Origin of the sequence: Chryseobacterium urinae, assembly GCF_030518295.1 — a bacterium.
In the GTDB taxonomy this organism is placed as follows: domain Bacteria; phylum Bacteroidota; class Bacteroidia; order Flavobacteriales; family Weeksellaceae; genus Chryseobacterium; species Chryseobacterium mucoviscidosis.
In genome coordinates this window covers 173,015-258,167 of sequence record NZ_JAULSJ010000002.1, presented here as the reverse complement: position 1 = coordinate 258,167, position 85,153 = coordinate 173,015, and the positions used below count along the sequence as shown (strand labels likewise).

Below are 85,153 nucleotides of genomic sequence, written 5' to 3'. Positions count from 1 at the left end.
GCGGTGTCACTCTGAGCCTGTCGAAGAGTCTCTTATAACCATTATTGCTAAGATACTTTCAGGATGACAAAAATGCTGGAAATGCATTTCATTAAGATTTCGCTGAGTGAAAAATTTAAAAACTACTTATTGGTATTAGAATACAGTCTGCTTAAAGTTTCCCTGCTTACGCCAAGATATTCTGCGATATATTTTTTAGGAACTTCCGAAATCAGATCAGGATACAATCTTACAAATTCTTCATAACGCTGTTGCGGTGTTCCCGACAAAAGCATCATAATTCTCTGTTGAAGCGCAATATAACCGTTTGTTAATTTAATTCTGAAGAAATGATCCATCTTATGAAGATCTGCTGCAAGTTTATTTCTTCCTTCAAGGGTAAGACTTACCACTTCACCTTCTTTCAGGCATTCGATAAACATTTTGGAATTTTGCTGTTTAAAAAATCCTATATAATCGGACATCCACCAGTCTTTTTTGGCAAACTGAAGAATATGTTCTTTGCCGTTTTCATCAATATAATAGACTTTATAAATTCCGTCAAGAACAAGAAATTCATATTTAACTTCGTCTCCGTCATGAATCAGGAACTGGTTTTTACGGACTTTTCTTAAAGTGAAAAAAGTTTTGACATATTCAAACTCTTCGTCTGTAAGCGGTGTAATGGCTTCGATATGTTCTCTCAGTCGGTTCATGATAATGCTTTATCCGGTGTAAAAGTAATTAAAATTCTGAAGAATCTGAATACAGAAATTGTAAGTCTGTTTACACTTTTATTTAACCGCAAAAGCCACAACAGATCTACTAAATTTTTTATTAAGTTGATCATTATCAATGAAAAGCTCACCATAGTTTTTAAAAATCTTTGATTTTCATTCTTTTGAGTGCTTTGATTATTACAGAAATTAGCTTTACCATCATTTTTTTTCCCTTTTGCGGTTAATTCTGAAATTAATTTAAACAAGTTTTGCTTTAAAAAGACTAATCTTATTATTGTGAAAAATTACAATAAGTAATCAGAGATTCATGAAGAGTAAATTTTTTGTGGTACAGTTGTCATAATAATTTTCTAAGACCATTAAAAAAACAAATGGCTTCCGAATAATTTCGCATCATTTTTGTAAGGATAAACTAACACTTTTTAACACTGAAAATTGCCAAAATTTCCGTAATTTTGCACATCGTGATTTTCAGGTAAAATCACCCCAAATTATGAGTAAATCAACAGAATATATAGAAGTTTACGGCGCACGTGAACATAATCTTAAAAACATCAATGTAAAAATTCCACGCAACGAACTGGTCGTGATTACAGGACTTTCGGGAAGCGGAAAATCGTCATTGGCTTTTGATACGATTTTTGCGGAAGGTCAGCGCCGTTATATCGAAACGTTTTCTGCGTATGCAAGACAGTTTTTGGGAGGTCTGGAGCGTCCCGATGTCGATAAAATAGAAGGTTTGTCTCCTGTAATTGCCATCGAACAGAAAACTACCAACAAAAACCCGCGTTCTACGGTAGGAACCGTGACGGAACTGTACGATTTCCTTCGTCTTTTGTTTGCCAGAGTTTCTGATGCGTATTCTCAAACCACAGGAAAAAAACTGGTAAGCTACACCGAAGAACAAATTTTAGAAACCATCAAAGAAAATTATAAAGGGGAAAAAATCATGCTGATGGCGCCTGTGGTAAGATCCAGAAAAGGACATTACCACGAACTTTTTGTGCAGATGGCAAAAAAAGGATACGGACAGGCAAGAATTGACGGTGAACTGCAGGATATTGAATATGATCTGAAACTCGACCGTTATAAAACCCACGATATCGACATCGTCATCGACCGCTGGATTATCGGGGAATCTGCTTCTGAAGCGAGAATGGAAAAATCTCTTCGTACGGCGATGGAAATGGGAGAGGGACTGATCGGAATTCAGAAACTGGGAACGAAGGACATCGAATATTTTTCTAAAAATTTAATGGATGCCGAAACCGGTCATTCACTGGCTTTGCCGGAACCGAATACGTTTTCTTTCAACTCTCCGAAAGGAAGCTGCCCGAGCTGTAAAGGTTTGGGAACCATTAAGAAAATCAATACGGATTATTTTGTTGAAAATCCGAAATTATCCATCAATCAGGGTGGTTTATTGCCATTGGAAGACTTGAAGTCTAATAAATGGGTACTTTCTCAGATCAAAAATATATTAGAAATTTTCGGATTAGGAATGGCAACTCCGATTCAGGATATTCCGGAAGAAGCGTTAGACTATATTTATAACGGCTGTCATAAAGAATTCAACAAAGATTTAAAATACGCCGGAATTACCAAGAAAATCAAGATCAGCTTTGACGGTCTGATTCCTTTCATGGAAGAAATTATCGAAGAAAGGGAATCTTATGAAGCGATTCTGCTGGAAAGACATTTTACCACGGAAGAAACCTGTCCTGAATGTAAAGGAACCCGTCTTCAGCCTTCGAGTTTAAGCTTTAAAATCGACGGAAAGAATATTGCGGAAGTTAATGCTTTAAGTTTAATTGATTTAAAGGACTGGCTTGCTGATGTTAAGGATAAATTTTCTGAGAAAAATGCCATCATTGCGCATGAAATTTTAAAGGAAATTGAAACCAGACTTCAGTTTTTATTAGACGTTGGTTTAGATTATTTAAGCCTGAGCAGAAGTTCAAAAACGCTTTCGGGTGGAGAATCTCAGAGAATTCGTCTGGCTACGCAGATTGGTTCTCAATTGGTGAATGTTCTCTATATTTTAGACGAGCCTTCTATTGGACTGCATCAGAGAGACAATGAAAGATTGATTAATTCTTTAAAGAATCTTCGGGATATCGGAAATTCTGTTTTGGTGGTAGAGCATGATAAAGATATGATTCTGGAAGCCGATGAGGTTTTGGATATCGGTCCGAGAGCCGGAAAATTTGGCGGAGAAATTATGTGGCAGGGAAAACCGAAGGATCTGGTAAAAGCAGATACGATTACGGCACAATATATTAACGGGAAAAGAAAGATCGAAGTTCCTGCGGAAAGACGTAAAGGAAACGGAAAAAATATTGTTTTAAAAGGAGCAAGCGGAAATAACCTGAAAAACGTAACACTGGATATTCCTCTGGGAAAACTGGTGGTAGTTTCGGGGATTTCAGGAAGCGGAAAATCGTCGCTTATCAACGGAACATTGTATCCGATTTTAAACAAACATTTTTACAGGGCGGTTCAGGAACCTTTGCCGTATAAAAAAATTGAAGGTCTTGAACACATCGATAAAATCGTAGATGTAGACCAGACTCCGATCGGAAGAACGCCGCGCTCGAATCCTGCAACCTACACCGGAATGTTTACCGACATCCGAAATCTTTTTGCAGAATTGCCGGAAAGTAAAATCCGTGGTTATAAACCGGGAAGATTCTCTTTCAATGTAAAAGGCGGAAGATGCGAAACTTGTCAGGGAGGCGGTTTGAAAGTAATTGAAATGAACTTTTTACCGGATGTGTACGTTCACTGTGAAACCTGCAACGGAAAACGTTTTAACAGGGAAACTCTTGAAGTGCGTTACAAAGGAAAATCGATTTCCGATGTGCTGGATATGACGATTGATGAAGCAGTGGAATTTTTCCAGCCGATTCCGAAGATCTTTGCGAAAGTGAAAACGTTGCAGGATGTCGGTTTAGGTTATATTACGTTGGGGCAACAGTCGACCACACTTTCGGGAGGAGAAGCGCAGCGCATCAAGTTAGCCACAGAACTGGCAAAAAGACAAACCGGAAACACTTTATATATTCTCGACGAACCCACAACAGGACTGCATTTTGAAGATGTAAAGATTTTGATGGATGCGATTAACCAATTGGTAGAATTAGGAAATTCCTTCATCATCATCGAACATAATATGGATGTGATCAAATTAGCCGATCATATCATCGACGTTGGTCCGGAAGGCGGAAAACACGGCGGACAGATCGTTGCACAGGGAACGCCCGAGGAAATTGTGAAGTCGAAGAAGAGTTTGACGGGGAAGTTTTTGAAGAGGGAGTTGGAGTAAAATTATATAAATATCTTATGGAAAACCGCAATTTATGTTGCGGTTTTTTTATTTACTTTTGGGGAAACGAATAACTATGAGCTTTAAACTTTTAGCAATTAGACCTTTGGATGGTTGTAATCCGAAATTTCTTAAGAATTTAGAAGAAGGAAGAATTTATAAGTTTTATAATGACTATAAGTTTTTCAATGGAGAAGATCGAATTGATGATTTTAATTATAAAATAGATATTAAATCAATTAAAGATATTGAACGAATTGAGGTTAAAGATACATTACCAAAAGATTTTTTTGGGAAGAATATTAATGTTTCTGCGATTGTTGGACGAAATGGAAGCGGTAAAAGTACTCTAATAGAAGTTCTAATTGCTTCAATTGTAAGTTTTTCCTTGAAAATAAAAAGAGATTTTATTATTCCAGAAGACCTTTATGATGAAAAGAGTCCTAATTTTTTTGATAATGTCAGCAAAATTAAAAGTAGTTTAAAAAATGATTTGTCAAAAATCAATATTGAATTTTACATTTTAACAAATACTAATAATCTTTATGAGGAAAATAAAAAAATAAAATTTCAAGGACGAACCGAAGTTATTAGACAAATGAGAATAAAAAATGGTATATTCTCTTTCGTTGATTATAGTAAAAATCTTAATCAAAAATTTTTGAAAGGAAAAGAGTTTGAAATAGATTTATTAACAGACGATGAATATAAAAATCATTATTCGAAACATCATTTTTTAGAAGACTTTGTTTATTCATTAATTATTAACTATTCACATTATAGTTTTAATAATAGTGAAATAGGGGAATGGATAAAAGGAGTATTTCATAAAAATGATGGATATCAACTTCCAGTGGTTATTAATCCCTATAGAAATAATGGAAATATTGATATTAATATTGAGAAGGATTTATCAAAATCACGTTTTTTAATAAATATATTAAAAGAGAAAGCATTGAGAAAGATTAATGATACGAAAGAAATTTCTCATGTGTATATAAAATTCAATAAAAAGAAATTTTTACTAAGTAAAGAAAAACAAGGTGATTTAAGAATTGATATATCATACTTAGAAAAGATCGAAATTTTAAAAATAATTTTAGATATCTTTTTTCAAGATGAAGACAATAATATATTAGAAATTCAAGATAAAAATTTTTTTGCCTATAACTTAGACTACATATTGTTAAAGTTAAAAAAAATGACAAATTATCTAGTATATGAAGATTTTAATGATTTATTTATTGAAAATAATAAAAATGAAATTGTAACATTTAAAATTAATTTTAAAAAAGAAAAGTTTAAAAAGTATTTAAAAGCATTATATAGAGATAATAGTCATAATACGGATAAGTTTAATCAAGCACTTTTTTTTATTAAAACTAATTATATAAATGAAGATAAATTAGTGTTAGAAATAGATGATTTGGTAAAACTAATTATCCAAGGCGGGAAAGATGTGTATAAAAGTACTAGCCAAAAACAAAATGAAAATTTTCGAATCGATTTTAATTACAATATAAGACATATTTTACCTTCCTTTTTTGATTTAGAATATTTATTTGATAAGGAATATTCTGATAATAATTTTTCAAATTTTAGTTCAGGAGAAAAACAGATTATTTTTTCAATACACTCTGTATTATACCATTTGAGAAATATAAAATCTGTAACTTCATTACACGGTGATTTGGAAAGCGAGCCAAAGGAATTTAAAAAACTTATATATTATAAAAATGTAAATTTAATATTTGACGAAATTGAAATTTATGCTCACCCTCAATTTCAAAAAGATCTTATTAAAAGGTTCTTAGATAGTTTAAACGCTATTGATTTAAGATATGAATTTTTAAATGTTCTATTAATAACTCATTCTCCTTTTATTTTGTCTGATATCCCGAAACAAAATGTTCTTTTTCTTGAAGTTGAAAATAATATTTCTATTCCTAAAGATTTTAGTATGAAAAACACTTTTGCAGGAAATATTTCTGAACTATTAGAGGATAGTTTTTTTCTAAATGGTTTAACTGGTAGTTTTGCAAAATCCAAAATAGAAGAAGTAATAATTTGGTTGAATAATCAAGAAGATAAAAAAAATAAAAAATTAAAATTAGAACACTCAGTTAGAGAAAAGTATAAAAAAATTATTGAAATGATAGACGAACAAATCATTTATTATAAGTTAAGAGAAAAATATTTTGAACTATTTCCAGAAGATTTTGAAGAAGACGGAAAAGAAAGAATTTTTAAAGAATTAGCTAAAGAATTAGGATACAAAATTGAGAAATCATGATCTACGTAAAATTTAATAAAAGTGCTTTTGATTACCACAAAATAATTGTAGAAAAAGTTTTTGATACTATAGTCAAGATAAAGTATATAGAAAGAGGAGATAAAAAGAACAAAAATAAAATTTATTTGAATACAGATTTTTTAGATTTTTTAAATGATAATAAAAAAGAATTAATTGGAGGCATTCCTATTGAGCTATATAATTTAGATAAAGACTTTAAAAATTTATCGATTAATAAAAATGAACTTAAAAATATTAAAAGCTTTTTATTAGAAACTGGCTATAAAAATTTTCAGAAGAATCACTCAAAAGAATTTTTGAATTTAATAGGAGTAGACACATGTGTCTACTGCAATAGAAATTATACATTAAATATCAGTAAAACTCATGCTAGAGCAGAGTTGGATCATTGGTACCCAAAGAATGAATTTCCACTATTAGCATTATCTTTTTACAATTTAATACCTAGTTGCCATTCTTGTAATCATATCAAAGGGAAAGCTGGTGATTGGTCCAAAGCATTAGATGAATATGTTCATCCATACTTTAAAGAACATAATGAAGGGTTTAATTTTAGTTTCTTTTACAATAAAAAATTAGATTCATTAAAAATTGAAGCTAAAGCATACAAAAAAAGTATAAAAACTGGAAAAACTTTAGAGTTTAATAAGATAAATGAAAAATATAATGCTAACGCTGAAAAAGAATTAAGAGATTTATTAGATTTGAGATATAAGTATTCAAGCAATTATATAAAAATTTTGACACAAGATACATTTCAGGGTCTTAGAATTAGTAAGGATGAAATTTATAGATTAGTTTTTGGAATAGAAATAAAAGAAGAAAATTACCATAAAAGACCGTTTAGTAAGTTTAAAAAAGATATTATTGATAAAATATTATTAATTGATGATATTGGTTATAAAAAGAAAACTTAAATTTCTTAGCATAATATAACTCCCAATATTAAATTTTCAAAAAATTTTCAAATTTTATTCACCTGAAAATCAATAATTTAAATTCTAATGTTAACTCAATGTTAACTCAATGTGAAATTATTGTAAATTATTTTATATATCTTTGGTAAAGAAATAGTAAATAAGTTTAATATAACATTTAAAACCAAAGAGTTATGAAAAATAAAATTCAGATATTAATCGCTTCAGTTTTCGTTTGTGGATTCGCAACAGTAATGAATATGGCAAAAGCACAGACTGCAAACAACAATACCATTCAGGAAGTACAGTTGAATAAGAATGATGCTTTCAATGAAATAAGAAATCTTTTGATGGCGAATTTTGACTTTACCAATCAGGATTATAAGCAGGGAGTTGTAAACTCGGAAGTGAAATTTGATATTGCAGAAAACGGAAAAATCGTAAATGTTCATTCCAAAGGAGACTGTAAGAACGTAAGTAAAGAAATCGAAAACGTTTTAAGCAAGCTTCATTACAGAGTAGACAGCAAAAAATTAAACGAAAATATGATTGCTTCTACCTACGTTATGCCTGTAAGAGTGGATATTAACAACAGATAACATTCATAAAATCTTTTATACTGAGCCATACAAATTCTGTATGGCTTTTTTATTTTAGGTGTAAATAATGAAAATTTTAAATATAAAGTTGTAATAACTAAGAAAAATATTCGTTATATATTTGAATGAGACAAAATTAAAACAATATGAAAAATTTGAAGAAGCTAAGCAAGACAGATCTGAAATCAGTAAACGGTGGACAGCCAAAACAATACTGCGTTTTCTGCGAAAGAATCAACAAGCTTGTTTGCAGTGAAGCTCAGATTTCACAATGTCCTTAACAATTCAGACCGCTTTTTAGAAGGCGGTTTTTTTTATGCTTCAAAAATTTTTAACACAAAGTTCGCAAAAGTTATTTTGAAATCATTGGAAATATTTTTTTTGTTCGCAACGGTACTTCGGCAAACTCAGCATAAACTGTTCACTCAGCAAATGATAGCTGAGTCTATTGATTTTTTTAATCGAGCAATTTTTGTTCTTCAAAAGACTTGTAAAATGAACGTTCTTAAGATAGCGTTCCTACGGAACGCCGAACATCTTGCGATAAAATTTCTAAACATATAAATTTCATAAAGTTTTCTACCTTTTTGTTTTAACAGCTTCAGCAAATGCCCTTTGAGTAAATCTAAACTTTTTATTTCCAGCTTCTCAAACAGACGGTAAAAATTTATACATTTGATCGTATAATAAAAACTGTTGTGAATCCTATTTTAGATGTTGTTCTGCGTTCGCTCTGTGTTTATCTTTTCATGGTGATCGGAATCCGTGTTTTCGGGAAGAATCAGCTTTCGCAGCTTAACGCGGGAGATGTTGTTCTGCTGCTCCTGATTTCCAATGCTGTTCAGAATGCCATGGTAGGACAGGATACCTCGCTTCAGGGAGGTTTAATTGCTGCTCTGGTTCTTTTTGCGGCTAATTTTACCTTAAAAAGATTCATGTTCAGAAGTCCTGCTTTTAAAAGCTTCATGGAAGAAGATCCCGTTATCCTTATTAAAGATGGAGTAGTAGACGAAAAAGCTTTAAACAAAGTAAAAATAACTTCCGATGAACTGGAAGAAGCCGTGAGAGAACATGGTGTGGGAGGAATTGATGAGGTAAGACTTGCGGTATTGGAAGTGGATGGAAACATCAGTGTGGTTTCCGAGGATAACAAAAGCAAGCAGACCCATTATTCCAGAATTAAAAGAAAAAACAAACGAAAATATCATTAGCCATGAATTACGAGCTTAGAGAAATGCTTCCGAAAGATGAAGCCAGAGTTTTAGAGATTTTCAGACAGGGAATTGAAGGTGGAAAATCAACCTTCGAAACGACCGTTCCCACTGCCGAAGCATGGAATATGGATTATTATAATGACTGCCGCTGGGTTTTGGAAAATGAAAACAACGAAGTTGTTGGCTGGTGCGCGCTGAAACCCGTTAGCAAAAGAGAAAGCTACAAAGGCGTTGCTGAAGTAAGTGTGTATTTCGATAATGATTATCAGGGAAAAGGATTAGGCTCTGTTTTGCTAAAAAAGATGATTCTCGACAGCGAAGATCACGGCTTCTGGACGCTGCAGGTAAACATATTTCCGGAAAACGAAGGCGCTCTGAAAGCACATCAGAATAATGGTTTCCGGATTGTAGGAACAAGAAAGAAAATAGGTAAGCTGAATGGTGAATGGAAAGATGTAATTATGCTTGAAAGAAGAAGTGAGAAAGTATTTTAACATAAAAAATACTAAAGTTTCTTAAATATTCACATAAAAGTAATAATAATTAATTATTGGCATTTGGATTGTAATTTTTCATGATGTAATTTGAAAAATATATATTTATGAAGATGCTGACTAAAATTTTGGGAATATTCCTGATTGTTTTTTCCTTTGCCCTGTACAATGCTGCTCCTTTACAGAGAGGTCATGGTCACGGAAGAGGACATGGTTATGGTCACGGTCCAAAAAAACATTATTATCACGGACCAAAAAGAACTTACTACAGAACGGTATTGTATCACAAACCACCGAGACATTATTATAAAAAACATTATTACAGACCTGCAAGAAGGATATATTATGCTCCAAGACCGCAAAGAGTATATCCGGCAAGACCTGTAGTTATTGTTAATTTATAAACAGAATATAAGCATTGAAGAAATTTCAGTGCTTTTTTTATTTTACAGATGTTAAGCTTTGGCAAATCGTTCATTCTCTTACATATTTAATTTTTGAACGTTCATCCATTAAAAAAGAGTTTTAATAATATACATAAAAAAGGCTGTAACGATAATGATACAGCCTTTTTTATTAAATCTCAATCTCAATCTCAATCTCAACCTTAATCTTTACAACCTCGATTTCTTAGGATTCAGGAAAGTATTGAAAATTATAACTTCCTGTCCGAATTTTGCTTCAATTCTTTCAGCAATATTTTCCATTTCGCTTTTGATGAAATCTTCTCTCAGCTCGTCATTATCAAAAATAAGAAGGAGATTATAATTTTTTCCCTCTTCAATATAATCGCTGTGTACTTCAGAAAGGATATATTGGTTAACGTCCATCAGATTTTCCGTCATTAAAACCAGGGTTTCATCCATGTAATTTTCCCAAGCTTCAAGATTATTTTTTGTGCAGTGGAACGTTATGCTTAATATGCTCATATTTTATGAATTTTTAAGATTCTGTAGATAAATTTTACCGCAAAAATCGGCAAATTTTTCGTAAATTAGCCCGTTAATAAAAATACAAAAAAAATAATTTTCAGACGTATAACTAAGGGTCTGACTATCATTATAATAAAATTGTTTATGCAAAAAGAAGGAGAAAGACTGATTCCTATCAACATTGTTGATGAAATGAAGTCATCTTATATCGATTATTCGATGTCGGTTATCGTTTCGAGAGCGTTACCTGATGTAAGAGATGGCTTGAAACCCGTTCATAGAAGAGTACTTTACGGTATGTATGGATTAGGGGTTTTTTCTAATCGAAAGTATTTAAAATCTGCGAGAATTGTTGGAGACGTTTTAGGTAAATATCACCCGCACGGAGACTTCTCTGTATATTATGCAATGGTAAGAATGGCTCAGGACTGGAGCTTGCGTTATCCGCAGGTAGACGGACAGGGTAACTTCGGTTCCATGGACGGAGATCCGCCTGCAGCAATGCGTTATACAGAAGCAAGACTGAAAAAAATCTCTGATGAGGTTCTTTCGGATCTGGACAAGGAAACGGTAGATTTTCAGAATAACTTCGACGACAGTTTACAGGAACCGACAGTTTTACCTTCAAAAATTCCGAATCTTTTAGTCAACGGAACTTCCGGTATCGCAGTAGGTATGGCGACGAATATGGCTCCGCACAATCTATCGGAAGCTGTAGACGCAATCTGCGCTTATATCGACAACAGAGAAATTACGATCGATGAACTGATGCAGCACATCATAGCTCCGGATTTTCCTACAGGGGGAATTATCTACGGATACGACGGCGTTAGAGATGCGTTCCATACAGGTCGCGGCAGAGTAGTTCTGAGAGCAAAAGTAGCTTTTGAAGAAATTGGAAACAGAAACGCAATTATTGTAAACGAAGTTCCTTATCAGGTAAACAAAGCGGAAATGATTGCAAGAACTGCGGAACTCGTAAAAGAAGAGAAAATTCCGGGAATCTACGAAATCAGAGACGAATCGGACAGAAGAGGTCTTCGTATTGTTTATGAACTTAAAAATGATGCGATCCCGAATGTTGTCCTGAACTTACTTTATAAATATACAGCACTTCAAACCTCTTTTAGTGTAAACAATATTGCATTGGTTCACGGAAGACCGGAGCAGCTCAACTTAAAAGACATCATTCATCATTTCGTAGAGCACAGACATGAAGTAATCGTAAGAAGAACCCAGTTTGAGCTTAGAAAAGCCAAAGAAAGAGCTCACATTCTTGAAGGTTTCATGAAGGTGATCGGTTCTCAGGATTCTTTAGATAAAGCGATTTCAATCATCCGTCACTCTGCCAATCCGCAGGCTGCGAAAGAAGGATTGATCGAAGCTTTCGAGCTTTCTGAAATTCAGGCTCAGGCAATTCTAGATTTACGTCTTGCCCGCTTAACAGGAATGGAGCTTGACAAGATCCGTGATGAGTATGATGTAATTATGAAAGAAATTGCAGATTTGGAAGATATTCTGGCAAACGAACCAAGAAGATTCCAGATCATCAAGGATGAATTAACTGAAGTAAAAGAAAAATACGGCGACGAAAGAAGAACCGAAATCGATTATTCAGGAGGGGAAATGTCTATCGAAGATATTATTCCGAACGAATCTGTGGTTCTTACCATTTCCCACGCAGGATATATTAAGAGAACTTCATTATCAGAATACAAAATCCAGAGCAGAGGGGGTGTAGGAAACAAAGCCGCAACTACAAGAGATGCAGATTTCCTTGAATATATTGTTTCGGCAACCAACCACCAATATATGCTCTTCTTTACAGAAAAAGGAAGATGTTACTGGTTAAGAGTATTTGAAATTCCGGAAGGCTCCAAAACAGCAAAAGGAAGAGCGGTACAGAACTTAATTAACATTGAGCCGGACGATAAGATCAAAGCTTACATCAGAACCAATAACCTAAAAGATTCTGAATATGTAAACCAGATGAGCGTTGTGATGGTAACGAAAAACGGAACCATTAAGAAAACTTCGCTGGAAGCATATTCAAGACCTAGAGTAAATGGGGTGAATGCAATTGAGATCAGAGACAATGACCAGTTGTTAGGCGCTTATTTAACGAACGGTACTTCACAGATCATGATTGCTACGAAAAACGGTAAATGTATCCGTTTCCCTGAAGAAAAAGTAAGAGAAGTAGGAAGAGGGTCGATCGGAGTTCGTGGTATTGCCATGGAAGAAGACGATGAAGCAATCGGTATGATTGTTGTAAATGATGTGGAAAAAGAAACAGTACTTGTAGTGTCTGAAAAAGGATACGGAAAGAGAACTGCGGTAGAAGATTACAGAATTACCAACAGGGGAGGAAAAGGAGTAATTACACTGAATATTACTGAAAAAACAGGTAATCTTATTGCTATTCAGAACGTAACAGATGAAGATGGATTGATGATCATTAACAAATCGGGAGTTGCCATCAGAATGGGAATGGACGAAATGAGAGTGATGGGTAGAAATACACAGGGCGTAAGACTGATCAATCTTAAAAAGAATGACGAAATTGCTGCGATTGCAAAAGTAGAAATGGACAAAGAAGTAGAAGAAGAATCTGAAGAAAATGAGGAAGGGGTTGTAGGAACGCTATTTGATAACCAGGAAGACAATACAGATGCTCCTCAAGCTGAAAATGAAAATCCGGCAGAGGAAACTGAGAATTCTGATTCGGAAGAATAATTAATATTGTACAATTAATATAAAATAGTGATTATGAAAAAGCTAATTTTAGGGATAGCTATCGTGGCATCTGCTTTTGTTTTTGGACAAAAAGAAGATACTAACGCTAAACTTCAGGAAGCTAATAAAGTTGCAATGGATGCTTATAATGCAAAAAACTATGCAGCGGCAGCGCCTAAGTTTATGGAAGTTTACAACTTGTTGAAAGCTAACGGACAGGACAATAAAGTATATATGTATTACTCAGGATTGAATTATGCGTTAGCAAACGATATTCCTCAGGCTACAAAAATATATACAGATTTGATCAGTTCCGGTTATACAGGTGTTGAAACAACTTATACGGCAAAAGACAACAAAACAGGTCAGGTTGCCAGTTATGATAAAAATACCTGGGAATTATTAAAGAAAACATCATCAAAAGACTATTCAGATTTTAAAACCGAACAGTCTCCAAGTGTTGAGCAGGATTTATATGAAACTTTAGCCACTTTATTAATCAATGCAAAGAAAAACGATGAAGCTTTAGCATTAATTGAAAAAGGACTGGCTAAATTTCCGAACAGCTCAAAACTGAAAGAATATCAGGGAAGTGCACTGTATGCATCCGGAAATACAGAAAAATTCATGGCAAATTTAAAGGAACAATTGGCTAAAAACCCTAATGATGCGACCAACTGGTACAATTTAGGAGTTCTTCAGGCAAAAGATCCTGCAATGTCAACAGAAGCCATCGCATCTTTCCAGAAAGCAATTGAATTGAAGCCGGATTTCGCTAATGCTTATCAGAATTTAGTATACACAGTAATCGGAGACGATGAAAAAGCTGTATCTGAGATCAATGCATTAAGAAAAACAAAACCGGACGATGCTACAAAATTAATTGAAGCAAGAAAAGAAAGGTTTACAAAAGCAATTCCTTACGGGGAAAAATGGCTTCAGGCATTACCAAACGATATTACAGCTGTTCAGGTAATGAAGGATGTGTACAATACATCTAAAAATACAGCCAAGTATAACGAAATGAAAGCTAAAGAAGCTGAATTGGCAGCAAAGCAGCCAGCTAAATAATTTCAGATACTTACAATTAAATATAAACCGGAACATCCTTGTTTCGGTTTTTTTATTCAGTAGAAACAAATATTTTCTTGCTTTAATAATGTAGTATTAGATAGCTGTCATTCCGAAAGAAGCGAAGTATATTGAAGAATCTGTTTCTATTGCCCAAATTTAATCTTCAAAAAAAAATTCGGGTTTTGTATTTTAGTTTCCAAATATTCAGCATTATTCAATTTTTTCAGCCAAAAAGTATATAATATTAACCTTAGTTCGGATAAGAAATAAATTTAAATAGTCGATTTATCGCATTATACTAATTTATTGCAAAGAAAAACAAAAGATTTTTTACTTATTGAAAGTTGGTAAGCTAAACAAAAGCACTTCGTTTATTTAAAAAAGACAAAAATAGTATTACTTAGATAAGTTTTACGCCTTTGTATATCTTAAAAGCTTAATTCCTGATAATTGAATCTCTTTGTTTAACGTTGCGCTTAATAAGACTTATCCCGAACTCAGGTTAAAATAATTTCAAGCATAAAAACAGCTAATATTAGAACCAAAATTCCAACGATTATCATCAAAAATCAATGTTAAAATTCTCTGCAATTCCGTATCTTTGAGAAAAATTTTTACAAAAATGATTGAGTGGAAAACCGCCAAAGAATACGAAGATATTACGTACAAAAAATGTAATGGGGTAGCGAGAATTGCTTTCAACAGACCGGAAGTTCGTAACGCTTTCAGACCAAAAACAACCTCAGAATTATACGATGCTTTTTATGACGCTTATGAAGACCCGAAAATTGGAGTTGTCCTGCTTTCAGGAGAAGGGCCAAGTCCGAAAGACGGAGGTTGGGCATTTTGCAGCGGTGGAGATCAGAAAGCAAGAGGACATCAAGGGTATGTAGGAGAAGACGGAAGACACCGTTTAAATATTCTTGAAGTTCAGCGTCTCATCCGTTTTATGCCAAAAGTCGTAATCGCGGTAGTTCCGGGTTGGGCTGTTGGTGGAGGACACTCGCTTCATGTGGTTTGCGATTTAACTTTAGCGAGTGAAGAACACGCAATTTTTAAACAAACTGATGCCGATGTTACCAGTTTCGACGGTGGTTACGGATCTGCTTATCTTGCAAAAATGGTAGGACAGAAAAAAGCCCGTGAAATTTTCTTTTTAGGCAGAAATTATTCAGCACAGGAAGCTTTCGAAATGGGGATGGTAAATAAAGTGGTTCCTCATGCAGAACTGGAAGATACAGCTTATGAATGGGCACAGGAAATTCTTGCAAAATCTCCGACTTCCATCAGAATGCTGAAATTTGCCATGAACCTTACAGACGACGGAATGGTTGGGCAGCAGGTTTTCGCAGGTGAAGCAACGCGTTTAGCATACATGACGGAGGAAGCAAAAGAAGGAAGAAACGCATTTCTCGAAAAAAGAAAACCGAATTTCGGAGACGATCAATGGATATCTTAACATAAGTAATTGGCAATGAGTAATGAGCAATAAGAACATTACTTATTACCAATTACTCATTACCTATACATATGAAAGATTGGATAAAAGCCGCAAGGCTTAGAACGTTGCCGCTGTCGCTCAGCGGAATTATTATGGGAGCTTTCATTGCAAAATGGAGGCTTTATGGTGAAGGCGGAATCTGGGACTGGAGAATTTTTGCTTTGGCATTAGTCGTAACTTTATTATACCAGATTCTTTCAAACTACGCCAATGATTACGGAGACGGAATAAAAGGAACCGATGCCAAAAGAGCGACAGAAGCAGAAGCAAGAGCAGTAGCCTCAGGAAAAATTACGGCAAAACAGATGAGAAATGCAGTTATTCTTTTCTCCGTTTTATCATTTATAGCAACAGTAGCCCTTTTATATGTGGCGTTTATTCCCAATTATATGAATGAATTTTACATATTCATCGGTTTGGGAATCTTAAGCATTTTAGCGGCAATTGGTTATACGGTGGGTAAAAAGCCTTACGGATACATGGGATTGGGAGATATTTTTGTATTTATTTTCTTCGGTCTGGTTTCTGTCTGCGGAAGTTATTTCCTGTTTACCAAATCGTTCAGCTGGGATATGTTACTGCCCGGAACGGCGATCGGAATGATGAGCATGGCTGTTCTGAACCTGAACAATATGAGAGACATCGAAAGCGATAAACAATCAGGGAAAAACAGCTTTGCACTGAGAATCGGTTTCAAAAATGCAATGATTTATGAAATAATTCTTTTACAGCTTCCTCTGATCTTAATTTTGTTGTTCTTAGGAGTCAATGGTTTTTTCCAGACGCAGAATTACAAAGTGTTTATTGTGATGATCTTAATGATTCCTTTAATGAAAATCAGAAGAAAGATTATGACCGTAAAAAATCCGAGAGAACTGGATCCTTTCCTGAAACAGGTAGGAATCATGACCTTTATGATTGCAGCTCTTACCGCAGCAGGACTTAATCTGTTTGGTTAAAATAATAATATGACAGCTTTAAAAATTACCTCCTGTTTATCCGTAGCAGCAGCATTCATTATAATTTACAGTTTAATTAATGAAATGCAGGATGGGGCGTCTTTCTCAGAGATTGCCTTTCTGCCATTTTTAATCCTGATTGCTGTTTTGGCAAACGCGGTTATGGCGGTGCTTTTTTTAGCAGGAAAAATAAAGCTGATAAAGGAATTCCTTATTATCCAGATTTTTATCTTGATGCTTACCGGCTTCATGATATTTCAGATTTTATTTAATTCAACAATTTCAGACTAAATCAAAATATAATTTTTAAATAAATTAAAATGAAAATACAATACTTAGGACAAAATTGCTTTTTGTTCACCTACAAAGACAAAACAATATTATCAGATCCATTCTACAACTATAAAAAGGCGGAGTCAGGATTCGATATTTCTGCACAGAAAATCGATTATATTTTATTGACTCACGCTCATGGAGATCACATTGCGGATGTAGAGGAAGTTTTACAGCATCATCCTGAAGCAACACTTATTGCAGTTCCCGAAATCTGCGGATACTTTAAAAATGCAAAAAATACAGACGATGTCAACTTAGGAGGATCAGCAAAAATCGATGATCTTAAAATTTCTATGGTTCCGGCTCATCATACAAGTTCGTTTCCGGACGGAAGCTATGGCGGCGTTCCTGTAGGCTATATTTTCAGACTTCCTGAAGGTAAAAACCTATATATGGCAGGAGATACCGGAGTAATGGCAGATATGGAGCTGTTTCCAAGGTTATACGGTAATTTAGACCTTTCCATCCTTCCGATCGGAAGTCACTACACAATGTGCCCGAGAAAGGCAGCATTTGCAGCATCAGAATTATTAAAAACTCCAAAAGTAATCGGATGTCATTTTGATACTTTCCCTGCTATTGAAATTAATCATGAAAGTGCATTAAAGCATTTTGAAGATAAAAATGTAGAACTTGTTTTACCAAAACTGGGAGAGACGTTCGAATTTTAAATAAATGTTGGGAGGTAATTTGAAAACAAGAATCAAAATGTTGAAGTATATAAAAACAAAAAAAGATAATTATCAAATTACCTCTCTTCAACTTAAACCAATAAAAAATGGCAAGCTACCTAAATCACACCGCTACGACCAATTACCTTTGCTGCGTTCCCACCCTGGAGGATTCTCAGGAGCTGGTTGTTTAGGACTTGCCGTTGCAAAGGTAGGAATATTTTGCAAAACTCAAAACTTTATTAAAGAAAATTAATGGAAAAAATTGGCTTGCAGAGGTAGTTTGCTGAAATTCAGACCAATAATTTTTCAAAAATTTTCAAAAAAATTAGATATGACGAAGAGCCCTTCCACATTAGGAATTTTACTGTTTGGCGCTACGATGATTGTTTTTTTCGTGGTGTATTACTTCTTTTCAGGAGTTAATTATTTTGATATTTCATTGAAAGCCAATGCTTTCGTTTTGCCGATTCTGTATGCGGGAGCCGCATTCTGGTCGGTAAAATCATACTGGAGCAGCCATAGAACGGTGAGCTTTAAAGAAGCATTTAAAAGAGCTTTCGTTCCCATGTTTATCGGGGGAATTTTATCCATTTTCAGCATTTATGCTTTCTTAAATTTTGTGGATACAGATGCAAAAAAGCTGCTGAATTATCAGTATGTGACAAGACAGAAAGCGGAAATGGATAAAGAATATTATTCCGCAAGAAAAGTTTTAAAGCACCAGAAAGACATTGATGAACTAGATAAAAAGTACAAAGAAAGGCTTCCAAGCTTCTCTCCGGAGGCGGTGAAAGGAAAAGATATGCTTACTGCAAGTCATTTTTCAGGATATTTTGCGGCAATTCTTATATTTTACGTAGTTTTGTCAGTGTTTTTCGGAGCGTTTTTCAGAACAAAAACAATCTATCAGGAAGAACAAAACCAAGAATAATTTTTTATTAAAATTAAATGAATTTATCTATAGTTATTCCGTTACTGAATGAGGAAGCCTCACTGGAAGAGCTTTTTTCGAGGATTGATAACGTTTGTAAATCAAACAGTTTATCTTATGAAATCTGGTTTGTAGACGATGGTAGTACGGATCTTTCGTGGAGCATTATCGAGAATCTGAAAGTACAGCATCCTCAGATCCACGGAATTAAATTTTCTAAAAATTACGGAAAATCTCAGGCGCTTCATGCTGCTTTTGAAAGAACAAACGGCGATGTCATCATCACCATGGATGCTGATTTACAGGATTTTCCGGAAGAAATCCCTGAATTATACAATATGGTTGTTCAGGATAATTACGACATTGTTTCCGGCTGGAAAAAGAAGCGTTTCGATAATGTAATGACGAAAAACGTACCGTCGAAATTATTCAATGCGGCAGCCAGAAAAGTCTCCGGTGTTTATCTTCACGATTTCAACTGCGGACTGAAAGCTTACAAAAAGCAGGTCGTAAAATCTATTGATGTTTACGGAGATATGCACCGTTACATTCCTGTTTTGGCTGCCAATGCAGGATTCAGAAGAATTACAGAAAAAGAAGTACAGCATCAGGCGAGACCTTACGGAACTTCAAAATTCGGAACCGAAAGATTTATCAGAGGATTTCTGGATTTAGTAACGCTTTGGTTTGTAAGTCGTTTTGGAGGAAGACCGATGCATTTCTTCGGAGCGGTAGGAACTTTAATGTTTATCTTTGGTTTTCTCTCTGCACTTTGGCTGGGTGTTTCAAAGCTGATTGATGTGGCAAGAGGAATTTATGGTCATTTAATTACCAATAATCCGTGGTTTTTTATCGCTTTAACCATGATGATCATGGGAACATTGCTTTTTATTGCAGGATTTTTAGGTGAAATGATCATAAGAACCAACAGAGAACATAAAAATTATAATATTGATGAAGTAATTTAACAGAAAAAATAGATGTAATCATTCAATATGAATAAAAAGCGTTGTCTGAACTGTGGTCATTCGGTTTCCGATGAGTATTGTGCTCATTGCGGACAGAAATCTGACACGGCAAGAATAACCCCGGTTTTATTCATTAAAAATGATGTTTTAGGCTCTATATGGCATGTCGAAGCAAGGTTTTTGAATACGTTGAAAGAAATTTTAATAAAACCCGGAATAACCGCAACCAATTACATCAGTGGAAAAAGAATAAGGTATTATAATTTTATTTCGCTGTTGCTTATTCTTTTTGGGTTTAACGTTATAGCCTTTCATCTGTATGTTGATACTGCTAAAATAGATCTAAAAGCAGAAGATTCTAAAACCATAGATTTTTTCACAAAATATTCAAAAGCAACATTATTGCTTCTGATTCCTATTCTTGCCTGTAACGGGTGGATTGTCTTCAAAAAAATAAAATTTAATCTTGCAGAACATTTTGTAATTGCTACTATAAGTTTAATCGGGATTCTTGTTTTTTTTCTCACGGATGATCTCATCAGTATCATGGGAACTTACAAACCTCTTTCAGGAATTTCTGATGGTATTGACAGGGTTTTGGAAACTGCATTTATTTTCTTTCCTGCATTCGTTTATATAAATGCATTCAGGAAAAAATACTCTTGGGCAGGATTGGCTTGGAGACTTCTCGTATTTTATATATTAGTTCTTTCAGAAGTTCTTTTTTTAATGTTGTTTATTGAAAAATTCCTATAATTTAAAATGAAAAAAATATTTTTAATCATCATAATAGCTTCTGCGGTTTCCTGCGGAAAAGTTTCTCCGAAAGGAAATATTGAAAGGAAGGACGTAGATGTTTCAGAATTTGTAAACCTTGATCTGGAAGGGAAATTCCGTGTTTTTTACGCAAGGGGAAACAAAAATTTTATAGAAATCGAAACCTATCCTAATGTCGCCGATAATCTTGAGGTGGATGTAAAAGATAAAACCTTAACCATCAAAGAAAAACGAGGAACAAAAGGAGTTGATTTTTATAATGTAACGATCTATTCAAAATACAATCTTGAAAAAGTTACCGCTTCGGATTCTGTAGAAATGAACATTTCAAGCGAAATTAAGACCGATAATTTTAAGCTTAATTTAAAAAATTATGCTACATTTATGGGTTCGGTAAATACAAGAAGAGTAGAAGTGGAAATGATGAACCGAAGCAGAGCCAATTTTCTGGGGCAAACCAAAGATGCTGTCATTAAAGTATCTGATACAGCAAGTTTAATCGCTCCTTACTGGAAAATTGAAAACCTGAATATCGATTCTAAAAACGGAAATTACGCCGAAGTGAATGTAAAAGATTCCTTAAAAGGACATATTCAGAATACAGCAAAATTTGTGTATTATAATGATCCGATTAGGGCGTTTAAAATTGATAAAAGTACGAGAGTGGAAAATAAGAAATTAGACTAATTAGGAAGTTGGAGGCTGGATGATGGAAGTTTAGAGGATTTGAATTTTTCAATCTGTTAATCAACATAATACAAATGAGTTTTAAATTTGAAAAGTTAATTATTTGGCAAAAATCAATGGAGTTTGGAGAAAGTATTTTTTAGCTTACTTTGCAATTTCCTAAAGACGAAGCCTTTAATTTAACTTCTCAAATCAGAAGAGCTTCTGATTCAGTTGCATTAAATATTTCTGAAGGGAGTATTTTACAGTCTAAAGCAGAGTTCAGAAAATTTTTAGGATATTCAATTCGTTCTTTAGCAGAAATTGTAACCTGCCTTTATAAAGCAAAGAATAGAAATTATATTTCAGAAGAGGATTTTAATAAATTATACAATGAGAGCTATAATCTTATGAATCAGATAATAGCTTTTAGAAACCAAATAAAAGAATAATAAATGCTGGAAAGCTTATGCTGGAAATAGACTTCCGGCTTCTAACTTCCAGCATCCAGCTAAAAAAACATACAAATATGACAACATTAGAAAAAGCAAAACTTTGGTTGGGCGAAACATTTGATGAGGAAACAAGAAACGCTGTTCAGGAATTAATCGACAGCAATTCGCCTGATCTGGAAGACTCTTTTTACAGAGAACTGGAATTCGGAACAGGAGGAATGAGGGGAATTATGGGTGTCGGAACCAACCGTTTAAATAAATATACATTAGGTCAGGCAACACAGGGACTTGCCAATTATATGTTAAAGCAGTTTCAGGGAGAAGAAATTAAAGTGGCAATTGCTTATGACGTAAGAAATAACTCGAAAGAATTCGGAAAACTGGTGGCTGATGTTTTAACGGCAAACGGAATTAAAGTCTTGCTTTTCAAGGATCACAGACCGACTCCTGAATTGTCATTTACCGTGAGAAATAAAAAATGTCACGGAGGAATTGTTTTAACGGCTTCCCACAACCCGCCGGAATACAACGGTTACAAAGTATACTGGAACGACGGTGCGCAGATTGTTCCGCCACATGATGAAGCAATCATCAATGAAGTTTATTCTACAAAATTTGAAGATATTAAATTCAACGGAAATGATGATTTAATCGAATGGATCGGGGAAGAGCAGGATGATGTGTATATTGATGCATGTATCGAAAATTCTACCTATCAGAATGTTGGAAAAGAAAATTTAAACATCGTTTTCACATCCATCCACGGAACAACTTATACAACCGTTCCGAAAGCATTGGAAAAAGCAGGATTCAAAAAAATTGATCTGGTAAGAGAACAAATGATCCCAAGCGGAAATTTCCCAACGGTAGACTCTCCAAATCCTGAAGAACCGGCCGCTTTGGAAATGGCAATGGATCTGGCAAAAATTACCAATGCAGACATCGTGATCGGAACAGATCCGGATGGTGACAGACTGGGAATTGCAGTAAGAAATCTTGACGGTGAAATTGAATTGTTAAATGGAAATCAGACCAATACGATCCTTACGTATTATATTTTAAACGAATGGAGAAAGCAGGATAGAATCACCGGAAAAGAATTCATCGGTTCTACCATTGTAACTTCAGATATTTTCTTTGATATTGCACAGAAATTCGGTGTTGACTGTAAAGTTGGACTAACCGGATTTAAATGGATCGGAAAAATGATCCGTGATTTCGAAGGAAAAGAAAAATTCGTTTGCGGTGGTGAAGAAAGTTTCGGTTTCATGACGGGAGACTTCGTTCGTGATAAAGATTCTTGCGGAAGTATTGTTTTAGCCTGCGAAATTGCAGCGTGGTGTAAAGCCAACGGAAGAACGATGTATCAATACATGATTGAAATTTATCAGGAATTGGGAATGTATTATGAAGGATTGGTAAATCTGGTAAGAAAAGGAAGAGACGGAGCAGAAGAAATCCAGAATATGATGAAAAACTTCCGTGAAAATCCTCCAAAAGAATTGGCTGGTTCATTGGTTGAAGAGGTAAAAGACTTTAAAGAACAGACTAATTTCATTGTTTCAAAAGGTGAGAAGCAAGTAATGAACGATATTCCGAAATCGAATGTATTGATTTATTACACTCAGGACGGAACCAAAGTCTGCGTAAGACCTTCCGGAACAGAACCGAAGATTAAATTTTATATTTCTGTAAAAGATTCTATTACTTCTGAAGCAGATTTCAGAGATAAATTGAAATCTTTAGAAGCAAAAATAGAAGAAGTAAGAAAGGATTTGAAATTAGATTAATTTCATTCGATCTTCATGATAAAAAGAATTTTAGCGGCTTTTATTCTGTTGATTTTTATTTTTTCCTGCAAAAAAGAAGCCCCAAAAACTTCTGTAGGAAAGATAGAAAAAAACACCGTTTCAAAAGCAGAAACAAAAGAGGATTCGTTTAAGCCTATTGATACTGTCTGTTCTTCCAAGAACAAGACGGAAGATTATATTTCAGCTTTTCAGTGGTATCAGCAGAAAACTGAAAAAGAAATTACTCAGAATTCACCTGAACAGAATGATAAATTATACGAAGATTATATCAGGATTCGTGAAAAATATACAGACTGTTTAAGCGAAAGTCTGAATAAGATCCTTGAAGAATATGTGAATTATTATGATTCCGAAAGCAACAGTTACAAGTTTCCTGAAAATATAAAGAAACTGATTGCCGAACTGAAGAAAGCTGATCTTGAATTTACAGAAGTAGGAGAAGGATATACCGAAATACATTCGGTGCCGGATCATTATTTTTCTGTATTTAAAGACAAAGTAACTCCGGATTATAATACGTATATCGGGCAGTTAGCGAAAGAAAGCGAAGGTCTTTATTCGGCGGATGCAGGATTGGTAATTTCATGGAAAGAGTTAGGAGAAAGAACTGTTTTCTGGGAAAATTTTATAAAAAAATATCCTAAAAGTTCATTGATTTCCAGAGTAAAAGAAATATACAATAATTATTTGTATGATTATTTATTCGGTATGGAGAATACACCAACTTACGAGTTTTTGGATGGAACGATATATGACGAAAACAGGAAAGAATTCAATAGGATCATAAAGAAATATCCGAATTCTGCTGTAGCTAAAAAGGCAAAAGAATTAATCAGCCTTCTGGATGCAAAAGTTCCTGAAGAAGAAATTGTAAGAAAAATAAATATTAGAAGAGAATATTAAATAAATTTAAATAAAATAAAGTGAAAGTTTCAAAATTAGCGGCGAACCTGATTGGTTCTGAAATTGTAAAAATTGGTAATGAAGTAAATGATTTAAAGGCAAAAGGAGCAGAAATCGCGAATCTTACGATTGGTGATTTAAATTCTAATATTTATCCGATTCCGGCAAAATTGAAGGAAGAAATTCAGAAAGCATATCAGAATAATCTGACAAATTATCCGCCAGCAAACGGACTTTTATCTTTAAGAAAAGAAGTTTCCAAAGATTTAAAAACCAGATGGAATTTAGATTATTCTCCCAACGATATTTTAATTACGGCAGGTTCAAGACCTTTGATCTATGCGGTATACAAAACAATCGTGGACGAAGGGGATAAAGTAGTGTATCCGATTCCGTCCTGGAACAATAATCATTACGCTTACCTTACTTCTGCCAATGCCGTAGAAGTAAAAACCACTCCGGAAAACAATTTCCTTCCGACTGCAGATGATCTTAGACCACATCTGGAAGGAGCAGTTTTATTGGCACTTTGTTCACCTTTGAATCCTACCGGAACCATGTTTACAAAAGATCAGCTTGCAGAAATCTGCGAACTGGTTTTAGCGGAAAATAAGAAAAGAGGTGAAGACGAAAAGCCTCTATATTTAATGTACGACCAGATTTATTCTAACCTTACTTTTGGGGCAGAACACGTAGATCCGGTTTCTCTTTTCCCTGAAATGAAAGAATTTACGGTGTATATCGACGGTATTTCAAAATGTCTTGCGGCTACTGGAGTTCGTGTAGGATGGGGATTTGGTCCGGTTCATATCATGGACAAAATGAAAGCTCTTTTAACGCACGTTGGAGCTTGGGCGCCAAAACCAGAACAGGAAGCAACAGCAAAATATTACGAAAATCCTGAGGACGTAAATGAATTTGTTGAAGATTTTAAAGGTAAACTGGAAGCCAGCCTGAAAGTTCTTCACGGCGGAATTCAGGATTTGAAAGGAAAAGGACTTTCTGTTGACAGCATCGAGCCAATGGGAGCGCTTTATCTTACCATTAAATTAGATTATATAGGAAAAACAAAACCGGACGGAACAGTAATTGAAAACTCTTCAGATTTGGTATTCTATTTAATCAATGAAGCAGGTGTTGCTTTGGTTCCTTTCTCTGCTTTCGGGGAAGAAAAATCAGAACCTTGGTTCAGAGCTTCTGTAGGAGGTTTGGCAATCGACGAAATTGAAGTCATGATGCCAAAACTGGAAAATGCTTTGAACGCTTTAAAATAAAATATTAAATATAATAAACAGCTTCGTGAATATACTTTGCGAAGCTTTTTTTGACTTATAGCCTTAATGAGATTACCTAAAAGATACTTTCTCGAAACTCAATTTTTGAGCTATTCCACATTAGGAATTGTTATTTTAGTGGTTTTAAGTGTCTGGATTTCCGGAGTTGGTTCTCACAGATCTTTGTTTCAGAACTCTATTTTATCAACTTCAATTTTAGCCGTTGCCTTTTTTCTTTTTATAAGTTTAGGTTTGTATTTTGGCTTGAAGCTTAAAGAAAATGTGGGAAATATTCTGAATAAAAAAAGAGTAAAGACGGCAGCAGATAAAATGCCCTTACTGGATGGGTTTGAATTCGATCCGCCTGATGTCGGCGATGGAATAGGGGGAATTATTCTTTCGATTATTTTGTGGTTAATTATTACCGTTCTTTTTACTTTTCTCCTGTATATTCTGGGGGTCTTTTTCTGGGTTGTTATTCTACTGTTTGCAGCCATGCTGTACTGGATTTTTTTCCGTGCTTTGCGGTTGGTATTTAAAAATTCAAAACATTGCAGAGGAAATCTTTTGAAAAGTTTCGGTTTCGGATTTTTTTATTCGTTTCTTTACATTTCATGGATCTACGGAATTATTTTTTTAGCTAATTACTTAAACTAAATTTATCACAATATCAATGAAAATTATCGCAGTTATTCCCGCACGATACGAAGCAAGCCGTTTTCCGGCGAAACTGATGCAGTTGCTTGGAGATAAAACCGTTATCACAACCACTTATCAGAATGTTGTAGAAACAGGTCTTTTTGATGAAGTTTTTGTGGCAACAGATTCTGAAATTATTTTTGATGAAATCATTCAGAATGGTGGAAAAGCCGTAATGACCGGTCAACATGAAACCGGAAGCGACCGTATTGCCGAAGCGGTGCAGAATATCGACTGTGATATTGTGATCAATGTTCAGGGAGATGAACCTTTTTTAAAATTAGAACCTTTACAACAATTAATTGAAGTTTTTCATCAGGATGACAATCAGGAGATTTCTTTGGCTTCATTGAAAATAAAACTCACTGAAAAAGAAGAGATTGAAAATCCGAATAACGTAAAAGTAATTACCGACAACAATGGTTTTGCACTGTATTTCAGCCGTTCTGTGATTCCTTTCCACCGTGAAATTTCGTATAATGTTGATTATTTCAAACATATTGGGGTCTATGCCTTCAGAAAGCACGCTTTGATCCAGTTCTCAAAACTGGAAATGAAACCTTTGGAGATTTCAGAAAAGATAGAATGCATCCGCTATCTCGAATATGGTATGAAAATCAAGATGATAGAAACCAATTTCGTTGGCGTAGGAATAGATACGCCGGAAGATCTTGAAAAAGCAAGAAGATTAATTTAAAAGCGTGATGTAATTCACATTTTCAAATTGCTTCATTTTCAATTTTTCAAATTAAAAAAGCCTTATATTTGAATTGATAAAATAAAATTAATGAAGAAGTTACTTTTAGTATTCGTCCTGATTATTTCACAGTCCTTTTTTGCGCAGACCGCCAAAGAAATTATTGATAAAAACATTGAATTATCCGGAGGATTAACCAATTGGAAACTATTAAATTCAGTATTGCTGCAGGGAAGAGTTATTCTGGGAATCAAGGATGAATATCCTATCAAAATTTATCAGCAGCGTCCGAATCTTACCAAAACCGTCATTACCATTAGCGGAAAAGATACAGCCATTGAAGGCTACGACGGATCAAAAGGATATGCCATGAATTATGCGACCAACAAAGTTCAGGAATATGCAGGATATGTCGCAGAAAGCTTTGATAATGATTTCATAGACTGGGAAAATAAAGGTTTTGAGGCGAAATATTTAGGCAAAGAAGTGGTAGGAAATATTTACTGTCATAAAGTGGAATTAACGAAAAATGTTAACAAAAACATCTATTATTTTGACACAAAAAACTATATGTTGCTGAAAGAAGTAAAAAAAGATGAAACTTTATCGTATTCAGATTATAAAAAAGTCGGAAATTTATCCATGCCTTTCAGGATAGAATCTTCCAGTGCAAAGAAAGACGGAGATTACGTAATGCTCATCAACAGGATTGATATTAATAAGGTATTTCCTGCCAATACATTTAAATTTTAAATCAGATAATAAAATTGAGTTATGAAAAAGTTATTTTTAATGTTCTTATCAGTTGTTGCATTTTTCAACAGCTGCGCTCAGAAAAAAAGTGAAGAATCTAAAGCCAAAACCAAAGAACTTATGGGAAAATCTATATACGATTTTAAGGTTGATGCCTTGGAAGAAGGAAAGCAGATTAACTTTGCAGATTTTAAAGGAAAGAAAATCCTTATTGTAAATACCGCTTCAGAATGTGGATTCACTCCTCAATATGCTGATCTTGAAAAAGTTGCTGAAGAGTATAAAGACAAATTGGTAGTGGTAGGATTTCCTGCTAACAATTTTGGAGGTCAGGAACCGGGAAGCAATAAAGAAATCGGAGCTTTCTGCCAGAAAAATTACGGAGTAACTTTCCCGATGGCTGCTAAAGTTTCAGTAAAAGGAAGTGACACTGCTCCAATCTTCCAATATTTAACTGAAAAAGATTTAAACGGAGTAAAAAATACAACGATCCTTTGGAATTTTACTAAATTTTTGGTAGATGAAAACGGAAAACTAATCGATTCTTTCGTAAGTACAACAAAACCAACGGACGAAGCGATTACTAAGTATTTGAAATAATATCAAAAAAATATATTTTTGTAAAGTGGATTTTGATCCACTTTTTTTATTTTTAAAATTTATGAAAAAACTACTAACCATTTTTATTCTGATTTTTTCAGTTAAAACATTTTCACAGGATTTTTATTTTTCCGGTAAAATGAATTACTGCACTCCGGAACATGCAGATTCTAAAAAAAACTTTGAGACCGCTTTTTTAGGATTAAAATACCCTCAGTATTATGGAGGAATCACGGCATTACTTCTGAAAATAATAGAAAAAGATCCTAAATACTGTGATGCTTATTTTATGGCTGGATATTTTTTCAGACTGCAGGAAATGCACAAAGAAGCACTTGCTTTATATTATGTTGCAGATAGCCTCGCTCAAAATAAGGCTCCGATTTTCAAACAGAATTTAGCCATAGAATTTATGAAATTCGGAAAGGTGGATAAGGCTAGACAAAAGTATGAGGAAATAATAAAATATTTCCCCGAGAATCCTGAAGGCTATTACGGAATTGATAATACTTCTATTGTCATGGGAGACTATGATAATGGGTTAAAAAATCTGAAGCAAGCCGAAAATTTATACAATACTTCAGGAAAAATTAAAGATGATCTTATTTATATGTACGGAATGTTGTACACCTTAAAAGAAAACTACGATGTAGCTTTACCATATCTTGAAGACGTTTACTCAACATATAAAAAAGATGACGGATATCTTTCTTTATATGCACTTGCACTGATAAAAGTAGGCAAAAGTAAAAATGATGAAAAACTTATCAAAAAAGCTCAAAAAACTTATGATAAGGTAAAAGATAAAGTGATAGTTCCGAAAATCAGAAAAAAGTTAAATTCAGAGTTTGGTTAATTTGTATAACTGATTCAAAATGTATTCGGCTCTATTTGGTTAAAATATAGTTAAATAGAGTCGAAATCAAAAGTTAATCATTACTCTTCTCCGCAAAACAAAAAATATTTCCCAATTTTATACTGGAATATCCATTGCTTTTAATCTTGGAAGAATTAATCATTGCTTTTGCCAAAACATCTGTAGGTAAAGGTTTCTGACTTTCTAACAGTCCTAGTTTATTGGCAAATTTAATAATACGGCTTCCCAAAACTTCTCCCGTTCTGTCGGAATCTTTTCTTTCCAGCATTCCCGGTTTGAAAATGGTTATTTTATTGAAATGGAGCTGTTTTACAGCATCTTCCAGTTCACCTTTCATTTTAGAATAGAAAATTTTAGATTGGGGATTCGCTCCGTAAGCAGAAACCAGAATATAATCGTCTACATTATTTTCTTTGGCAGCTTTTGCAAATTCGTACTGGTAATCAAAATCTACTTTTCTCTGTGCTTCCTTGCTTCCGGCAGCTTTTAGAGTTGTTCCGAGACAGGAAAATGCAACATCACCTTTTACTTCACTTTTCCATTCTTCAGGTTTTTCAAAGTTGACGATATGCACTTTTAATTTATCATTTTCAATTTCAAGAGGTTTTCTCACAAAAATATTTACTTCTTCAAAATCTTTATCCTGAAGTAACTGATTTACAAGGTCTTTTCCTGTAGCACCTGTTGCGCCGATAACTAAAGCTTTCATAAAGAATTTGATTTTAATTAATAATTGAAGAATTTCCCTACTAAATTTACAAAATTTTAATAATATTGAACTCTCAATTTTTAAACCAATCTGCATGGACGCTAACGAAATTCTGGACTATTGTTTATCGAAAAAAGGAGTAACCGAAAGTTTTCCTTTTGATAATGAAACACTTGTACTAAAAGTAGGAACGAAAGTATTTTTATTGATGGGTCTTGAAAGACAGCCTCTCGGAATCAATGTAAAAACCGATCCGGAATGGAGCGCAGAACTTCGCGAGCAGCATCCTCAGATTACGGGCGCTTATCACATGAACAAAACCCATTGGAACTCTGTGGTTATCGACGGTTTAAGAAAAGATTTAATTCTGAAAATGATCGATCAGTCGTATGAATTGGTCTTTAAATCTTTGACGAAAAAAGTTAAAGAAGAAATTTTAAACAGTTAAAAATTATACTCTTGCGTTAATCTTTTATCATCATCAAGTCTTTCAATTAATTTTTCAAGCCCTTCAAATTTAATTTCATCGTGAAGAAAATCTCTGAATTTTACGGTAATTTCTTCATCATAAATATCTCCTTCAAAATCAAGAATATAAACTTCCACAGTAAGTTTTTCGCCATTTACGGTCGGGTTGGTTCCAACGCTCAACATTCCTTTATGCTGTTGGTTTTTTACAAAAACTTCAACAATATAAGCTCCTTTTTTAGGCAAAAGTTTAATGGATTCCGTTTCGATATTGGCGGTAGGATAACCGATTGTTCTTCCGATCTTCTTCCCGTGAACAACAGTGCCGGAAACAGAGTAGGAGTATCCCAACATTTCATTAGCTTCTTTAATATTTCCTGCTGAAAGTGCATTGCGGATTTTTGTAGAACTGATGTTATTCTCGTGAATATTAATGGCTTCCATCTGTTCAACTTCAAAATCCAACTCTTTTGAAAGTTTCTGAAGCAGTTCAAAATTGCCACTTTTATTTTTTCCGAATGAATGGTCGTAACCGATAATCAGATATTTTACATTCAGTTTCTCAATTAAAATCTGGCGTACAAATTCTTCTCCCATTAAATTTCTGAATTCCTCATCAAATTCCTTTAGAAATAAATTTTCGATGTTGTATTTTTCCATCAGAAATTTTTTTTCTTCCAACGTATTCAGAAGTTTAAGATTTTCATCAGGGTTAAAAACAAATCTCGGATGCGGCCAGAAAGTAAGGACAGCGGTTTCCAGATCGTTCTGTGAACCTACGTTAATTAATTCATCAATAATACTTTTATGCCCAAGATGAACCCCGTCGAACATTCCCAAAGATAGCGCTAATGGCTTCTGAGAGGTATAATCTTTAAAATTTTTGAAAACTTTCAAACCGGAAAAATTTTGACTGCAAATATAGGAAATAATGTAACAATGTATCAATATAACAGTTTGCCAATATTTTAATCTATACTTATTGGTATATTGCTAAACGAACAGTTTTTTAGACTTATAAAAAGATATGATAAAAATCTGTTTTTTACCAATTGCAGGTTTATGAAGAATCATTATATTTGCACCAAGAAAAAATTTAGCAATGGCAAACCAAATTAAAGGTAAAATTTCTCAAATTATTGGTCCGGTAATCGACGTTGTCTTCAGTGATGTGGAAGCAGTTCCAGCGATCTATGATGCGTTAGAAATTACAAAAGAAAACGGTGAAAAAGTAGTTTTAGAGGTAGAACAGCATATTGGCGAAGATACAGTAAGATGTATCGCAATGGACGCTACTGACGGTCTTAAAAGAGGGCAGGACGTAATCGGATACGGAAATCCTATTATGATGCCAATCGGTGAGGCAGTAAACGGAAGACTATTCAACGTTGTTGGTGATGCTATCGACGGACTTCAAAATATATCTAACGAAGGTGGTCTGCCAATTCACAGACCAGCTCCAAAATTTGATCAGCTTTCAACTTCTGCGGAAGTTTTATTTACAGGTATCAAAGTAATCGACCTTATCGAGCCTTACGCAAAAGGAGGTAAAATTGGTTTGTTCGGTGGTGCAGGTGTAGGTAAAACCGTATTGATTCAGGAGTTGATTAACAATATTGCAAAAGGACACGGAGGTCTTTCAGTTTTTGCCGGAGTAGGTGAAAGAACGAGAGAAGGAAATGACCTTTTGAGAGAGATGTTGGAATCCGGAATCATCAAGTATGGTGACGATTTCATGCACTCTATGGAAAACGGAGGTTGGGATCTTTCTAAAGTAGATTTAGAAGTAATGAAAGATTCTAAAGCAGCATTCGTTTTCGGGCAGATGAACGAGCCACCTGGTGCAAGAGCGAGAGTAGCACTTTCGGGTCTTACATTAGCTGAGTACTACAGAGACGGTGGAGAAAGCGGACAGGGTAGAGACGTACTTTTCTTCGTAGACAATATCTTCCGTTTTACACAGGCTGGTTCTGAGGTATCTGCACTTTTAGGTCGTATGCCATCTGCGGTAGGTTACCAACCGACACTAGCTTCTGAGATGGGAGCGATGCAGGAAAGAATTACTTCTACTAAAAATGGTTCAATTACTTCAGTACAGGCGGTTTATGTACCTGCGGATGACTTAACTGACCCAGCTCCTGCAACTACGTTTGCTCACTTGGATGCCACAACGGTACTAGACAGAAAAATTGCTTCATTGGGTATTTATCCTGCGGTAGATCCATTGGCTTCTACTTCAAGAATTCTGGCTCCTGAGATTATCGGGGAAGAACATTATAACTGTGCACAGAGAGTAAAAGAAATTCTTCAGAGATACAAAGCGCTTCAGGATATCATCGCGATTCTTGGTATGGAAGAACTTTCTGAAGAAGACAAATCTGTTGTTTACCGTGCAAGAAAAGTTCAGAGATTCCTTTCTCAGCCTTTCCACGTAGCAGAACAGTTTACAGGTATTCCTGGATCTTTGGTAGACATCAAAGATACCATCAAAGGATTCAACATGATCATTGATGGTGAATTGGATCACTTACCGGAAGCTGCTTTCAACCTGAAAGGAACTATCGAAGAAGCAATCGAAGCAGGACAAAAAATGTTAGCTGATAACGCTTAAGAAATTTTAAATGTTAAATTTTAGATTTTAGATTGAATTTCAATAATTTATAATTTAAAATCTATAATCTATAATTTCATAAAAATGAATATAAAAATTTTAACACCAGAATACGTAGTTTTTGAAGGAGAAGTAGACTCAGTATTACTGCCTGGAAAAAATGGTGAATTCCACATCATGCAAAACCACGCAGGAATCGTTTCTTCTTTAATCGGTGGTAAAGTAAAATTGTATGCTAAATCTATTGATGAAGCCTATTCCAAATACTTTACGAAAGAAAATGAGAAAGATTCAGTTTTTTCTTATCCTATCAAAAGCGGTGTTGTAGAATTTAATCATAATAAAGGAATTATCCTTTGTGAATAATTAAATGAAAAGCTAAATATATTTTCAAGAAAGTGTAACAATTCGTTACACTTTTTTTATTTTTGTATGAATTTGGTTTTATGAAGGGATTTTTAATTATTTTATTTTCAGTTTTCGGGTTGCTTTTCAATGCTCAGACGGTTAAAATTAAAAGAGGAATTGTGGATCTTGAAGGAATTCATGTCGCAAAACTGTCCTATAAAAGTGGAATATATACTTTTATGGATCTTAAAGAAACTCCAATTTATACAATAGAATTTGTAGATAAAAGTGTGGTTGATTCTGTACGCGACAGTTACATTAAGCTAAAAAGAATTTATAATCAGGACAAAACGCTCGATCTGGACTATATTTCGCCATCTGCATTTTCAGGGGAAGAAAAATCAGCAGCTTACACCTGTGTTAAAAGTCTGAAAATCATTGATGAAAGAGGGATCAACATCAAAAACCTAGACGAGCTTTTTAAAAATTCACCTAAAAGGAAGCTTGATACCAAAACAAAAGATGCTTATACCATCCGAACTAAAATTGATAAATTAAATATTACCGTCAATAATGTAGGCGAAATTTTAAGTAACGGAAAACCAGTGGGTTATTTTACCAATTTACCTGCAAGTTTTGGTTCCGATGACACGGTTACGGATAAAACATTTGTTGATATTGAAATTTATGATGCCAACAGCAAATACATCGGAAAATACATCACAACAACAAAACAGATTAAATCTGCGGGAGGAAAAACCTTTACTCTGTACCGAGAAATGTCCGGAAGAGCATCGATTTTAAAATTCCCAACCTACAAAGCAATTGCCGAAAGAATGGCAATAATGGATCCTAATTTTATTAAAATTCAGGAAAAAGTAATTGTGGGTGAAGTCACAAAAGACGGTGTTCAAAAATAAAAATTATCAATAGAAACGGGCTTTAGCCCGTTTCTATTGATATAAATTCAATTGGCTTTAGCCAAAACTTAAAAAAGCTTCAGATATTTTGAAGCTTTTCCTATTTCATTTTTCTGGTTAGAACTTGTAAATAATTTAAGCCTGAGATTTTTTTAATCTACAAACTCAAAATCACTCCGTTCTCTTTCAATTGCTGCATCGGTTTAGAAAACCAGAATAATTCAAAATCTTCAAAATTTTCTTCGAATTGAGTTTTCAATTGTTGCAGAGTTGGCTTTTTAAAATTTTCAATTGGATGTTCACCAAACATTTTCATAAGCCATTCTGCGTGTTCCTGCTCCAAATCTACACTTATGACATTGGTTCTTAAGTGTACTGTAATTTTCGTGTACGCATAAATATATTTCTTTTTATTTTTTACGCGATTCTCAGCGATTACGTTTTTAGCTAAAAATAGAACTTTAGAATTTTCTTTAAAAATAAAATCATCATCTTCCAGAAGACAGTCATGAATGTAATCCGGATGAACGGTTGTTCTCGGAATTTTAAAATCAAACCATTCCTGAAGAGGAAGTTCGAAATTGATTCCGTGCATATAATTGAACAGAGATTTTTTTAAACCAAAGCTGAACTTTCCATGATCGATTCCGGTTTTGTCTGTAAAATCAACATCGTTGTTGGCAAACAGAATTTCCTGCTTAATCGGAGTAACGCCAAATTCTTCAGGATGTAAACCCACAGGTGAATGCGCCGTCATCGCAAACTGATGCCAGAATCCACTTTGTAAAATTCCCATCTCGAAAAGCTGACGAACCATTTCCAAAGAATCTACTGTTTCCTGAATAGTTTGAGTAGGGTAGCCATACATCAAATAGGCATGGATCATGATTCCTGCTTCTGTAAAATTTCTTGTTACTTTCGCAACCTGTTCTACAGAAATTCCTTTATCAATCAATTTCAGCAGACGGTCACTTGCAACTTCCAATCCACCTGAAACGGCAACACAACCGGAAAGTTTTAAAAGAAAACACAGATCTTTGGTGAAACTTTTTTCAAAACGAATATTAGTCCACCACGTTACGACCAAATTTCTTCGTAAGATTTCTAAAGCAACTTCACGCATCAATGCAGGAGGAGCCGCTTCATCTACAAAATGAAATCCTGTTTCTCCAGTTGTCCGGATCAACTCTTCCATTCTGTCAACCAGAATTTTAGCTAAAATCGGTTCGTAAATTTTAATATAATCTAAAGAAATATCGCAAAAAATACACTTTCCCCAATAACATCCATGTGCCATTGTGAGCTTATTCCATCTTCCGTCGCTCCATAAACTGTGCATCGGATTGGCAATTTCAATTACAGAAATATATTGATCCAATTGTAAATCAGAATAATCGGGAGTTCCGATATCGGCTTGCTTATAATCGTGTCTTGTGGAATTATTTTTATAAGTAACTTCTCCGTTTTCAAGTAAAAAAGTTCTTTTAAACTGAGATTCTTCACTTTGTTCAGAATGACAAATATTTTCATAAAGCAATTCAATTGGAAGCTCTCCATCATCCAAAGTAATAAAATCAAAAAACTCAAAAACTCTTTTATCTTTTAATTCTCTTAATTCAGTATTCGGAAATCCGCCGCCCATTGCAGTTTTAATGTGCGGATAATTTTTTTTGATATATTTCGCGCAACGAAAAGCAGAATATAAATTTCCGGGAAAAGGAATGGAAAAACAAATCAGTTTTGGCTGAACAAGCTCTAATTTTTCCTGAAGAATCTTTAAAGTAAAATCATCTATAAAAGTAGCTTCGCCGCAAATTTTAGAATAAAGTTCATCAAAAGAATTGGCACTTTTTCCTAATCTTTCCGCATAACGGCTGAATCCAAAATCAGGATCAATATTTTCAACAATATAATCCGAAAGATCTTCTAAATACAAAGTTGCCAAATGTTTGGCTTTATCCTGAAGTCCCATATTTCCGAAAGCAAATTCCATGTCATCAAGCTGATTGAATCGGGAGGCTTCCGGAAGAAAGTTCATCGAACAGATTTGTCTTGCCAACGTTGGGGTTTTACCCTGCAGAAAAGCAATAACCTGATCGATCGTTTTGATATATTCTTCTTTTAAAACGTAAATTCTTTGAGCATTTTCTGAAAGAGTCTGAAAATCAGTTTTCTGATTAAAAATCTTCTGAAGTCCGTCTTTCGAAAATAATTCCAAAATGACCTCAATTCCCAAATCTGTCTGAAAGCTGGAAATATTTTTGGTATTTAGAAAACCTTTAATATAAGCTGTTGCAGGATAAGGCGTGTTGAGCTGAGTGAAAGGCGGAGTAATGAGAAGTAGATCTTTCAAGAGAAAATTTTTGCAAAGTTATTTTAAATATTCAGATTCTGAAAATTTATGATAGGTTTTAAAACAAAAACCACTGATCGAATGTCAGTGGTTCTTAAATTTATTTTATATTCAGATTAAATTTCTTTGAAACTTAAACCTTGTTCTGCCAACAGTTTTTGTTCCTGTTCTTTGTAATAACCACTTACCAATTTATCGTGAATAGCTTCAAACGCAGCCAGGGTTTCATTAATTTCAGCATCGGTGTGAGAAGCTGTAGGAATTAATCTTAATAAAATCATTCCTTTCGGAATTACAGGATATACCACTACCGAAGTAAAGATCCCGTAGATTTCTCTCAAATCTTTTACCAAAAGGGTTGCTTCCACCGGAGTTCCCTGCATCATCACCGGAGTTACACAAGTATTTGTATCTCCAATGTTAAAGCCTCTTTCTTTAAGACCATTCTGTAATTTGTAAGTATTTTCCCAAAGTTTTGCTTTGATTTCCGGTCTTGTTCTCAACAGTTCCAGTCTTTTTAAACCTCCGATTACCATTGGCATTGTTAAAGATTTAGCAAAAATCTGAGATCTTAAATTGAATTTCAGATATCTGATAATTTCTTTATCACCCGCGATGAATGCTCCAAAACCTGCCATAGATTTGGCAAAAGTAGAGAAGTAAACATCAATCTGATCCTGACAACCCTGTTCTTCACCGGCTCCGGCTCCTGTTTTTCCAAGTGTTCCAAATCCGTGTGCATCATCAACTAAAAGTCTGAATTTGTATTTTGATTTTAATTCACAGATTTCTTTTAATTTACCTTGCTGTCCTCTCATTCCGAAAACACCTTCGGTAATCACTAAAATTCCTCCTCCTGTTTCTTGCGCTACTTTGGTTGCTCTTTCAAGGTTTTTTTCAAGACTTGCAATATCGTTGTGTCTGTACGTAAATCTTTTTCCTGCGTGAAGTCTTACACCGTCTACGATACAAGCGTGAGAATCAACATCATAAACAATTACATCATTTCTTCCTACCAAAGCATCAATGGTAGAAACCATTCCCTGATAACCGAAATTTAATAAATATGCAGATTCTTTCTGAACAAAATCAGCCAGTTCTCTTTCCAATTGCAAATGCTGCTCAGTTTCTCCCGACATTGCTCTTGCACCCATCGGATAAAACATTCCGAATTCTGCAGCCGCTTTTGCATCAGCCTCCAGAACTTCAGGATGATTACACATTCCTAAATAATCATTAGCACTCCAGAAAATAACTTCTCTTCCCTGAAACTGCATTCTCGGTCCGATAGGTCCTTCTAATCTGGGGAAAATGAAATACCCTTCACCATAATCTGCAAATTGTCCAAGAGGTCCTGGATTTTCTTTTATTCTGTCAAAAATATCCAACATTTTATTAATATTTTAAGTAAAAAAGCCTTTTGTAATCACAAAAAGGCTTGATTTGTATAAATTTTTCGTCCTTATTTAATGAATTCAGTTTTAAAAACTTCATCGTAGTTGTGTACACAGTTGTTTACAAACCCCTGTTCAGCCATCCATTTATCACTGTATACTTTAGTAATATATCTTGAACCGTGATCAGGATAAATCAACACAATCAGGTCATTTTCAGAAAATTCATGAGATTGCGCATATTGCATTAAAGCCTGTGTAACAGCTCCTGTAGTATATCCTCCCATAATTGCCTCTTTTAAAGCGATTTCACGGGTTCTGTAAGCAGACATTTCGTCATTTACTCTTACAAATTCATCTACTTTGTCGAAAAGAAGGGCAGAAGGAATTAAATTTTTTCCCATTCCTTCAATCTGATAAGGATGAACATCTTCTTTGTGGATTTCTCCGGTTTCGTGGTAGCTTTTCAGGATAGATCCGTCTGCATCCACACCAATGATTTTAATATCCGGATTTTTCTCTTTTAAAAATTTTGCTGAACCTGACAGAGTTCCTCCGGTTCCTGTACACGCAAACAAGTGAGTTACTTTTCCCTGAGTCTGTTCCCAGATTTCAGGACCTGTGGTCTGGTAATGTGCATCAATATTCAACTCGTTGAAATATTGGTTGATATAAACGGAATTTGGAGTTTCTGAAGCAATTCTTTTGGCTACTTCATAATAAGATCTCGGATCATCTGCGGGAACATTCGCGGGACAGATATAAACAGTAGCTCCTAAAGCCTTTAGGTAGGCTATTTTTTCAGGCTTGGTCTTGTCACTTACCGCAAGAATACATTTATATCCCTTGATGATACAAACCATGGCAATAGAGAATCCTGTATTTCCTGAAGTAGTTTCTACCACTACGGAATCTTCTTTTAATAAACCTTTTTTCTCAGCGTTTTCTATAATATGAAGTGCGATTCTATCTTTTGTGGAATGTCCAGGATTATATGATTCTAACTTGGCATAAACGGTTGCAGGAATATCTTTCGTCACAGTGTTAAGCTTCACCATAGGAGTATTTCCTATTAGGCCAAGTATATTATCGTAAACATTACTCATTATTTGTTATTTTTCAATAAAAATCTGACGGCAAAAATACAAAAAAATAAATTTATTTCTAAACTTTTGTTTGATTTCTAACCTCTAAAATAGATAAAAAATTGTTTTCTGTTACTATCTAAAGATGAAACTTTTCAAAAAGCGAGCCAAAATCTTTAAATTTTGTTAAAAACCGTCTAAAATCATATAAAAGCCTTATTTTCGCATAATTGATTTAATACTATGAAAAATTGGACTTTTAAGCAATGGAACACCGTTCTCGGATGGGTTGTTTTCGTCATTGCATTTTTCACGTACTTGTCCACCATAGAACCGAATTTCAGTTTTTGGGATTGTGGCGAGTATATTTCCTCGGCGGTAAAACTTGAAGTAACGCACGCTCCGGGAGCGGCTTTATTCCAGATTGTGGGTGCTGTGGCAGCCATTTTTGCTTTAGGAAAGGGCGAAAATTATTCTATCGTGATCAACGCGATGTCTGCATTGTTTAGTGCGTTTACGATCTTGTTTTTGTTCTGGACCATTACGCATTTCGTAAGAAGACTTTTAAACAAAGATTTTGATGACATTACAAAACATCAGGAGATTTCTATTCTTTTTGCAGGAGTTGTAGGAGCGTTATGCTTCACCTTTTCAGATACCTTCTGGTTCTCTGCGGTAGAAGGGGAAGTTTACTCAATGGCATCTATGTTTATTGCACTTTTGGTCTGGTTAATTACCAAATGGGAGAATGAATATCAGGCGAAGGACAGCGAGAGATGGATTATTTTAATTTTCTTCATTTTAGGACTTTCAGTAGGAGTTCACATGATGTGTATGTTGGCAATTCCTGCGATCTGTCTTGTGTACTACGCGAGAAACTACACTTTTACCTGGAAGAATTTTCTTTGGGCAAATGTGATTACGCTGGTAATTTTAGCAATCGTTTTTAAAGGGATTTTCCCATTAATCATGACGATGTTCGGGAAACTTGAGATTTTCTTCGTGAACGGTTTAGGTCTTCCTTTCCATTCCGGAACTATTGCTGCTTTTGTCTTGATGGTTGTTATCTGTTACTTCCTGATCTCTTATGCAGGAAAGATGAAGAAAAATGTTTATCAGACAATTGCATTATCCATTGTTTTCATGATGATCGGGTTTTCATGCTGGATGGTAATTCCTATCAGAGCAAACGCAAATCCGCCAATGAACCTTAATGATCCGGACAACGCCATCGGAATGCTGGATTATTATAACAGAGAACAATACGGAGACTGGCCTACAATTTATGGTCAGAATTATACCGCTTTCTTAGATGCAAACGGAATTGAGAAAAAAGAAGACGGAAGTTTTAATACTGTGAAAACAGGAGAAATCTACGAAAAAGACGAGAAAACAGGAACGTACAGAAAAACAGGAGACCGATTCAATTATGTTTTCAATAAGGCTCATGTAGGCTTTATGCCGAGAATGTTCAATGAGGACAAAGATGTAATGGCTAACTACATTTCAATGTACGGTGCGCCGGATTTCACCTTTAATTACAGTAATGAAGATGTTGCAGACAGCCCTGAAGCAAAGCAGATTTTCGACGAATTAAGAAAGAAATATGAAGACGGATCTATTACCGCTGCAGATTATTTAAAAGTAAAACCTTATAACTTAATCAATGTTCAGAAGCCTTCCCTGGCTCAGAATATGGATTATTTCATCACATTCCAGAACGGTTATTATTTTGTAAGATATCTGATGTGGAATTACGTAGGTCGCCAGAATGATCTTGAAGGTAACATGGAAAGCACAAGAGGAAACTGGATCTCGGGAATTTCTTTTATTGATGATGCTTTATGGGGAAGCCAGGAAAAAATGCCTGCGAAATTTAAAAATGAAAGTACCGTAAAATTCTTCTTTTTACCTTTGATTTTAGGATTAATCGGATTCTTTTTCCAGCTTAACAGAGATTTCGGAAGATTCTATGCGATGCTTTCAATTTTTGTTCTGATGAGTGTGGGAATCGTTTTCTATACCGGAGTAAAGCCTTTCGAACCGAGAGAAAGAGATTATGCAATGGTAGGTTCGTTCTACGTTTTTGCCATCTGGATCGGATTAGGAGCCGGAGCAATTCTTTGGTTCTTGCAGTCTAAAATAAAATCGAATGCAGCAAACATTGTTGCAGGAGTGGTTCTTCTTGGAGTTCCTTTCATGATGGGCTTCCAGAATTATAATGTACATAACAGACACGACAGATATACTTCTTACGATTACGGATATTCTTTATTGAAATCTCTGCCTAAAAACGATATTGTTTTCGTTTACGGAGATAACGATACGTATCCGGTTTGGGCAATTCAGGAGACTGAAAACTTCAGAGACGATGTAAAAGTAGTCAACTTTACACTGGCTTCCACACCTTGGAATATCGATCAGATTAAAAGAAGAACATACAACGCAGCTCCGGTTCCGGGAGTTTTAACGCATGACGATTACAGAGATGGTGTAAACGACCAGATCTACATGATGAAGAAAGATGACTGGGAAGGACTTTTCTCTATGCTAAAACAGCAGGGAGCACCTCCAACGGAATTTGCGGAATTCAGAAAATATCTTACTCAGGATTCTATGACGATGAAAGAAGCAATCAGCTTCCTGAAATATACTTCTCCTGCGAAAAACGAACTTCTTAAAATGTATTTCGGGGAAGAGAAATTCGAGAAATACAATATCTTACCTGTAAACAAATTCATTTTACCGGTAAATAAAGAAAATGCAGTAAAATCAGGAATTATTAAAGCAGCAGATCTTCCGGAAACAGTTAATCAGATCATGATTACTTATAAAGGAAATACGCTGTATAAAAACAATCTGATTCTACTTGATGTTTTAGCACATTTCGACTGGAAAAGACCAATCAACTTCTCTTCGGGAGGAATCTATGACAGCGAAAATATTTTCTTCTTAGACGAGTATCTTCAGTTTGACGGTTTCAGTTACAGATTGGTTCCAATTCATACTCCACCATCACAAGGCGGAGATATGGGAAGAGTAGATGCCAATTCTCTTTACAATGTGGTTAAAAATTTCAGATGGGGTAACTTCAAGAATTTAAATACACATTTTGACGAGACTGCAACCTCAAATATCATGAGCTACCGATCTTCCGCAAGCAGAGCAGCAGCAGCTTTGGCAACAATGGGAGAAAAAGGAAAAGCACTGGAATTATTAGATTTAGCTTCTAAAGAAATTCCTGCCCAAAAATATAACGATCCCCGTTCCTTAAGCTCAATGGTTTACGGATACATTGTGGCAGGACAGGAGAAAAAAGGACTGCAGCTTGCTGAAGTTCTGAAAAAAGGAATTTTTGAAGAATATGATTATTACATGAGTCTGAGCAAATCTGACCAGAGTTATCTGAAAAGACAGATCAGAACAAAACCAATGGAATATTCTTTAGTTATTTCTGCCGTTACAGATGCTTATTCGAAGATTGGAAAGAAAGATAAAGCGTATGATTATCTGATAAAATCCATCGAGCCGATTGATAAGAAATTCAACACTTTTGTAGAAAATCTTAAAGAAATGGGCAAAGAAAAAGCGATGAAGGAATCTGAACAAGTACAGAAGATCACTCCTTTTTACCAGTATCTTTTCGATGTAATGGAACCTTTTGATTCCACTTACACCAAAGAAAAGGAGGCACAGATCACCAATTCGATTATTAAAGCAACGCAATAATAACAAAACTTAAAACGGAACTTCGGTTCCGTTTTTTTTATATATTGGGATTCAGAAATTTTAAGATTATATTTGCGATATCAAAGAAGCACAATGGTAGAGACGAGAAATAACAAAATCCCGGTGTATGCTGTAATTTTTACAGTCGTTTTTAAACTTTTATTTTTACTTACAAATTATATTCAGGAAGACGCTTTCATTACGTGGAGAGTTGCACAGAATCTTCTGGATTACGGAGTGATCGGCTTCAACGGCGATACGAAGATATCTGCTTCTACAACGCATCTTTATGTTTTTGTTTCGTATCTGTTTAATTTAATTTTCGGAAAAGAAAATTTTATAGCACCGCTTCTTGTTTTTAACTCAATCCTTTTTACCATCGGAAGTTTATTGCTTTCGCATCTGGTTTTAAAAAATGTATGGCACAAAGCTATTTTTATCTTTTTAATCGGAATTTTACCTCCGGCAATCAAAATTTCGATCCTCGGAATGGAATACGGAATTCTTTTCTTACTGGAAATGGCATTGCTGTATTATGGCTTTCATAAAGGAAAAAAATGGACTCTCATCGTTTTACCGATCCTTATTTTATTCACAAGAATAGATACAATTATATTTTTAGGAATTGTATTTTTAATCGATCTTTTATGGAATAAAAAAATAAGATGGAGCTATATTCTTGGAGGTATTTTAGGAATTTCAATCGTCTTGGCTTTCAACTGGTTCTATTTTGGAGAGTTGGTTAATAATACTATCATTGCTAAAAAATTAGCGTATGATAAGAATTTTACATTCAAACAGAATTTGGAATATTTCTGGCTGAATTTCGGAAACTTCTGGGGAATGCTGAAACTTCCCGGAGATTTTAATCCGCTAACTGTTTTACTGCTGATCTTTGAGCTGCTTTGCTTTATTTATTTGGTAAGACAAAGAGACAGAAGAAATGTATTTTTGTGGATGATCTTTATTTTCGGATGGGTGAAACAGCTTATTTTCCTTTCTCAAAAAAGTCTTTTCGACTGGTATTACTGGGTTCCGCAGATTTTGCTTTTCGTGCCTGTCCTGATTTTTGTTTTGGAACAAAAAGTAAAAAGAAATCTTTGGCTGTCTTTATTAATCGTCATTTATATCATTCCGATGCTGGCTTTCCAGACGGTGCATTCAATTGCTACAGGAAACGGAGAATGGAATTACAGAAGAACGATCGGAACATTTTTAAACCAATATGAAAAAGACAAAAACCAATGGATTTTTCTTGAACCTGCCGGTTATGTTCCTTATTTTTCAGGATTAAAGGCGATTGATGAAGTTGGATTGGTGGATAAAAAAGTACAGGAAGAAATTAAAAAAGACAAGCCGAATTTCTGGATCAATACCGTGAAAAACAGAAAGCCCAAATATCTACTTTCTTACGATGATCTTTTTAAATCAAAAAATGCTGAGTATCTGAAAATTCATTATAAACTGATCAAAGAATTTCGTGTAAAAGACCATCTGAAAAGCGACAATAAAATTTTAGAGAAGATTTATATTTTAAAACCTTCCGGAACGGATTATAATTTATACGAAAGAATTGATTAATTTGGCAGGAAGATAGAAGAAGGAAGCTGGATGCTTGTAAAGACTCATTAACTCCAAAACCCTCAAGCTCTAATACGCTAAAACAACTAAAACTATGAAATACTGTGCATTTCTCCGTGGCGTCAACGTAAAAGGAACCAATATGAAAATGGCGGAAGTCTGTCAGGTTTTCAATAATGCAGGAATGAATGACGTTATTTCAATTTTAGCATCAGGAAATATTGTTTTTTCCTCCGATAAAAAAGCCGACGAATTAAAGAAAATCCTTGAGAAAGCAATGTCAGAAAATTTCTCTTACGAAGCTTATCTGTTCATCAAATCTCAGGAGGAAACAGAACAGTTTTGGAACGGAAATCCCTTTGAAAAAAATGATGATCTCCATATCTATGCTTTCGTAACGAATAATGGTGTCGAAAATAGTTTAATGAAGGAATTTGAAAACGCTTTAAAAACGGAGAATGAAGCCGCAGAAATCGTAAACCATATTTTTTACTGGCAGGTTCCGAAAGGAAATACTTTAGATTCAGCTTTTGGGAAAATTTTAGGTAAAAAAAGCATGAAAGACCTGTTTACAAGCAGAAATATTAATACTTTTGAAAAGATTTTAAAGAAATTTTGATGCTTACAAGTATAGTTTACTTTCTGATAATTTTTGCTTTAGCCAATTTCTTTTATTTCGTCTATCCTGAAAGCTCAAAAATCGGAAAGAGATTTTTGGTAAGTTTAGGTATTGTCATTACAATTTCAATCATCATTTCTTTGTTTGAAGGAAAAAGTTTTATTATTGAAGGCATTGTGACTATTACCGGATATTATTCATCTCTTTTTATTGTTCACTGGATCATTATCAAAATTCTTAGGAAAAATAATTACTGGATTTATCATCTTTTATTTTTACCGATGGCAACTTTTGTAACCATATTTTTTACAGCCTTAATGCAGGATATTTTTAGATATTCCTAAAACAATTTGTAACGATAAATCTTTTGGTGGAGATTAGCAAAACCCTCCAAATAATTTCGGATTTCCGAACTTTCTCCCTATTTTTACTGAACTTTTTAATCAAAAAATAAAATGATTCAGTATTTAGATAATATCCACCACAAAGATTCCAGAAACTTTTTCCTAATTGCCGGTCCCTGCATCATCGAAGGCGAAGACATGGCACTGAAAATTGCAGAAAAAGTGGTGGAATTAACCAATAAATATAACATTCCCTACATTTTTAAAGGAAGCTTTAAAAAAGCCAACCGAAGCAGAGTAGACTCTTTTACCACAATCGGAGAAGAAAAATCTCTGGAAATCCTTAAAAAAGTAGGAGAAACATTCAATATCCCCACAACAACAGATATTCACGAAAACGAGCACGCAGCTTTGGCGGCGCAATATGTAGATGTGTTGCAGATTCCTGCGTTTTTGGTTCGCCAGACAGACCTTTTGGTTGCCGCAGCACAAACAGGAAAATGTGTCACCTTAAAAAAAGGACAGTTTCTCTCTCCGGAATCCATGAAATTTGCCGTTGAAAAAATTACAGACTCAGACAATCAGAAAGTGGCGATCATTGAAAGAGGAAATACCTTTGGTTACACAGATTTGGTGGTAGATTACAGAGGAATTCCAACCATGAGAAATTATGCGCCTGTTATTCTGGATGTTACCCATTCCCTGCAACAGCCGAACCAAAGTTCAGGAGTTACAGGAGGAAGACCGGATCTTATTGAAACCATAGCAAAAGCCGGAATCGCAGTTGGTGCAGACGGAATTTTCATCGAAACGCATCCCACTCCCGAAACCGCTTTGTCCGACGGAGCCAATATGCTGAGACTGGATCTTCTGGAAGATTTACTGCAAAAACTAACCAGAGTTCGGGAAGCAATTTTATAATTAAATTCTGTTAAAACTTTTATTTTTTATTTGGAGCTGTTTCCCGCTTTCCATTACAATCTTTTTTTGCAAAAAAGGATTTTCATTACAATCGGGGCTAGGATTTCAGTCTGTATTTCAAGCACAGAAACAGATACAAATCTTCAAAAAACTTCAGATAAGAAATGTTAAATAAAGTTTAAATAAGTTAAAATAAAATTTATATATTCACGTTTGAAATTTTAAAGCATTTCTTTTGAAAAAACTAGTTTTACCATTGAGCCTTATGGTTCCTGCATTAGTATTCTCTCAGGTAAAAAAAAAGAGGGATACAGTGAAGACCGAAACTATTGAAGAAGTAGTTTTCCAGAAAAAAGTAACAGGAAAAACCAACGATATCACCGCCGTAAAAATTTCGGCAAAAGATGCTCAGAATGTGGCAAGCATTTCCGGGGGTATCGAAGGAATTCTTAAAACTCTGCCTTCCGTAAACTCCAATACGGAGCTATCTTCACAATATATGGTTCGTGGCGGAAACTATGACGAAAACCTGATCTATATTAATGATATCGAAATTTACAGACCATTCCTCATCCGAAATTCTCAGCAGGAAGGGTTAAGCATCATCAATCCCGATATGGTTTCTACCGTTAATTTCTCAGCCGGAGGTTTCGAGCCGAGATACGGCGATAAAATGTCATCAGCTTTAAATATCTATTACCGTGAACCTGAAAAATTTGAAGTTTCCGGAGAAGGAAGTTTAATCGGAGGAAGATTATCCACCGGTTTTGCTGTCGGAAAAGACAAAGAAGGAAACAGGAAATTTACCGCTTTATTTTCAGGAAGATACAGAAATACAAACCTTGTTCTTAATACCCTGAAAGAAGATACAGACTTTAATCCGAAATACATGGATTTTCAGACGTATCTGAATTATCATTTCAGCCCAAAATTCACGGCTTCATTCATCGGATATTATTCCAAGAATGATTACGAAATGATTCCGAAAGCAAGAAGTGTAGACTTCGGATCTTTACAGCAACCGATTAATTTAACGGTAAATTACGGTGGCCGTGAAGATGATAAGTATAAAAATATGATGGGAACATTCTCCCTGAACTATAAACCATCCGATAAATGGAGATTTACTTTAGACGCTTTTGCCTACCAAAACCGTGAAAGAGAATATTATACCATTGCTTCGGCTTACGTTTTACAGACTTTTGATCCTATTACGGGAGAACCCGTTACTTCATACGATACAGGCGGACAAATCGAGCATGCAAGAAATGATTTATATGTAAAAACTTACGGAACACAGTTCAGAACCCGTTTTTCGCCTAATGTAAATACAGATATTGAAGTCGGCTTTAAATATGAAAAAGAAAACCTGAAAGATCTTACCAACGAATGGAAGCTGGTAGATTCTGCGGGATACAGCACGCCGATTTCCGCACTTTTAGATCCCAGAAATCCGCCGGATTTAAAATTATATTACAGCATTGCAGGGAAAAATGATATTCAGCCGACAAGAATGTCTGCTTACGCTCAGTATTCTCAGAAATTTTTCTGGGGAAGCAATAAAGTGTTTGTAAACGCCGGAGCAAGAGTATCGCACTGGAGCTTCAATAACGAAACCATTTTCTCTCCGAGAGCACAGTTTGCAATCAAGCCGGATTGGGATACCGATATGTTGTTCAGACTTTCCGGAGGTATCTATTATCAGGCTCCTTTTTACAAGGAAATCAAAGACTTAGACGGAAATTTTAATTCAAATATAAAATCCCAGAGATCTATTCAGGCAATTCTGGCGAATGATTACGAATTCCAGATGTATGACAGACCGTTTAAACTGACCACGGAATTGTATTACAAAAAAATGAATGATCTGATCCCGTATTTCATGGACAACGTGAGAATCCGTTATTCCGGAAAAAATAATGCTTCGGGTTACGCATACGGAATCGATACAAGATTGTTCGGAGAATTTGTTCCCGGAGTGGATTCCTGGTTATCGGCAAGTTATGCCCGAGTGTATGAAAATATTGATGGGAGAGGAGACATTCCGAGACCAACCGATCAAAGGTTAAGATTTGCAATGTTCTATCAGGATTATATGCCGAGATTCCCGAAAATGCGCGTCAATCTTACGTTAACCTATGCGATGGGATTGCCTACAGGATCGCCGATTGTTTTGGATGAAAACAGAAAAATAGATTATCTCGCAGGATATTCCTATCAAAAAACATTGCCATCTTATAAAAGGGTAGATTTAGGACTTTCGTATGCCTTCATCGATCCGAAAGAAAAAAATCAGGCATATGGTTTTTGGGGAAATTTTGATGAACTAACTTTGGGCGTTCAGGTTTTCAATGCCTTTAACATCAGAAATACCGTTTCCAATCAGTGGATTACCGATGCGAATACCAATTTGATGTATCCCGTTCCGGTACGTTTAACAGGGCGTTTCTTCAATGTGAAACTTGAATTTAGAATAAAATAAATACAGACTCCTGAAATTTTTCGGGAGTTTTTTTATTTCCTGAATTTATAACATCTTTACAGAATTTTATAACGGAGGTTGCCTTTATATTTTTAACTTTGTTTCAATGAAAAAGATTCTTGCCATCCTGTTCTCTGTATTCTACTTAAATTCTTCTTTGGCTCGGACTTGTTCTCCGAATCTTTTTAGCCAAGTATAATTTTCAAAGTCAAAAAACGCATTTTTAAGGAATGACTAGTTAAGTCAAACGCCTTAGTGAATTTAAAAATATCCGGTAAGTTTTTAAAAGAAAATCTTTGTGTTCTTCGCGTTAAGAAAGCAAACAGACAGATAATCAAAATGTCTGGGAAACTACATTTCCAGTCGAATCGTTTTTTCAACCAGTTTTTGATTAAAGCTTTCAGGAACCAGTCTGAACATGAAATTCCTTACAAAAGTTCCTCTTTCCCATTGTGAAACCTGTCCGATTTTCCAGCTTGTATCGACTACATAATCTACTTTTTTTCTCCTGATCTTCTGAAAATTTTCAAAAACTTCATTAAAATTCTGATGGTTTTCCAACAGCTTTCCGATAATATAAGCGTCTTCAATCGACTGACAGGCTCCCTGTCCGAGATTCGGCGTTGTTGCGTGTGCTGCATCACCGATCAGACAAAGATGATTCGTGTGCCATTTCGGAATAGGAGCGAGGTCGATAATTTCGTTAAAAATGATATTTTCCTGAAATGTTTTCTCCATAATTTCAAGAATCAGTGGATGAAAATCGTGAAAATTTTCAGCTAATTGATTTTCATTCTGATAAATGTTTTTATTGATAACAGCATACCAGTATATTTTTCGGTCTGTCATTCTTACAAAGCCAAAACGTTTTCCTTTTCCCCAAGCTTCGATGGCTTCGTGATGAAAATTTTCAGGAAGATCAAATTCTGCCAATCCGCGCCAACACAATTGCTGGGTATTTCTAATCGTTCCGGTTCCGAAAATCTGGTTTCTGACTTTTGAATGAATTCCGTCTGCTCCGAAAACAATTTTGCTTTCAGTTTCAGTTCCGTTTTCAAAATTCAAAATATAATTTTCTTTCTTCTCAATTTTGTTCAGCGCATGATTCAGTTGAATAGTTTCATAGCCGATATTTTCCGCCAAAATCTTTTGCAGATCAGCTCTGTGAATGGCTACATTGCATGAATTGTATTTCTTCTCCAATTCCAGAACATTGGTTTTAGAGATGTGTTTCAGCTTTTCATCTGTAATCGAAATGCCGTGAATTTTGTTTCCCGCTCGTTCGATTTTTTCTTTTAAGCCTAACTTATCGAAAATCTGCATCGCGTTGATTGCCATCATAATTCCGGAACCGACAGGTTTTATTTCCGCTGCCGATTCATACAGGATAAAATCAATGTTTTGTTGTTTCAGGATATTTCCTAATGTTAAACCGCCGATTCCGCCTCCGATGATGGATATTTCGTTCATTATTTTAGATTTTTCAATTCGTTCAGCAGTTGATTCTGTTTACTGATAAAATTATCCAGACTGTCTGTTTTTAAAGGATGTGCATTCTGATATTTTTCAATTTCAGGAAGGGTTTTTCTGATTTTGAAAGCTGTATAAAAACTGAAAATTTTATAATAATTTAGATTAATTTGAGTCGTTAAATCTTTTATCCTTTTCTTTTTCTTGTCAAAACTTTCAGAACTGTTATTTACAAGATTAAGAATCTCTTTTTTAAGTACGGAGTCTCGAATTGACTTTGCACCATTGATAGATAACGTATAATAATCATCAGAATTGTTGATGATTTCTCTATACAGATCTTTCATTTTACGGCTATCTTCCTGAAGGTTAGAGATTTTAGTATCTAATTTTTTTAATTCTTCGTTATTTTTAATCTGTTCGGAATAAATTGCGTTAAGAATATCTTCAGAATAATTCAGTCTCTTCACAGAAAAACTTGATTGATTATTTTCTACTGCGTTTTCAACCAAAGGTTTATTTTCGGATCTGTTTTCATTGCAGGAAAACAGGGCTAAAAGCAGGGTAGAAGTAAAAAATATTTTTTTCATGTTATGTATATATTTAATATGAGTTCGGATAAGTCTTCTTAAACGCAATGCTAAACAAATATATTCAATTATTAAGAATTCAGCTTTTAAGATATACAATGGCGTAAAACTTATTAAAGTAATACTATTTTGTCTTTTTTAAATAAACGAAGTGCCTTTGTTTAGCTACAAACTTTCAATAAGTAAAAAAATCTTTTGTTTTTCTTTGCGATAAATCATTATAGTGTTATAAATCAATTGTTTAAAGTTATTTTTTATCCGAAGTGAAGTTATTTAATTTTTGATTTCAGGAAGTAGAAGATCTGCCGGACTTATCGTGAAAAACAGATCAGGATAGACAAAATCCAGAGAACGGTTTTCTTCTCCTCTCAGCCGGAAAAACTCTTTTTCCTTTTCTTCATCGGCTAAAATAAATAATTCTCCGGTTGAAAAATACGGTTGGTTGTCTTTAAATCTGATAAAAGTTTTGGAAGTTCTGAACGTCATTCCCAACCATCTGTTATCCGTAAAATCTTTGGAATTAGGATTAGAATTCAGAACAATTTTATGCTGAAACTTTTTGTTCGTTTCTACAGAAAATAGTACAACAGAATGATGATCCAGTATAATTTCAGATTCTTCTTCCGTGATTTTGTCTTTTATAACAAGCTTTCTGAGCTGATTTTCTTTCAACTGATCTGGATTTTCATAGCATGAAAACAAAGCAATAAATGAATGATCTTCCAGATCCAAAGCCTGATCGGAATGAAATCCCATTTTCGAGTACGAAGAATCATACACTTCAATCAATGCATTGTTGAAATGCTGTTCAGGCACATCTGTTATTTCGGCTGAAATTGTTTGGTTAATTTGTTCAACAACGGAATGATGAACCTCAGAAAAGAGATTCGCCGGAATCTGATATCTTGTCGTTGTTCTTACAACAGCAAAAGTTCCGTTTTCTTCTTTCACGAGATGATTTCCAAGCCTGCCTTTTCCTGTTGCTTCAAAATCCGCAGAATTCAAGAGATTTTCAAATGTATTTTGCTTTTCAGAAAGCCGTATCTTATAAAATCCGGAGTTGTTCATTACAGGATTGGTTTTTCATAGTCCCCAAGATTCATGCTGAAATGGGTTGTTTTATAGTTCACCTTATTCTCCGTCATGTTCTCTTCGTAATAAGAATTGCGAAGTTCCGCCTGCATTTCGGGAGTCATGCTTTCTAATTTAACATAATTGTCATTTTCTCTGATGTAGGTCTGATTGTCTTTGTACACCGCCTCAAGATTCGAACAACGAACCACATATCCCATTCTTATCGGAATCTGATCGACTCCCAAAACAGAAGGGCGGATTTCATGCGTATATAATCTGTTGGTAGACAGCGGAATAATAAACGCAGAGTTAGAATATAAAGTAACCGTAAATTCTTTTTCCAGAGATTCATCCTCAACCGTTTTCTTAAGTCTGAAATGGAGCCTTGTTAATGCGCTCGTTTGCTTATAGCACACATCAAATCTATCAGTTTCCGATGGTTTTAAATGTTCGGAATTGGAATCGTCGTAGAAAGTACAGAATGCGATCAGTCCTTCTTTCGGCATATCTTTCGTTTTGTCGGAGTGGGCTTTAATTTTGGCTTTCACTTCCTTTTCAGCATCCGAAGTTTTCTTTTTGTTCTCATAAATCTGTACCAAAGCGTGATTCAGATCGGTTTCATATTCAAAAGTTTCCTTTGCACATTCGTTAAGAAGAGCAATAATTTTTTGGTCGGTTTCTCTGAAATTATCTGTCGGTCCTGTAAGATTACTCGAACATCTCAACAAATTGAAATGCAGTGTTTCTTCTCCTTTTTCATTAGTTTCATGAATCACTTTACTCAGATAAATACCTTTTCTCAGAGCTTTCGCTTCTTTATTGGATTCTGTAAGCGCCTGAAAACGATGTTCAGATTTTACTTTTTCAAAAATATTCTCCTCATGAAAGAGTCTTCGGAAATAAACTCCCGCATTGCTTACAATAACCGGAACTTCTCCAATTTGAATAACCTTTGATTTTTCTTCGCTGATATTTTCAAAATTCACCGAAAATTCTTTAATGATATGCAGGAAATGATGGTCTTTCTGAATAATTTCCAAATTTCCGCAGATGTATATTTTTTGATGATCAAGTTCCGGACTAAGCTCATGAACTACGGTTCCGCAGAAATGATCGATGATGTACTGAAGTTCTGCATTGATTTCCTGACTGTTATTTAAAACAACAAGAACATTTTTATCTTTTGATATTTTGTTTTCTTCTGAATGGTTATTCATGTTTCTCAATTGAAAAGTGAAGATAGCTAAAATTTTAAATGTTTTAAAATCTTAAAGCCCTTAAGGAATAAATACATTGATTTTCACTCAGTTTTTTAAGCTAAAGAGGCTTAAAAGAAAATATTTTTGTTGGGAAATGCAAAAACGTCAGTTTTTTATTAATCTCAAATTAAACTGTTTAAACTAATTTCAGAATTAACCACAAAAGGCACAAAAGATAATGTTAAAGCGAATTTCCAGAATATTCAAAGCACTCAAAAGAATAAAAATCAAAGATTTTTAAAAACTATGATGAACTTTTTCATTGATAATGATCAACTTAAAAAAAGACCATCGCAATGACGGTCTTTATCTGTTTTTTAAATTTCAAATTTTACTATTCGTATTTGGAAAAATCAACCGCAAAAATGCATCGGTTCACCTGACTTCCGTTTTGTGCTCCTGCATTCGGTTCATATTCGGTTAAGCTCCACAAATAATTATACTGAGACTCATAGTAAAGAGATTCCGCTCCGTAAGGCCATCTGAAACGTACCGTATCGTCTGCACCATCGGTATAACGCGCTAATCTCGCGTTTGATCCGTAAGAATTGCTTGGAGATCCGGTACAGGAAAGCCACGTTCTGTTGCCTTTTCTGAAAACGCCCTGAATTCCGTGCGCATGATTATCTGTGAAAAGACTGTTTTTAGGTGTTACCGTTACAATTCCTGTATTCTGAAGCCTTCCGTTCGTATCAACCGGAAAACCAAACACTTTCGGAACAATGGAAGCATCCGCGCTGCCTGAATAATATTGCCCTGTCCAGAACTGCGTTCCTTCATCATTTACCTGAATCGTGGAGAAAGGATTTGCGTTGTTGATTTTCTGATATCCTGTCTGTGGCAATATGTACCTGTAATTGAAAGCGAACAGGTTTCCGTTAGAATCTTTACCACATTTATCATTCGTAGAGTCACCAGTACTCACTTCAATAATTTTATTCAGATCGAAAACCCGAACGCCTAAATTTGTACTGCTGAGATAGATTTTACCTTTAAAATAGGCAATTCCCCCTGCATGAACATTCAGCGGAGCGTAAGAACCATACTGCGAATAGCCTGTTGTACCTGCCGGAATATCGGGCTGAACCAAAAGAATATGACGGTAAGTAAGATATGTACTGGAACTCGGACTGATGTCAATCAGGGTAATTCGGGAACCTTTAAATTCAGCTTCATCTTTCGCATACCAACTTACCAAAAGATAACGGACTCCATCTTTTGTAAATCCTGAAATTCCCTGCGGTCTCCAAAGAGAAGTTGTTTCATCATCGGTGTTCCAGCGGATTCCTCTCACTCTGTTTTCTTCAGGAATGTTGAAACCGTAGACTTCGGTATAAGCACTTCCGCCGATTGCCTGACGGTTTTTATCAATCTGTGAAGGATTTAAAAAGCTAAAACCGGTATTGATGTATGTGCTTGTATCGGTGTAAGCATTTACACTTACGTCTGCGGCAGCTTTGCTGAGACTGGCTTTTGAAGATAAATTTTCTTCTTTTAAATTTGAAGCGATGTCATTATCTGTACATCCTATGCTCGTTATGGTAAGCAAAAGCATCCACCCGAAAAGTTTTTTTTGAATCATGATTAATTTAATTAATTTTTTAAATTACAAATTGATTGCGAAACTATCAGATTCTTTTTTTATCCAGATTTCGTACGGATTAATTATGTATTAAATTTATGTTTTATGAGTGGTCAATTATTATAAATATTTTGGCTGTCAATATAATTCTCTAAATCAAAATCTTGGTTTTTGAGGTTAAGATTTACTTTAATGCTTCCATTAGAATTCCTTATTTCAAGTCGTTCTTTTACTTTTTGTTTTGTATCGTAAGAATATTTATAGAATACACCTGGAAAATCCTCATAACTTTTAGTAAGCTAAATGATTGGTTTATTGATTGTAAGGGTGAAAATTTCGTCATCAAGAAAAACAATATCACCTTTTCTGTAACTTATTTTTGCGCCTAATTTTGAATAGCCTTCTATCTCGGTTTCCACATTTCGAACTAAAGTATATTCTCTGTCTCTGATGAAATCATAAAACCGTTTCTGTTTATTTTTATTTAAGAAGTAAACGAATATATTCCCGAAAATAAAAATCAGGATAAATCCTCCAATAAAAAGTTGTGATTCATTCATTTCAGCAAAAATAAAAAAGCGGAACCTGAAAATCAAGCTCCGCGTCGTATTGTTTCGTTAAAAATTACTTCCCTAAATAAGATTTTAAGATCTTACTTCTGGTGTTGTGCTTCAATCTCTTGATCGCTTTTTCTTTGATCTGACGAACTCTCTCTCTTGTAAGGTCGAAAGTTTCCCCGATTTCTTCTAAAGTCATCGGATGTTTTCCGTTCAGTCCGAAGTATAATCTTACCAAATCTGCCTCTCTCGGAGTTAAAGTATTCAATGCTCTTTCGATCTCAATTTGAAGAGATTCAAGCATCAAATCTTTATCCGGACTCGGAGATTCTCCTGAACGCAATACGTCATAAAGATTAGAATCTTCACCTTCTACCAAAGGTGCATCCATTGACAGGTGTCTTCCGGAGTTTTTCATCGATTCTTTGATATCTTCCTCGCTCATGTCAAGAACTTCAGCCAATTCTTCCGGAGAAGGTGGTCTTTCGTTTTCCTGCTCAAGGTGAGCGTAAGCTTTGTTGATTTTATTGATGGAACCGATCTTGTTTAACGGCAATCTTACAATTCTTGACTGTTCTGCCAAAGCCTGTAAGATCGACTGACGAATCCACCAAACCGCGTAAGAGATGAATTTGAAACCTCTAGTTTCATCATACCTTTTTGCCGCCTTCATGAGTCCTAAGTTACCTTCATTAATTAAATCGGGTAAAGAAAGACCCTGATTTTGGTACTGTTTAGAAACGGATACCACGAAACGAAGGTTGGCTTTAATTAATTTTTCCAGTGCTGCTCTGTCGCCTGCACGGATTCTCTGTGCCAAATCTACCTCTTCGTCCGCAGTAATTAGTTCTACCTTACCAATTTCCTGCAAATACTTGTCTAATGAAGCAGTTTCCCTGTTGGTTACCTGCTTAGTGATTTTTAATTGTCTCATCTATTTTATCCTCAAAAAAGAGTTTCTATTATATTATACGTATGAAACAGCAAAAAGGTTACAAGGGTTACAAAATATTTTCATTTATTTAAACTCAGTTTGAAAAAATAGTTGTAAATTATAGCTCTCACTTCACAGAACAGCGATTTTAGGACTTTTAGAGGTTCAATAAATTTTTAAAACTTTTTGCATAAAGGTTTTTTGCGCTCGAAATGTATGCTCAAATCTTACAAAGAAACAAATCTTTCAATATACTTTTTTAGATGCTTTCAGCATGACAAATATTGTGAATTTTGTTATTTAAACTCAGTTCGGGATGAGAGATAAATTTGAATAATTGATTTACAGTATCCTATTGATTTATCGCAAAGAAAAACAAAAGATTTTTTTATTTATTGAAAGTTTGTAAGCTAAACAAAGCCACTTCGTTTATTTAAAAAATACAAAAATGGTATTACTTTGAGAAGTTTTACGCCTTTGTATATCTTAAAAGCTGAATTCCTGATAATTGAATTTATTTGTTTAATCTTGCGTTTAAGAAGACTTATCCCGAAATCAGGTTATTTAAAATAAAAAAGCGAAACCGAAGTTCCGCTCTATTATTTAAAGGTGAAAATAAATTGACTTTTAAAATTCACCATTGGCAATTAATTCACTTTAAAAAAGGTAATTCAACAGTTTTGCCAGTCTCAGACCTCCATACAAAAGCTGTCTTTCCATTGTATCGTTAAATTTATACTGATAATCGTAAGACAGTTTAGAATCATTCGGCGTCTGTTCGTAGATTCTGTTGGCAATTTTGTGAGAATCGTACAACCAGTCTTCTAAAGTTCCGGTCTGGATCTGCTTTACTTCATCATCAGATTTGATGTCTAATAATTTTGCATATTCTGTGTAGCTGTATTTCTGAGAATCTACCAGTTTTCCGTCCCATACAGAGTGTAAGTTGGATTTTTCTCCGAAATAAGTTACATTAATTTTGTTTCCTCCCAAATCTTCCGCTTTTCCTACGTGTAAAGGCTGCGCAAGATCTCCCATCATGTGGATCAGGAAAATTAAAGCGATTTTTCTGTCTTTCTCAGACGTTTTTTCGTCTTTGATCTGGCTTGATAACGTTTTGATCTGCGTGTATAAACTTGGTCCCGCCTGCGCTTTCAGTTTTTCTTCAAATACTTTAAAATCTGTCTGCGGATCGATGTTTACATAATGCCACGCTGAAGTTTCCTTCCAGACTCCTGTAGTATCAGATTTAATGAAATCCGGCCAGTTTGCCCAGTACGCAAGACGTTCTCTCCCCATCATTTTTCTGATCTCCCTTTTTGCCTTTCCGGAAAGGTGATTTTCTGCGATCTCTGCAATAATTCTGTGTCCCGTTAATCCCCACGCATAAGAATAAAGCGAAGATGCGACGAATGCTAAAACCAGCATTTTAGAATAAATACTTCTCATTGTAAAATAACATTTTCAGGGGGCAAAGATACGGTTAATTTAAGGTTCAGGTTAAGCTTTAGGATAAGGATTTTAAAAATTAACGTAATCTTAAACATAATTCAATATAATTTTCATATTTCTAAAGTCTATTTTTGAATTATTATTTTCAGTTATTTTGAGTTTCTGATTTATTTTATTCTTTTAAATTCTGAAAATTTAGTATATTTAGTATGAATTTAGTGGAAGAATATTTTTTCAATAATTCGAGATATACTATTTTTACAAGCCAAATCACAGGAAAAACCATGTATGAGAATAATATTGTAGATATGCAATACAATAAGCTGCAGACCGACTTCAAAGCAGAAGCTGTAGCTGTTAATCTTTTAAAATACCACAGAGCGGTAAGCAATATTTTTATCGACAGGATCGGGATTAATGACCGTGCTTATTTAAAGGATATTAAAAGTATTTTTAGCGATTATCTGGGTTTTGACGAAGAAGTTTTTACCATAGAAACCTACAGAGAAGGAATTTACGATTATCTTCCCGAAGGACTTTTCCATCCGCCTTCTCTGGGAGCTTCCCGAAAAAATGTAGACACCGTTGTCCGCGAAATCCGCAAACAGAAAAGAGTGGAAGAGGATGCCCGAAAGTTTTTCAAACCTTTTGAGCTGGAAATATTTTTTACGGAGATCAGTGCTTTACTCAAAGAATTTGACTTTGACATTTCCAGCGATACAGATACTCTTCTGGAAACCGTAAGTGAGCTTTGGCCTTTGATTAATCAGTTAGACAAGAAAAATGCCTGTATTTTTATTTATATTTTACCTTTCTTTCATCAGATCAGAGGAAATAAATCATGGTTTGAACGTTGTATGACTGCATTTTTACAGACTCCTGTAAAAGTAACTTTTGCCCCGAATGTTATTGACGGAGTGGAGGAAGAAGACGATTCTATGCTGCTGGGAAATTCCAGATTGGGAGTTACTTATATTCCGAGCGGAAAACATATGGACGGACAGAGAAACTGGGTAATAAACATCGGACCGATTCCTTACACCGAAATGAAAAAATATATCGACGGAAGTCCGTTCCGGAAAGTTTTGCAGGCGATGTACGATTATTTCCTGCCTGTAAGTGTAGATGTGGAAGAAAATTTTATCACAGAAAAAAAGGATTATTCTTTTGCACTGGAAGATGATGATAGAAATGCAAACCGGCTCGGTTACTCTACCTTTCTGTGAATTTTTTTAACTATATTTACAATCACCAAGAAAAATATTAATTCGAAAAAAGACAAATGGAAATTTCTTCAGTAAAAGGAATCTTTTTAAGGTATATTCTTATGCCTTTATTTGCGGTTATTATGATGGTCATTTTAGGAATCATCAGAAAAAACAAACCCGCAATTAAGATCAAAACCATTATCATCTATGTTCTGCTGTGCAGTTTATGCCTTGCGATTCCGGGAATTTTCGGGTTTGCAGGAAATTTATTCAATCCTTACTGGTATTTAATTGCCCAGATCATTTATCTTATTTTAGGGATTATTCATGTTAATTTATCAGATCGGTATTTCAAAAAACATTTCAGTTCTACCACAAAAAGTATTTTGTTTGAATCGATTCTTTCTTTAACGTGTATCGGATTCGGAGGGTATCTTTTTTATCTGATTTTCGGCTGGATGAGTCGTGGAACCGGTTATCCGGTTATGGCAGCAACGAGTATTTTCATATTTATTGTTCCTCTTGTTTTTCATTACTGTTATGTTCAGTTAATCAGCATTCCGGTGGATATTTATAAAACCTGGAGGTATTCTCCGGAACAGAAACTTCCGGATTTTGAAGGGGCGGATTTCGACAGATTAATGGTTTTGAATGTAGAATTAAGCAAAAATCTTGAAGATTCCAACAGATTCAGAATCAAAGCAAAAACTTTACCTACCGGAATTACTTTCGGGGACTGGTTTTACAGAGTTGTGGACGATTATAACCACAAAAACCCAAATTCTGTTATTCATCTTACGGATGAAACCAGAGAATCCTATTACTGGATCTTTTATACCAAAAAATCGTTCTTCAGCTTCAGAAAATACATCGATTTCGATCAGGATATTACAGAAAACAGAATTTCTGAAAACGATGTCGTGATCTGCAAAAGAGTGATCCAGCACGAAGAAGAAGGCGTAAGAAAACCACAGCAAAACACCATCTAAAATATTGAATATGATACAGCCTATAAAGCATTTTGCCATTAATTGGGTTGACGGGATGAAGGTTTCCCAGAGACATCTTAATGATCAGGATAATTTTTTAATCGATACCATCCGAGATTCCAATTCTTTGGGAATCACGACCTATAATTACGGACTTTTACCGATCTCGAATAACTTTACCGACCGAACTATTTTTGATGTTCATAATACCGCAACCAATGATGTTCAGTTGGTTATCAAACATTGCAGCGCAGTTACGATGGCGGGTTACAGAATTGAACTGAACGACAGGAGAGTGAGCGTAAAATCTCTGGCAAAATCCATGCATGAGGAACAGGCAGACGGAGAATATTACATCCTGATTTCGGTGAACCCTTTTGATAAAGTTCCTTTCGGAGATATCGATCCGGAGGAAATTCCACCCCGTCATCCAAATGCACAGTCGAACCACCATATCGAACTGCTTCCCGTAACTTCCCTGAACAGCAGCTATTCGGGAGGAAATTATCTGATCATCGGAAAAGTAGATTTAAAAGGAAATATTGCGCAGGTAGATTCTAATTTTATTCCGCCCTGCACATCAATTCAGAGTCATCCTGCGTTGCTTGGTTATTATAACAATTTCGCAAAATCCATTGGGAATTTACAGCAGTATGCTTTTAAAATTATTCAGAAAGCTTCTCATAAAAATCAGAATACGGCATTGGCACAAAATGTAAAATTCCTGTGCAATACCATGATCGATACTTTCGGAGATATGTATTTTCAGTTCAGGAATATTACGCCTTATCAGCCGCCTGTATTTTTAATTGAATCTTTTGCAAAACTTGCACTCCGACTGTATAATGCGACTCAGGTTCTGGTTCCTGCAGAATTGGAAGAAATGCTGAATTACAGTCTGGAATGGAGTGAAATTGCCCCTCATACTTTACTTAATCAGCTATCAATAGTTGCTGAAACCAATTACGATCATCATAATTGTGGAGAACCGTTCCTTTATATTCAGCAGATGCTGCGAAGTCTTGAAACGATCTTTGCAAAACTGAGTGAACTGGATTATATTGGTCAGAGAAAAGAAAATATTATTGTTAACGAGCAGGAAGTGTCCAACAATAATAACCCGAAAAGAGGGTGGAGCGTTTTGGATTAATGTCAAAACATATTTAAAAAATACAAATCCCGATACGATAAATTCGGGATTTTTTGTGTAAAATTGTTAGACGTTAAATTTCTTTGGAAATCAGATTATTGAAAATGATTATTCTTTCGTCAGAATTAAAAAGTAATAAAAAATGAATGTAGCTAAAATAAGAGAAGATATAAGAGGTCTTTCGGACGGAAAAATTTTCATGAATAACGCAGGATCTTCATTAATGCCTTCAATCGTTGTAGATTCAATGATTGATTATTTAAAGCAGGAAGAACAATTCGGAGGATATGAAGTTGCCAACAGAAATGCTGAATTATTAGAAGAATTTTATGATGAAACGGCAAAACTGATTAACTGTAAACCTTCCAATATCGCCTTTGCAACAAGTGCGACTGAAGCATTTGCAAAAGCATTATCAAGTATTTTTTTTAAAGAAAATGATGTCATTATCACAACGGCTGATGATTATATTTCCAATCAGATCACCTTTATTTCGCTTCAGAAAAAAATAAATATCAAAATCATCAGAACCAGAAATCTTCCGGACAATGAGCTTGATCTGGAAGATCTCGAAAATCTGATCAGAAAATATACCCCGAAACTGGTTGCCGTTACGCATATTCCGACAAATTCCGGACTGATTCAGAATGTTGAAGGAGTTGGCAAAATCTGTAAAAGATATAATATTTTGTATTTGGTTGATGCCTGTCAGTCAGTTGGCCAAATGATGGTTGATGTCGAAAAAATAGGCTGCGATTTTCTGACGGCAACAGGAAGGAAATTTTTGCGCGGACCGAGAGGAACAGGGTTTTTATATGTTTCGGATAAAGTTTTGGAACAGAATTACGCACCTTTGCTGTTGGATATGAGAGGAGCAAACTGGACAGAATACAATGATTATGAATTGTTTAAAACAGCCAAAAGATTTGAACACTGGGAAATTTCCTATGCTTCTTTATTAGGAGTTAAACACGCCATACAATATGCCAACCATATCGGATTGGATACCATTGCAGAATACAATAAGATTTTATCTGAAAAATTACGAAACAGACTCAAAGACAGCGGCTTTAAAGTTTGGGATTGGGGAAATCATCTGAGCAGCATTGTTACATTTTCCGGTCCGGATGGAGATCTGGAAAATATTCAGAAGATTTTGAAGGAAAATAATGTCTTCTTTTCTGTAACGTATAAGAATTCAGCGTTAATTGATTTTACAAATAAAAAAATCAACGGAATCGTGAGATTATCGCCACATTATTTCAATACTCAGGATGAGATTGACCGGGTTTCTGAAATTCTGGAAACTAGCTTGAAATAATATTTATCCGCTTCGACAAGCTTAGGACATCGCTTAAAATAATTAATAAGCTTGTTTAAACCTTTTTACCACAAAAGATGCAATAGATTTAAACACTTTAGTTGTTTAAGTTTAATGCTTAAATGGAAAAAAAGAGCACATAAGTTTAAAAATCAAAGATTTTTTTTCTTTGCAGACTTTTGAAATACTTTAAATAAATCCCATAAAGTCTTTTGTCTCTTTTGCGGTTTATTCTGAATTTAGTTTAAACAAGTTTAATATGAAGTGAGCTTGTCGAAGCATATATTTAAGGCTAAAAAATTATTTTTTCACCAGTATTTTTTCCGTCGCTTTTTTGCTTAAAACTTCCTGTTTTCCTTCGATTTCGATGGTTACGGATCTATCGAAACTTTCAATCTTAATAATTTTGATTTTTTTATTCAGGAGTAAATTTCTTTCGGTGAGATAATTTAAAAAAGCATCATCCGAAAGCGTAACCGATGCAAACACAACCGTTTCGCCAACATCGCAGTTGCTTAGTTTTTGCAGATCCTGCGCAATAATATTTCCATCTTTATCGGGAATGGGTTCTCCATGAGGATCGAATTTCGGATAATCCAGAATTTCATCCATTTTGTCAAAGAAAACAGTAGAGTGGACGTGTTCCAGCTGTTCCGCGATCTCATGAACATTTTCCCAGCCAAAATTCATTTTTTTCACCAGAAACATTTCTGTAAGGCGGTGTTTTCTTACGACCAAAGAAGCTTCACGACGACCTTTATCCGTGACAATCAAAGGTTTGTAAGTTTCGTAAATTACCCAGCTTTTGTCTGCAAATTTCTTCATCATGTTGTTAACGCTTGGCATTTTTACGTTCAGAAATTTGCTCAGTTCGTTAATCGTCACTTTTCCCTCATGGTCAACCAGATGAAACAAAGCTTTCAGATAATTCTCTTCTGTTAATGTATTTTTCAAAATGTTAGATGATATTCTGTACAAATCTAACAAAATATTATGAATAAATTAGGCACTTTCGGCGAACTTTTTTAATTTTACTCTATGAAATTTTCATTCAAAAACGACTATTCAGAAGGTTGTCATCCCAATATTTTAAAAGCTCTTACAGAGCATAATCTCAATCAGCAAGCCGGTTACGGAGAAGACCTGTATTCTTTAGAAGCCAAAGCATTGATAAAAGAAAAAATCGCCGGTCCGGATTCTGAGATCTATTTTGTTTCGGGCGGAACGCAGGCAAATCTTATCGTTATTTCTTCGGTTTTAAGACCTTATCAATGTGCAGTTTCTGCATCGACAGGACATATTCTTAACAATGAGACCGGAGCAATTGAAGCAACGGGACATAAAATTCTGGGCATTGAAAAAGCAGACGGAAAATTAACTCCGGAAGACATTATTCCGGTTCTTGAGAATCATAGAAACGTTCCGCATCAGGTAATGCCAAAGATGGTTTATATCTCGAATTCTACGGAATTGGGAACGATTTATACCTTAAAAGAATTGGAAGAACTTTCTACATTCTGTAAAGAAAAAGGTCTTTATCTTTTTGTGGACGGTGCGAGAATGGGACACGGTTTAACCTCCGAAATCAGCGATCTTACGCTGGAAAAAGTGGCAGAACTGACTGACGTTTTTTATCTCGGAGGAACCAAAAACGGAGCTTTAATCGGGGAAGCCATCGTAATCAATAACAGGGAGCTGCAACAGGATTTCGCCTTTAATATCAAACAAAAAGGAGCATTACTTGCCAAAGGAAGACTTTTGGGAATTCAGTTTCTGGAACTGATGAAAAATGATCTGTACTTTGATCTGGCAAAACACGCCAATTCGCAGGCGATGAAGATGAAAAATGCAATGAAAGAAAGGGGAGTGCAGTTTTTATCCGACACGTATACCAATCAGATTTTCCCGATTCTGAGTCATGATTTAATTGAAAAACTATCCGAAAAGTTTGAATTTTATGTCTGGAAGAAAATCGATGAACATTTTTCTGCTGTCCGACTCATCACTTCCTGGAATACAGATGATGAAGCCGTAAACAGTTTTATTGAAATTATTAACAAAGAATTATAAAAAAATGCAACCAAAATCGGTTGCATTTATATTTTATTGTAGAGCCTTTGTAACCGTACTGCAATCAGCGGTTTTAAGGTTTCTTCCTCCTTCATATTTTATCTTTTTTTCGTTGGCATATTTTGTTCCGGTTTCAGCATCACGTTCGCCGATTCCTTCCTTTAAGCCGTCTTTGGTCTGTATAAAATAGATGTCGTTTTTATTTCCTGAAACTCCTTCAGAAGCAAATTCATAGGTCAACTTAAGCGTATCTCCCGATTTGATGCCGCTTAAAGTTCCTTTATTGCTGTCTTTTTCGTTGTTTTTGGTTGCCATTTTTCCGGTGATGGTTCCCAGGTTATCGTCAATGCTTACAAAAACGGTATCTTTTCCGGTAACTCCCATGTAACAGAATGATTTTGCACCCAATGTATCCGTAACTTTTTCTGTTGTCGCAGTGGTATCCGCAGAAACTTCATTTGCAGCCGGAGCTTCCGGTTTTTTGTTGCAGTTAAACAATACAACCGATAGTGAGCTTAATAAAAGTAAAAATAGAGTAGATAAGCACGCTGTCTTCCTGGAGTTAACGCTTCAAAAGCTTTCTGAAGTTCCGGATTCTCATTTAGTTTTTGAGCAAATTCTTCAGGTATGTTGAATTCATGTATTTTTTTCATTTCAACTTTCGCTCCGGATTCTTCAATTTCCACCGCTTCGAATATATAATCATTTAAAACATGCTCTAAATCAATGATCTGTTGTAGATTTGTGAAACGAACCTGTCTTGCAGCCTGAACATTTTCAGTCTGTTGAATCAAAATATTTTCTGCATCTTTCATCAAAGCACCTTTGAAAAAGAGGAGTGCGCAATATTCTTTAAAACCATGAATCAGGAAAATATTTTTCCCTTCGTATGTATAACACGGACAGCCCCATTTTAAATCTTCTGTAAGCTCAGTTTTCAATGCAATTGTTCTTAATTTTTCAAATTCTGTCTGCCATTGTCCGGTTTTATTAAAAAAGAAATCAACTTTTGGATTCATAATATTTTCATTTACAACTGATTGAAATTATTTTCGGTTTAAGGTAAAATCAAATTTATTCATTTTTCGTATTGCCACTTAAATTATTTCATAAATATTTTAAGCTAAATCATTACAGCAGTTTTAAGTTGAAAATTTGTTTAAACTAATTTCAGAATTAACCACAAAGCAACAAAAGACAATTTTAAAGTCAATTTCTATAATAATGAAAGCGCTCAAAAGAATAAAAATCAAAGATTTTTAAAGAATTATTGTGAACTTTTTCATTTATAATGATCAGCTTTAAATAAAAATTTGTCATCTTTTGTGACTTTTGCGGTTAATAAAAAGTTTAAACAGACTTTGAATCAAGCTGGATTATTAACGTAGATTAATGCAGATAAATGATATAAAAATGTAAAATTAATCATAAGATAGAAGCGAAGCTTTTTTAAACGCATATATGGTGTTATAAATTAAATAAATAGCATAGGTAGAGCTTTATTTTATAGGGTTTTAAAACGTCTAAATGACCATGAATAAAAGATTTAGAAGAATTTAAAAAGAACGACATAAATACTCTATTCAGTCATAAATTAAAAATCCTATAATTTATATTATGTTAAATAGGGTGTATTTTAAGAATTCTTTCAAATTGAAAACCAGGATATTTTCATGATCAAAATTCTTTCAGATGATCCTGTTTAATTGTTTATTGAAACTTTCCTTTATAATCTCTAACAAATTCAAAACTTTATTTTTCTACTTCAGATATTCTTCAGCGATTTTAATTTTATAAATGATTACCGACTCTATCAAAATATTTTTTAAAGGAACTTATCCACAACTGCCCTAAAACTTAGGATTCTCCGGCAAACATTCGTATTTTTACGTTTTAATTTTTTATATGTCGATTTTTTCAGAAAATATCAGACTTTTACGCGCCAAATTAGGAAAAACCCAACGCGAATTGTCTCAAAAAATAGAGATTACAGCTTCCAGATACAGTTCTTATGAAAACGGAAAATCTAAACCTCCGGTTGATGTTTTAATTAGAATTTCAAGAATTTTTAATGTTAGTATTGATCTTTTGCTGTCGGTAGATTTAACAAAACATGCCCTTGAAGATATGCTGAAACTTCCTGATAATCGTATTGTTCTGCCTGTAATGGTAGATCAGAACGGCGATGAAAGCATTGAAATTGTTTCTCAGAAAGCTTCTATGGGTTATTTAACGGGTTACAGCGATCCGGATTATATTGAAAGCCTTCAGAGAATTTCTCTTCCTTTTCTGAAAAACGGAAAATTCCGTGCATTTCCTGCGGATGGAGATTCTATGCCGCCCTTTAAGAACGGCTCATACATCATCGGAAAATATATGGAAGGCCTTAATGATCTGAAATCCGGTAACACCTACGTTTTCATTACTTTAAATGACGGTATTACTTACAAACGTCTGAAATCTAAAAATGAAAATTCTTTAACGGTTGCCGCAGATAACACATTTTATGAGCCTTACGAAATTCCTTTAAATGAGGTAGTTGAAGTGTGGCAATATGCAACAGGAATTTTTCCTGAGGATTTTTAAGGAAAACAAACTCAATCAATTTATTTATTCTCTTGGTTGAGTTTCTATACTACTCTATTTAGGAATTTTCAAATAATTTCCGTAGAATATTATGTTAAATTATTCTACGGAAATTATTTTCTATTTTCTGATCAGAATAATTGGTTTTTTTACAAATTTTAATCCATATTTCTATATCATAAAAAACACCACCCTTTTACAAGAGTGGCATATACCTAATTTTAAAGCAGAATTTAAATATATAAAAGAATGAATAAAACTTTTAGTGATAATTATTTCCTAAGTTCTATAAATGATAAAGTTTTGTATTTTATACATCACTAATGTATGAATAATTTTAATAGTACAAAAGATTTTAATGATATTTTTATCATAAATTTTTATGGATAAATTTTTCCTAAATAAAATAATTTATTTTCTATTGATTTATTAATTCATTTGATTGATATTCAAATGTTTATTTTTAAAATTTCTACATCCTTAAGTATTCATCTGATTGATGAGAAATTGCCGGAATTATTTGTTTTTTAGAATAATTCATTAATTTTTATTCAATATTTGGTGATTTGTAATGATTCTATTTCCCAAAAAAGGTTGTCAGAATTCCATTCTGAATTGTTTTAGAATAATTTTTTTTAGACATAAAAAAACTTCCCGTTTCAGGAAGTTGATCTGTAAGAAAAACAATAACTATTCTTTATAATTGCTTTTTCCTTTGAATTCATGATAAGAATCTTTGATGTGTTTAAGCTGCTCCGAAACAATTTCCCTGCTTTTTTCGCTCAGTTTTCCGGTGTCAATTGCGTTCTGATAAGCATCAATCGCCGCTTTTTCGCCAAAAATTACATTTTCAATCGTAGATTCTTCCGTATTTCCAATGGTAAAAGAATTTTTGATATCAATCCACGTTCTGTGGAGTGTTCCGGCAACAGACGGTGAATCATTCGCTTCACCACCATTTTCGGTGATGAGATCTATGAGTTCGTTTTTCATAACTTTCGAAAGAGAATTCATTCTTGCGTATTCCGATTTCACGTCGGGATAGCTTTCCCATATTTTACCTTCCACTTTTGCAAAGCCTTTTATTCTGTCATTCGTAATGTGGACAAGATCATTCAAAAGATCGATTTCCTCCTGATTTTTCATATTATTTTATTATTGGTGTGCTAAAATCTTTACAATAACCGTACCTTATAGATTCTGCAATAATTCAGTTTCAATTAAAATACGACATCATAAAACAAAATTATATTGTTGTATTTTTGTTTTAAATCTTAAACGATTAAATTATTAAACTTCAATGAACACCCAAAATCACAACATTAAAGCCGTCTTTTTCGATATAGACGGAACATTATTAAGCTTTAAAACAGGAAAAGTCCCCGATTCTACCCAAAATGCTATTCAAAAGTTAAGAGAAAAAGGAATAAAAGTTATTATCGCAACGGGAAGATCCATCAATTCCTTACGTCATATTAATCATCTGAAGTTTGACGGTTTCATTACTTTTAACGGATCGTATTGTGTTACAGCCTCAAACAAGCTTATTTCCAGACATACAATAGATCCTTCCGACATTAAAAGTCTGATTCATTATGCCAAAAATTTTCCGCTGAGCTATTCTTTAATGTATGAAGATAAAGTAGAAATAAACGATGAAACCCCAGAATTAGTGGGAATGTACGCTCACATCAACGTTCCAGTTCCGCCCATTCATGATAAAGAAAATATTGATATTGAAAATGTAATTCAGGCAAATATTTTTCTGAAACCGGAAGCCGAATCCGAATTTATGAAAAAAGTAATGCCCAAAAGTATATCTTCGAGATGGACTCCCCTTTTTGCCGATGTAAATCCCGGAGGAATAAGTAAACAGACAGGAATCGAAAATTTCTGTAAATATTTTGATATCGACGTTTCAGAAACGATGTCTTTCGGAGACGGAGGAAATGATATTTCTATGTTAAAATTTACAAAAATCGGCATCGCCATGGGAAATGCGAACGACAGCGTAAAAGAAGCTGCAGATTACGTAACCGAAGATGTTGACAATCATGGAATTGAAAAAGCTTTAATCCATTTTGGTCTTCTGGATTAAATTCCATTTACACGCTAATTTTTGTGTAAAAAAATTCACTTTTCATAATTTGTGGTATATATTTTTAAGCTGTTTTTAAGAAAAAGGCATAATATGTGTATTTACCTTATCAAATCACTTAAAAATTTTAGTTATGAGAAGTTTATTATGGTTAGTCGCAGTCATTTGTATTGTGGTATGGCTTTTAGGAATGTTAGGAATCGTTCCGGGGATGAGTACAGGATATTTAGTTCACGTATTGCTGGTTATTGCCATCATTGTGGTACTGTATAATCTGATATCCGGTCGAAAGCCTCTCGATTAGACCGTCGTATAAAAGAAATAAAAGCCGGAAACGGGAATTTTCATATTCCTGATTCCGGCTTTTTTATTTTGAATGAATAATTTTTACCTTAGAATTATTCATAATTTTTTTAAATATTACTTAGAAGCCGGTTTTGAAGCAGTTCCTGTAGCTCCCAGTTTAGACTTTACAGTTGGAGTAATATCTTCTCCTCCATCCATATAAGCAACCTGGCTGTTTCCCTGAGAAGGCGCAATATCAAACACATAAGCCAATCCTTTTTCTTTTGCTACCGTAGCAATCATTGCGCTTACTTTCTTCTGAATCGGCGTAAATAATTCCGTCTGCTTTTTAGAAATTTCCTGTGCCGCTTTTGTTCTTGAAGTTTCAATATCTTTACCTAAGGTCTGCAATTCTGTCTGAGCCGCTGTTAATTCTTTAATTACAGTCTCTTTGTTTGCCTCACTTATCGTTTTTTCTTTATCCTGAGCCGCTTTTAATTTTGTCTGATAAGAAGTGATCATCTTTTCAATCTCACCCTGCTTTGCTTTGGTGAAAGTATCTAATGAACCTTCTGCTGTTTTAGCTTCCGGAAGATTGGTAAAAATATCATCCGAATTTACATGCCCGATTTTTTGCTGCGCGCTTACCGTGTTAGACGTAAGGAAAAGTCCTGCCGCTATAGAAAATGTTGTGATAAACTTTTTCATCTTTATTTAAATTTTTATTTTTCGTTTTTTAAAATTCAGCAAATATAATAAATATAACTATATTGGTAGTGATATTTAAAATAAAGTTATCTTAAACAGTATAAAATAGCAAAAACCTCTCGTTAAGAGAGGTTTTTAAATGGTAAATGGATGAAAGCTGTATTAATTTGGGATCTGCGCTTTTTCGTAAATTAATCCTTCCGATTGCAGCTCTTTCCAGAAATCAGACGGAATTTTTTCATGCAGAGCTTTTACATTATCTTCCACCTGTTCCGGTTTGCTCGCTCCGGGAATGATGGATGCAAATTCATCGGCTGCCAAAACAAACTGCAACGCGGCGTGGGTAATGTTGGTATTGTATCTTCTGGCAATTTCATCAATCTTTTCACGTTTTTCTTTCATTCCTTTTGGGATCACATCCTTATAATTGTAACGATCTCGTCCATTGATAAATCCAGAATTATAACCTGCGCCGGAAACCAGCTTCACACCTGCTTTTCTTACTGCGGGAAGCAATCGGTCGACTGAATCTTCATGTTCCAGAATAGAATATTGCGTTGCAGAAAGACAAATATCCGGATCTGCAGAATCCAGACAATCCAGAATCGGTTCAATTTTATTCACGCCCATTCCCCAAGCTTTAATAACGCCCTGATCTCTCAGTTCCGATAAAACTTTAAACGCTCCTTCTCTCGCCTGCTTCAAAAAATACGGATAGCGGTCTCCTACCTGATCTTCAGACAAATCATGCACGTAAACAATATCAATATGGCTCACACGTGTTCTTTCAAGGCTTTCTTCAATAGATCTTTTAATGGCATCTGCCGTGTAATTGTGTTCAAAATCATAATGTAAAGGTGCTTTCCACATGGTTGGCGGAACTTCGTCTTCGGGAACTTCCACAAATAAACGCCCGACTTTGGTAGACAGTACAAACTCATCCCTGTTTTGCCTGTGAAGAAAATTCCCGAATCGTCTTTCACTTTTTGTTAGTCCGTACCACGGCGATGTATCATAATATCGTATTCCGAGATCCCATGCTTTCTGCAAAACTTCATAAGATTCGCCGTCTGTTAATTTATCAAAGGCTGTTCCGATGGCTACTCCACCTAATCCGAGTCTGTGTTTTTCCTTTAAAACATCTGCTTTCATATGGTAATATTTAAAAATTTGGTTGCTCTAAAGGGTACAAACATCGTGCAGATAATGTTTAATCGTAAATTTTTATGTCTAAATAATTGAAACCGCCTATTTGGCTTTATTATTGAATAAAATACGGTAACATTTTCAATCGCACATACATATGAAAAAACACATCGTAATCGTAGGAGGAGGTTTTGCAGGAGTTAATCTTATAAAATCTTTGGTTAATGACAAAAGATTCAGAATTACTTTAGTCGATAAAAACAATTATCACTTTTTTCCACCACTTATTTATCAGGTTGCCACATCGTTTATTGAGGCTTCAAACATCAGTTATCCCTTCAGAAAGCTGCTTTCCAATTATAAAAATGTAAATTTCCACATGGGAAATCTTGTAAAAGCAGATCATGAAAATAATATTCTTGAAACCGATACGGGAAATCTTCATTATGATTATCTGGTTCTTGCATTGGGAACGGAATCCAATTTTTTCGGAATGGAAAATGTGAAAAAATGTTCTATCCCCATGAAAACCATTGATGAAGCACTTTATTTGAGAAATTATATGCTTTTAACGCTTGAAGAAGCGGCAAGAAATAAAAATAGTAAAGAAGCTCAGAAACTTCAGAACATTGTGATTGCGGGAGGCGGACCAACCGGCGTGGAACTTGCCGGAATGATTGCGGAAATGGGAAGCTACATCGCAGAAAAAGAATATCCTGAAATTAAATTCTCACTCTCGAATATTTATTTAATTGATGCACTGCCTACTTTACTTTCGCCGATGAGCAAAATGGCTCAGGAAGCCGCTTATGATAAACTTACAAAACTGGGCGTAAAAATTATTTTAAATACAGCCGTAAAAGATTATGTGGACGGAAAAGTAATTTTAGGAGACGGAACAACCATTGAGACTGAAACTCTTATCTGGACTTCAGGCGTTATTGGCAGAGAAGTGCCGGGAATTCCGGAAGAAAGCATAGGTAAAGGACGCAGAATTTTGGTTGATGCTTACAATAAAGTTCAGGGAACAAAAAATATTTATGCTTTAGGAGATATTTCGTTACAGTTTTCGGATGAAAATTTCCCGAAAGGACATCCGCAATTGGCTCAGGTTGCCATTCAGCATGCCAAAAATTTAGGTAAGAATTTTAAAAGGATTGAAGAGGAAAAAGTTCAGATTCCTTTTAAGTATAACGATAAAGGAAGCATGGCAATCATCTCAAAATTCAATGCGGTTGTAGATCTTCCCAATTTTTCCTACAAAGGATTTACGGCTTGGTTAACGTGGCTTTTTATTCACATTATCCCGCTGATAAGTTTTGGCAGTAAAGTACGATTGGCATTCAACTGGTTAAGATTATTCATTACCAATAATCCGTCTATCCGTCTTATTTTGAGACCTAAAAAAGAAAATGCTTTTCACACGGAATTTTAAATTTCATGATTTATTTCATAACTTTACAAAACTGTAGCAATTCGGTTACAGTTTAAAATTCCCAAAAGTGAATATTCATAATAAGAAAAAGTTTCTGAGCTTCCTGAAGTTCAAGAGAGACTTTCAGAAGTATGGACTTGAAAAAGCGCGCAGCTACGAACTCATCTTACATTGGCTAAACAACAGACTCAGCAGGAACCAGTTTTTGGTTTTATCGGGGATTATTGTGGGCTGTTCAGCCGGTTTGGCAGGTGTAATTCTTAAAACTCTGGTTCACAATATTCATCATTTTATCACAACAAAGGTTCATTTTGAATATCAGGTTCTGTTTTATATTATTTTTCCGTTTCTGGGGATTGTTTTAACGACGAGTATTGTTTTAACGATATTTAAAGGACAGGACAGAAAAGGGATCGGCGCAATTTTATATGAAATTGCACAGAATTCGAGCATTGTTTCTTCCGTGAAAATGTATTCGCAGATTGTACAGAGTGCCGTTACGGTAGGACTTGGTGGTTCTGCGGGACTTGAAAGTCCGATTGCAGTAACCGGAGCAGCCATCGGTTCTAATTTTGCGCAGACTTACCGCCTCAGTTACAAAGAAAGAACCCTTCTGTTGGCTGCCGGAGCAACTGCCGGAATCGCTTCCGCTTTTAACGCTCCGATTGCCGGAATTATGTTTGCTTTCGAAATTCTTTTAACGGGTGTTGTATTTACAGACTTTATTCCTTTGGTTGTAGCCGCGGTTTGCGGAAGTTTACTCTCCAGAATTCTCCTGCAGGAAGATATTCTTTTCAGATTCTATACCCGGGAAGCTTTTAATTATAAAAATCTTCCTTACTATCTTATTCTGGGAATTGTTACAGGTCTGTACGCAAGATATTTTGTGGTGATCTCCCAAAAAGTTGAGCATTTCATCAAAGGGCTGAATATGTCTCGCCTTAGAAAAGCAATGTTTGGCGGAGCGGTTTTGTCGCTGCTTTGCGTTCTTTTTCCGCCTTTGTTTGGAGAAGGTTATGATACGGTAAAAGCTTTTACCAATGGAAATACCCACAATATTATCCAGAATAGTTTTTTCAGATATTTTGAAATAAAAGATTTTACGATTATTATTTTCTTAATTCTGGTTTTATTACTGAAAGCTTTTGCTACTTCTTTCACCATTTTCAGTGGTGGAAACGGAGGGAATTTTGCACCCTCGCTTTTTGCAGGCGGAACAGTAGGGTATCTTTTTGCTGTTGTCTGTCAGCAGATCGGTTTTACGGACGTTCCTGTAACAAATCTTGTTCTGGTAGGAATGGCAGGTGCAATGAGCGGTGTGATGTATGCTCCTTTAACGGCTATTTTCCTTATCGCGGAATCCAGTTTTGGGTATGATCTTTTTATTCCTTTGATGATTGTTTCCATCATTTCTTATCTCATTGCGAAGTGGTTCTCTCCTATTTCTCCGGAGCTGAAATCTTTAGCCGATCAGGGAAAAATATTCACCAATAAACATGATAAAAATATTCTTTTTTCTTTAAAAACAGAAGAATTCATCGATAGATATTCTCAGGCGATTGATGAAAATGCTCCTGTAACGGAATTGTTTGAACTGGTAAAAAACGGTAATAAAAATATTTTTGCGGTAGTAAATGAAGATAAAGTATTAAGAGGAATTTTAACGCTGGATGACATCAGACCTTATCTGTTTACGAGTGATGAAGTTTATGCCACAATTATTCAGATCATGAAAGCTCCACCTGCGATTATTCGTCCGGAAGATCAGCCTCTGGAAATCCTACAGACTTTTGATGATACCGGAGTCTGGAATTTACCTGTGGTGGATTCTGCCAATAAATTTATAGGATTTATATCGAAATCAACTATATTAATGAGCTACCGACAGCTTTTAAAAGAATATTCTGAATAATTTTTTCAGTTGATTAAATTTTATCCTTTTCTATCCAACAAAAAAGACCGACAAAACGTCGGTCTTCATATTTTAAAATTGTTTTTACAGTTAAATTTCTCCCATTACATACATATTTTCCATAGTAGGAACGGGACTTCCACCCTCTTTTTCCAGTGTAATGGCAAAAGCCTGAGCATTTGGAATGTTGGCAAGCGCAATTTTGCTGTCTTTTTCTTCCGTATACATCCCTGCATCTACAGGTTTTCCGTCTGCAATAGCCCAAAGCTGATACTGCATTCCTTCCGGAGCTTTTGGTAAACTTTCCGCGTCAAGATAAACATCCTTGGTTTTAGTATCCCAGAAAACCATCGCTTTGGAATCGTTATGTTTTTCTACGCCTTTCAGTTTCACCATTTTCATATCAGGATTGGAAACCATCTCCATTTTCTGATTTAGTCTCTGCATTGCAAGATTCTGAGCGTTTTTCTCAGTCTCCATTTTTGCAACCGCTTCTTTAGTTTCTTTCTGGCTGTTCATCCAGAAAATATTTCCGCCAACGCTTACCAGAAGCAATACCGATGCTGCAACGGTATACACTTTCCAGTTGTTATTTCCCTGAATTCTTATTTCTTCCTGTGGTTTTGCCGTAGGGATATCCGCAGAAAATACAGGCTTTTCCTCTTCAGCAATCTGTTCCTGCTGAATTTTGTTCCAAATCTTCGATTTTAAATCTGCCGGAGGTGCTACCGCTTGTGCTGTTGCAAGATCTTCCAGTGTTTTCTGTGCCTCTTCAAAAGCAGCTTTTACTTCCGCATTGTTTTTCATCACACACTCCAAAATTCCCGCCTCTTCTGGAGAAGCAAGACCTAGAATATAAGATTCTATAATTCCGGATGATATGTATTCTTTAGTGTTCAATTTATTGATAATCTTTTAGCAAATCTTTAAGTTTCATAAGTGCATTCCTCATTTTAGTTTTAACCGTTCCCAGCGGTATCTTCAGTTTTTCGGATATTTCGTTTTGTGTATATCCCTGATAATACGCGAGATCGATAAGTTCCTTTTTGTCTTTCTCCAGACTTTCAAGCACACTGGCAAAACCGATATAATCGGAAGAATCATTAGTCGTTGAAAGCTCTGTAGAATCATATACGAAATCTGGAAGCGATTGGTTTTTTAACTGGTTCTGAAATCCTTTTGATTTTAAATAATCGATCGCTGTATTCCTTGCAATATTAATCATCCAGGTATAAAATCTACCTTTAGAAACATCATATTGATGGATAGAATTCCATATTTTAACAAAAACGTCCTGAATAATCTCTTCTGTATATTCTTTGGACTGAACAATTCGAAGAATCACCCCGTACAATGCACCGGAATAGTGATCATACAGATGATGAAAACCTGTTTCGTTTTTTTCCTTTAGTAAAACGATTAGCTGCTCTTCAGAATATTTTGTTTTAATAGTAAATTATTTTACCCATCAAAAGTAACAATAATATTAATGATAACCAAATTTTAAAAACTCTTTTAAATCTTTATTAAAACAGAGTATATATTAACAGATTGTAAACAATATTCATCTATTTCAAAACAAATATAAAATTTAATAACCTGTTTTTCAATTACTTGTGATTTTTATTCAAATTTTTAAATCCAAAATAAAACCGAGTTCGTAAATGATTTTAACAACAGACAAATCGAATAATTTATCATTAAAAATTAAAAAAAATGAATACTAGATCAAAAATCGCAGTTTTAGGAATGGTAGCTTTATCATTCGCTTTCAGTGGAAACGCTACAGCACAGACAATGAAGGAAAAAACAGTAATGGTAGGAGGAGCGCCAATGTATCCGTCTAAAAACATTATTGAGAACGCAGTAAATTCTAAAGATCACAAAACACTGGTAGCTGCTGTAAAAGCTGCAGGTCTTGTAGAAACGTTACAGGGAGCAGGTCCGTTTACTGTTTTTGCACCTACGGATGCAGCATTTGCCAAACTTCCGAAAGGAACAGTAGAAAATCTTGTGAAGCCTGAAAATAAAGAAATGCTTACAAAAATTCTTACGTATCATGTTTTACCGGGAAAATACAGCTCTAAACAGGTTTGGGCAGCAGTAAAAGCCGGAAACGGAAAAGCAATGATGAAAACAGTTGAAGGTGAAGAACTTACTTTCTGGGCAAAAGGTAAAAATCTTTATGTAAGAGATGCTAAAGGTAACGATGCAAAAGTAACTATTGCAGACGTTAACCAGTCTAACGGTGTAATTCATGTTATAGATACGGTATTAATGCCATAATAATTTTTAAGTGTGAGAAACAGCATAATATTTATGCTGTTTTCTTTCAACTTTGTCCAAAACACATTAAAATATATAAACCTCTACACTAAAAAATAATATTATGAAAAAAACTATTAATGTGTCTAACCAGGGAGTAACTCTGGATACAGGCAGAAGAAATTTTTTGAAACTGAGCGGTGTAGGTCTTGCTCTTGCAGGTCTTACCATGATCGGTTGTGATGACGATAATTTCGATATGGTTGAAAATAACGTTTTCGACCTTGGAAAAGGTGATGTTGGTGTATTGAACTATGCTTATGCACTTGAACAACTGGAAGCAGATTTCTATACCAAAGTGGTTAATAATTTCTATTCCGGAATCTCAAATGCTGAAAAACAGCTTTTTACAGATCTTTATCATCATGAGGTAATTCACAGAGACTTTTTTAAAGCAGCAATTAGCGGAGCAACATCCAATGTACTGCCTACTCTGGAGTTTCAGTACCCGAATGTAAATTTTAACGACAGAAACTCTGTACTGGCTACTGCAAAAGCATTGGAAGATACAGGAGTTGCAGCGTACAACGGAGCAGGAAAATACATTACCAATGCAGATTATCTGGTAATTGCAGGTAAAATTGTTTCCGTGGAGGCAAGACATGCTTCAGCAATCAGAAACCTTATCAACCCCGGAACCGCGGCTTTCTCAGGAGATGACGTGATTGATGCCAATGGATTGGATCTTGCAAAAGAACCAAAAGATGTCGTATCGGCAGCAGGAGGATTTTTCAAAACACCTTTCACTTGGAAAGAACAGGGAATCGGTTAATTATTCACTTCAAAAAATTACATTATGAATATTCTTAAATTACTAGATAAGCTTTCTGATGATAAATTCTTCACTACAGAAACATCAAGATTAGAAACACTTACCAATATTTCATCTTTCGGGAAAAAAGCGGCTATTGCTGCAGTACCTTTTGGATTAGGAGCTTTAATGACGACTCCTGCAAAAGCTGAAACCACAGATACTACAAAAAATGCAACATTCTTTAAAAGTGCTTTAACGGATGCATTACAATTGGCGTTGGTTTTAGAATATCTTGAAAATGAATATTATGCATTAGGATTGGCGGCTTCGTCTTTGATTCCGAGTGCAGACAAAGTGGTATTTATGCAGATTGCAAAACATGAATCTGCACACGTAACGTTTTTGAAAAATACTTTAACTTCTTTAGGAGTAACTCCGGGCGCTAAACCGACCTTCGATTTTACGGCGAACGGTAATTTTTCACCTTTTACAGATTACAATCAGTTCCTTGTTTTAGCTCAGGCATTTGAAGATACCGGAGTAAGAGCGTACAAAGGACAGGCAGGAAATGTAATGTCTAATAAAACTGTTCTTCAGGCTGCATTGCAGATTCACTCTGTAGAAGCAAGACACGCTTCACAGGTAAGAAGAATGAGAGCCAACAAAGGATGGATAGAATTGGCAGACGGAGGAAATATGCCTTCTGCAACCAATCCTGTTTACGCCGGAGAAGGCAATACAAATCAGGCTGGCTTTAATACCGCAACAGCTTTTGGAGCCGCTGCAGGTTCTGCTGCCTATGACGAGATTTTAAGTGGAAGTGATGCCCAGGCAATTGCATCATTATTCATTGTCTGAGGGGTTTTTACCTTAAATTTTTAGCTGTTTAGTCCCTTTCCGAGTTTTTCGGAAAGGGATTTTTTTAAAATATTAAATAACTGCCAGTTATTTTTTAAGCCACGTCTGGTTTTCTTTATTCTCAGACCGTTTTCTGCCATTATCAATATTATAAGCAAAGCCGACTCCTAAAGTCTGTTTTAGCTGTGTTTTAGCAATCTGATTATGATCGTACAGTAAGTCCAGCGTTACATTTGTGGAAATAAATTTATTGATTTTCATATTCAAAATTCCGCTGTATGCTAAAACAAGTCTTTCAGGATGATCCAGATAATTGGAGAAAACAGAACCTGTATTCATTAAAGTAATGTTCTCCATGATCTTTAGTTTATACATAGCTGTTCCCAAAAAACCGAATTGAAACAGAGAAGAGTCTCCGTCATTCTTTAATCCATAAATTCCCTTGTATTGAAGTTCTTTATCTAAAACAAAGGTCCATCTTGCATTGGCAGGACGTATTGTTGCCGTAAAATTGTCATTGGGTCTGTAAGTAACTCCGGCTCCCATATTGAGATAACCCGGAGCCATGAAATTTGAAATTTTCGCGGCATCAGGATTATTTCCGTCTGCATAACCCGGTGCAAACTGTGTCTGTAAACTGGCTCCTGCGGAAATATACCAGTTCTTCGCAAATTCTCTTCCGTAATTAGTGGAAAGATTAATTACATCCTGAGTTTTTCTCGTTCCTACTCCTTTCGTATTATTTTGTCCGTATCCGAGAATAATAATATTTTCCCAGAGATCTTTTCCTTTTTCGTACGTAAGATTATAGTTTACTCCGGCAAGCCATCCTACATTATTGGCTCCTCCTCCAACCCAGTTGGAAAAAGCTGCCTGATTGAGCATTAAGGTATTCTGTCCCTGAATGCTCCATACTTTTGCTGTATCCGAAACAGCAGCTTCGCTTTTTTCCTGAGCGCAGAGATGAATCCCTAATAAAACGATAAGTGGAAGTAATTTTCTTTTCATAAGTTTATATTTTGGTTTAAAATTAAAAATAAAACTTACTGATTTGTTAAAAATTTTGAACTTAAAAGAATTTATGTGAAATTATTTTACACTTAGTCAATATAAAGTCGGTAATTAAAAAGGGTAAGAGGTAAATGAGAAGATATGATCAGTCATTGTATTTAATTCAAAGATAGCGTTCCTACGGAACGCCGAGTATCTCGCGAATATGATTTCTAGACAAATAAAGCTCCATAGAGTCTTTACATAGGCTTGAAACAAATTAAAAAAAAAGATTATAAAGAAATAAAAAATCACAGTTTTAAGCCAATCATTTTTATCTATTAACATCATGAAAAAAATATGTTATTTTTTTTCTGAAAATATTAGGTTGGAAAATCATTTTTTGATTATATTTGTGAATCGAAATAATTTTTTTTCATCATTTGTGTTTTTTTAGGCTCCTTTCTAAGGAGTCTTTTTTGTTTTTATCAGGTAACCCGCTTTCTATTGCTTGAAGCCACCCATTCGTCTTTTTTACATTTGCTGCAGTTTCCAGCCATACCTTTGTGTTTTTCTGTCGTATGTCCGCAGAACGTGCAGGAATAAAATCCTTCATGAACAATCGTTTTCACAGGATGATCCAGAGAATCCGGCATAATCGGAAGTCCGTACTTTACTCTTTCATCTTCGAAATAAAACACACTGATTTCTCCCGAAATTTCTTCAATGGCACTTTCGATCTGTCCCAACTGAGAAATTCCTTTTAACCTTAATTCAGCAAAAAATTCATCACTGCCGAGATTTTCTTTTTTAAAATTTTCAATGGAAAATTCTCCGTTTTCGATCAGACAGATGGATTTTCCTTCAATAAGCTGTTCGATTTTTTTATTTTTTGCGATAAAATAGGTTACAATGGTGTACAGAAGAATAATTACGGCAAAAACAATGAATGATGAAACAATTCCGACATCTTTATTAAACATCGGATCTCCCGCCGCAGAACCAAGTCCGATAATCACCACAAGTTCGAAAATCGAAAGCTGCTTCACTCCCCTTTTCCCTAAAACTCTTAATCCGATGATGATCGTAATGAACATAATGGCAGTACGGAGAATAATTTCCAGAATAAAAGACCACTCTTCGTGCCCCATCAGAAGTTCTTTCCAGTCTAATTCTAAAAGAAATATGGATAACATATAAAATTTATTTTTGCAAGGTTCAAAAAATACGCCAAGCAAAAGAAAAACGCATCATGAACGTCTGTACTTAAAACAAAAACCGCCTCTGTTGAAACGGTTTTTCTCTTATTCTTTACTCCATTCTTCCCGAAGCAAAGCGTAAATTACATCATCTGTCCATTTGTTTTTCCAGAAGAGACTTTTCACAAAATGACCTTCTTTTCTAAAGCCGATGCGTTCCATCAGTTTAAGAGAATCAATATTTTCCGGATCTACAGAAGCCATGATCCTGTGTTTTTTCAGATCACTGAAAAGAAAATTAATTACTCCTTTTAACGCTTCAGAAGCATACCCTCTTCCCTGAAAGTCCTTATTTAAAGTAATTCCTAATTCTGTCTGCAAATTTTCTGCACCAAAAAAATGAATTCCGATATCGCCGATCACAGCTTTTGTATCTTTTTCCGTAATTAAAACCTGATACCAGCTTTCCGGCTGATTAAATTCTTTATTATTTCTTTCAATAAACTGTTCAACATCTTCCAAAGTTTCAGGAATCCAGCTCTGAAATTTATTCGCTTCCGCATCAGAACGATAATTAAAAACTGCCTGTTTATCATCCAAAGCTATATCCCGAATCAGTAATCTTTCTGTTTCTAAATGCATTTTTTATAATTTGTTCCGGCTAAATTAAGATTTAATCTCAAATCTTTAAGCAAGAGATTTAGGCATCTAATTCAGCTTCTTCACCGTCATTCAGCATAAAACATCTTTCTTCCAAACCATTCTCCTGAATTTTTTCTTTAATGAATTTTCTGTCTTCTTTAGAATGACTTAAACTTTCAAGATGTGTTACCCAGACCTTTGAATTCGGCGCGGTTTCACAGACTTTCAAAATATCATGACTTGTCATCACAATCGGATCTCCCACTACAAAAGTTGCTGCTCCTCCCGCAACAATAATGTGCTCCGGCTGATGTTTTTTAATTGCCTGTTCCACTTCTTCACACCAGATACTGTCACCCGCAATATAAACAGACTGTTCAGCATTTTTAAAGACAAATCCATGAACTACGCCCATCTGTTCTTCAATTTCCCCTGTTCCGTGATGTCCGTCCGTTAAAGAAATTTCAATATTTTTAAACTGTACTGTATCGTTAAAAGCAATCACATTTTTAAATCCTGCCTCAGAAATCTGTTCGGAAATGATTTCAGGACAAATAATGGGTACATTTTTATCTAATAGTTCAATCGCTTTCGGATCCCAATGATCCGGATGAAGATGTGTAACGGCTACCGCATCAATCGTTTTTAATTTTTCCTGAAGTTCTTCCTCAGTGAAAGGTAAATCAACTAACGGATTCAATAATTCATTGTCTACCATCGGAAATATTCCTAAAGAACCTTTTTCACCCAACATCGGATCAATTAAGATGTTCAATCCATCAATATTTAAAAGCAGTGTTGCATTTCGCCATAATTGTAATTTCATTTTCTTTAATTTTGTATCTGCAAAGCTATTATTTAAGTGAAATTAAATAATCGATGGTTACCAAAAGGTGCACTATATACAATTTTGTAACGTATGACATTTGAAGAATTTAAAAACTGCGGACTGAGAAAAACATTAGACATGATCTCTGGAAAGTGGAAACCGCTTATCTTATCTAATCTTTTTGAGGAAAAAGAAATCCGTTTTGTGGAATTATGGCGAAAAATGCCTAAAGTTTCAAAAAAAGTTCTGGCAGAACAGCTCAAACAAATGGAGGAAGATCATATCATTCAACGGGTTGAAGTCTACAATTTTCCTCCGGAAGTATATTATAAATTAACGGAAAGAGGCAAAAAGCTCGGTCCGATCCTTGATGAACTTCACCAATGGGGAAACGAACATCAAAGAGTTTAAAATCAATTAATTACTGAAGCCATCCAAAACTTCAAGAATATTCCCATACACAAAATCCAGTTCTTCAGGCGTAATGCAGTAAGGCGGAACGAGATACATCACATTTCCCAAAGGACGCATGATGATTCCTCTTTTTAAAAATTCATTATACAAAACCTTCCCGATTTCGTTAAAATAGGACGTTTTTTCATCATTTTTAATTTCCCAGGCGATAATTGTTCCGGTCTGTCTTACATTTTCAACTTTCGGGTGATTTTTTAAAACCTGAGAAAAATTAAAATGTTTCTGACTGATTGCATTGATTTTTTCCAGCGTTTCTTCTTTCAAAAGCAATTCCATACTTGCCAAAGCCGCTGTACAGGCTAAAGGATTCGCCGTGAAAGAATGACCATGAAACAAGGTTTTGTATTTGTCATCCGACAAAAACGCTTCGAAAATCTGTTGTGAAGAAGTTGTAATTCCCATCGGCATTGTTCCTCCCGTTAATCCCTTCGAAAAACACATGATATCCGGTTTTTCCGAAAGATAATTTGCCGCAAACAGCTTTCCGGTTCTTCCGAAACCTGTAAAAACTTCGTCCTGAATCATTAAAATTTCACTTTCTCTGCAAAACTTCATCAGTTCTGATAAATCTTCGGCTTTGTGCATCAACATTCCCGCAGCTCCCTGAATCAGCGGTTCGTAAATGAAGCACGCAATTTCTTCAGAATGATTTTTTATGATAACTTTTAAATCCTCAATATTCCCGGAAGTTGGCGGATCAATAAAGATCACTTCAAAAAGCATTTCCCCGAAAGGTTTTGTCCAGACACTTCTTCCGCTCACCGACATCGCTCCGAACGTATCACCATGATAAGCTTCTTTAAAAGCCAGAATTTTCGTCTTTTCTTTTCCCTGATTATGCCAGAACTGAATACACATTTTCAGCGCCACTTCCACCGCAGTAGAACCGTTATCCGAATAAAAAACCTTCTCCTGATTTTCAGGCAGCAGTTTCAGTAAACTCTCAGAAAGCTTAATGGCTGGTTCGTGTGTAAATCCCGCAAAAATAACCTGTTCCAGCGTATTCAACTGCTCAGAAACTCTTTGTGCAATGTACGGATTCGCGTGACCGTGAAGCGTAACCCACCACGAAGCGACTGCATCGATGTATTTTTTTCCGTCTTCATCGTACAAATAAATTCCGCTTCCTTTCACGATCGGGATTGCATCTTCCGCCGTTTTCATCTGCGTGTAAGGATGCCAGTTGACGGCTCTGTCGCGCTCTTGTAAATTCATAAATAATTGTTCGTAATGTTTAATTTTATCAATGGTGAATTGTCAATCGTCAAGTTTAAACGCAAAGACTTTATTTCCATGTTAATATTTTAAGCTAAGCAAAGTGAAGCAGATTTCATCTGCCATTAAGCGAACGCTTCATCATCCGTCTCTGACGGAAATTTCTTTGCTTTACTCATTATTAAAACAAAACATTTTCTTTGCGTTTAATCATTTTTTACATTAAGTACTAAAAACTATGAATAGAATTCAATACTGAATTGTCAATCATAAATTGTAAACGCAAAGACTATATTTCTAAATTAATATTTTAAGCTAAGCAAAGTAAAGCAGATTTCATCTGCCATCAAGCGAACGCTTCATCATCCGTCTCTGACGGAAATTTCTTTGATTTACTTATTATTAAAACAGAATATTTTTCTCTGCGTTTAATCATTCTTTATATTAATAGATAAGTACTGAAAACTATGAATAGAATTCAATGCTGGATTGTCAATCGTGAATTGTTATTATTCACACTCCAAAAAATTGACTATTGACCATTCAGTATTCACTTTTCCCCATTCACTTTTCAGCACATCGTTTTCTCTTTCATCATCGGCTTTAATCCCAAAGTCTGCAACATCTGCATATCCTCAGAAACACCCGGATTTGGTGTTACCAGAAGCGTTTCTCTTTCTCCTGTAAAGATCGAGTTGGCTCCCGCCATGAAACACCATCCCTGCTCAAATTCAGTCATTTCAATTCTTCCTGCGCTTAGACGAACCATTGATGAAGGCATTACAATTCTTGCTGTAGCGATCATTCTTACCATTTCCCAGGTATTCGTTTTTTCGTTATCCTGAAGCGGCGTCCCTTCTACTCTTGCCAATGCGTTGATCGGGACAGATTCCGGATGTTTCGGCATTGTTGCCAATGTTAAAAGCATCGAAATCCGGTCCTTTGGTGTTTCTCCCAATCCGATAATTCCTCCCGAACAAACCGTAATTCCGGCTTTTCTTACATTATTAATGGTATTGATTCTGTTGTCGAACGTTCTTGTGGAAATAATTTCATCGTAGTATTCCTCGGAAGTATCCAGATTGTGATTGTATGCATACAAACCTGCTTCCTGAAGGCGTTTTGCCTGATCTTCCGTTAACATTCCCAACGTACAGCACACTTCCAATCCCAGTTCATTTACGCCTTTTACCATATCAATAACACGGTCGAAATCACGGTTGTCACGCACTTCTCTCCACGCTGCAGCCATACAGAAACGCGATGAGCCGC

The 85,153-nt window shown here is 34.9% G+C and carries 80 protein-coding genes and 1 other RNA gene (1 of these 81 only partly in view); 51 read left to right on the top strand and 30 right to left on the bottom strand.

Annotation, left to right across the window (positions count from 1 at the left end; translation table 11 throughout):
* Positions 1–122 precede the first annotated feature (122 nt).
* Entirely contained in the window at positions 123–695 is a 573-nt protein-coding gene (locus tag QWT87_RS02390; RefSeq protein ID WP_302713256.1) for a Crp/Fnr family transcriptional regulator, read from the bottom strand.
* A 517-nt stretch (positions 696–1,212) separates the two neighbouring features.
* On the opposite strand from QWT87_RS02390, the gene uvrA reads away from it, so the two are divergent.
* The 8 genes from uvrA to QWT87_RS02350 all read left to right on the top strand — a co-directional run bounded on the left by uvrA (position 1,213) and on the right by QWT87_RS02350 (position 9,986).
* Positions 1,213–4,044 carry an excinuclease ABC subunit UvrA gene (gene uvrA / locus QWT87_RS02385; protein WP_302713254.1) on the top strand — a complete coding sequence of 944 codons (2,832 nt, stop codon included), beginning with the start codon at positions 1,213–1,215 and terminating at the stop codon, positions 4,042–4,044.
* Positions 4,045–4,120: 76 nt separating this feature from the next.
* The gene (locus QWT87_RS02380; protein WP_302713252.1) at positions 4,121–6,337 is read left to right on the top strand and encodes an AAA family ATPase; all 2,217 of its coding nucleotides are present in this window, start codon (positions 4,121–4,123) and stop codon (positions 6,335–6,337) included.
* Positions 6,334–7,275, top strand: coding sequence for an HNH endonuclease family protein (locus QWT87_RS02375; RefSeq protein ID WP_302713250.1), 942 nt, complete (start codon positions 6,334–6,336; stop codon positions 7,273–7,275). The genes QWT87_RS02380 and QWT87_RS02375 overlap by 4 nt, the downstream gene beginning before the upstream one ends.
* A 194-nt stretch (positions 7,276–7,469) precedes the next feature.
* The gene (locus QWT87_RS02370; protein ID WP_087710304.1) at positions 7,470–7,874 is read left to right on the top strand and encodes a hypothetical protein; all 405 of its coding nucleotides are present in this window, start codon (positions 7,470–7,472) and stop codon (positions 7,872–7,874) included.
* Between the two features lie 146 nt (positions 7,875–8,020).
* Positions 8,021–8,155: a bacteriocin-like protein gene (locus QWT87_RS02365; protein WP_087710302.1), complete on the top strand. Its 135-nt coding sequence runs from the start codon at positions 8,021–8,023 to the stop codon at positions 8,153–8,155.
* 417 nt (positions 8,156–8,572) lie between these two features.
* Complete coding sequence (locus tag QWT87_RS02360) at positions 8,573–9,085, top strand: DUF421 domain-containing protein (RefSeq protein WP_273078301.1); 513 nt, start codon at positions 8,573–8,575, stop codon at positions 9,083–9,085.
* 2 nt (positions 9,086–9,087) lie between these two features.
* Positions 9,088–9,582, top strand: coding sequence for a GNAT family N-acetyltransferase (locus QWT87_RS02355; RefSeq protein ID WP_185216958.1), 495 nt, complete (start codon positions 9,088–9,090; stop codon positions 9,580–9,582).
* A gap of 107 nt (positions 9,583–9,689) precedes the next feature.
* A complete protein-coding gene (locus QWT87_RS02350; RefSeq protein ID WP_302713243.1) occupies positions 9,690–9,986 on the top strand; it encodes a hypothetical protein in 297 nt (98 codons plus the stop codon).
* A gap of 210 nt (positions 9,987–10,196) precedes the next feature.
* On the opposite strand, the gene QWT87_RS02345 is transcribed toward QWT87_RS02350, so the two are convergent.
* Positions 10,197–10,511: a DUF4286 family protein gene (locus tag QWT87_RS02345; protein ID WP_302713241.1), complete on the bottom strand. Its 315-nt coding sequence runs from the start codon at positions 10,509–10,511 to the stop codon at positions 10,197–10,199.
* Positions 10,512–10,658: 147 nt separating this feature from the next.
* Here QWT87_RS02345 and gyrA point away from each other — a divergent pair, with 147 nt between their 5' ends.
* The 6 genes from gyrA to QWT87_RS02315 all read left to right on the top strand — a co-directional run bounded on the left by gyrA (position 10,659) and on the right by QWT87_RS02315 (position 17,791).
* Positions 10,659–13,250: a DNA gyrase subunit A gene (gene gyrA / locus QWT87_RS02340; protein ID WP_302713239.1), complete on the top strand. Its 2,592-nt coding sequence runs from the start codon at positions 10,659–10,661 to the stop codon at positions 13,248–13,250.
* A 33-nt stretch (positions 13,251–13,283) separates the two neighbouring features.
* Positions 13,284–14,321: a tetratricopeptide repeat protein gene (locus QWT87_RS02335; protein ID WP_087710290.1), complete on the top strand. Its 1,038-nt coding sequence runs from the start codon at positions 13,284–13,286 to the stop codon at positions 14,319–14,321.
* Positions 14,322–14,946: 625 nt separating this feature from the next.
* A complete protein-coding gene (locus tag QWT87_RS02330) occupies positions 14,947–15,783 on the top strand; it encodes a 1,4-dihydroxy-2-naphthoyl-CoA synthase (RefSeq protein WP_076390536.1) in 837 nt (278 codons plus the stop codon).
* 71 nt (positions 15,784–15,854) lie between these two features.
* A complete protein-coding gene (menA, locus tag QWT87_RS02325) occupies positions 15,855–16,784 on the top strand; it encodes a 1,4-dihydroxy-2-naphthoate octaprenyltransferase (protein ID WP_302713235.1) in 930 nt (309 codons plus the stop codon).
* Between the two features lie 9 nt (positions 16,785–16,793).
* A complete protein-coding gene (locus tag QWT87_RS02320; RefSeq protein WP_087710287.1) occupies positions 16,794–17,075 on the top strand; it encodes a hypothetical protein in 282 nt (93 codons plus the stop codon).
* 29 nt (positions 17,076–17,104) lie between these two features.
* Positions 17,105–17,791 carry a metal-dependent hydrolase gene (locus tag QWT87_RS02315; protein ID WP_302713232.1) on the top strand — a complete coding sequence of 229 codons (687 nt, stop codon included), beginning with the start codon at positions 17,105–17,107 and terminating at the stop codon, positions 17,789–17,791.
* Positions 17,792–17,896: 105 nt separating this feature from the next.
* On the opposite strand, the gene ffs is transcribed toward QWT87_RS02315, so the two are convergent.
* Positions 17,897–17,994, bottom strand: an RNA gene (ffs, locus tag QWT87_RS02310) — signal recognition particle sRNA small type.
* Between the two features lie 131 nt (positions 17,995–18,125).
* On the opposite strand from ffs, the gene QWT87_RS02305 reads away from it, so the two are divergent.
* From QWT87_RS02305 to QWT87_RS02245, 13 genes are all read left to right on the top strand, one after another.
* Positions 18,126–18,725, top strand: coding sequence for a DUF4199 domain-containing protein (locus tag QWT87_RS02305; RefSeq protein WP_185204623.1), 600 nt, complete (start codon positions 18,126–18,128; stop codon positions 18,723–18,725).
* Positions 18,726–18,742: 17 nt separating this feature from the next.
* Positions 18,743–19,693 carry a glycosyltransferase family 2 protein gene (locus tag QWT87_RS02300; RefSeq protein ID WP_302713229.1) on the top strand — a complete coding sequence of 317 codons (951 nt, stop codon included), beginning with the start codon at positions 18,743–18,745 and terminating at the stop codon, positions 19,691–19,693.
* 27 nt (positions 19,694–19,720) lie between these two features.
* On the top strand, positions 19,721–20,449 hold the full coding sequence (locus QWT87_RS02295) for a DUF3667 domain-containing protein (protein ID WP_302713227.1): 729 nt from the start codon (positions 19,721–19,723) through the stop codon (positions 20,447–20,449).
* Positions 20,450–20,455: 6 nt separating this feature from the next.
* Entirely contained in the window at positions 20,456–21,157 is a 702-nt protein-coding gene (locus QWT87_RS02290; RefSeq protein WP_302713225.1) for a GIN domain-containing protein, read from the top strand.
* Positions 21,158–21,306: 149 nt separating this feature from the next.
* On the top strand, positions 21,307–21,588 hold the full coding sequence (locus QWT87_RS02285) for a four helix bundle protein (RefSeq protein WP_302713223.1): 282 nt from the start codon (positions 21,307–21,309) through the stop codon (positions 21,586–21,588).
* Positions 21,589–21,665: 77 nt separating this feature from the next.
* Positions 21,666–23,381: a phospho-sugar mutase gene (locus QWT87_RS02280; RefSeq protein ID WP_302713221.1), complete on the top strand. Its 1,716-nt coding sequence runs from the start codon at positions 21,666–21,668 to the stop codon at positions 23,379–23,381.
* A 15-nt stretch (positions 23,382–23,396) separates the two neighbouring features.
* Positions 23,397–24,305, top strand: coding sequence for a hypothetical protein (locus QWT87_RS02275; protein ID WP_185204617.1), 909 nt, complete (start codon positions 23,397–23,399; stop codon positions 24,303–24,305).
* A 20-nt stretch (positions 24,306–24,325) separates the two neighbouring features.
* Positions 24,326–25,579 carry a pyridoxal phosphate-dependent aminotransferase gene (locus QWT87_RS02270; protein WP_116099159.1) on the top strand — a complete coding sequence of 418 codons (1,254 nt, stop codon included), beginning with the start codon at positions 24,326–24,328 and terminating at the stop codon, positions 25,577–25,579.
* 66 nt (positions 25,580–25,645) lie between these two features.
* Positions 25,646–26,236: a hypothetical protein gene (locus tag QWT87_RS02265; protein WP_076390158.1), complete on the top strand. Its 591-nt coding sequence runs from the start codon at positions 25,646–25,648 to the stop codon at positions 26,234–26,236.
* 16 nt (positions 26,237–26,252) lie between these two features.
* Positions 26,253–26,975: a 3-deoxy-manno-octulosonate cytidylyltransferase gene (kdsB, locus tag QWT87_RS02260; RefSeq protein ID WP_076390159.1), complete on the top strand. Its 723-nt coding sequence runs from the start codon at positions 26,253–26,255 to the stop codon at positions 26,973–26,975.
* Between the two features lie 90 nt (positions 26,976–27,065).
* Positions 27,066–27,728 carry a histidine kinase gene (locus QWT87_RS02255; RefSeq protein WP_076390160.1) on the top strand — a complete coding sequence of 221 codons (663 nt, stop codon included), beginning with the start codon at positions 27,066–27,068 and terminating at the stop codon, positions 27,726–27,728.
* 21 nt (positions 27,729–27,749) lie between these two features.
* On the top strand, positions 27,750–28,328 hold the full coding sequence (locus QWT87_RS02250) for a glutathione peroxidase (RefSeq protein ID WP_076390161.1): 579 nt from the start codon (positions 27,750–27,752) through the stop codon (positions 28,326–28,328).
* Between the two features lie 61 nt (positions 28,329–28,389).
* Positions 28,390–29,184, top strand: coding sequence for a tetratricopeptide repeat protein (locus QWT87_RS02245; protein ID WP_302713213.1), 795 nt, complete (start codon positions 28,390–28,392; stop codon positions 29,182–29,184).
* Between the two features lie 73 nt (positions 29,185–29,257).
* Here the strand turns inward: QWT87_RS02245 and QWT87_RS02240 are convergent, their stop codons facing one another.
* Positions 29,258–29,914 carry an NAD(P)H-binding protein gene (locus QWT87_RS02240; RefSeq protein ID WP_116548094.1) on the bottom strand — a complete coding sequence of 219 codons (657 nt, stop codon included), beginning with the start codon at positions 29,912–29,914 and terminating at the stop codon, positions 29,258–29,260.
* Positions 29,915–30,008: 94 nt separating this feature from the next.
* On the opposite strand from QWT87_RS02240, the gene QWT87_RS02235 reads away from it, so the two are divergent.
* Complete coding sequence (locus tag QWT87_RS02235; protein WP_185204611.1) at positions 30,009–30,362, top strand: MmcQ/YjbR family DNA-binding protein; 354 nt, start codon at positions 30,009–30,011, stop codon at positions 30,360–30,362.
* On the opposite strand, the gene QWT87_RS02230 is transcribed toward QWT87_RS02235, so the two are convergent.
* On the bottom strand, positions 30,359–31,279 hold the full coding sequence (locus QWT87_RS02230) for a bifunctional riboflavin kinase/FAD synthetase (RefSeq protein WP_302713209.1): 921 nt from the start codon (positions 31,277–31,279) through the stop codon (positions 30,359–30,361). The genes QWT87_RS02235 and QWT87_RS02230 overlap by 4 nt on opposite strands.
* A 205-nt stretch (positions 31,280–31,484) precedes the next feature.
* Here QWT87_RS02230 and atpD point away from each other — a divergent pair, with 205 nt between their 5' ends.
* From atpD to QWT87_RS02215, 3 genes are all read left to right on the top strand, one after another.
* A complete protein-coding gene (atpD, locus tag QWT87_RS02225; RefSeq protein WP_302713207.1) occupies positions 31,485–32,993 on the top strand; it encodes a F0F1 ATP synthase subunit beta in 1,509 nt (502 codons plus the stop codon).
* A gap of 84 nt (positions 32,994–33,077) precedes the next feature.
* Positions 33,078–33,359 carry a FoF1 ATP synthase subunit delta/epsilon gene (locus QWT87_RS02220; protein WP_076390168.1) on the top strand — a complete coding sequence of 94 codons (282 nt, stop codon included), beginning with the start codon at positions 33,078–33,080 and terminating at the stop codon, positions 33,357–33,359.
* A gap of 80 nt (positions 33,360–33,439) precedes the next feature.
* Complete coding sequence (locus QWT87_RS02215) at positions 33,440–34,261, top strand: hypothetical protein (protein WP_302713206.1); 822 nt, start codon at positions 33,440–33,442, stop codon at positions 34,259–34,261.
* 157 nt (positions 34,262–34,418) lie between these two features.
* Here the strand turns inward: QWT87_RS02215 and QWT87_RS02210 are convergent, their stop codons facing one another.
* From QWT87_RS02210 to QWT87_RS02200, 3 genes are all read right to left on the bottom strand, one after another.
* Entirely contained in the window at positions 34,419–36,614 is a 2,196-nt protein-coding gene (locus tag QWT87_RS02210; RefSeq protein WP_302713205.1) for a B12-binding domain-containing radical SAM protein, read from the bottom strand.
* Positions 36,615–36,730: 116 nt separating this feature from the next.
* The gene (locus QWT87_RS02205) at positions 36,731–38,005 is read right to left on the bottom strand and encodes an aminotransferase class I/II-fold pyridoxal phosphate-dependent enzyme (protein WP_288458091.1); all 1,275 of its coding nucleotides are present in this window, start codon (positions 38,003–38,005) and stop codon (positions 36,731–36,733) included.
* A 71-nt stretch (positions 38,006–38,076) separates the two neighbouring features.
* A complete protein-coding gene (locus tag QWT87_RS02200) occupies positions 38,077–39,114 on the bottom strand; it encodes a PLP-dependent cysteine synthase family protein (protein WP_087710250.1) in 1,038 nt (345 codons plus the stop codon).
* Between the two features lie 222 nt (positions 39,115–39,336).
* On the opposite strand from QWT87_RS02200, the gene QWT87_RS02195 reads away from it, so the two are divergent.
* From QWT87_RS02195 to QWT87_RS02170, 6 genes are all read left to right on the top strand, one after another.
* Positions 39,337–42,822 (top strand): glycosyltransferase family 117 protein, encoded by a 3,486-nt coding sequence (locus QWT87_RS02195; protein ID WP_302713204.1) that lies wholly within the window; start codon positions 39,337–39,339, stop codon positions 42,820–42,822.
* 93 nt (positions 42,823–42,915) lie between these two features.
* Entirely contained in the window at positions 42,916–44,403 is a 1,488-nt protein-coding gene (locus QWT87_RS02190) for a hypothetical protein (protein ID WP_302713203.1), read from the top strand.
* A gap of 94 nt (positions 44,404–44,497) precedes the next feature.
* Positions 44,498–45,022, top strand: coding sequence for a DUF1697 domain-containing protein (locus tag QWT87_RS02185; RefSeq protein WP_302713202.1), 525 nt, complete (start codon positions 44,498–44,500; stop codon positions 45,020–45,022).
* On the top strand, positions 45,022–45,366 hold the full coding sequence (locus tag QWT87_RS02180) for a hypothetical protein (RefSeq protein ID WP_302713201.1): 345 nt from the start codon (positions 45,022–45,024) through the stop codon (positions 45,364–45,366). The genes QWT87_RS02185 and QWT87_RS02180 overlap by 1 nt, the downstream gene beginning before the upstream one ends.
* A gap of 111 nt (positions 45,367–45,477) precedes the next feature.
* Complete coding sequence (gene kdsA, locus QWT87_RS02175) at positions 45,478–46,287, top strand: 3-deoxy-8-phosphooctulonate synthase (protein ID WP_087710243.1); 810 nt, start codon at positions 45,478–45,480, stop codon at positions 46,285–46,287.
* Positions 46,288–46,522: 235 nt separating this feature from the next.
* Positions 46,523–48,769 (top strand): TonB-dependent receptor plug domain-containing protein, encoded by a 2,247-nt coding sequence (locus QWT87_RS02170; protein WP_302713200.1) that lies wholly within the window; start codon positions 46,523–46,525, stop codon positions 48,767–48,769.
* A 351-nt stretch (positions 48,770–49,120) separates the two neighbouring features.
* On the opposite strand, the gene QWT87_RS02165 is transcribed toward QWT87_RS02170, so the two are convergent.
* From QWT87_RS02165 to QWT87_RS02130, 8 genes are all read right to left on the bottom strand, one after another.
* Entirely contained in the window at positions 49,121–50,239 is a 1,119-nt protein-coding gene (locus QWT87_RS02165) for an FAD-dependent monooxygenase (protein ID WP_302713199.1), read from the bottom strand.
* A complete protein-coding gene (locus QWT87_RS02160; RefSeq protein ID WP_302713198.1) occupies positions 50,239–50,829 on the bottom strand; it encodes a hypothetical protein in 591 nt (196 codons plus the stop codon). The genes QWT87_RS02165 and QWT87_RS02160 overlap by 1 nt, the downstream gene beginning before the upstream one ends.
* Before the next feature lie 273 nt (positions 50,830–51,102).
* Complete coding sequence (locus QWT87_RS02155) at positions 51,103–51,897, bottom strand: alpha-ketoglutarate-dependent dioxygenase AlkB (RefSeq protein WP_302713197.1); 795 nt, start codon at positions 51,895–51,897, stop codon at positions 51,103–51,105.
* Positions 51,897–53,120, bottom strand: coding sequence for a hypothetical protein (locus QWT87_RS02150; RefSeq protein ID WP_302713196.1), 1,224 nt, complete (start codon positions 53,118–53,120; stop codon positions 51,897–51,899). The genes QWT87_RS02155 and QWT87_RS02150 overlap by 1 nt, the downstream gene beginning before the upstream one ends.
* A gap of 376 nt (positions 53,121–53,496) precedes the next feature.
* Positions 53,497–54,744, bottom strand: coding sequence for a hypothetical protein (locus QWT87_RS02145; RefSeq protein ID WP_302713195.1), 1,248 nt, complete (start codon positions 54,742–54,744; stop codon positions 53,497–53,499).
* Positions 54,745–55,043: 299 nt separating this feature from the next.
* A complete protein-coding gene (locus QWT87_RS02140; RefSeq protein ID WP_302713194.1) occupies positions 55,044–55,304 on the bottom strand; it encodes a hypothetical protein in 261 nt (86 codons plus the stop codon).
* Between the two features lie 64 nt (positions 55,305–55,368).
* The gene (locus QWT87_RS02135) at positions 55,369–56,235 is read right to left on the bottom strand and encodes a sigma-70 family RNA polymerase sigma factor (protein ID WP_027385416.1); all 867 of its coding nucleotides are present in this window, start codon (positions 56,233–56,235) and stop codon (positions 55,369–55,371) included.
* 657 nt (positions 56,236–56,892) lie between these two features.
* Positions 56,893–57,684 (bottom strand): S1/P1 nuclease, encoded by a 792-nt coding sequence (locus tag QWT87_RS02130; RefSeq protein WP_302713187.1) that lies wholly within the window; start codon positions 57,682–57,684, stop codon positions 56,893–56,895.
* Between the two features lie 212 nt (positions 57,685–57,896).
* Here QWT87_RS02130 and QWT87_RS02125 point away from each other — a divergent pair, with 212 nt between their 5' ends.
* The 4 genes from QWT87_RS02125 (at position 57,897) to QWT87_RS02110 (ending at position 62,355) form a co-directional block, all read left to right on the top strand.
* The gene (locus tag QWT87_RS02125; RefSeq protein WP_302713186.1) at positions 57,897–58,913 is read left to right on the top strand and encodes a type VI secretion system baseplate subunit TssG; all 1,017 of its coding nucleotides are present in this window, start codon (positions 57,897–57,899) and stop codon (positions 58,911–58,913) included.
* Between the two features lie 56 nt (positions 58,914–58,969).
* A complete protein-coding gene (locus QWT87_RS02120) occupies positions 58,970–59,884 on the top strand; it encodes a TssN family type VI secretion system protein (protein WP_302713185.1) in 915 nt (304 codons plus the stop codon).
* 10 nt (positions 59,885–59,894) lie between these two features.
* Positions 59,895–61,034 (top strand): hypothetical protein, encoded by a 1,140-nt coding sequence (locus tag QWT87_RS02115; RefSeq protein ID WP_087710223.1) that lies wholly within the window; start codon positions 59,895–59,897, stop codon positions 61,032–61,034.
* A gap of 142 nt (positions 61,035–61,176) precedes the next feature.
* A complete protein-coding gene (locus tag QWT87_RS02110) occupies positions 61,177–62,355 on the top strand; it encodes an aminotransferase class V-fold PLP-dependent enzyme (protein WP_302713184.1) in 1,179 nt (392 codons plus the stop codon).
* Positions 62,356–62,655: 300 nt separating this feature from the next.
* Here QWT87_RS02110 and QWT87_RS02105 read toward each other — a convergent pair whose 3' ends face one another.
* On the bottom strand, positions 62,656–63,309 hold the full coding sequence (locus tag QWT87_RS02105) for a metal-dependent transcriptional regulator (protein WP_302713183.1): 654 nt from the start codon (positions 63,307–63,309) through the stop codon (positions 62,656–62,658).
* A gap of 84 nt (positions 63,310–63,393) precedes the next feature.
* Here QWT87_RS02105 and QWT87_RS02100 point away from each other — a divergent pair, with 84 nt between their 5' ends.
* Positions 63,394–64,425, top strand: coding sequence for a threonine aldolase family protein (locus QWT87_RS02100; RefSeq protein WP_302713182.1), 1,032 nt, complete (start codon positions 63,394–63,396; stop codon positions 64,423–64,425).
* 33 nt (positions 64,426–64,458) lie between these two features.
* Here QWT87_RS02100 and QWT87_RS02095 read toward each other — a convergent pair whose 3' ends face one another.
* Both QWT87_RS02095 and QWT87_RS02090 read right to left on the bottom strand, forming a co-directional pair.
* On the bottom strand, positions 64,459–64,923 hold the full coding sequence (locus tag QWT87_RS02095; RefSeq protein WP_302713181.1) for a hypothetical protein: 465 nt from the start codon (positions 64,921–64,923) through the stop codon (positions 64,459–64,461).
* A gap of 17 nt (positions 64,924–64,940) precedes the next feature.
* A complete protein-coding gene (locus tag QWT87_RS02090; RefSeq protein WP_302713180.1) occupies positions 64,941–65,444 on the bottom strand; it encodes a YdeI/OmpD-associated family protein in 504 nt (167 codons plus the stop codon).
* 886 nt (positions 65,445–66,330) lie between these two features.
* Between QWT87_RS02090 and QWT87_RS02085 the strand changes: the two genes are divergently transcribed.
* Positions 66,331–67,011, top strand: coding sequence for an XRE family transcriptional regulator (locus QWT87_RS02085; protein WP_302713179.1), 681 nt, complete (start codon positions 66,331–66,333; stop codon positions 67,009–67,011).
* Positions 67,012–67,701: 690 nt separating this feature from the next.
* On the opposite strand, the gene QWT87_RS02080 is transcribed toward QWT87_RS02085, so the two are convergent.
* Positions 67,702–68,157, bottom strand: coding sequence for a PA2169 family four-helix-bundle protein (locus QWT87_RS02080; protein WP_273136174.1), 456 nt, complete (start codon positions 68,155–68,157; stop codon positions 67,702–67,704).
* 154 nt (positions 68,158–68,311) lie between these two features.
* Here QWT87_RS02080 and QWT87_RS02075 point away from each other — a divergent pair, with 154 nt between their 5' ends.
* Together QWT87_RS02075 and QWT87_RS02070 are read left to right on the top strand one after the other, a co-directional pair.
* Entirely contained in the window at positions 68,312–69,109 is a 798-nt protein-coding gene (locus tag QWT87_RS02075) for a Cof-type HAD-IIB family hydrolase (protein ID WP_302713174.1), read from the top strand.
* A 133-nt stretch (positions 69,110–69,242) separates the two neighbouring features.
* A complete protein-coding gene (locus QWT87_RS02070) occupies positions 69,243–69,413 on the top strand; it encodes a lmo0937 family membrane protein (protein ID WP_106408105.1) in 171 nt (56 codons plus the stop codon).
* Between the two features lie 116 nt (positions 69,414–69,529).
* On the opposite strand, the gene QWT87_RS02065 is transcribed toward QWT87_RS02070, so the two are convergent.
* On the bottom strand, positions 69,530–70,102 hold the full coding sequence (locus QWT87_RS02065; RefSeq protein WP_302713171.1) for an OmpH family outer membrane protein: 573 nt from the start codon (positions 70,100–70,102) through the stop codon (positions 69,530–69,532).
* Positions 70,103–70,264: 162 nt separating this feature from the next.
* On the bottom strand, positions 70,265–71,254 hold the full coding sequence (locus tag QWT87_RS02060; protein WP_302713169.1) for an aldo/keto reductase: 990 nt from the start codon (positions 71,252–71,254) through the stop codon (positions 70,265–70,267).
* A gap of 151 nt (positions 71,255–71,405) precedes the next feature.
* Between QWT87_RS02060 and QWT87_RS02055 the strand changes: the two genes are divergently transcribed.
* Complete coding sequence (locus QWT87_RS02055; protein WP_302713167.1) at positions 71,406–72,683, top strand: NAD(P)/FAD-dependent oxidoreductase; 1,278 nt, start codon at positions 71,406–71,408, stop codon at positions 72,681–72,683.
* Between the two features lie 67 nt (positions 72,684–72,750).
* Positions 72,751–74,595, top strand: a complete 1,845-nt coding sequence (locus QWT87_RS02050; protein ID WP_302713165.1) for a chloride channel protein — start codon at positions 72,751–72,753, stop codon at positions 74,593–74,595.
* Positions 74,596–74,685: 90 nt separating this feature from the next.
* On the opposite strand, the gene QWT87_RS02045 is transcribed toward QWT87_RS02050, so the two are convergent.
* Positions 74,686–75,495, bottom strand: coding sequence for an anti-sigma factor (locus QWT87_RS02045; RefSeq protein ID WP_302713163.1), 810 nt, complete (start codon positions 75,493–75,495; stop codon positions 74,686–74,688).
* 1 nt (position 75,496) lies between these two features.
* A complete protein-coding gene (locus QWT87_RS02040; RefSeq protein ID WP_087710199.1) occupies positions 75,497–75,973 on the bottom strand; it encodes an RNA polymerase sigma factor in 477 nt (158 codons plus the stop codon).
* 338 nt (positions 75,974–76,311) lie between these two features.
* On the opposite strand from QWT87_RS02040, the gene QWT87_RS02035 reads away from it, so the two are divergent.
* The 3 genes from QWT87_RS02035 (at position 76,312) to QWT87_RS02025 (ending at position 78,532) form a co-directional block, all read left to right on the top strand.
* Positions 76,312–76,881 carry a fasciclin domain-containing protein gene (locus tag QWT87_RS02035; protein WP_087710197.1) on the top strand — a complete coding sequence of 190 codons (570 nt, stop codon included), beginning with the start codon at positions 76,312–76,314 and terminating at the stop codon, positions 76,879–76,881.
* A gap of 103 nt (positions 76,882–76,984) precedes the next feature.
* Complete coding sequence (locus QWT87_RS02030; protein WP_087710195.1) at positions 76,985–77,692, top strand: ferritin-like domain-containing protein; 708 nt, start codon at positions 76,985–76,987, stop codon at positions 77,690–77,692.
* 24 nt (positions 77,693–77,716) lie between these two features.
* Complete coding sequence (locus tag QWT87_RS02025; protein WP_087710193.1) at positions 77,717–78,532, top strand: ferritin-like domain-containing protein; 816 nt, start codon at positions 77,717–77,719, stop codon at positions 78,530–78,532.
* A gap of 87 nt (positions 78,533–78,619) precedes the next feature.
* On the opposite strand, the gene QWT87_RS02020 is transcribed toward QWT87_RS02025, so the two are convergent.
* The 4 genes from QWT87_RS02020 to QWT87_RS02005 form a co-directional block, all read right to left on the bottom strand.
* A complete protein-coding gene (locus QWT87_RS02020) occupies positions 78,620–79,540 on the bottom strand; it encodes a DUF3078 domain-containing protein (protein ID WP_302713158.1) in 921 nt (306 codons plus the stop codon).
* A 470-nt stretch (positions 79,541–80,010) separates the two neighbouring features.
* Positions 80,011–80,718 carry a DUF421 domain-containing protein gene (locus tag QWT87_RS02015; protein ID WP_302713156.1) on the bottom strand — a complete coding sequence of 236 codons (708 nt, stop codon included), beginning with the start codon at positions 80,716–80,718 and terminating at the stop codon, positions 80,011–80,013.
* A 108-nt stretch (positions 80,719–80,826) separates the two neighbouring features.
* The gene (locus QWT87_RS02010; protein WP_302713154.1) at positions 80,827–81,363 is read right to left on the bottom strand and encodes a GNAT family N-acetyltransferase; all 537 of its coding nucleotides are present in this window, start codon (positions 81,361–81,363) and stop codon (positions 80,827–80,829) included.
* Positions 81,364–81,421: 58 nt separating this feature from the next.
* Entirely contained in the window at positions 81,422–82,189 is a 768-nt protein-coding gene (locus tag QWT87_RS02005) for an MBL fold metallo-hydrolase (protein ID WP_302713152.1), read from the bottom strand.
* A 93-nt stretch (positions 82,190–82,282) separates the two neighbouring features.
* Between QWT87_RS02005 and QWT87_RS02000 the strand changes: the two genes are divergently transcribed.
* Positions 82,283–82,603 (top strand): winged helix-turn-helix transcriptional regulator, encoded by a 321-nt coding sequence (locus QWT87_RS02000; RefSeq protein ID WP_302713150.1) that lies wholly within the window; start codon positions 82,283–82,285, stop codon positions 82,601–82,603.
* Between the two features lie 6 nt (positions 82,604–82,609).
* On the opposite strand, the gene bioA is transcribed toward QWT87_RS02000, so the two are convergent.
* Both bioA and bioB read right to left on the bottom strand, forming a co-directional pair.
* A complete protein-coding gene (gene bioA / locus QWT87_RS01995; protein WP_302713148.1) occupies positions 82,610–83,881 on the bottom strand; it encodes an adenosylmethionine--8-amino-7-oxononanoate transaminase in 1,272 nt (423 codons plus the stop codon).
* A 571-nt stretch (positions 83,882–84,452) separates the two neighbouring features.
* Positions 84,453–85,153, bottom strand: the 3' portion of a protein-coding gene (bioB, locus tag QWT87_RS01990) for a biotin synthase BioB (RefSeq protein WP_235130759.1). Its footprint extends 280 nt past the window's final position; 701 of the gene's 981 nt are visible here — the last part of the coding sequence; the start codon falls outside the window, past its right edge; its stop codon occupies positions 84,453–84,455.

Bases quoted from the DNA above. Each gene is read 5' to 3' on its own strand.
- QWT87_RS02390 (WP_302713256.1), bottom strand. From the start codon at position 695: ATGAACCGACTGAGAGAACATATCGAAGCCATTACACCGCTTACAGAC.
- uvrA (WP_302713254.1), top strand. From the start codon at position 1,213: ATGAGTAAATCAACAGAATATATAGAAGTTTACGGCGCACGTGAACAT.
- QWT87_RS02380 (WP_302713252.1), top strand. From the start codon at position 4,121: ATGAGCTTTAAACTTTTAGCAATTAGACCTTTGGATGGTTGTAATCCG.
- QWT87_RS02375 (WP_302713250.1), top strand. From the start codon at position 6,334: ATGATCTACGTAAAATTTAATAAAAGTGCTTTTGATTACCACAAAATA.
- QWT87_RS02370 (WP_087710304.1), top strand. From the start codon at position 7,470: ATGAAAAATAAAATTCAGATATTAATCGCTTCAGTTTTCGTTTGTGGA.
- QWT87_RS02365 (WP_087710302.1), top strand. From the start codon at position 8,021: ATGAAAAATTTGAAGAAGCTAAGCAAGACAGATCTGAAATCAGTAAAC.
- QWT87_RS02355 (WP_185216958.1), top strand. From the start codon at position 9,088: ATGAATTACGAGCTTAGAGAAATGCTTCCGAAAGATGAAGCCAGAGTT.
- QWT87_RS02350 (WP_302713243.1), top strand. From the start codon at position 9,690: ATGAAGATGCTGACTAAAATTTTGGGAATATTCCTGATTGTTTTTTCC.
- QWT87_RS02345 (WP_302713241.1), bottom strand. From the start codon at position 10,511: ATGAGCATATTAAGCATAACGTTCCACTGCACAAAAAATAATCTTGAA.
- gyrA (WP_302713239.1), top strand. From the start codon at position 10,659: ATGCAAAAAGAAGGAGAAAGACTGATTCCTATCAACATTGTTGATGAA.
- QWT87_RS02335 (WP_087710290.1), top strand. From the start codon at position 13,284: ATGAAAAAGCTAATTTTAGGGATAGCTATCGTGGCATCTGCTTTTGTT.
- QWT87_RS02330 (WP_076390536.1), top strand. From the start codon at position 14,947: ATGATTGAGTGGAAAACCGCCAAAGAATACGAAGATATTACGTACAAA.
- menA (WP_302713235.1), top strand. From the start codon at position 15,855: ATGAAAGATTGGATAAAAGCCGCAAGGCTTAGAACGTTGCCGCTGTCG.
- QWT87_RS02320 (WP_087710287.1), top strand. From the start codon at position 16,794: ATGACAGCTTTAAAAATTACCTCCTGTTTATCCGTAGCAGCAGCATTC.
- QWT87_RS02315 (WP_302713232.1), top strand. From the start codon at position 17,105: ATGAAAATACAATACTTAGGACAAAATTGCTTTTTGTTCACCTACAAA.
- QWT87_RS02305 (WP_185204623.1), top strand. From the start codon at position 18,126: ATGACGAAGAGCCCTTCCACATTAGGAATTTTACTGTTTGGCGCTACG.
- QWT87_RS02300 (WP_302713229.1), top strand. From the start codon at position 18,743: ATGAATTTATCTATAGTTATTCCGTTACTGAATGAGGAAGCCTCACTG.
- QWT87_RS02295 (WP_302713227.1), top strand. From the start codon at position 19,721: ATGAATAAAAAGCGTTGTCTGAACTGTGGTCATTCGGTTTCCGATGAG.
- QWT87_RS02290 (WP_302713225.1), top strand. From the start codon at position 20,456: ATGAAAAAAATATTTTTAATCATCATAATAGCTTCTGCGGTTTCCTGC.
- QWT87_RS02280 (WP_302713221.1), top strand. From the start codon at position 21,666: ATGACAACATTAGAAAAAGCAAAACTTTGGTTGGGCGAAACATTTGAT.
- QWT87_RS02275 (WP_185204617.1), top strand. From the start codon at position 23,397: ATGATAAAAAGAATTTTAGCGGCTTTTATTCTGTTGATTTTTATTTTT.
- QWT87_RS02265 (WP_076390158.1), top strand. From the start codon at position 25,646: ATGAGATTACCTAAAAGATACTTTCTCGAAACTCAATTTTTGAGCTAT.
- kdsB (WP_076390159.1), top strand. From the start codon at position 26,253: ATGAAAATTATCGCAGTTATTCCCGCACGATACGAAGCAAGCCGTTTT.
- QWT87_RS02255 (WP_076390160.1), top strand. From the start codon at position 27,066: ATGAAGAAGTTACTTTTAGTATTCGTCCTGATTATTTCACAGTCCTTT.
- QWT87_RS02250 (WP_076390161.1), top strand. From the start codon at position 27,750: ATGAAAAAGTTATTTTTAATGTTCTTATCAGTTGTTGCATTTTTCAAC.
- QWT87_RS02245 (WP_302713213.1), top strand. From the start codon at position 28,390: ATGAAAAAACTACTAACCATTTTTATTCTGATTTTTTCAGTTAAAACA.
- QWT87_RS02240 (WP_116548094.1), bottom strand. From the start codon at position 29,914: ATGAAAGCTTTAGTTATCGGCGCAACAGGTGCTACAGGAAAAGACCTT.
- QWT87_RS02235 (WP_185204611.1), top strand. From the start codon at position 30,009: ATGGACGCTAACGAAATTCTGGACTATTGTTTATCGAAAAAAGGAGTA.
- atpD (WP_302713207.1), top strand. From the start codon at position 31,485: ATGGCAAACCAAATTAAAGGTAAAATTTCTCAAATTATTGGTCCGGTA.
- QWT87_RS02220 (WP_076390168.1), top strand. From the start codon at position 33,078: ATGAATATAAAAATTTTAACACCAGAATACGTAGTTTTTGAAGGAGAA.
- QWT87_RS02215 (WP_302713206.1), top strand. From the start codon at position 33,440: ATGAAGGGATTTTTAATTATTTTATTTTCAGTTTTCGGGTTGCTTTTC.
- QWT87_RS02205 (WP_288458091.1), bottom strand. From the start codon at position 38,005: ATGTTGGATATTTTTGACAGAATAAAAGAAAATCCAGGACCTCTTGGA.
- QWT87_RS02200 (WP_087710250.1), bottom strand. From the start codon at position 39,114: ATGAGTAATGTTTACGATAATATACTTGGCCTAATAGGAAATACTCCT.
- QWT87_RS02195 (WP_302713204.1), top strand. From the start codon at position 39,337: ATGAAAAATTGGACTTTTAAGCAATGGAACACCGTTCTCGGATGGGTT.
- QWT87_RS02190 (WP_302713203.1), top strand. From the start codon at position 42,916: ATGGTAGAGACGAGAAATAACAAAATCCCGGTGTATGCTGTAATTTTT.
- QWT87_RS02185 (WP_302713202.1), top strand. From the start codon at position 44,498: ATGAAATACTGTGCATTTCTCCGTGGCGTCAACGTAAAAGGAACCAAT.
- QWT87_RS02180 (WP_302713201.1), top strand. From the start codon at position 45,022: ATGCTTACAAGTATAGTTTACTTTCTGATAATTTTTGCTTTAGCCAAT.
- kdsA (WP_087710243.1), top strand. From the start codon at position 45,478: ATGATTCAGTATTTAGATAATATCCACCACAAAGATTCCAGAAACTTT.
- QWT87_RS02165 (WP_302713199.1), bottom strand. From the start codon at position 50,239: ATGAACGAAATATCCATCATCGGAGGCGGAATCGGCGGTTTAACATTA.
- QWT87_RS02160 (WP_302713198.1), bottom strand. From the start codon at position 50,829: ATGAAAAAAATATTTTTTACTTCTACCCTGCTTTTAGCCCTGTTTTCC.
- QWT87_RS02155 (WP_302713197.1), bottom strand. From the start codon at position 51,897: ATGAACAACTCCGGATTTTATAAGATACGGCTTTCTGAAAAGCAAAAT.
- QWT87_RS02150 (WP_302713196.1), bottom strand. From the start codon at position 53,120: ATGAATAACCATTCAGAAGAAAACAAAATATCAAAAGATAAAAATGTT.
- QWT87_RS02145 (WP_302713195.1), bottom strand. From the start codon at position 54,744: ATGATTCAAAAAAAACTTTTCGGGTGGATGCTTTTGCTTACCATAACG.
- QWT87_RS02140 (WP_302713194.1), bottom strand. From the start codon at position 55,304: ATGAATGAATCACAACTTTTTATTGGAGGATTTATCCTGATTTTTATT.
- QWT87_RS02135 (WP_027385416.1), bottom strand. From the start codon at position 56,235: ATGAGACAATTAAAAATCACTAAGCAGGTAACCAACAGGGAAACTGCT.
- QWT87_RS02130 (WP_302713187.1), bottom strand. From the start codon at position 57,684: ATGAGAAGTATTTATTCTAAAATGCTGGTTTTAGCATTCGTCGCATCT.
- QWT87_RS02125 (WP_302713186.1), top strand. From the start codon at position 57,897: ATGAATTTAGTGGAAGAATATTTTTTCAATAATTCGAGATATACTATT.
- QWT87_RS02120 (WP_302713185.1), top strand. From the start codon at position 58,970: ATGGAAATTTCTTCAGTAAAAGGAATCTTTTTAAGGTATATTCTTATG.
- QWT87_RS02115 (WP_087710223.1), top strand. From the start codon at position 59,895: ATGATACAGCCTATAAAGCATTTTGCCATTAATTGGGTTGACGGGATG.
- QWT87_RS02110 (WP_302713184.1), top strand. From the start codon at position 61,177: ATGAATGTAGCTAAAATAAGAGAAGATATAAGAGGTCTTTCGGACGGA.
- QWT87_RS02100 (WP_302713182.1), top strand. From the start codon at position 63,394: ATGAAATTTTCATTCAAAAACGACTATTCAGAAGGTTGTCATCCCAAT.
- QWT87_RS02090 (WP_302713180.1), bottom strand. From the start codon at position 65,444: ATGAATCCAAAAGTTGATTTCTTTTTTAATAAAACCGGACAATGGCAG.
- QWT87_RS02085 (WP_302713179.1), top strand. From the start codon at position 66,331: ATGTCGATTTTTTCAGAAAATATCAGACTTTTACGCGCCAAATTAGGA.
- QWT87_RS02080 (WP_273136174.1), bottom strand. From the start codon at position 68,157: ATGAAAAATCAGGAGGAAATCGATCTTTTGAATGATCTTGTCCACATT.
- QWT87_RS02075 (WP_302713174.1), top strand. From the start codon at position 68,312: ATGAACACCCAAAATCACAACATTAAAGCCGTCTTTTTCGATATAGAC.
- QWT87_RS02070 (WP_106408105.1), top strand. From the start codon at position 69,243: ATGAGAAGTTTATTATGGTTAGTCGCAGTCATTTGTATTGTGGTATGG.
- QWT87_RS02065 (WP_302713171.1), bottom strand. From the start codon at position 70,102: ATGAAAAAGTTTATCACAACATTTTCTATAGCGGCAGGACTTTTCCTT.
- QWT87_RS02060 (WP_302713169.1), bottom strand. From the start codon at position 71,254: ATGAAAGCAGATGTTTTAAAGGAAAAACACAGACTCGGATTAGGTGGA.
- QWT87_RS02055 (WP_302713167.1), top strand. From the start codon at position 71,406: ATGAAAAAACACATCGTAATCGTAGGAGGAGGTTTTGCAGGAGTTAAT.
- QWT87_RS02035 (WP_087710197.1), top strand. From the start codon at position 76,312: ATGAATACTAGATCAAAAATCGCAGTTTTAGGAATGGTAGCTTTATCA.
- QWT87_RS02030 (WP_087710195.1), top strand. From the start codon at position 76,985: ATGAAAAAAACTATTAATGTGTCTAACCAGGGAGTAACTCTGGATACA.
- QWT87_RS02025 (WP_087710193.1), top strand. From the start codon at position 77,717: ATGAATATTCTTAAATTACTAGATAAGCTTTCTGATGATAAATTCTTC.
- QWT87_RS02020 (WP_302713158.1), bottom strand. From the start codon at position 79,540: ATGAAAAGAAAATTACTTCCACTTATCGTTTTATTAGGGATTCATCTC.
- QWT87_RS02015 (WP_302713156.1), bottom strand. From the start codon at position 80,718: ATGTTATCCATATTTCTTTTAGAATTAGACTGGAAAGAACTTCTGATG.
- QWT87_RS02010 (WP_302713154.1), bottom strand. From the start codon at position 81,363: ATGCATTTAGAAACAGAAAGATTACTGATTCGGGATATAGCTTTGGAT.
- QWT87_RS02005 (WP_302713152.1), bottom strand. From the start codon at position 82,189: ATGAAATTACAATTATGGCGAAATGCAACACTGCTTTTAAATATTGAT.
- QWT87_RS02000 (WP_302713150.1), top strand. From the start codon at position 82,283: ATGACATTTGAAGAATTTAAAAACTGCGGACTGAGAAAAACATTAGAC.
- bioA (WP_302713148.1), bottom strand. From the start codon at position 83,881: ATGAATTTACAAGAGCGCGACAGAGCCGTCAACTGGCATCCTTACACG.